The sequence below is a fragment of the Pseudomonas sp. 44 R 15 genome, from assembly GCF_900004965.1.
Lineage (GTDB): Bacteria > Pseudomonadota > Gammaproteobacteria > Pseudomonadales > Pseudomonadaceae > Aquipseudomonas > Aquipseudomonas orientalis_A.
On sequence record NZ_CVTU01000068.1, the window covers coordinates 1 to 115,343 of the forward strand.

Annotated in this window: 99 protein-coding genes and 9 pseudogenes (1 of these 108 running past the window's edge); 72 read left to right on the plus strand and 36 right to left on the minus strand. The window is 57.4% G+C overall.

All coding sequences use genetic code 11. The features are described from left to right. The coding region (locus tag BFP93_RS08165; protein WP_065892697.1) for a non-ribosomal peptide synthetase at window positions 1–3,391 on the plus strand (3,391 nt) is incomplete at its 5' end. Beyond that, on the plus strand, window positions 3,391–5,034 hold the full coding sequence (locus BFP93_RS08170) for a cyclic peptide export ABC transporter (RefSeq protein WP_065892698.1): 1,644 nt from the start codon (window positions 3,391–3,393) through the stop codon (window positions 5,032–5,034). The genes BFP93_RS08165 and BFP93_RS08170, both read left to right, overlap by 1 nt. A gap of 14 nt (window positions 5,035–5,048) precedes the next feature. Here the strand turns inward: BFP93_RS08170 and fhuF are convergent, their stop codons facing one another. Further along, a complete protein-coding gene (fhuF, locus tag BFP93_RS08175; protein ID WP_065892699.1) occupies window positions 5,049–5,774 on the minus strand; it encodes a siderophore-iron reductase FhuF in 726 nt (241 codons plus the stop codon). A 298-nt stretch (window positions 5,775–6,072) separates the two neighbouring features. Here fhuF and BFP93_RS08180 point away from each other — a divergent pair, with 298 nt between their 5' ends. After that, window positions 6,073–6,288 carry an MbtH family protein gene (locus BFP93_RS08180; RefSeq protein WP_065892700.1) on the plus strand — a complete coding sequence of 72 codons (216 nt, stop codon included), beginning with the start codon at window positions 6,073–6,075 and terminating at the stop codon, window positions 6,286–6,288. 166 nt (window positions 6,289–6,454) lie between these two features. Beyond that, complete coding sequence (locus BFP93_RS08185; protein ID WP_083205621.1) at window positions 6,455–7,870, plus strand: diaminobutyrate--2-oxoglutarate transaminase; 1,416 nt, start codon at window positions 6,455–6,457, stop codon at window positions 7,868–7,870. A 378-nt stretch (window positions 7,871–8,248) separates the two neighbouring features. On the opposite strand, the pseudogene BFP93_RS27195 reads toward BFP93_RS08185, so the two are convergent. Continuing rightward, window positions 8,249–8,401, minus strand: a pseudogene (locus BFP93_RS27195) (IS3 family transposase); the annotation flags it as partial. A gap of 201 nt (window positions 8,402–8,602) precedes the next feature. On the opposite strand from BFP93_RS27195, the gene BFP93_RS28265 reads away from it, so the two are divergent. The 19 genes and pseudogenes from BFP93_RS28265 (at window position 8,603) to BFP93_RS28845 (ending at window position 30,709) form a co-directional block, all read left to right on the plus strand. After that, window positions 8,603–8,842 (plus strand): hypothetical protein, encoded by a 240-nt coding sequence (locus BFP93_RS28265; RefSeq protein WP_128876559.1) that lies wholly within the window; start codon window positions 8,603–8,605, stop codon window positions 8,840–8,842. 2 nt (window positions 8,843–8,844) lie between these two features. Beyond that, window positions 8,845–9,831: an ABC transporter ATP-binding protein gene (locus BFP93_RS08190; RefSeq protein ID WP_065892701.1), complete on the plus strand. Its 987-nt coding sequence runs from the start codon at window positions 8,845–8,847 to the stop codon at window positions 9,829–9,831. Window positions 9,832–9,867: 36 nt separating this feature from the next. After that, window positions 9,868–10,911, plus strand: a complete 1,044-nt coding sequence (locus BFP93_RS08195) for an ABC transporter permease (protein WP_065892702.1) — start codon at window positions 9,868–9,870, stop codon at window positions 10,909–10,911. Continuing rightward, window positions 10,911–11,843, plus strand: a complete 933-nt coding sequence (locus BFP93_RS08200; RefSeq protein WP_065892703.1) for a lantibiotic dehydratase C-terminal domain-containing protein — start codon at window positions 10,911–10,913, stop codon at window positions 11,841–11,843. Before BFP93_RS08195 ends, BFP93_RS08200 begins: the two co-directional genes overlap by 1 nt. Continuing rightward, window positions 11,830–13,176, plus strand: coding sequence for a YcaO-like family protein (locus tag BFP93_RS08205; RefSeq protein ID WP_163001654.1), 1,347 nt, complete (start codon window positions 11,830–11,832; stop codon window positions 13,174–13,176). The genes BFP93_RS08200 and BFP93_RS08205 overlap by 14 nt, the downstream gene beginning before the upstream one ends. A 10-nt stretch (window positions 13,177–13,186) precedes the next feature. Next, window positions 13,187–13,816, plus strand: coding sequence for a hypothetical protein (locus BFP93_RS08210; protein ID WP_065892705.1), 630 nt, complete (start codon window positions 13,187–13,189; stop codon window positions 13,814–13,816). An 11-nt stretch (window positions 13,817–13,827) separates the two neighbouring features. Beyond that, window positions 13,828–16,221 (plus strand): SagB family peptide dehydrogenase, encoded by a 2,394-nt coding sequence (locus BFP93_RS08215; protein WP_065892706.1) that lies wholly within the window; start codon window positions 13,828–13,830, stop codon window positions 16,219–16,221. Next, window positions 16,215–17,237: a hypothetical protein gene (locus tag BFP93_RS28835; RefSeq protein WP_158254522.1), complete on the plus strand. Its 1,023-nt coding sequence runs from the start codon at window positions 16,215–16,217 to the stop codon at window positions 17,235–17,237. The genes BFP93_RS08215 and BFP93_RS28835 overlap by 7 nt, the downstream gene beginning before the upstream one ends. Continuing rightward, window positions 17,234–19,804, plus strand: coding sequence for a lantibiotic dehydratase (locus BFP93_RS08225; RefSeq protein ID WP_065892708.1), 2,571 nt, complete (start codon window positions 17,234–17,236; stop codon window positions 19,802–19,804). The genes BFP93_RS28835 and BFP93_RS08225 overlap by 4 nt, the downstream gene beginning before the upstream one ends. Next, a complete protein-coding gene (locus tag BFP93_RS08230) occupies window positions 19,801–20,802 on the plus strand; it encodes an efflux RND transporter periplasmic adaptor subunit (RefSeq protein WP_065892709.1) in 1,002 nt (333 codons plus the stop codon). The genes BFP93_RS08225 and BFP93_RS08230 overlap by 4 nt, the downstream gene beginning before the upstream one ends. A gap of 11 nt (window positions 20,803–20,813) precedes the next feature. Beyond that, window positions 20,814–21,524, plus strand: a complete 711-nt coding sequence (locus BFP93_RS08235; RefSeq protein WP_065892710.1) for an ABC transporter ATP-binding protein — start codon at window positions 20,814–20,816, stop codon at window positions 21,522–21,524. Then, window positions 21,521–22,666, plus strand: a complete 1,146-nt coding sequence (locus tag BFP93_RS28840) for an FtsX-like permease family protein (RefSeq protein WP_065892711.1) — start codon at window positions 21,521–21,523, stop codon at window positions 22,664–22,666. Before BFP93_RS08235 ends, BFP93_RS28840 begins: the two co-directional genes overlap by 4 nt. Then, window positions 22,663–23,862 (plus strand): ABC transporter permease, encoded by a 1,200-nt coding sequence (locus BFP93_RS08245; RefSeq protein ID WP_065892712.1) that lies wholly within the window; start codon window positions 22,663–22,665, stop codon window positions 23,860–23,862. Before BFP93_RS28840 ends, BFP93_RS08245 begins: the two co-directional genes overlap by 4 nt. Beyond that, entirely contained in the window at window positions 23,855–25,771 is a 1,917-nt protein-coding gene (locus tag BFP93_RS08250; protein WP_065892713.1) for an alpha/beta hydrolase family protein, read from the plus strand. Before BFP93_RS08245 ends, BFP93_RS08250 begins: the two co-directional genes overlap by 8 nt. Before the next feature lie 57 nt (window positions 25,772–25,828). After that, window positions 25,829–26,977, plus strand: coding sequence for an SbmA/BacA-like family transporter (locus BFP93_RS08255; RefSeq protein ID WP_065892714.1), 1,149 nt, complete (start codon window positions 25,829–25,831; stop codon window positions 26,975–26,977). Beyond that, the gene (locus BFP93_RS08260; RefSeq protein ID WP_065892715.1) at window positions 26,974–28,692 is read left to right on the plus strand and encodes a hypothetical protein; all 1,719 of its coding nucleotides are present in this window, start codon (window positions 26,974–26,976) and stop codon (window positions 28,690–28,692) included. The genes BFP93_RS08255 and BFP93_RS08260 overlap by 4 nt, the downstream gene beginning before the upstream one ends. After that, window positions 28,685–29,149 (plus strand): toxin-activating lysine-acyltransferase, encoded by a 465-nt coding sequence (locus tag BFP93_RS08265; RefSeq protein WP_065892716.1) that lies wholly within the window; start codon window positions 28,685–28,687, stop codon window positions 29,147–29,149. Before BFP93_RS08260 ends, BFP93_RS08265 begins: the two co-directional genes overlap by 8 nt. Window positions 29,150–29,923: 774 nt before the next feature. Further along, window positions 29,924–30,254 (plus strand): annotated as a pseudogene (locus BFP93_RS08270) (catechol 1,2-dioxygenase); the annotation flags it as partial. Window positions 30,255–30,505: 251 nt separating this feature from the next. Further along, window positions 30,506–30,709 (plus strand): hypothetical protein, encoded by a 204-nt coding sequence (locus BFP93_RS28845; RefSeq protein WP_158254524.1) that lies wholly within the window; start codon window positions 30,506–30,508, stop codon window positions 30,707–30,709. A 60-nt stretch (window positions 30,710–30,769) separates the two neighbouring features. Here the strand turns inward: BFP93_RS28845 and BFP93_RS08280 are convergent, their stop codons facing one another. The 5 genes and pseudogenes from BFP93_RS08280 to BFP93_RS08295 all read right to left on the minus strand — a co-directional run bounded on the left by BFP93_RS08280 (window position 30,770) and on the right by BFP93_RS08295 (window position 36,295). Beyond that, complete coding sequence (locus BFP93_RS08280) at window positions 30,770–31,375, minus strand: TetR/AcrR family transcriptional regulator (RefSeq protein WP_065892718.1); 606 nt, start codon at window positions 31,373–31,375, stop codon at window positions 30,770–30,772. Between the two features lie 17 nt (window positions 31,376–31,392). Beyond that, window positions 31,393–32,613 carry a multidrug effflux MFS transporter gene (locus BFP93_RS08285; RefSeq protein WP_065892719.1) on the minus strand — a complete coding sequence of 407 codons (1,221 nt, stop codon included), beginning with the start codon at window positions 32,611–32,613 and terminating at the stop codon, window positions 31,393–31,395. Between the two features lie 217 nt (window positions 32,614–32,830). Further along, window positions 32,831–32,935 (minus strand): annotated as a pseudogene (locus BFP93_RS29170) (transcriptional regulator FeaR); the annotation flags it as partial. Between the two features lie 219 nt (window positions 32,936–33,154). After that, window positions 33,155–34,780 carry a methyl-accepting chemotaxis protein gene (locus BFP93_RS08290; protein ID WP_065892720.1) on the minus strand — a complete coding sequence of 542 codons (1,626 nt, stop codon included), beginning with the start codon at window positions 34,778–34,780 and terminating at the stop codon, window positions 33,155–33,157. 324 nt (window positions 34,781–35,104) lie between these two features. Further along, window positions 35,105–36,295 (minus strand): acyl-CoA dehydrogenase family protein, encoded by a 1,191-nt coding sequence (locus BFP93_RS08295; RefSeq protein ID WP_015372136.1) that lies wholly within the window; start codon window positions 36,293–36,295, stop codon window positions 35,105–35,107. 259 nt (window positions 36,296–36,554) lie between these two features. Between BFP93_RS08295 and BFP93_RS08300 the strand changes: the two genes are divergently transcribed. Next, window positions 36,555–37,082, plus strand: a complete 528-nt coding sequence (locus BFP93_RS08300; RefSeq protein ID WP_003232755.1) for a flavin reductase — start codon at window positions 36,555–36,557, stop codon at window positions 37,080–37,082. A 56-nt stretch (window positions 37,083–37,138) separates the two neighbouring features. Here BFP93_RS08300 and BFP93_RS08305 read toward each other — a convergent pair whose 3' ends face one another. The 5 genes from BFP93_RS08305 to BFP93_RS08325 all read right to left on the minus strand — a co-directional run bounded on the left by BFP93_RS08305 (window position 37,139) and on the right by BFP93_RS08325 (window position 42,515). Next, a complete protein-coding gene (locus tag BFP93_RS08305) occupies window positions 37,139–38,080 on the minus strand; it encodes a LysR family transcriptional regulator (protein WP_015372134.1) in 942 nt (313 codons plus the stop codon). Continuing rightward, window positions 38,081–38,638: a cytochrome b gene (locus BFP93_RS08310; RefSeq protein ID WP_003232751.1), complete on the minus strand. Its 558-nt coding sequence runs from the start codon at window positions 38,636–38,638 to the stop codon at window positions 38,081–38,083. Next, a complete protein-coding gene (locus BFP93_RS08315) occupies window positions 38,638–39,714 on the minus strand; it encodes a catalase family peroxidase (RefSeq protein ID WP_041931476.1) in 1,077 nt (358 codons plus the stop codon). The genes BFP93_RS08310 and BFP93_RS08315 overlap by 1 nt, the downstream gene beginning before the upstream one ends. A 260-nt stretch (window positions 39,715–39,974) precedes the next feature. Further along, window positions 39,975–40,928: a PDR/VanB family oxidoreductase gene (locus BFP93_RS08320; RefSeq protein ID WP_015372132.1), complete on the minus strand. Its 954-nt coding sequence runs from the start codon at window positions 40,926–40,928 to the stop codon at window positions 39,975–39,977. 66 nt (window positions 40,929–40,994) lie between these two features. Then, window positions 40,995–42,515, minus strand: a complete 1,521-nt coding sequence (locus tag BFP93_RS08325) for an aldehyde dehydrogenase family protein (protein ID WP_015372131.1) — start codon at window positions 42,513–42,515, stop codon at window positions 40,995–40,997. 383 nt (window positions 42,516–42,898) lie between these two features. Here BFP93_RS08325 and BFP93_RS08330 point away from each other — a divergent pair, with 383 nt between their 5' ends. Then, window positions 42,899–43,531, plus strand: coding sequence for a TetR/AcrR family transcriptional regulator (locus tag BFP93_RS08330; RefSeq protein ID WP_015372130.1), 633 nt, complete (start codon window positions 42,899–42,901; stop codon window positions 43,529–43,531). Here the strand turns inward: BFP93_RS08330 and BFP93_RS08335 are convergent. The 4 genes from BFP93_RS08335 to BFP93_RS08350 all read right to left on the minus strand — a co-directional run bounded on the left by BFP93_RS08335 (window position 43,515) and on the right by BFP93_RS08350 (window position 47,759). Then, the gene (locus BFP93_RS08335) at window positions 43,515–44,513 is read right to left on the minus strand and encodes a LysR family transcriptional regulator (RefSeq protein ID WP_236277690.1); all 999 of its coding nucleotides are present in this window, start codon (window positions 44,511–44,513) and stop codon (window positions 43,515–43,517) included. The genes BFP93_RS08330 and BFP93_RS08335 overlap by 17 nt on opposite strands. 236 nt (window positions 44,514–44,749) lie before the next feature. Continuing rightward, window positions 44,750–46,054 (minus strand): NAD(P)/FAD-dependent oxidoreductase, encoded by a 1,305-nt coding sequence (locus tag BFP93_RS08340; protein WP_015372128.1) that lies wholly within the window; start codon window positions 46,052–46,054, stop codon window positions 44,750–44,752. 71 nt (window positions 46,055–46,125) lie between these two features. Further along, window positions 46,126–46,566 carry a Rid family hydrolase gene (locus BFP93_RS08345; RefSeq protein ID WP_003232737.1) on the minus strand — a complete coding sequence of 147 codons (441 nt, stop codon included), beginning with the start codon at window positions 46,564–46,566 and terminating at the stop codon, window positions 46,126–46,128. 53 nt (window positions 46,567–46,619) lie between these two features. Beyond that, window positions 46,620–47,759: a tyramine oxidase subunit B gene (locus tag BFP93_RS08350; RefSeq protein ID WP_015372127.1), complete on the minus strand. Its 1,140-nt coding sequence runs from the start codon at window positions 47,757–47,759 to the stop codon at window positions 46,620–46,622. Window positions 47,760–48,242: 483 nt separating this feature from the next. Here BFP93_RS08350 and BFP93_RS08355 point away from each other — a divergent pair, with 483 nt between their 5' ends. From BFP93_RS08355 to BFP93_RS08410, 12 genes and pseudogenes are all read left to right on the plus strand, one after another. Next, entirely contained in the window at window positions 48,243–48,749 is a 507-nt protein-coding gene (locus BFP93_RS08355; protein WP_065892721.1) for a nuclear transport factor 2 family protein, read from the plus strand. Next, on the plus strand, window positions 48,746–49,846 hold the full coding sequence (locus BFP93_RS08360; RefSeq protein ID WP_065892722.1) for an amidase: 1,101 nt from the start codon (window positions 48,746–48,748) through the stop codon (window positions 49,844–49,846). Before BFP93_RS08355 ends, BFP93_RS08360 begins: the two co-directional genes overlap by 4 nt. A gap of 590 nt (window positions 49,847–50,436) precedes the next feature. Beyond that, the gene (locus BFP93_RS08365; RefSeq protein WP_065892723.1) at window positions 50,437–51,861 is read left to right on the plus strand and encodes an APC family permease; all 1,425 of its coding nucleotides are present in this window, start codon (window positions 50,437–50,439) and stop codon (window positions 51,859–51,861) included. A 165-nt stretch (window positions 51,862–52,026) separates the two neighbouring features. Continuing rightward, on the plus strand, window positions 52,027–53,310 hold the full coding sequence (locus BFP93_RS08370; protein WP_015372123.1) for an aromatic ring-hydroxylating oxygenase subunit alpha: 1,284 nt from the start codon (window positions 52,027–52,029) through the stop codon (window positions 53,308–53,310). Next, window positions 53,311–53,787: an aromatic-ring-hydroxylating dioxygenase subunit beta gene (locus BFP93_RS08375; RefSeq protein ID WP_015372122.1), complete on the plus strand. Its 477-nt coding sequence runs from the start codon at window positions 53,311–53,313 to the stop codon at window positions 53,785–53,787. Window positions 53,788–54,290: 503 nt separating this feature from the next. Then, entirely contained in the window at window positions 54,291–55,616 is a 1,326-nt protein-coding gene (locus tag BFP93_RS08380; protein ID WP_041931474.1) for a hypothetical protein, read from the plus strand. 732 nt (window positions 55,617–56,348) lie between these two features. After that, window positions 56,349–56,519: pseudogene (locus BFP93_RS08385) on the plus strand (alpha/beta fold hydrolase); the annotation flags it as partial. Beyond that, window positions 56,516–57,712: a multidrug effflux MFS transporter gene (locus tag BFP93_RS08390; RefSeq protein WP_065892724.1), complete on the plus strand. Its 1,197-nt coding sequence runs from the start codon at window positions 56,516–56,518 to the stop codon at window positions 57,710–57,712. The pseudogene BFP93_RS08385 and the gene BFP93_RS08390, both read left to right, overlap by 4 nt. 122 nt (window positions 57,713–57,834) lie before the next feature. Then, window positions 57,835–59,142, plus strand: coding sequence for an NAD(P)/FAD-dependent oxidoreductase (locus BFP93_RS08395; protein ID WP_065892725.1), 1,308 nt, complete (start codon window positions 57,835–57,837; stop codon window positions 59,140–59,142). Between the two features lie 39 nt (window positions 59,143–59,181). Next, a complete protein-coding gene (locus BFP93_RS08400) occupies window positions 59,182–60,393 on the plus strand; it encodes an MFS transporter (RefSeq protein WP_256095184.1) in 1,212 nt (403 codons plus the stop codon). 428 nt (window positions 60,394–60,821) lie between these two features. Beyond that, the gene (gene feaR, locus BFP93_RS08405; protein ID WP_065892727.1) at window positions 60,822–61,721 is read left to right on the plus strand and encodes a transcriptional regulator FeaR; all 900 of its coding nucleotides are present in this window, start codon (window positions 60,822–60,824) and stop codon (window positions 61,719–61,721) included. Between the two features lie 217 nt (window positions 61,722–61,938). Next, a complete protein-coding gene (locus BFP93_RS08410; protein WP_015372115.1) occupies window positions 61,939–62,358 on the plus strand; it encodes a hypothetical protein in 420 nt (139 codons plus the stop codon). Window positions 62,359–62,423: 65 nt separating this feature from the next. On the opposite strand, the gene BFP93_RS08415 is transcribed toward BFP93_RS08410, so the two are convergent. Further along, window positions 62,424–63,908: an aldehyde dehydrogenase family protein gene (locus BFP93_RS08415; RefSeq protein WP_015372114.1), complete on the minus strand. Its 1,485-nt coding sequence runs from the start codon at window positions 63,906–63,908 to the stop codon at window positions 62,424–62,426. A gap of 138 nt (window positions 63,909–64,046) precedes the next feature. Further along, window positions 64,047–64,523 carry a MarR family winged helix-turn-helix transcriptional regulator gene (locus BFP93_RS08420; protein ID WP_015372113.1) on the minus strand — a complete coding sequence of 159 codons (477 nt, stop codon included), beginning with the start codon at window positions 64,521–64,523 and terminating at the stop codon, window positions 64,047–64,049. A 193-nt stretch (window positions 64,524–64,716) separates the two neighbouring features. On the opposite strand from BFP93_RS08420, the gene BFP93_RS08425 reads away from it, so the two are divergent. The 10 genes from BFP93_RS08425 to BFP93_RS08470 all read left to right on the plus strand — a co-directional run bounded on the left by BFP93_RS08425 (window position 64,717) and on the right by BFP93_RS08470 (window position 73,114). After that, complete coding sequence (locus BFP93_RS08425) at window positions 64,717–65,841, plus strand: amidase (protein ID WP_065892728.1); 1,125 nt, start codon at window positions 64,717–64,719, stop codon at window positions 65,839–65,841. Window position 65,842: 1 nt separating this feature from the next. After that, complete coding sequence (locus tag BFP93_RS08430) at window positions 65,843–66,394, plus strand: nuclear transport factor 2 family protein (protein WP_065892729.1); 552 nt, start codon at window positions 65,843–65,845, stop codon at window positions 66,392–66,394. A gap of 71 nt (window positions 66,395–66,465) precedes the next feature. After that, window positions 66,466–67,089, plus strand: coding sequence for an NIPSNAP family protein (locus BFP93_RS08435; RefSeq protein WP_015372110.1), 624 nt, complete (start codon window positions 66,466–66,468; stop codon window positions 67,087–67,089). Between the two features lie 416 nt (window positions 67,090–67,505). Then, a complete protein-coding gene (gene iacA / locus BFP93_RS08440) occupies window positions 67,506–68,678 on the plus strand; it encodes an indole-3-acetate monooxygenase (RefSeq protein ID WP_015372109.1) in 1,173 nt (390 codons plus the stop codon). A 16-nt stretch (window positions 68,679–68,694) separates the two neighbouring features. Next, window positions 68,695–69,057 carry a hypothetical protein gene (locus tag BFP93_RS08445; protein ID WP_015372108.1) on the plus strand — a complete coding sequence of 121 codons (363 nt, stop codon included), beginning with the start codon at window positions 68,695–68,697 and terminating at the stop codon, window positions 69,055–69,057. A gap of 19 nt (window positions 69,058–69,076) precedes the next feature. Then, window positions 69,077–70,351 (plus strand): aromatic ring-hydroxylating oxygenase subunit alpha, encoded by a 1,275-nt coding sequence (locus tag BFP93_RS08450; RefSeq protein WP_065892730.1) that lies wholly within the window; start codon window positions 69,077–69,079, stop codon window positions 70,349–70,351. A gap of 15 nt (window positions 70,352–70,366) precedes the next feature. Next, window positions 70,367–70,843 (plus strand): aromatic-ring-hydroxylating dioxygenase subunit beta, encoded by a 477-nt coding sequence (locus tag BFP93_RS08455; RefSeq protein WP_015372106.1) that lies wholly within the window; start codon window positions 70,367–70,369, stop codon window positions 70,841–70,843. Between the two features lie 11 nt (window positions 70,844–70,854). Then, the gene (locus BFP93_RS08460) at window positions 70,855–71,595 is read left to right on the plus strand and encodes an SDR family NAD(P)-dependent oxidoreductase (protein WP_015372105.1); all 741 of its coding nucleotides are present in this window, start codon (window positions 70,855–70,857) and stop codon (window positions 71,593–71,595) included. Between the two features lie 50 nt (window positions 71,596–71,645). Then, on the plus strand, window positions 71,646–72,605 hold the full coding sequence (locus BFP93_RS08465; RefSeq protein WP_015372104.1) for a PDR/VanB family oxidoreductase: 960 nt from the start codon (window positions 71,646–71,648) through the stop codon (window positions 72,603–72,605). Between the two features lie 11 nt (window positions 72,606–72,616). Continuing rightward, window positions 72,617–73,114: a flavin reductase gene (locus tag BFP93_RS08470; protein ID WP_003232688.1), complete on the plus strand. Its 498-nt coding sequence runs from the start codon at window positions 72,617–72,619 to the stop codon at window positions 73,112–73,114. A gap of 60 nt (window positions 73,115–73,174) precedes the next feature. Here the strand turns inward: BFP93_RS08470 and BFP93_RS08475 are convergent, their stop codons facing one another. After that, window positions 73,175–74,050, minus strand: coding sequence for a LysR family transcriptional regulator (locus BFP93_RS08475; RefSeq protein ID WP_015372103.1), 876 nt, complete (start codon window positions 74,048–74,050; stop codon window positions 73,175–73,177). Between the two features lie 114 nt (window positions 74,051–74,164). Here BFP93_RS08475 and BFP93_RS08480 point away from each other — a divergent pair, with 114 nt between their 5' ends. The 4 genes and pseudogenes from BFP93_RS08480 to BFP93_RS08495 form a co-directional block, all read left to right on the plus strand. Then, window positions 74,165–75,292, plus strand: coding sequence for a muconate cycloisomerase family protein (locus tag BFP93_RS08480; RefSeq protein WP_065892731.1), 1,128 nt, complete (start codon window positions 74,165–74,167; stop codon window positions 75,290–75,292). Window positions 75,293–75,304: 12 nt separating this feature from the next. Next, entirely contained in the window at window positions 75,305–75,595 is a 291-nt protein-coding gene (gene catC, locus BFP93_RS08485) for a muconolactone Delta-isomerase (RefSeq protein WP_015372101.1), read from the plus strand. A gap of 41 nt (window positions 75,596–75,636) precedes the next feature. Beyond that, a complete protein-coding gene (gene catA / locus BFP93_RS08490) occupies window positions 75,637–76,566 on the plus strand; it encodes a catechol 1,2-dioxygenase (RefSeq protein WP_015372100.1) in 930 nt (309 codons plus the stop codon). A 314-nt stretch (window positions 76,567–76,880) separates the two neighbouring features. Further along, window positions 76,881–77,468: pseudogene (locus BFP93_RS08495) on the plus strand (Na+/H+ antiporter NhaA); the annotation flags it as partial. Between the two features lie 140 nt (window positions 77,469–77,608). Here BFP93_RS08495 and BFP93_RS29470 read toward each other — a convergent pair. After that, the gene (locus tag BFP93_RS29470) at window positions 77,609–77,914 is read right to left on the minus strand and encodes a BPSL0761 family protein (RefSeq protein WP_081602887.1); all 306 of its coding nucleotides are present in this window, start codon (window positions 77,912–77,914) and stop codon (window positions 77,609–77,611) included. A gap of 1,675 nt (window positions 77,915–79,589) precedes the next feature. On the opposite strand from BFP93_RS29470, the gene BFP93_RS08500 reads away from it, so the two are divergent. The 4 genes and pseudogenes from BFP93_RS08500 to BFP93_RS29605 form a co-directional block, all read left to right on the plus strand. Then, window positions 79,590–79,871 carry a helix-turn-helix domain-containing protein gene (locus BFP93_RS08500; RefSeq protein ID WP_042944669.1) on the plus strand — a complete coding sequence of 94 codons (282 nt, stop codon included), beginning with the start codon at window positions 79,590–79,592 and terminating at the stop codon, window positions 79,869–79,871. A 461-nt stretch (window positions 79,872–80,332) separates the two neighbouring features. Further along, the gene (locus BFP93_RS08505; protein WP_065892733.1) at window positions 80,333–80,650 is read left to right on the plus strand and encodes an IS66-like element accessory protein TnpA; all 318 of its coding nucleotides are present in this window, start codon (window positions 80,333–80,335) and stop codon (window positions 80,648–80,650) included. Further along, a complete protein-coding gene (gene tnpB / locus BFP93_RS27235) occupies window positions 80,647–80,868 on the plus strand; it encodes an IS66 family insertion sequence element accessory protein TnpB (protein WP_083203302.1) in 222 nt (73 codons plus the stop codon). The genes BFP93_RS08505 and tnpB overlap by 4 nt, the downstream gene beginning before the upstream one ends. A gap of 380 nt (window positions 80,869–81,248) precedes the next feature. Further along, window positions 81,249–81,344 (plus strand): annotated as a pseudogene (locus BFP93_RS29605) (hypothetical protein); the annotation flags it as partial. Here BFP93_RS29605 and BFP93_RS29610 read toward each other — a convergent pair. Then, window positions 81,298–81,441 (minus strand): annotated as a pseudogene (locus tag BFP93_RS29610) (hypothetical protein); the annotation flags it as partial. The pseudogenes BFP93_RS29605 and BFP93_RS29610 sit on opposite strands and share 47 nt — an antisense overlap. Window positions 81,442–81,477: 36 nt before the next feature. Between BFP93_RS29610 and BFP93_RS29615 the strand changes: the two are divergent. Continuing rightward, on the plus strand, window positions 81,478–82,248 hold the full coding sequence (locus BFP93_RS29615) for an IS66 family transposase (RefSeq protein ID WP_370737777.1): 771 nt from the start codon (window positions 81,478–81,480) through the stop codon (window positions 82,246–82,248). A gap of 510 nt (window positions 82,249–82,758) precedes the next feature. On the opposite strand, the gene BFP93_RS08520 is transcribed toward BFP93_RS29615, so the two are convergent. Continuing rightward, window positions 82,759–82,974, minus strand: coding sequence for a hypothetical protein (locus BFP93_RS08520; RefSeq protein ID WP_065873494.1), 216 nt, complete (start codon window positions 82,972–82,974; stop codon window positions 82,759–82,761). 267 nt (window positions 82,975–83,241) lie between these two features. Here BFP93_RS08520 and BFP93_RS08525 point away from each other — a divergent pair. Beyond that, window positions 83,242–83,544: pseudogene (locus BFP93_RS08525) on the plus strand (MFS transporter); the annotation flags it as partial. Window positions 83,545–83,743: 199 nt separating this feature from the next. Here the strand turns inward: BFP93_RS08525 and BFP93_RS08530 are convergent. Further along, a complete protein-coding gene (locus BFP93_RS08530; protein ID WP_065892734.1) occupies window positions 83,744–84,940 on the minus strand; it encodes a multidrug effflux MFS transporter in 1,197 nt (398 codons plus the stop codon). Between the two features lie 288 nt (window positions 84,941–85,228). Next, window positions 85,229–86,008 carry an AraC family transcriptional regulator gene (locus BFP93_RS08540; protein WP_240997057.1) on the minus strand — a complete coding sequence of 260 codons (780 nt, stop codon included), beginning with the start codon at window positions 86,006–86,008 and terminating at the stop codon, window positions 85,229–85,231. Window positions 86,009–86,095: 87 nt separating this feature from the next. Between BFP93_RS08540 and BFP93_RS08545 the strand changes: the two genes are divergently transcribed. After that, complete coding sequence (locus BFP93_RS08545) at window positions 86,096–86,701, plus strand: VOC family protein (protein ID WP_240997056.1); 606 nt, start codon at window positions 86,096–86,098, stop codon at window positions 86,699–86,701. Window positions 86,702–87,301: 600 nt separating this feature from the next. Here BFP93_RS08545 and BFP93_RS28290 read toward each other — a convergent pair. The 3 genes from BFP93_RS28290 to deoC all read right to left on the minus strand — a co-directional run bounded on the left by BFP93_RS28290 (window position 87,302) and on the right by deoC (window position 90,467). Further along, the gene (locus BFP93_RS28290) at window positions 87,302–88,471 is read right to left on the minus strand and encodes a hypothetical protein (RefSeq protein WP_141687955.1); all 1,170 of its coding nucleotides are present in this window, start codon (window positions 88,469–88,471) and stop codon (window positions 87,302–87,304) included. 586 nt (window positions 88,472–89,057) lie between these two features. Then, window positions 89,058–89,684: a hypothetical protein gene (locus BFP93_RS08560; RefSeq protein ID WP_065892740.1), complete on the minus strand. Its 627-nt coding sequence runs from the start codon at window positions 89,682–89,684 to the stop codon at window positions 89,058–89,060. 99 nt (window positions 89,685–89,783) lie between these two features. After that, the gene (gene deoC / locus BFP93_RS08565; RefSeq protein ID WP_065892741.1) at window positions 89,784–90,467 is read right to left on the minus strand and encodes a deoxyribose-phosphate aldolase; all 684 of its coding nucleotides are present in this window, start codon (window positions 90,465–90,467) and stop codon (window positions 89,784–89,786) included. A 128-nt stretch (window positions 90,468–90,595) separates the two neighbouring features. Here deoC and deoR point away from each other — a divergent pair, with 128 nt between their 5' ends. Continuing rightward, window positions 90,596–91,354: a DNA-binding transcriptional repressor DeoR gene (gene deoR / locus BFP93_RS08570; RefSeq protein ID WP_065892742.1), complete on the plus strand. Its 759-nt coding sequence runs from the start codon at window positions 90,596–90,598 to the stop codon at window positions 91,352–91,354. Here deoR and BFP93_RS08575 read toward each other — a convergent pair. The 5 genes and pseudogenes from BFP93_RS08575 to BFP93_RS29625 form a co-directional block, all read right to left on the minus strand. Next, complete coding sequence (locus tag BFP93_RS08575) at window positions 91,351–92,397, minus strand: aldose 1-epimerase family protein (protein WP_065892743.1); 1,047 nt, start codon at window positions 92,395–92,397, stop codon at window positions 91,351–91,353. The genes deoR and BFP93_RS08575 overlap by 4 nt on opposite strands. Continuing rightward, on the minus strand, window positions 92,394–93,725 hold the full coding sequence (gene fucP, locus BFP93_RS08580) for an L-fucose:H+ symporter permease (protein ID WP_065884316.1): 1,332 nt from the start codon (window positions 93,723–93,725) through the stop codon (window positions 92,394–92,396). The genes BFP93_RS08575 and fucP overlap by 4 nt, the downstream gene beginning before the upstream one ends. Before the next feature lie 33 nt (window positions 93,726–93,758). Then, window positions 93,759–94,682, minus strand: a complete 924-nt coding sequence (gene rbsK, locus BFP93_RS08585) for a ribokinase (RefSeq protein WP_065892744.1) — start codon at window positions 94,680–94,682, stop codon at window positions 93,759–93,761. 240 nt (window positions 94,683–94,922) lie between these two features. Continuing rightward, window positions 94,923–95,786 carry a methyl-accepting chemotaxis protein gene (locus BFP93_RS29620; RefSeq protein WP_370737778.1) on the minus strand — a complete coding sequence of 288 codons (864 nt, stop codon included), beginning with the start codon at window positions 95,784–95,786 and terminating at the stop codon, window positions 94,923–94,925. After that, window positions 95,781–96,536 (minus strand): annotated as a pseudogene (locus BFP93_RS29625) (MCP four helix bundle domain-containing protein); the annotation flags it as partial. The gene BFP93_RS29620 and the pseudogene BFP93_RS29625, both read right to left, overlap by 6 nt. A gap of 149 nt (window positions 96,537–96,685) precedes the next feature. Here BFP93_RS29625 and BFP93_RS08595 point away from each other — a divergent pair. Then, on the plus strand, window positions 96,686–97,882 hold the full coding sequence (locus tag BFP93_RS08595; protein WP_065892746.1) for a multidrug effflux MFS transporter: 1,197 nt from the start codon (window positions 96,686–96,688) through the stop codon (window positions 97,880–97,882). Window positions 97,883–97,896: 14 nt separating this feature from the next. Here BFP93_RS08595 and xerC read toward each other — a convergent pair whose 3' ends face one another. Beyond that, window positions 97,897–98,811, minus strand: a complete 915-nt coding sequence (gene xerC / locus BFP93_RS08600; RefSeq protein ID WP_065884312.1) for a site-specific integrase — start codon at window positions 98,809–98,811, stop codon at window positions 97,897–97,899. A gap of 107 nt (window positions 98,812–98,918) precedes the next feature. Beyond that, on the minus strand, window positions 98,919–99,731 hold the full coding sequence (locus BFP93_RS08605) for a M949_RS01915 family surface polysaccharide biosynthesis protein (RefSeq protein WP_065892747.1): 813 nt from the start codon (window positions 99,729–99,731) through the stop codon (window positions 98,919–98,921). Between the two features lie 412 nt (window positions 99,732–100,143). Here BFP93_RS08605 and arnC point away from each other — a divergent pair, with 412 nt between their 5' ends. The 12 genes from arnC to BFP93_RS08660 all read left to right on the plus strand — a co-directional run bounded on the left by arnC (window position 100,144) and on the right by BFP93_RS08660 (window position 113,186). Further along, window positions 100,144–101,178: an undecaprenyl-phosphate 4-deoxy-4-formamido-L-arabinose transferase gene (gene arnC / locus BFP93_RS08610; protein WP_065884310.1), complete on the plus strand. Its 1,035-nt coding sequence runs from the start codon at window positions 100,144–100,146 to the stop codon at window positions 101,176–101,178. Continuing rightward, a complete protein-coding gene (gene arnA, locus BFP93_RS08615) occupies window positions 101,175–103,166 on the plus strand; it encodes a bifunctional UDP-4-amino-4-deoxy-L-arabinose formyltransferase/UDP-glucuronic acid oxidase ArnA (protein WP_065892748.1) in 1,992 nt (663 codons plus the stop codon). The genes arnC and arnA overlap by 4 nt, the downstream gene beginning before the upstream one ends. Next, entirely contained in the window at window positions 103,166–104,050 is an 885-nt protein-coding gene (gene arnD / locus BFP93_RS08620) for a 4-deoxy-4-formamido-L-arabinose-phosphoundecaprenol deformylase (RefSeq protein WP_065892749.1), read from the plus strand. Before arnA ends, arnD begins: the two co-directional genes overlap by 1 nt. Further along, window positions 104,047–105,702: a lipid IV(A) 4-amino-4-deoxy-L-arabinosyltransferase gene (gene arnT / locus BFP93_RS08625; RefSeq protein WP_065892750.1), complete on the plus strand. Its 1,656-nt coding sequence runs from the start codon at window positions 104,047–104,049 to the stop codon at window positions 105,700–105,702. Before arnD ends, arnT begins: the two co-directional genes overlap by 4 nt. Further along, window positions 105,699–106,046 carry a 4-amino-4-deoxy-L-arabinose-phosphoundecaprenol flippase subunit ArnE gene (arnE, locus tag BFP93_RS08630; RefSeq protein WP_065884306.1) on the plus strand — a complete coding sequence of 116 codons (348 nt, stop codon included), beginning with the start codon at window positions 105,699–105,701 and terminating at the stop codon, window positions 106,044–106,046. Before arnT ends, arnE begins: the two co-directional genes overlap by 4 nt. Beyond that, on the plus strand, window positions 106,043–106,456 hold the full coding sequence (gene arnF, locus BFP93_RS08635; RefSeq protein WP_065892751.1) for a 4-amino-4-deoxy-L-arabinose-phosphoundecaprenol flippase subunit ArnF: 414 nt from the start codon (window positions 106,043–106,045) through the stop codon (window positions 106,454–106,456). The genes arnE and arnF overlap by 4 nt, the downstream gene beginning before the upstream one ends. Beyond that, window positions 106,453–107,832, plus strand: coding sequence for a UDP-glucose dehydrogenase family protein (locus tag BFP93_RS08640; RefSeq protein ID WP_065884304.1), 1,380 nt, complete (start codon window positions 106,453–106,455; stop codon window positions 107,830–107,832). Before arnF ends, BFP93_RS08640 begins: the two co-directional genes overlap by 4 nt. Before the next feature lie 3 nt (window positions 107,833–107,835). Continuing rightward, window positions 107,836–109,458: an ArnT family glycosyltransferase gene (locus BFP93_RS08645; protein WP_065892752.1), complete on the plus strand. Its 1,623-nt coding sequence runs from the start codon at window positions 107,836–107,838 to the stop codon at window positions 109,456–109,458. Between the two features lie 290 nt (window positions 109,459–109,748). Continuing rightward, the gene (locus BFP93_RS28295) at window positions 109,749–109,925 is read left to right on the plus strand and encodes a hypothetical protein (RefSeq protein WP_122464181.1); all 177 of its coding nucleotides are present in this window, start codon (window positions 109,749–109,751) and stop codon (window positions 109,923–109,925) included. Between the two features lie 163 nt (window positions 109,926–110,088). After that, window positions 110,089–110,796: an HPP family protein gene (locus BFP93_RS08650; RefSeq protein WP_065892753.1), complete on the plus strand. Its 708-nt coding sequence runs from the start codon at window positions 110,089–110,091 to the stop codon at window positions 110,794–110,796. A 131-nt stretch (window positions 110,797–110,927) separates the two neighbouring features. Continuing rightward, on the plus strand, window positions 110,928–112,031 hold the full coding sequence (locus BFP93_RS08655; protein ID WP_065892754.1) for an enoyl-CoA hydratase/isomerase family protein: 1,104 nt from the start codon (window positions 110,928–110,930) through the stop codon (window positions 112,029–112,031). 3 nt (window positions 112,032–112,034) lie between these two features. Next, complete coding sequence (locus tag BFP93_RS08660) at window positions 112,035–113,186, plus strand: acyl-CoA dehydrogenase family protein (protein ID WP_065884300.1); 1,152 nt, start codon at window positions 112,035–112,037, stop codon at window positions 113,184–113,186. Between the two features lie 529 nt (window positions 113,187–113,715). Here the strand turns inward: BFP93_RS08660 and BFP93_RS08665 are convergent. Both BFP93_RS08665 and BFP93_RS08670 read right to left on the minus strand, forming a co-directional pair. Further along, on the minus strand, window positions 113,716–114,489 hold the full coding sequence (locus BFP93_RS08665) for an enoyl-CoA hydratase (RefSeq protein WP_065884299.1): 774 nt from the start codon (window positions 114,487–114,489) through the stop codon (window positions 113,716–113,718). Window positions 114,490–114,500: 11 nt separating this feature from the next. Beyond that, window positions 114,501–115,343 carry the 3' portion of an acyl-CoA dehydrogenase gene (locus tag BFP93_RS08670; protein ID WP_065892755.1) on the minus strand. The gene runs 285 nt beyond the window's last position, so 843 of the gene's 1,128 nt are visible here — the last part of the coding sequence; its start codon lies beyond the right edge, outside the window; it ends in the stop codon at window positions 114,501–114,503.

Consider the following 115,343-nt stretch of genomic DNA (forward strand, 5'->3'; position numbering starts at 1 on the left):
ACTGCGCCGTGAGTTGCTGGGGCAGCGCGCGGCACTGGAGGCCGAGCCGATGCAGTACAGCGACTACGCCGAGTGGATCGCCGGCCTGCAACTGGACGAGGACGCCGAGCAGGGCGTGCAGTTCTGGCGCAACCTGGCCCTGCAGGAGGTGCCGGGGCTGCGCCTGATCGAACGCTATGGCATGGCCAGCGGTGCCCGTGGCTGCGTGCAGCAGGCGCTCGAACCTGCACTGTGCAGTGCCGTGCAGGCACTGGCCGGGGGCGAGGGGTTGGCCATCGAGCCTCTCGCCCTGGCAGCCTGGGGCGCCTTGCTCGGCCGCCTGAACGGTCAGCGTCATGCGCAGTTGGGCCTGCAGCACGACCCGCGTGACGACTATGAGGAACTGCAGGGCGCCTACGGGCTGTTCGAGCAAACGCTGCCCATGCAGGTGCATTTGTCCGAGCATGCCAGTTGGGTCAGCCTGGCCCGGCAACTGGCCCGGCAACTGGAAAGCGCCGTGCTCTGGCAGGAGTACCTCGGCCAGGCCGAGCTGCTGCCGGAGTGGCGCGCCAGCTACCAGGCCGGGCTGCGCGTGCAGCATCTGGCCGAGGTACAGGCTTTGCAGGCCTTGTCCTTCGACACACCGGTGGAACTGCAACTGCACTGGCTGCTGGATGAATCCGGCCAGGGCCAGTTGGCGCTGGTGTACGACACCGGGTTGTATCGCCGTGAGCAGATGCAGCTCTTGCTGCGCCGTTACGTGCATTGGATCGGCCAACTGCTGCAGGCGCCGCAAGCGCCGCTGGACGGCCTGGATGCCTTGCTGACGGAGGAGGCGCAGCCCACAGTGACGGGCGAGGAACTGCCGGCGGACGTCGATATCGTCGATCGATTCCGTGCCCATGCGCGCCACCAGCCGCGCAGCCCGGCGCTGCGCGATGGCCGGCAGCTGTTGTCCTATGCCGACGTGGATGAGCTGAGCGAACGGGTGGCCGGCAGCTTGCAGCAGGCCGGCGCTGGCCCTGACCAGGTGGTGGCGCTGCTGCTGCCGCGTGGCGCGCAGATGCTGGTCGCCATGCTGGCCTGCTTCAAGGCGGGCGCGGCCTATCTGCCGCTGGACCCGGCGCTGCCACCGCTGCGCCTGGCCAGCATTCTCGAGGATGCCAAGCCTGCTGTTGTGCTGCACCTGGATGAGTCGAGCCTGGTCTGCGACGTGCCCAGCCTGGCCTGGTCGAAGGCCAGCAGCGCTGCACCACTCGCTGCGCCGGTGACCAGCGCGCCGCAGCACCTGGCCTATGTGCTCTACACCTCGGGCACCAGCGGCAAGCCCAAGGGCGTGCAGATCGAGCAGGGGCAGCTACGCCACTACGCGAGCCAGATCACTCACGCGCTGGATCTGCCGGCAGGTGCTCACTACGGGCTGGTGTCGTCGCTGCTCGCCGACCTGGGCAATACCGTGCTGTACCCGGCCTGGTTGCAGGGCGGCTGCGTGCACCTGCTGAGCCAGGCCAGCGTCACCGATGCGCAGGCCTTCGCCGAGGAACTGCGCGAGCATCCGCTGGATGTGCTGAAGATCGTTCCATCGCACCTTGAGGCATTGATCGGCGAGCATCCGCCGGAGGGTGTAGTGCCGCGTCAGGTGCTGGTGCTTGGCGGCGAAGCGGTGGGCGAGAGCCTGCTGGCGCGGCTGGCACAGGCAGGGTCTGGTTGCCGCCTGTACAACCACTACGGGCCGAGCGAAACCACGGTCGGCGTGCTCTGGCGGGCCATCGACAGCGAGCAGGGGGTAAGCGGCACGGCCTTGAACCAGGTGCTCGGCAACAACCGCATCTATCTGCTCGATGAACAACAGCGCGCCGTGCCTTCCGGGCAGGCGGGCGAGTTGTGCGTGGCCGGTGCCAGCGTCGGCCGCGGCTACCTGGGGGATGTCGGCAGTTCGGCATTCGGCCAAGACCTGCGGTCCGGCGCGCGCCTGTATCGCACCGGTGATCTGGCGTTGCGCCAGGCCGATGGCGCCTTGCGCATTCTCGGGCGCAATGATCAGCAGGTGAAGATTCGCGGTTTTCGTCTGGAGTTGGCGGAGGTCGAACAGGCGTTGCGCGGCCTGCCGGGTGTGCAGCAGGCGGCGGTGCTGCTTGATGGTGAACGCCTCTTGGCCTTCGTTGTGGAGGAGCCAGGGCAGGGCAGGGCCGCGAACCTGCTGCGCGACGACTTGGCCCAACAACTGCCGGACTACATGCTGCCCGCCGGCATCTTCGCCCTGAGAGCCCTGCCGCTGAGCAGCAATGGCAAACTCGATCGCCAGGCGCTGCTGGAGCGTGCCCGGCAGCGCCTGCAAGGTGCGCGGGTGGCCCCGGTCGGCGAACTGGAAAGCGCCGTGCTGGAAATCTGGTGCCGCGTGCTGGGTGTCGAGGATCTCGGCGTGACCGACAACTTCTTCGCCACGGGCGGGCATTCCCTGGCGGCAATCAAGGTGGTGGCACTGATTCGCGAGCAACTGGGGCTCAATCCGCCAACTAATCTGCTGTTCGAACGGCAGACCGTGCGCGAATTGGTGCAGAGCCTCGATCAGGGCGCGAGTAGCGAGGGCTGGCAGGTGCTGAACGATGTGGCCGGTGAGGCGCCTGCCTTGCTCCTGGTCCATGGCGCGGAGGGCCACCTGAAAGACTACCGACCGTTGGTGGAGCACCTTGGCGAAACCCAGGCCGTTTATGGCCTGGCGGCATTTGACGAGGGGTGGGAAAGCAAGGATCTGGGCAGTCTGCTGCAGCGCTATGTGCAGAGCATTCCCGAGTCGCTCAAGCAGCGGCCGCTGGTGGTGCTGGGCTGGTGCCTGGCTTCGCGCCTGGCGCTGCTGTTGATTGCGCACCTGCAATCAGCCGGCTTCACCGTCAAGGCCTTGGCCACGGTGGATCATGATCCGCAGCGCAGCCTTGCAGGCGACGGCGACGAGGGTGGCCAGTTGCTCGCCGACCTGGTGTTCCTGTGTCGCACCCGTTCGCGGCCGCTTGGCGATACGGTGCGCGAGCGTCTGGCCCGGCAACTGGTCGATTGCGATTATGCCGAGGGCGTGACCCGCATGCTGGCCGACGCCGAGGTGCGTGAGCATCTGCAATCACACGGCGCTGATGCCGAGTTGCAGGCCGTGATGGTGCGCTACCGGGCGATCAAGACGCGCTTGTACGAACAGGCCTTACCGGTGGTCGATGTGCCCATCTGGTTGTGGCGCAGCAATGCCCACGGTGATCTGCGTACACCCTGGCAGGCGCACACGCGCAAGGCACTGCATTATCGGAGCCTTGATGTCGGCCATCATGCGATCGTTGCCGAGCCGCGCCTGAGTACGGATCTGTTGTCCTTGCTGGCGCCGAGCATTGCGCCGCAACACCCAGCCGAGAAGGTGTCGAACTGATGATGTTATTGAAGGAACTGCTGCATGATGCGCGCTGGCGCATTTTCCTGGCGGTGCTGTGCAGTGCCTTGAGTGCGGCCAGCAGCATTGGCCTGATCGGCTATATCAACCGCAGCCTGGAGCAGGGGCTGGATGACCTGAGCCAGGCGCTGGCGCTGTTCGCCGGCCTGCTGTTGCTGCTGTTCGTCAGCGGCACCCTGGCCCAGTGGCTGCTGGTGCAGATCGGCCATCGCCTGGTCTATCAGTTGCGCCTGCGCCTGGTGGGCAAGGTGCTGGGCACCGCCCTGGAGCGCATCGAGCGACTGGGCAGCTCGCGCATTTTCAACGCGCTGACCAAGGACGTGACCACCGTGGCCACGGCCTTCAAGCAATTGCCGATCTCGCTGTACAACGGCTTGCTGCTGCTGGTTGGCCTGGCTTACATGGCCTGGCTGAGCCTGCCCTTTTTCGCCCTGACCCTGGTGGTGATCGCCTTCGGCGTGCTGCTCGACGTGCTGCTCGGGCGCAAGGTCAAGCGCCTGATGCAGCAGGTGCGGCAGCAGGACGACCGGTTGACCGAGCAGTTCGAGGCGACCATCAACGGCCGCTGCGAACTGGCCTTGAGCCGGGAGCGTCGGCAGATGTTGTACAACCAGCGCCTGGAGCCGATCGCGCAGGCCTCGCTGCAGGCCTCGGTACGCGCCGATACCCTGTGGGCGATCAACCTGAACTGGACGTCGCTGCTGGTGTTCGTGCTGATCGGTACGCTGTTCTTCCTCGGTCAGGGCCTCGGGCTGCTGAGCCAGGAGGTGGTGGTGGGCTACGTGTTGGCGATCATGTTCCTGCGTACACCGATCTCGATGATCCTCGATGCCGTCCCGGCGGTGATCCGTGGCCATGTGGCCTTGCAGGCCATCGATGACCTGGCCCTGGGCGAGACGGTGCACTTCACCATGCCGCCCAAGGCCGCCGAGCCTTTCCGTGAGTTGCGCCTGAGCAACGTGCAATACCGCTACCCCGGGCAGAGCGACGAATTCGCCTTCCAGCTGGGCCCCATCGATCTGCACGTTCGCCGTGGCGAACTGATCTTTATCGTTGGCGGTAATGGCAGCGGCAAGTCGACCCTGGCCAAATTGCTGACCGGGCTCTACCAGCCCAGCGAGGGTACGGTCGCGCTCAATGGCGTGACACTGGATGTCTCGAACAGCGAGTGGCACCGCGAGCATTTCGCGGCGATCTTCGCCGACTTCTATCTGTTCGCCGATGTGCTCGGTGAGAACGGCCAGCTCGATGGTCTGGAGGAGCGGGTCGATCACTATCTGCAACGCCTGGGGCTGGCGCACAAGGTGCAGTTCGTCGATGGACGCCTGTCCACCACGGCCCTTTCACAGGGCCAGCGCAAGCGCCTGGCCCTGCTGTTGCTGATGATGGAGGGTCGCGAAGTGCTGCTGCTCGACGAATGGGCGGCGGACCAGGACCCGGTGTTCCGCCATGTGTTCTACCACGAGCTGCTGCCCGAGTTGCAGGCAGCCGGGAAAACGGTCATCGCCATCACCCACGACGACCGCTACTTCGACGTGGCCGATCGCATCTACCGGCTTGATTACGGCCAGTTGGTGGACTATGACCATAGCAGCGAGAACCCTTTCCAGTTGGTCAGGTAGCCGCTTGGAGCGGCTTACTCGGGTGTTTTGTCGCGGTCGAGTGGGCAACTGCTGCAATAGCCGATGCCGGGCAGGCGGTAGCGAATGCAGCAAATACGGCGTAACCGCTGCGGTTCGTCAGCGCCGACGTCCTTGTAGTACACCGGGGCGAACAGCGGGTTGCGCCGGCCGTCGGGGCGCAGGCGGCTTTCCAGCACGGTTCTGGCCGGGGCTGCGCAATCGGACGTTGCCAATCGATGCAGTTCGACTTGGGTAGTGGCGAATTCGAAGAGGTTGCCGGCGTTGCTCCAGAACAGTCGTGGCGAGGCTTTCGAGACGCTGGCCATCACCTCGATCACCGGTTTCAGATGCCGCTCGATCAAGGCGTCGAAGCGCGCGAAGGGCGTGCAGGGTGGCAGAACGCTGCCTTCATGGGGCAGGTGCAGGCCAAGCGGCTTTCCCGCTGCCGAGAGGGTGACGCCGACATCGCTCAGGGCGATAGGCAACTCGCGCTGCAAGAGCAAGCTGGCCGCCACGGCGGGTGCTATGAAGCAGAAATACCATTTCGACCAGATAGAGGTCAGCGCCATGAAATCGTCGCTGCCATGGCGGGCTGCCAGTTCACCAATGAACTCGGCGAAATAGTCCGGCTGAAACAGTTGCGAGCCGGCAATTGCCGGCTGTTGATCACCGGCCAGTTGCAGGTTTTCCCCATAGTCCGCCAGCGGGCCGCTGAACAGCGGGGCGAGGCTGGCGATCATCCTCGCGGCCCAGTGTCACCGTCAGGCGGCATTGCGCAATACGTGTTCAGGGAGGCTGTGGGTCGAGGCATAGTCAGTCGCTTGCTGTTGAGACTCGTTATCACTGGTGGCGATCAGTATAAACAAACCGGGGGCATGCAGGCGAACTCTGTCTCTGACAGCGGGGGCCTGTGACAGCAGGGCGTGTAAACGCGTCACGCCAATACCTAATGATAATTGTTATTAACTGTATTATCCTACGGCCGCTCGTATGCAAAGCCTACGAGCACTCGCACCTTCAGTGGAAACGGAGTGGAACATGAGTCTGGACAGTCCTGACACGCGATTTTTGGTTGTAGTCAACGACGAGGAGCAGTATTCCCTCTGGCCGGATTACAAGGCAATACCGCAAGGCTGGCGCGCGGCCGGCAAGCAGGGCAGCAAGGAGGAGTGCCTGGCCTATATCGAGTCGGCCTGGACTGACATGCGGCCTTTGAGCTTGCGTCAAGCCATGCAGCCCCAGGATCGCGGCTGATGCCTTGCGCATCCATTGAGCGGGTCATGGCCTTGCAGGTGACGTTGCCCGGTAGCCGATAGCAGCAACCTGGAGCCGCCTGAGTTGGCTGGTCGTTCGCTGCATGAGGCACGTTCCGGCAGCGTCGTCAGATAACGCGCTATCCGCGCGACACGAGGATGCACTGATGAATGCAATCACCCCGATCACCAACACCACGCTCGAACTCCAGCACCGGCACAGCGGGCTAAGCCAGCGCTACTGCCTGGACAGCACGCCGGCATTGCAGAGGCAAATGCAGCGCGAGTCGAATGCGCGCAGCTACCCACGGCGCATACCGCTGGAGCTCAAGCGGGCGCAGGGCGTGTATGTTGAGGATTCGCGGGGGCAGGTGTACATCGATTGCCTGGCCGGTGCCGGTACCCTGGCGCTGGGGCACAATCACCCGGTGATCATGGAAGCGATCCAGAAGACCCTGGCCTCGGGCATACCGCTGCATGCCCTCGATCTGACTACGCCGATCAAGGATGCCTTCGTAGAGACAGTCTTCGATCTGCTGCCTGGCGACTTCGCCCGGGATGCGCGCATCCAGTTCTGTGGCCCCACGGGAGCGGACGCAGTGGAGGCGGCGCTCAAGCTGTCGCGCACGGCAACCGGGCGGCAGAGCATCCTGGCGTTCCATGGCGCCTATCACGGCATGACCCTCGGCACGCTGTCTGTGAGCGGCAACCTGGGGCCGAAGAATGCCCTGGGTGGGTTGCTGGCGGGGGTGCAATTCTTGCCGTATCCACATGACTACCGTTGCCCGTTCGGCCTGCGCGGCGAGCAGGCGATCGACGCCAGCCTGCATTACATCCGCCACCTGCTCGCCGACCCGGAAAGCGGCGTGACCCAGCCGGCGGCCATGATCCTGGAAACGGTGCAGGGCGAGGGCGGGGTGATTTGCGCCCCTGATCGCTGGCTGCAGGGGCTGCGGGCGATCACGCGTGAGCACGATATTCCCCTGATCCTCGACGAGATCCAATGCGGTATCGGGCGCACCGGCGATCTGTTTGCCTTTGAGCGCAGCGCCATCACCCCTGATGTGGTGACGCTGTCGAAGGCCATCGGCGGTGGTCTGCCGCTGTCGGTGGTGGTCTACCGGGGCGAGCTGGATCAATGGCAGCCCGGGGCCCATGCCGGCACTTTCCGAGGTAATCAACTGGCCATGGCCGCCGGCGATGCCACCTTGCGCTTCATTCAGCGCGAAGGCATCTGCAGCCATGTGCGCAACGTCGGAGCACGCTTGCAGACGCTGCTGCACGGGCTGCAGGCCGAGTTCGATTGGATCGGCGACGTGCGTGGCCGTGGTCTGATGCTGGGCATGGAAATCATCGATCCTGCCAGCCAGGATACCCTGGGCCAACCCGCTACCGATGGCGAGCGGGCGCGCAAGCTACAACGTGCTTGCCTGGAGCGTGGCCTGATCGTCGAGCTGGGCGGCCGGCACGGCGCAACCGTTCGCTTCCTGCCGCCGCTGATCATCAGCGAAGCGGAGGTCGATCTGGTTGGGCAGATTCTCTACCAGGCGGCGCAGAACGTGGGGGTCGCCGCCGCGAGCTGATGCAGGTAGGCCGCATGGTTAACCCATTCGCTTTTAAAGTCCTCCCCTGACGAATCAATGCCCCATGTATAGCTCTTCCCAATAACGTAAATCGGTGTCCAGTTTTTCGGGTGGTTTCTTGACTTCCACACTTCAAAAAAGCGGTCGGAACCCAAGAAATCCTCAACGACATAGAACAATGCAAAGAATTTCCTGTAGTGACTGTGTTCCGCATAACCTTTTTAAATGTCAGCGTAGTATCGTTTGTGGACTGCCGAGAAGGGGAGGTCGATCCGATGACTGATGGAACTCCGCCTAGGCAGAATCACGAATATTAGAACTGTATGTGCAGACTCATTCTTATGCCATAGGCATGGGGGATGCGGAAACATGGACTGGTTATGCCGCTAAGCGCAGATTTTCACGATACTCAATGGGACTGAGCGCGCCGAGCGAAATCTTTATACGTTTTTCCTTGTACCAGCGAATGTATGAATACAAGGCCTGAATGTACTGCTTGATGCTCGTTGACTGCCGGTTGCGAGGATTGAACCGCTACGTTTTCAATCAGCGCCGACACACTGCCTCCTGTCGGCATTGGTTAATGTATGTTTTTCCGAATTCTGCGGGTCTCTCGATGAGAATCCTTATCATTTGCTCGGTTTGTTGTTAGCGCCTATTGCTTGTGGTGCTAAAAAACCCTAACTTGCCCATCGTGATATCAATATGCGATTGTAAATAAGGATTTTTACCATGAGTTCACTTCAGCAACTGATTGCTCCTTCGCACCGTTTCGACCTCCAATTAAGCCCCGCTAACAGCTATGACGAAATCGAGCTGTTTGTCGAAGAGTTGTCGGATTCGCTGCATTTTGCCAGTGACTGTGCTTCCAGTATTGGTAGCGCCAGCACTACCGGTGGTTGTGCGGGTGGCTGTGTTTCGTCAGCTTCTACTGCAGGTACCTTGTCCTGCATTATCAGTACTGGCAGTTAACTATGCTTCACGAGGCGTTGCTTAAGCCTCTGATACCTTGGCTGAAAACAACTCAATCTGGATACCTGACGGTGTCCGGGCTTAGTCAGTCTTATGCCAAGGTAGAAGTGCTCAAGGATATCAATTTCTCCTTACATCCCGGAGATATTGTGGGTCTGGTCGGTCCCAATGGGGCGGGCAAAACGACCTTGATAGAAACCATACTTGGCTTGTTGCCGTTTGCGTTTGGTCATATCACGTTGTTAGGCGTGGATATCCGAAAGGGATTGTCTACGCAGGTTAAGCAGCGAATTGGTGTGGCGCCCCAATCGTTTACGCTGCCTGCCAATTTGAATGTCGCTGAGATAGTCGACATGTATCAAGTGGTCTATAAGAATGCTCGATCTGCAAAGCAACTTATACAGCAGGTAGGATTGACAGAGCAAAGTAAGGTTCGTTTTGGTCGGTTATCAGGTGGGCAGAAGCGGCGTTTAGCGTTGGCGCTGTCGCTGATTGGTGAGCCTGATGTCATGTTTCTTGATGAGCCGACCGGCGATATCGATCCTCAAGGTCGCCGCTTTATCTGGGATATTATTTTAGAGCAGGAACGCCAAGCCCAGCGTGCCGTGCTTATTGCGACTCACCAGATGGAAGAAGTGGAAGCGCTATGCAATCGTGTGATTATTCTTGATAAGGGGCTCATCCTTGAAGATGATCGCCCCCAAGCGTTGATCGCCAAGTACTGCCCTGACCACTGCATTAACTTTATTACGCCTGCCGGTCTGACTGATGCATTGTTATGTGCCATTCCGCAGGTTGAAATTCGTACTATCGCTGAAGACCCGTATCATTGTTCCGTACGCCTGAAAACACGTAATGTCAGTAGCGATTTATTGCACGTTGCGAATCTTGAAAAAAGCCACCCTGGAATAATCATCCAGCTTCAGATTGCGAAGAGCACCCTCGAAGATGTGTTCATTCAACTGACAGGAAAAGCCCTGCGCGACTGAATCCAGCACGAGTATCGAGGTATTAAGGATGATGCCATGAAGTCTGTTTTAACCGTTTACGCCCGATTGTCCCTGTCTGCCTTCAAAGAGTATTCGCGCGACCTGCTGCCCCTGGTTTTTTCTTTTGCCCTGCCTATGTTTTTTATTATTACCCTGGGCAACAGTTCGGGAACACCTGACAGCGCCAGTAGTATCAAAGTGCTCGTCGTTGGCAATGAAGGCGCCGCCAATCGGGCGTTCAGTGCATTGACTGAGCAGCCGTTGTTTTCGGTAAGGCGAGTTGCGAGCGCTGATCCTGACCTTGTCATCCAGCAACAGCAAGCCACTCTGGTCATCGCTCCAAGCGGTCAACCCAATCCGCCACTGGCGCTCTACAGTACGCGGCAGGGGCAAAGTCTAGCGCCGCTGATTGACAAGCTGCTTGCTGCGCCCGCGGCCGCCACTACCTCTCTGCAACCTCGACTGGTTGCCGAAAACGGATTTGATTATTTCAAGTTCCTGTTCCCCGCCACTGTGGCGTTATCCCTGCTTCAAGTTTCTTTGTTCGGTACAGCGGCACCCATCATTGCGGCACGGGAAAAAGGCATTTATCGGCACTTTGCGGTAGTGCCTATGCCGCGACTGGCGTTATTGATCTCTCAACTCAGCGTGCGCCTGGTCATCGCCATTCTACAAGTTATGTTATTGGTAATCGTCGGGTGTTTGTTTTTTCGAGTGCGCATCGAACAGCCGGTAGCCTTTGGCTTCGTATTGCTGCTGGGTAGCGCAACGCTCGTCACTTACGGTTATGCAATTGCCGGCATCTTCAGTTCATTAAACCTTGCGAATGGTTTTTTATTATTATTGAATTTCTATTGCATGAGTTTTGGCCAGTTGTTCAACGATATTAGTCAGGGGCAGTGGAGTTGGTTGATTCCGACGACACCGGTGGGGCTACTCTCGGACGCGTTGCGGCAAGTGATGTCCGGGCTGGAAGGCGTCTATTCGCTTTCAACCAGTATTCTCGGATTGATTGCCTACCTGATGGTTTCGGCATTTATTGGCGTTAAGTTTTTCCGTTTCAGTCCCAAGGTGAAGTGATGGAAGCAGTTCAGTTGTCGGGTGCACTCAAGCCATTGGAATGGCACTATTACAAGATTTACGTTGGAGGGAACCATGATGCGCTCGATTTTGTTATAACGGACTGTCTGGCGAGTGCGCTGACTCTTGTAGAAAGTGGCAACTGGTTTTATTTACGCTACTTCGATGAAGGAGGCCTGCATTTGCGTTTGCGTGTGCACCTCCACGGCGGTGAGGGCAGTGCACAAGAGCGAGAGTTTTATCATCAGTTGCATGATGGACTTTCGTTGCTTTCCCAGCGCGTCCCCTCGACGTATGTGCCACTGGTGTCTTTCGATGGTTATTCCGTTTTATCGTCCGGAGAAGATTCTTCGATCTATTGCTGCCGCGATCGATATATTGCGGAGTTGGATGTTTTTGGCGGCGAACACGGCATGCCTATTGCCGAAGAAGTTTTCTGCCTATCCAGCGATATTGCCCGTGAAGTATTGCTGCGCGAGTCTCAGGCTGAACTGAGCCGCAAAGACTCTGTCCTGCCTTTTTTTGTAGAGACACTGCAGATGTTTTTGTCTGAGGATGCCTGTGCCGAGTTTTTAGAGCGTTATTCAACCTTCTGGCTTTCCGGCAATCCGGACATCGGTAATTACAAGTCGGCTTTTATCGATAAGGCAAATGCAATGTTGGATGCAAACGAGGCAATTGTCCCGCCAACGCAATCCCAACATCCTTCTATGGCAACACTGATTACGCGTTGGCATAAAGCTATGCGCAATGCGAGGGAGCGCTACAAAAAAGAGTGTCCGCTCTATACCCCGATGCTCGCCGATACGCTGGCCTTTTATTTCGCTCATTTAATGAATAACCGTTTGGGGTTCACCACGTTGGATGAATCTTATCTGGCGATTTTGCTGGCCAAGACTTACGAGCGTGGATTGCACCATGCATCCGCATAATTTTGCGGTTAGCAAAGACCTGGTGGACAAGTACCCTTTTCTGTCGCTATTGGCCCCAGCGGGAGGAGTGGTCAGGTCGGTGCAGACACATTCTTCTCAAGAAATGCACGTACCTCGTTTTCATTCGTTTATTGCGCATTTGGGTAATCTGAATCTGGCTTTTCCCCATGTTTCGGACTACCACGGCAATCGCTCTGGCCGAGTAGAAATGGCCGGGTGCGGGGCCGACGAACGTCCGGAGCTTGCAATGGTTCGTGCTGTCGCCGAAGCAGCAGAACGTTATTCGATGAGCGTCTTCAACAAAGACGACATTGTCACGGCAAGCTTTGCAGAGGTGGGGTCACAAGGCTTGAGTTACGAGAGCATTGCGTGTGGCTCTGCTGCCGAGTACGCGGACCCGCTCAGCCCTTTGAAGCGAATTGACCCGCACGCTCCTGTGCGTTGGGTCTACGGTTATTCGCCGTTGGAAAACCGGCGTAAGCTGGTGCCGCTGATCATGACGCACTTGTTTATACGCCCTTGGCCAAGTGAGCACTTTTGGTTACCCATCTCAACCGGTGTCGCTGCGCATACTGACTTTGCCCAAGCGGCGGTGGCGGCTATCTGCGAAGTCATCGAGCGTGACGCCATCGCCTTGACGTGGTTGCTTCGGCCTACGTTGCCCCGTATCTGGCTGGACGAACCGGCCCCGGCAGAGCATGCGGAAAAGTTCTATCGACTGCGCGAAAGCGGTCTTGAGCAGATGTTCTTCGATGCCACTTCAGAGCTGGGTATTCCTACGGTGTATGGCTTGCAGCTTAAGGAAGGCGATCCGCAAGCGGCGCAATTTATCAATTGCACCACCGGCTTTAATCGGTGGGATGGTTGCGCAAAGTTGATCCGCGAAAGTGCCATGGGGCGCTCGATATTAGCACTGTCGTTACCCATACCCGATGACATGCGTGACTTTGTTGAACTGGAACATGGCGCAATTTACATGGGGCGCGCGGAGCAGCGCCCAGCCTTTGATTTTCTGACGGGCTCTAACGTGGTGATGCCGATCTCCCGGATGAGTCAGCCGAACGTTGTCACGCCGCGCGAACAATTGCGCTACCTGTTGGAGCGCTTGGATGCAGCGGGCATGGAAGTGGTGTTGGTTGACCTGACTACCGATGAATTGCGCGACGCAGGGCTAAGGGTAATTCGCGCTGTAATCCCTGCGCTGATGCCAATGTCCGCTACTTACCGGGCAAGGTATCTGGGTCACCCTCGGATTTTGCAGGCTCAGGCCAGGCAAGCCGAACAATCGGGACGCGCAGTCGAGATCAACCCCTACCCACAACCGTTTGCCTGAGGAACCTGCCATGTTAGTCATCCATCAAGGCGGGTTTGGTCTTGCCGTTGCCCAGGCATTGTTAGAGCGTTGCGTCAGCGGTCGTTCGCTGAGTATCGACGATGCGCTTTCCCACCGCTGGGAAGATGAGAGGAAAGACACATTCGTCGCCTTGGCATTGGGCAGTCTGCATCCCAGTCGAACACGCCGCCTCGCACAGGTGCTTTGGGAGCGGAAACTGACGCATTCGGTCGTGATGCTATCGGATCAAAATCTACTGATCGGACCACTGGTGGCGCCTCCTGATGGGCCATGCTTGCGCTGCGCGATGGCCCGCAGTCTGAGTATGTTCGATACCCCACAGAACGCCAGGCTCGAGAGCAATCGCCAGCTTTACATGGAACACACAGGCACCGCGCAAATACCCGGTTACTTACCCAGCCAGGTGCAAATGGCTGCCGTGAAACTGCTGCAACATGCAGGCGCGGCCCCCGAGCATAGAGGGCGACTGACGGTTATCAGCCTTAATGGCAGCTGGTCGGTGCACACCCGCATAACGGCGTTGCATGGCTGTACTTGTCGTGGCAACACGCTGGTCAGTGTGGCAGAGCGCTGGACTGCGCAATTGGAACGTGACATCGAGGTCGCGCGGCAGATATGAGCGAATGGAGTATGAGCGCGAACCTTTCAGGGCAGCAGTTCGGCGGGCAAGATGAATTATTGGAGCGACTGCCTGCACGCCCAAAGCTATTGCGTGAGTTAGTCGTGGTGCCGGCTGGGCCCGATGCGGTGACTTTTTATGGCACTCAGAAACCACAAACCCTGCGTTGCCCACAGGGGCTGAAGAAACTCAGTGAGTTGCTTGCTCTGCTGGACGGCCGCCACAGTCTCGACGAAATTTCACAAGACCTGGCGTCGCACTTCAGTGGCGGTGTCACAGGGCTGGTATCCCTGTTGTTTCGCTATGGTTTGCTAGAGGACGGCGACGCGCAAAGCGGCAACGATGAGCCTGTGGGCTGCTATGCCGCGCGCTTCTGTGGTTCCTCCGGATATCATGCAAACCGTGACGCAGCCATAGCCCAAGCCGATGCCGTCCGATTACTGGTGGCGTGTCCTCAGCCTGTACGCGCCGCGTTATGCGCCAGCCTTGGAGGCGGCACGCTGGGAACGCTTCGCGTAGTACACAGCGCTGCTGAGGTGGCAGGTTCTGAGCATACTCATGCCCTGCTCGTACTCTCGGGTGGCGTTGAGGATGAAGAACTGCTCAAGGTCGCCGATGCGTTGCATGCCTCGAAAAGACCTTATTTCATCGGTACGCTTGGCAGCGATTGCATGCATCTGGGGCCCTTGGTGTTGCCTGGGCTGTCCGCAAGTCATCGCTGCGCCAGGTTGCAACTCAGCGCACCGGCGCCCTTGGCCGACCCGCTGGAAGCGGAGTTCCAGTGTGCTTACATTGCCCATGAGTGGCTGCAGATTGCATTGGGGTTGTTGACCGAAACCTATCTGAACAAAGTTCGCGTGCATCCTGTTGATAGTCGCGGTGCCTATCCCGTCAACAAACCCATCGCGCGAATCCCCGGCAGCCTTTTTGGAGGGCTTGCGACAGCCGCCTGCCTGGCTCCCGATGATCCGGCGTTTGCCGCTTGGGTGCATCACGTCAGTGTGCGCATGCCTCCCAAGGAGTGGCTAGCTCCGCGCCTGTTCGAAGGCCATTTCAAGATGGCCAATCTAAAGCTTTATGGTGCTCCCGTCACCCGCAGCTATGCGCTGGGAACCCTGACGTTGCCGGCGGCGGCCGAACTTCCTTCACACGCTGGAGGATCGAGTGTGCAAGCAGCGTGCGACGAACCGTCATTGGCGCAGCTGGCGGCGATTCTGCTGTATGCAGTCGGCGAGCAAACGTTGGAAGACGGCAGCCGACGGCGCATCGCGCCCTCGGGGGGAAGCCTGCGCTCATGCAGTTTTTATGTGTTGGTCAATCATTTGGCGCAGCTGGCATCCGGTCTTTATCTTTACGACGGTGAGACTGACTCTTTGATCCCTGTGAAGGTCGCCAGTCTTGTTGCCTTGCGCCAGTTGCTATACGGGACAGAGCACGCACCGTGCCCTGTTTCGCTAGTCGCCTCGAGCCACTTGGGCCGCGTACGCAACAAGTACCAGGATTTCGGCTTTAACCTTGTGCATTGGGATGCCGGTATTGCCTGCCAATACGCCACTCTGGTGGCTTCTGTCTTCGGGTTGAGGGTCGTGCAGCCCGCCTTGCTGCAAGCCGAACGCTGTGCTGAGTTGCTGAACCTCAACACGCAGGAACATGCCCAGATCGCCAGCAGCGTTCTGCATCTTGGCGGGCCGATGTCGGCCCCTGCCAATCAGCTCTTGAGTTCGAGCAGCAGTACCGCGCAGGAGCTGTTGATCGGCGCCGGCCATACTCGTGCGTGTCACGTTGGACAATCCCTTCCAGGCTGGGTGCCTCCAAGCCCAGAGGGTCGCGACAACACGTTGGATGTTGCCTCTTTGCTGCTGGGCCGTCGTGCAACCTATCGTTACGCCGAACAGCCGATCAGTACCTCGTGCCTGGTCAGGCTGGTTGTCAGTGCTCATCGGGCCTTGGTTGCTCACCAAGAACGGGGAGGCCCGAGACTGGACGTCTGGCCCTGGCTGCTGCTGATGCGCCCTGATGGGTCCATGACGCCGGGCATCTACGATTGCCGCAAACCTGCTCCTGAGCAATGGGTGCAGCGCGCAAGCCCGCTGACCCCGGCGATGTTCGCTGAATGCTTCAATCAGCAGGGCTTTCAAAAAGCGGGCGCAGCGTTGGTTTTCATGGCGGATCTGGAGCAAAGCTTCAGTCAGATGGGGCGACCGGTCTACTCACTGCTGTTGCAGCAAGCGGGCGGCGCTGCGGTCGCCACTTGGCTGGAGGCCCTCGCCATGGGGTTGGTGGGTTGCACGGTGGGTGGAATTATTGAGGCTGGCTTCATGCGTCTGGCGGGTACCGACGGCTACTGCGAAACACCGTTGTTCTCATTGGTATTGGGCCATTCGATCGAGGACGGCGCGTGTTGACGTACGCAAGCGAAGCATCCCCCGCCTGCTCATTTAATTCGCGGGTTATCGATGTACAGCCGGATATCGACACGCTGATCCTTGTCGGTGACATGCATAGCCGACCATTAAAGCTGGCAGGTCTTTCCTGCACGCTGGCGTTGGCGATCAAGCGCGGCGCGAGTGAAAGCGAGTTGATCGCCATTTTGGGCCTGGCCTATCCCAACCATCCTGCGGCGCATCATCAGCGAGCCTTGCAGACGTTTATCGGTAAATTGCGCACCGCCGGGTTGCTTGACGAGGATCAGGTGCGCTCCATGGGCCGTTGGTCGATGCCTAATCCGGACCCGTTGGCCGAAGTTCTGGCAGGGCGCTTGCTCACCCTTCCTGCGCGCTTGCGCCGTTGGTTGTTGCGCGGCGCGGTGATCGGGAGTGTGGTAATCATTCTGTTGGCCCTGCAACACCAACCCCACTGGCGCGAATGGGCTCTTTCAACGCCCGTCCATTGGGCAGCCCTTGGCGTGGGAGTGCTGGCGTGGCTGATCCTGCATGAATTGGCGCATGCCGTGGCTTGCCGCATGCATGGTTGCCCCGTGTCGGGCGCCGGGCTGATGCTCAGAGGTTTCCTGCTGCCGTCGCCCTTTATCAATACGTCGGCGATTCATCTGTTCCCTGGTGACGCGATACGTCTGCACGTCGCCATTGCGGGCCCCGTCCTGGATCTGCTGCTGGCCGGCGTGCTTGCCGCCGAGTTGATGCTCATGCCACCAGGCAGTGCTACTGCGGTTGTACAGGCGCTGTTGCAACTGGTGTTGCTCGGCCTGTACTTCAATCTCACCCCATTTCGAATCTCTGATGGGCGCACGGCCTTTGACGTGTATTTCGGCGACATCCGACAGACTTATCAGCCGCGATGGGGGAGGGCGTCTATGTCGGTCATGAATGTTCGTCGCAACGCCTTTGCAGCCTATGCGGCGCTCTACATCATCGTCACGGCTTTCGTCATCATCCAAGTCGCCGGCTGGGCCATTCAATGAGCACTTACGAGACGTGTGCGCTGCCTTCCAAGGGCGTCCAAGATGCAACCACCGAGCTGCGGATCATGCCGTTCGTACTGGTACGCATCGCAGGTTTGCCTGCCACTCACGGCGTTGAGTTGCCTGGGCGGGAAGTCAGTGAGATTGCCGCGCGGCTGCGCTCTGTCGTGGAGCAATTGCACGTGCTGGCCCTTAACCTGGTCAGTGCATTATTCGATGCTGTCGCGCAGCCCTCGGCAACGGCCTATCGCGCAGGGTTATTGCGGGCAAAACGGCAGGTCTTCAACGGCGTTGAACTGCTGGCGAGCGCCGAGCTATTGGCATGGCTCGAACAGCAATTGCCCAATGTTCTCGCACTCTGCCAAACGTATCAGCAGGTATTCAGGACGCGTGCCGAACTGCAGGCGCGTCTGGAGTCGAGCTGCGCTGCGCAACAGGAAACCACTCGAGCAATCTTGCAGGACGCACTGGCGCAGCCGGCTTTCAATCGTGCATTAGGACTGGCCGCGCCGCGGCTGCTGGCCCAATTACAGCTGCCCCTGCAGGCGCATCCGCGCAAACGACGCAAGCAATTGGAGCGCACCGTGATGGCGTTCATGCTGCGTGCGGGAATGAAGGTCAGTCCCTTCAGTAGTTTTGCCTCCACCTGCCAAGCAAACCTGGACCCGACCTGCGAACTGGGCCACCTCCACGCTCATGGCCAAAGGTTGCAGGCAACGTCGCGCTTAAGCCGAAGCGTGGTCGTCGCATTGCGCGAGCAGTTGGCCGAGAGTTCGCTGGCTGACAGCAACAAAGTTGAATTTTGTCTGAATCCAAGCCTGCGTTTTTTGCAGGACGAAAACGCTTTTTTGCGATCGCTTCGTGCCCATGGGCGCGATTATCAAGTGCGGCGCGGCACGCTGTGGAGTGAGGAAAGTTTGCTCAATGCCAGGCTGGCCCCTTCGCTGTGCGCGCTGTTGCAAAGATTGCCCGCGTGTTTTGGTCGGGAAGATTTTTTGCGGCGTCTGCGCCAGATTGAGCGGGAACCGCAGAAAGCTGAACGCCTGCTTAAACAGCTGTTACGCAAAGACATCCTGCGCCTGCTCCCGCAATGGCAGGCACAGGATGATGCACCCGCTTTATTGTTGGCCGATGCCATGCAAGAGCACCCGCAGATGACCGAGCTGGCAGGCCAGCTGCGCCAACTCGATAACCGTGCCCGCACCTTTGCCGACACGCCCACATCCTTGCGTCCTGCATTGCTCAATGAGATTGAGGAGGGCATCGCCGAGCTGCATACCCGACTTGGCAATCGCCACCCTCCACGGCTGGCCAGCAGTGTCTATGAAGATGTGCGCAATAGTGGCCTGACCCTGAGTTTCGGGACGCGGTTTGCCGAGCAGACGTTGCGTCGTGTTGCTGATGTGGTGGGTCGGTACGCGACTATTTCGGCCGAATATCTATGGCTGCGTGAATGCTTCATTGAGCGATTCGCAGAAGGAGGCTGCTGCACGGACGTCGAGGGTTTCTTGCGTGACGTGTGGCCGGCCTACTTGGCGTTGGGACAAAACATTCTCAATGGCAACGTTCCACGCCCGGCTCTTGGCCGCGTCGCGCCAGCAGCATTGCGCCTGCCCTTGACGGTGTATTTCCAGCTGGTAACGCCTGACCTGGACGAGGCCCTTAACGGCAAACCGCTGGTGGTGATAAATGGCGCGTACCACCGAGCCGCCTGGCAACTTGCGCGTGGGGCCATTAACAATGGCACGCAGCAGGATCCCTACGAAACTCAGTTGCGCGATTGGATTGTGGACGTTCATCGCCCGATTGCTCCAGCGACCGTCACGGTCAGTGGTGAGTCAAGCAATCTGCAAGCACAGCCGCGGTTGTGCGAGCGGCAGTTATGCCTGGATGAGCAACCTATGCAGGACAGTGACTTGCTGTTGCGGGATATGCAATTGATCCACAACGCCGACACCGGCCTGCTTGAGCTGATCGGCCCGGATCATCAGCCGCTAGCGTTGCAGTACTTGGGCGGCGCTTCGCCGCTGCCGGCCTGGGGGATCAAGTATCTGCTCACGCTGCTGGTCGAGCCCGTCCAGATCGGGCGCCCAGGCGCTGAAATGGTGAGCGCAGGCCACCTCGACGCTGACTTTCGCCACCAGCCACGTCTGGAAGACGACGGCTGTGTGCTGTTGCGGGAAACCTGGTGGTTGCGCTCGCGCATGCTGCTTGAGTGCCTGGAGGGCCTCAGCAGCTCGGCACAGGTCGCTGCGCTGTTACGGCTGTGTGCCGAACATGGCATCCCTGAAGACGTGTTTGTGAACGGTCAATTCGACGATTTTTTTGGTTGGAAATCTTTCGCCGCCGCCAAAACCCGCAAGCCGTTCTGGTGCCGCCTGAGCAATATCGCGTGCATGGACTACTTGCTCGGTTTGGCGCGGGACACTGATTGGCTGGTACTTCGCGAGGCGCTTCCGGCGCCACAAGACAGCTGGCTGAAGATTGACGATAAACCCTGCGTTACGGAGATGCATACGGAAATGGTGCTGGTGGGTGGGCATATGGCCAATGGATGGATCAAATGAGCAGCAGCCGCGATCCTTTGGAGTTATTGAACCGTCCTGTCGGCGCCTTTACGGATGCGTCGGTGCCGGCGGTGCGGCATCGGCCTCGCTGGTTGTGGCTATTGCTGCCGGGCGCAGCGGCGGTCGCCTTCTGTGTATTTTCTGCGCAGCCTCAACCTGTGCCTTTGGCCGATAAACGCGAGGTCGGCACACCGGACTCAGTGGAAACGGCCCCTGTACCCGGTGCGGCCACGCAAATCACCGCTGCAGGTTTTATCAAGGCCGATCAGTTGGCGACGGTTTCCGCCGAGGTGACCGGAACCTTGAAGAAAACCTATGTACGACGCGGTGACCGGGTAAAAAAAGGCGATGCCATTGCCGCTTTGGATACGGCGTCCTTGAGCAGCCAACTGAAGTTTGCGCAAGTTCAACTGAAAGTCGCGCAGAACAACGAGCATCAAGCGCGTGAGCGCTTGCCTCTGGCAGAGGCGCGTTTCCGGCGTATTGAGTTGTTGAAGGACGAACAAGTGGTGCCACCCCAGGACTACGAGGATGCCAAGTCCGAAGTCACCGAGCGCCGTGCGGAGGTGCAGCGCTATGGGCTCCAGGCTGAGTCTGCGGCGATTGATATCCAGGGTCGCCAGATCGATTTGGAGCGCGCGACCATCCGTGCCCCATTCGATGGAATCATTGTTTCCCTAGATGCTGCCGTGGGTGAGGTGGTTTCACCGGTTTCCGCTGCCGGCGGCTTCGCCAGAACGGGCATTGCGACATTAGTCGACACTCGACACTTTTATGCCGAGGTCTGGGTACCTGAAAAGTCCCTGGGGAAACTCGAAAGCCGGCAACGTGTTTCAGTCAAACCCGATGCGTTGCCTGAGCTCGCGGTGGGCGGCAGTGTTGCCTATATATCGCCACTGGTTGACGAGCAACGGGCTGCCGTACTGGTGCGAATTGCCCTGGAGCAAGCCCCGCAAGCCTACAAACACAACATGTCAGTACACGTTGATTTCTTATAAGGAATGCTTTTTTGCAGACGCCCTCAGACGATGAAATCGTGCTGCGCCTCAACGGTGTGGCGCGTGCGCATATCAAAGGTCGCGAACGTATCCGCGTACTGCAGGGCCTGGACCTTGAGGTGCAACGTGGCGAGATGGTCAGCATCATGGGGCCTTCCGGTTCGGGCAAGTCCACGTTGCTGGACGTCATCGCCGGGGTGATCCCGTCTAATGAAGGTGTGGTGGAGCTTGCCGGTCATCGCATGGACGGTAAAAGCGAGTCACTGCGCACCCAGATACGCGCTGCCCATATCGGTTTTGTTTTTCAGTTCTACTGCTTGATTCCGGCTCTGACAGCGGAGGAAAACGTCATGCTGCCGCTGCACTTGTGGAAACTGTCTCGCAAGGAACGGGCACTGCGCGCCGATGCTGCATTAGAGGTGGTGGGCATGACCCATCGGCGGCGTCACCTTCCGGGTGAGCTGTCTGGCGGTGAGCAGCAGCGCATCTCGATTGCCCGTGCAATTGCAGGCAATCCGGACGTGCTGTTATGCGATGAGCCGACCGGAGACTTGAATAAAGAGACTGGCCTGGAAGTGATGGCGATCATTGAGCAATTGAGTCACCACTATCGCAAGGCGGTCGTCGTCGTGACCCATGATCCGAATGTCGCGGCATTAGCCGACCGACATTTGAGGCTGCAACATGGCGTGCTGGTTGATGACAGGCCGAATCTGCGATGAGCGCCAGACTGACCTATATCTGGCGAGGCTTGCGTGGACATCGCGCGCGCTTTGTCCTAGTCGTGGCCTTTATCGCGTTTGGCATGTTGTTACTGCAGTTGGGAGCGGCGCTTGATAACGTCTTTTCCACGCCGCAGCAGGCTCAGACGGACCGAAGGTTGCTGGTTGTCAACGGGCTCAGCCCGCAGATGCCGCTGCCCGATGTGTATTTGGGACGTATTGCCGACCTCGAAGGGGTGGCCGCGGTTACGCACGTCACTTGGGTCGGTGCTTATTTCCGTCATCCCAGTTGGGTGGTGCCTGCCCTGGCGGTGGACAGTGCCAGTTTTCTTACCTTGAATCCCAGCTTACAGGTGGCGCCCAACCAGCTCGCCGAATGGCAACGCACGCGCGATGGCGTGCTGGTGGACCAGCGTTTTGCACAGTTGTACAACCTTGCCGTGGGCGATCGCCTGCCACTGCAATCCAGCGTCTGGGCTATAGATAATGGCGGCCTGCTGGATTTGCGCATCGTGGGAATTGTCATTGATAACACGCCTGAGAACCGTCCAGGACTGTATCTGCATTACAACTTTTTTGATTCCAGCCGCCTTGAAGGCAAGGGCTTGACCAGTTACTTCCTGATCGAGCCGAGTCAGGAGGCCGATGATGGGGCGCTGTCTCAACGGGTCGACGTCCACTTCAGCAACGATAGTATGCGCGGCACGACACAAACGGCTTCCCTGCAGGTGCACATGCGCCAGTTCACCGCGCGCCTGTTCGACTTCGGGCGCGCCATCGCTTTCGTCAGTTACTGCATCTGCCTGTTATTGGCTATTTTGCTGGCGGCCAATCTCTACGTGATCACGCAAAAATCCCTGGCCGATTATCAGATTTTTTACCGGCTCGGATTTTCTCGGCGCTGGGTAATCGTCACCGCGTTTTTTCAATTAACCAGTTACATCGTGTGTGGCGTGTTAGTCAGCATTCTGCTGGGGATTGCTATCCAACGCCTTATCGTATGGTTGCCCGTGGCGGTGCCGGGGGAGATCAGCCTTCATCCGGCGGACTATCTGCGGCTCTTGGCCGTGGGTGGTGTGTTGACCGTGGTCTGTACCGCACCGGCGCTCAGCCGCTTGATCCGCAGAGGTTTTTCCCAATGACTCGCGCTGGACAAACCGCCGCAGCGACTTCGACGTTGAGTAAAACCTGGGTGCTGGTGGTGATCTACCTGCGTCAGTTGCTGCGCAAACCGGTGTATCTAGCGGCAATAGTGCTCAGCTTTACGGTGGTCATGGCGGCCGTGGTCATGACATTCGCCGTACGTGAAGGGTTGCGTGCGACGCTGGATGCCAGTAGCCAACCCGGCTGGTATTTCATGATCAATGCGCACGCCAATACGGAATTGATGAGCCAGGTCACGCGAGCACAGGCACTTAACCTGGAGCAATTACACGACGCCGACGTTGCGCATGTGCGTGGTTATTCCGCGGAGTTGGCGATGCTTACCCGCCAGAAGGCCGACGGGCGCGATAAGGAGCTTATCGTGCGCGGCGTGACTGACGGGGCGTTCAGTCTGGTCAATCCCCTCAGCGGTGCGAACTATGCGCGGATCATCGAAGGTCGAAGGTTCCAGCCCGACAAAAATGAAGTCATCGTCGGGGCCAGTCTACGTAACCACTACCCGGATTTTGCTGTCGGGCACAGCATTCTGTTGAAAGGACAGCCGTGGAAAATCGTCGGTGTATTCACTTCGGGAGGCTCCGTTCGCGAGTCGGAGTTCTGGAGCGACTTGGTTCATCTGCGCACTGATTACGGCCTGGCCCCGGTCTACAGTGTCATCGCATTCGGCGGGCCGCCGGCGTCGGCGGCCAGATACAACGCAACGCTTGCAGACCTGGAAAAAGACACGCTGACCATACGCGACAGCCGTGAGCACTATGCTGGGCAGGCGCAGGACTTGATTGATCTGGTCATGTACTTTGGCCTCGCATTCGCGGTACTCGTCGGCATTGTGGCGGCCACGGGCGTGGCGGCGTTGATCGAGTCTTTATTGATGGACAATGCTGACGATTTGCGTGTGCTGGCGTTGATCGGCTTCGGCCGTGAACGCCTGATCGCCCACCTCGCGCTGATTGGGTTGCTTGGCTTCGCCGGTGGTGTGCTGGGGCTATTCATCTGCCTGTTGTTGTTCTCCGGCATGACGTTTACCACTTACAGCCAGTCCAGGGAACTTGCCTTTTCGATCTCTATCAATCGAGAGGTCATAAGTGCTTCACTCGCCTATTGCGTCCTACTCGGTATGGCTGCCGCCGCCTTGGTGATTCCACGTTTGCAACGTAGGGCCCGGCATGAATAGTCGCTTATCTTGCGTACCTTTGATCCCGCGGGCGTGCATTTTTGGCAACCCCGCCAATGCCCATCCGCAGATTGAACCCAATGGCCTGCGCCTGGCTTGGCTGGCTCCGCACCATGGCGTGGTGAGTATATGGATCGCCCCCATCGACAGGTTGCACGACGCCCGGCCAGTCACGAATGCAGGCACTCGCGGAGTCGGTCTGTATGCCTGGACTTATCTGCCAGAGCATCTTGTGTATCTGCACGACGCAGAAGGTGACGAGAATTACCACATCCATTGCGTCAATACCGAGACTAGGATCGACCGTGACTTGACGCCTTTTGCTGGCGTACGTTCGACGATTGTCGCCATAAGTCGTGAATGTCCGGGCCAGATTCTGATCATGTGCAACAAGCGTTCGCTTGAGCATTTCGATCTGTACAACCTGGACCTGCAGAGCGGTCAGTATGTGCATGCGCTGGAAAACCCAGGGTTCATTTCCTTTGTGCTCGATGGTTTGTATCAGCCTCGTTTTGCGACCCGCTTAGCCGATACCGGCGAGCTTGAGATTCTTCGTTATCAGGGCGCGCAAGGGTGGTCGCCGTGGCTGATTTTTCCAATCGAGGACGTGCGCGTATCCAGGGCACTGATGTTGGCCAAGGACGGAAAACGGCTTTTTCTGCTCGATAGCCGCCAGCGAGATACCGCCGCCTTGACCTGCGTCGACTTGGAGTCGGGCCACGTGCAGGTGATAGCAGAGGACGCTGGAGCGGACATTTGCGACCTGCACTTCGATCTGGTGACCCAGGAGCCCATCCTGTACGGCGTTACGCGTGAGCGTCGGCGTTACACGGCACTGAATGCCGATATACAGGTGGATATCGACTTTCTGGCAGCCTCAGGCATCACCGATTGGCAGTTGATCAATCGCAGTAGGGATGATCGCTTATGGATCATTTCCACTTGCATCGATTGCCGACCGCCGACGATTCAACTGTATGACCGCAATACTCGATTGCTGACGACGGTGATGAGTGCCGAAGCGTATTTCGACACCTCGACACTGGTTCCCATGCAGTGCGTCAGCTTCCGTGCACGAGACGGTCGCGCCTTGATCGCGTATCTCACGCGTCCACCTGCAACCACCGCTCGTGGCCCGATGGTGCTGCTGGTTCACGGTGGACCTTGGGCTCGCGATGAGTACGGATTCAATAGCTACCATCAATGGCTCGCCAATCGCGGCTACAACGTGATGAGTGTGAACTTCCGTGGCTCCACCGGGCTGGGCAAAACCTTCATCAATGCCGGTGACGGCGAGTGGGGGCGCAAGATGGACGATGACTTGCTCGACGCAGTTGAGTGGGCGGTATGCGAAGGCGTTGCCGACCCGATGCGCGTGGCGATCATGGGCGTCAGTTATGGGGGCTATGCCGTTTTAGCGGGCATGACCCGTAGTGCTGATCGCTATGCCTGCGGCGTCGACCTCTGCGGGCCCACCAATCTGGAAACCTTCATCGACTCGATCCCTGTCTACTGGGCGAGTCTGCGGTCCGCATTCATACAAGCCATCGGTGATCCGCAAACCACAGCAGGCCTTGCACTGCTGCGAGAGCGCTCGCCGATTCATCATGTGCACACACTCAGTAAACCGCTGCTTGTGGGGCATGGCGCCCATGATGTGAGGGTGCGTCGAAACGAAAGCGATCAACTGTGCGAGGCCTTGCGCGCCAACGATATCCCCGTGACTTATCTGCTTTTTCCTGACGAGGGCCACGGCCTGCAACGACCGGGCAACATGCTCTACTTCAATGCCGTCGCCGAAACGTTCCTGGCGCGGTATCTCGGTGGGCGCGCAGAGCCGATCAGTGACGAAGAACGCAGCAATAGCAGTGCTCAGTACCTCATGCAAGCGGAGGACGATTGCCGATAGGGATCGGCTGCAAGACCCATAAAAATATAACGATGAAGTACTAACCGAGATTCCCCGATGGATCAAAATATCTTTAACAAGGATGTGATGGCCTTTAATCAAAGGCATTTCCTGCGCAACACGCTCTCTGTGCTGTCTTTGTACTGGAACAGCGAAGAGAAAGTCTTTGCCTGGTGCGCTTCAGTTTCATTGGTTGTGCTCTCGCTGCTCGCCGTTGTGACGGCGTTGGCGATCAACGAATGGTACAAGCACTTTTACAATGCTGTTCAGGAGCATGACGCGGCACAATTCTACCGCCTGGTGTTGGTGTCGCTGGCCATCATCTCGTTTTCCGTCGCACGATCCGTTGTGATTACGTATCTGGTCGACGTCTTTGCACTTAAATGGCGCCGCTGGTTGACCAACCACTATCTTAGCGAATGGGTCGTCACCTCGAGTCGGCCTGACCACGTGGAGCATTGTGTCGATAATCCTGATCAGCGAATCGCCGAAGACATCAATAAATTCACCTTTGAAACCATCGACCTTGCCTGTGGCCTGATTTACACGCTGGCGAGTGTCATATCGTTCAGTGTGGTGCTGATCGGCATTTCGGGCGATGCAACGTTCGCGGGCATTACTATCCCGGCCTACATGTTCTGGGCTGCTATTTTGTATGCCCTGGTGGGTACCTACATCAGCCAGAAAATCGGCTTCAAACTGGTGTCGCTCAGTAGCAACCAACAGCGCTCCGAGGCGGACCTTCGTTATTTTCTAATCCGCTTTCGCAATGCGTCGTCTATTCCCGAGGCCGGCACCCGTCGACACGCCGAGAAAAATCATCTAAGCGAAAAGCTTGAAGTCAGCCTGGCCAATATGCGCCTGACCATTGGCGTAAAAATGCGTTTGTCGCTTTTCACCGAAAGTTACAGCCAGCTGTCTCTACTGTTCAGCAGTTTGTTGGCTGTGCCGCGTTTTTTTTCCGGCAGCATCATGTTCGGCGATGTCATGCAGATCAACTCGGCTTTCGGCAACCTTTGCGAAAACCTGAGTTGGGTGATTAACGCCTATCACCGGCTTGCCGACTGGAAAGCCACCACCGATCGACTGATTTCATTCGATGGTGCCCTTACATCGGCCTCAGTGGCGGGGTGTTATCCAGGTTTTATGGGCGGCTCAAGCGTCCTTCCCATCAATGAGCCCATCAGGGAGGGTGCCCATTCATGATAGCCAAGCAATTGAAGGACCTGCCGGAGGTGTTTGTGCCCTTCGAAACGACCAGGGTCGATGGCGGTGAGGTCATTTATCGTAATGGTGAAATCGACTGCGGCCTGAGCCATGCCGAGTTGCTTTCTGAATACAGCTATATCGTCAGCGAGCCACCTCACGCCGCTGATTACGCCCTCGACAAGAAAGTTTTTTTTGCCGAGCGCTACGGCGGTGATGGCTTGTTGAATAACGGCGGCGGCGGGCGGTGTGGTTTCGATGGGCGCTTTCATTCAAAAGGTATTGGGCCTAATCCTTTGGTCGGGATCAGGCCACCGGATGGTTATGGCAACTCGCATGCCAATGGCTTTCTTTCACTGAATACGGCGGTGTATGAGTCGATTTGGGCAGAAATCATTCATCTTGCGCTTCCCTATGGCGCCGTTAGAACCGTGGCAATCATCGATCTGCGTGTGGAGTTTGAAGAGCCCGATGAACGCCATCCACGCGGCTTATTGGTCAGGATGCCTGCCGTGCGGCCGGCTCACTTCATCAGAGCCATTTATTACAAGGAAAAAAAATTCGACGAACTGAGCGAGGACGCCAAACGCGTCAAGGCCGCGGTGAACAAGTTAGTCGCGTTTTTACCGCAATCGAGTCTGACTCAGCCGTCTGAAAGTCTTACTGAGCGACTGGGCACAGGGCTGGACGAGCTGGCGAAGCGCTACGCCCGGCAATTTGCAGTGGCTCGGGCAAAGCGAATTTTTCATCAAAGTATCAGCGCCTCCAATGTAACGCTGGAGGGCGCCTGGATGGACCTGGCAGGGGCTACCGCGTTTTCAGAGCGTATGTGGTGGGAGGGCTTCACGGTCGGTCAATTCACGACGGAATATCTGCCGGCCCTCGGCAGTATTCAAGAGATGGGCTATTACCTTGGGAAGTACAAGGTTGTCAGCCCTGAAGCCGCACAAACCATGGTCGACACAGCGCTGGCGAGCTTTTCAAACGAGTATGAAGTAACGCTGTCACTCTACACGGCGGTGAGCGCTGGTTTCCCTTTGTCGCTGCTTGAGGATGTCGTGGCTGATCGATTGTTTTTGGAATTCTCGACGTGTTTGAGCGCGGTATTGGCGTTCGATACCTTTGAAGTGATTTCTCTGCACACCACCGCAGGCTGGCAGGGTTACGAGTATTGGGCCGCTCGGTTATATATTCAGTTATTGAAGAACAAGAGCACGGATGTCGTTCAGGATTTCAGTTGGGCGTGTTCCGATGTTGCGTTGGTCAGAAAAATGGTAGAGAGCTACGATCGTCTTTTTGAGCTGCTGTTTTCCAAGGCGCAATCATTCGAGGTCAGGTATAACCATTTTGTTGCGTATATGGCGATGAATATCACGCGCTTGAACCGGCGTGCTTTTGTTTTGGAGCTGGCGCCGTTGCGGCAAAAAATAGCCGCGGTTAACCGTGCAGACCCTGATGCCTATCCACGATTATTTAATCAGGCCGTCAGTGCAGCAACGCTCGCCTTTTGCGATGAGCGCGACTTCACCACTGTGTTTTGGGCCAGTGGGAAAACCATCATCCGATTTAATGCGCTGGATGGACGCTTTTACATCGAGAACGAGAGCGGGATGCAGATGCACGCCAATGGGCTGCATGAACTGGACCTGCCAGCGGATGTGATCAACGACGCTGTGGCTTTTTATGCCGACGTGGAGGCGTTATTAAATGCGTAAAAAAGTTAAGGTTTTTACCCTTTGTCGAAAGCAAAGCTACGTCGATAAGGCCGCACTGATAGGGTTTGCCTGCTGGGTTGCGATGGAAAGCCAGATGAAACGCGAGCTTAAGTTGATGGATGTCCGGGCCTGGATTGTACCGGCCATCAATCATCAGCAAATACTGTTTTTCTTTGACGATTTTGATCGGCCGATTGGCTATATCACCTGGGCCAATTTAGCTCCCGATACCGAACAACGGTTGTTGAAAGCCCCTGATTTTTCGCTGCACGACGCTGAGTGGGATGAGGGGCGCCGCACGTGGATTATTGACTGTTGTTTTCTGGAGGGCAGGGCAGGGCATGCCGAACCGGAAATCCACCGATTATTGAAGGCTGAAGGGATTGATAAGATTTTCTGGACGCGCCGAGACGAAAACAACGTAGTGAAGGCCATTATTGAAAACGTGCTTCATTAAGCCCGGACGTGTCTACGAAACTTGGGGTGATTCACACTGCATTAAATAGAGGTTGGCCACCAGCTGCTGACTAGATTATCCAATGAGCGGCTTCCCTGTAGTTGTTGAGTGATTGCTCAAAAAAGAGTTGCCATGCGTGTCAGCTTTTGTGAAGAGAGATCCAGATCAGGTGATCTTTGCGAGCTGGCATAGCGGCCACTAACCGCAATGCTGAAAAAACCGCCCTACTAGGGCGGTTTTTTTGCCCTCAGAAAAGTTAAATTTCAGTCATAGGTGATGGCACTGCAGATGCCTAGCACGACTTACGACGCAAAAAACTACGATATTTGAAGGCCGCTTTGATCATTTCAAAACCGCGAACAGTTTTCTCACAGATGATCGAATCTGGGAGCGCGCTGGACTACCGTTTACTAGTCGGCGGGTAAATACTCGTAAGGGCCAGGAGGGCAGTGATGGCGATGCAGTACGGTTCCCGAGTCCTATCTGCCATTCCTATATTTGTCGGCAACGAAATCGGGAATCAGCGTGAATTCTCGATGAGTCGTGATTAGGTAAACAGAAGCTAATCAGATGGGCGAAATGAGTAGGGCTACACAAGCTCTTCGTGCGGCTCGAAAGATTGTATTTTTCACGGGGACAGGTATTTCAGCAGAGAGTGGCATTCCCACTTTCGGGGATAAGCTCACCGGGCATTGGACAAAACATGATGTATTACACCTACATGGAAGCTTGGCCACACCGATCTGCTTCGCATGCAAGCGTCCTGCGAATCTGATCGTGCCGTCGAGTTATGGCTGCCCGCCGACCGGGCCGACCCAACAGTTGCTTGATCAACTCGGGCGCCACGGGCAGCGGCCGGCGCATATCCACTTCTTCATCTCGGCCCCGGGTTATCGTCACCTGACCACGCAGATCAACCTGTCGGATGACCCGTACGTGCACGACGATTTTGCGTATGCCACACGCGATGAACTGATCGCCGATGGCGCTGGAGTTGGGCGTGCAAGGGCGCTTTGCGCGGATTGATTTCGACTTTGAGCTGCAGGTGGCCGCTGCACCGGTAGAGCAGAAGCGCATGCAGCGCGTTCGTGCGCTCGAGAATTGAGCGCGGTAGGGCAGGAGCGGGTGCGACTGAAACTAGGCCGAGGCAGCCCGGCGCGCGTTGGGGCCCTACTGGATCAATGGTTGGAGCGGTTGGTCCTTACTGGCCGTCGCCCCATCAGGCCTAACACGCCGTCGATGGGCATTCTAGCTGGTGGAACACGTTGCCAAAACGGTGGCAGACGCTGGGGGAGTCACCCACCAACTTGCGCTTGGCATGGGGGGCTTAAACGTGGCGACCTGAGTGCCATGGGCATGGGGCGCTCGGACTACGAAACCTTCATGGCGCAGGAGCCGCAAGACCAACGTAATGCCTTCCGGGTACTGGCGCGCAGCGGTGATTTGCCGAGCGAGCTGCTGATGGCGGGTGAACATGTCCCCGCCGAAACGGTTGCGATTCTACGCAAGTCGATCGTGGATAACTCGGCAGCGTTGATCAACAGCATCAGCCAAGGTTGAAAAACTTAACGTCGTGTCCGGGATTAGTTGACCACTACATGCACCGTTTGCATGGATAAGTTACTCATGCTCCACGTTCCCCACAGCCAGAGACAGCGAATCACCAAGAATGCGCCACAAAGCGGTAAGACGCCGACAGTAGGTGCCTTCACTACAGTAAATCAACTCGACATGAAGACTGTCGATAACCGCGATATAAGCATCCTGAAACATCGAAATCTCGTTCGCCGACAGTGCTGGATACCTGTTCTCAAGGCTTGCGCCAAAGCGTTCGCGAAGACGATCCAGATAGGCTTCAAAGCCACTTGCAACCGATGCCTTTAACTCCGAAGGCGGAAAGAATGCCGTGCGCAGCAGGAAACGCAGAGCTGCGGAAGACTCGTAGCGGTTTGAAAGATTGTCCGTGTACAGCTTGCCAGGCTCGTCATCATTCGCCGGGACGCTTGCAAACATCTCTTCGATATAGTGCCTCTCCGTCGCCAGCGCCAGATTCAGCACGGCGTTGAACAGATCATCCTTGCTCTTGAAGTGCGCGTATAACGAGGGCTTGCGCATACCTGCCACGACAGCGATTTCATTGAGCGACGAGGCGTCGTATCCCCGCTCAGCGAAATGCACCAGAGCGATATCACAGATTCTGCTTGCCGAAGGGCTCAGCACTTTCATCGGGATGACCTTTTAATTCAATGATTTAACGCGGTGATGTGCTCGGCTCTGCCTTCGCGCACACTGCCCCAGGTCAGCGCACCCACCATAACGGCGCAGACTATCAGGAATGCGCACCAGGCAGTGGCGCCATAGCTGCTCGCCCAACCGGTCAACGGTGTGGCGAAGGCCGAGATGCCAAGCTGAAACGCGCCGAGCAATGCAGCCGTTGAACCCAGGGCAGTGGTTTGCGAAGACATCACCAGCGTCATCAGTGAGGTTTCTGCAATCCCCAATCCAAGCAGTGCTACCGCGACACCGGCAGCCAGCCAGTACAAACTAGAACCAGATACTGCTGCGCCGTAGGCCATGACAGAACCTGCGAAGATGCAAAAAGCTCCAGCCGTTGCCATGCGGGCCAAACCGTACTTGCCCACCAGTCTGGTCGCCACGACCGCCCCTATGAGAATCGCGATGCCGGTTGCGCCAAACAGCGTACCGAACTGGGCAGCAGGCAGTCCGTACTCCTTCTGATAAACAAATGTAGCGCCGCCCACATAGGCAAAGAGAAAGAAGAACACTGCTGACAGCGCTAAGGCGGGCCTTAGAAAACGACCGTCTTTTGCGATGCGCGCATACGTGCGTATCGCCAGTCGCATATTCAATGGCTCGCGCTTTTGCATTGGTAGTGTTTCAGGCAAAACAGCCATCGAATTCACCGCCACCAGCGCACCGAGAACAGCCAGTACCAGCATGACGGCCCGCCATCCGAAATGCGCCTCAATGTAACCACCCAACCCCGGGGCGATGATGGGAGCAACACCTTGAATGGTCAGCAGCAGGCCAAAAAGTTTTGCTGCCTGAACGCCCTGAGTGACGTCACGCACCATGCTCATGATGACTACCAACGTCAAAGCACTGCCTATCCCTTGGGCAAATCGTGCCACGAGTAGCCACTCAAGGGTTGGTGCCGCTCCTGCAGCCAGCGCACTCAAACTGAACAGCAACAAGCCTGCTATCAGTGGACGTCGACGGCCAAAGGCGTCAACTACCGGCCCGAACAGCAATTGCCCAAGCCCCATTGCCAACAAAAAGACCGTGAGCGTCAGCTGAATGCTGGCAACACTGGTCGAATAATCAACCGCCATTTCGGGCAGGCTTGGCAAATACATATCGACGGCTGAGGGCCCCAGTGCGGCGATGGCGCCCAAGGCAATGGCAAACTTTAGTGAAGGATTGCCGAAATGACTCTTTTCCATAACAAACTCATGATTGGCTTCCTATCGGAAGGTAGGAGGTAGCGAGAAGTTAACGAGAACCCAGAGGCAAGGTCAAGCCGTAATTTTCTTAGGGGCCAGGCATCATCGCCAGCGCTCCGCGCAAGGCATGCGCACGTAAGTGTTTTAGGCTTCAGTTCAAAGTGTTTTTTTCAAGAAGCGGCTGAAAATGAGCGGGATTTCTGAAACATTATTTTTAAGCGATCAAGGTAAGCGACTCAGTTCGCAGAAACGGGTTGGCCAAATCGATCACGCTGCGTTCGAGCCTAGTGCGCTGGATGTATCGACAGACGCTGTCACCTTGCGCACCAGCGATGGGAAAGCTGAGAGGGTGGCCATGTTGGCCCGCACGCCAACGGAACACTTAGCGCCAATGGCCGTAACTGTGTGGACGGAATCAGGGTTCAAATTGAACTCCGTGAGAGCCAGACTTGCCTGCGAACTAGGCGCCTTGGTATATCAGGCAAACCGCGTCATCGCTCTCGCGGGCAAGCCTGCTCCAACAGATGGCCCCCAATACCTCTTACAAGCGAAACCTCGACACCATGCTGTTCAGGTCTACCGCCAGGCGGGTCAACTCGCCGCTGGCGGCGCTCGTCTGGGCGGCGCCGTTGGAAGATTGCGTCGACAGGTCCCGGATGTTGACCAAGTTGCGGTCCACTTCACGGGCGACTGCAGCCTGTTCTTCCGCAGCGGCGGCGATGACCAGGTTACGCTCGTTGATCTCGATCACTGCGGTGTTGATGGTTTCCAACGCCAGGCCTGCGCCTTTCGCGATGTTCAGGGTAGATTCAGCACGGTCAGTGCTGTTACGCATTGAACTGACTGCTTTTTGGGTACCGCCTTGAATGCTGCCAACCATGCGTTCAATTTCGCTGGTGGACTGTTGAGTGCGATGGGCCAAAGCGCGTACTTCATCGGCGACAACCGCGAAGCCGCGACCGGCTTCACCGGCCCTGGCCGCTTCGATAGCTGCGTTCAGCGCCAGCAGGTTGGTCTGATCCGCCAAGCCACGAATCACGTCCAGAACCTTGCCGATGTCGCGGGACTCTTCCGCAAGATTACCAATCAGATCGGCGGTGCTTTGCACATCCCCGCTCATGCGTTCGATAGCGTTGACGGTTTCGTGAACCAGATCCCGGCCATCGCCTGCTGACGCCGTCGCGTTTTTTGACGCCTCGGAAGTGCTCACTGCGTTACGCGCCACTTCTTCGACGGCGCTGGTCATTTCGTTGACTGCAGTCGCAGCTTGCTCTATTTCGTTGTCCTGCTGCGCAAGGCCACGGGCGCTTTCATCGGTAACTGCGTTCAGCTCCTCGGCAGCGGAAGCCAGTTGTGTTGCGGATCCGGAAATACGCATCAAGGTATCGCGCAGTTTCTCTTGCATCTTTTGCATGGCGAGCAGCAACCGGCCCGCTTCGTCAGTGCCATCAACCTTTATCGGTCGGGTCAGATTACCTTCGGCGATGGTTTCAGCCGCTTCAAGTGCCAACGCTATCGGTTGGGTGATGCTCTTGGTCAGCATCCAGGCAAACAGCATAGTCAGTAGCGAGGCAATAATGAGGAGGCCGACAACCCAGTTGAACGCAGAGCTGTACTGGTCAGCAGCGGATTGATTGATGATAGCCAGCTGGGCGTTATTGAAGTCAGTAAGCTTATTCAACGCTACGTTGATCTGCTCAGCGTTAGCCGCAGATTCGGCGTTCAGCACGCGCGTTAGCTCCTGCAGATCGCCAGCCCGACTGAGGGTAACAAGGCGCGTTTCAATTTTGCGATATTCACCCATCAGCCGCATATAGTCGTTGTAGTCGGATTGCTCTACAGGAGATGAAATCAGTTTGGCGTATGCTGCCTGCGACTTGTTAAGTTGTTGGTTTTGTTCCTCAAGTAATTCGATGGTCCTGTTCTGAATATTCGGTTCGCGATCAGTCAACAGCCGATGCGATAAAACCCGCATACGGACGCCCGTCACCGTGAGAGCATTCAGGGTCTGAAAGCTAGGGACGCCATTTATCGCGATATCGTCGCCAGCTGCTCGGATCTTGCTCATCTGAGACAAGGCGAAGAGGCCGAGAATCAGCATGAGCGCGCCTATCAGGGAGAACCCCAGAAATGCGCGCGGAGCAATGTTAATTGTTCTTATTGTCATGGTTTTCCCAGATCGTGGAATGTGCTCCCCGCAAGCAGCGGCGGATGGCCCAGCGCATAAGTTTTTATCGGTCGCTTGATGACACACTTGAGCGAAAACAGCTGTGTGCCGCATATTAAAACTGATATTGCCCACTCACCAACTTGCAGACATCGACTGATGGTGGCCCGATGCAGCCCGATGGCGACAATCTTCAACCCAAACGACCTGGACGCGACGTTCGTTCAGTTGGTAGAGACGCGCTAACAAGGTTGCATATTTCTCTTGCAGAATCAGTTCTAGAGGCTGCAGCAGCGTGGTAGAAGATGCTGTGCATAATGGTACTCAAGGATAGGGGATGGTCGGTTCGATGCCGGCGAACACCGCGCCAGCGCCGTCGTAAGTCGCTTCGCCGAGGAAAGCATGCTGTGTCACCACCATGGAGTCGCGTACGATCCATTGCAGACGATTGTCATTGAAGATGGCTGCAGTCCCCGCCAGTCGATAAGCCTTCATGACTACGTCCGCTCCGGTATGAGCGGCATGGGTGGCGCTGAGGCGTAATAAGTTAGTCTGCTGCAGGGTCACCGCATTACCGGCGATGAGCGAAGCCCATACAGCTTCGGCGGATTCGTAGAAAAACGCCTGGGCGCTTCGCAGCATCGCCTCTGCCTTACCCAGTTCGCTGCGATAATAAGCTCGATCACCCAAGCGCGGGGCACCGGTGACAGTCTTGGTGCTGCCCGACATTGCGATCACCAAGTCCAGTGCTGCGCGTGCCAGCCCAAGGTTAACGGCGGCGTGAACTTGCGCCTGGTAGGAAACGGACGGGTAATGATAGAGGGGCTCGTCAATTGTGGAGGCACTGCCCCGCACGAAAGTCCACTCGCGTTGGATGTTCTTTTGGTGCAATTTGAGGTCATGGCTCCCCGTCCCTTGCATCCCGACAACATTCCAGTTGTCGACGATCTGCACTTCGCTTGCCGGGAACACAGCGGTCAGCGGTTTGCCTGCCGTCGGTCCTCCACCGTTGGCCGATGTGCCACCTATGCCTACACCAATCCAGTTGGCGCCTTTGCACCCACTAGCAAACCGCCAGTGCCCGCTGACTTCCCAGCCATTTTCAGTCTCTTTGGCGGGTTGTAGAGGGTAAAGGCCGCCAGCATAGACCTGGTCTGGCCCGTTGGCATAAATCAACGCTTGGGTTGCCGGGGGGAGTGCCGCCAGGTAGATGTTGGCTGAGCCGAACGCGGTCACCCAACCGACCGAACCGTCGGCTTCGGAAACCCGCTCTACGATGCGTAGGAACTCGGCTGGAGGCAGCGCATCGCCACCGAAACATTTGGGAGTACTGGCGCGGAAGATACCCACTGCTTTCATTTTTTCGATCATGTCTAAAGGGACATGGGAGCGTTGGTTAAACTCGCTGCGACGCTCGGCAATCTCCGCAATCACATCATCCAGGGAAACCGCCTTGATGCTGATTGGAGCGCCTTTACGTGTGTCACGATAATCGAAATTGTTTTTGCTGTTCATGTTTATTGTTCTCTGGCTAGGGTGTTTGCATACACGTTCAGAATGCGTGGACTGATAAGAAAAAATCAAATTCGAAATATGAATAAGGTAAATAATCCGTGGGAATTAACTGTCGTGCCATGCGCCTCTAAAGGGGAGGGCGTTTAAGTGCGACGGCTATTCCTGCTGTCAATAGTGCGTATGAGTAAAGCGAATTTGACCGAATGAACAATCCCTCTCAACATGGATTCACCAAGTCAATAATTAACAGGTGAAGGTTATGGTTAGCGATCAATCAAAACAACATTTCCGGCAAGCGCTGTCATTGTTGTCTGCGGCGGTGAATATCATTACTACCGATGGCCCCCATGGTCGCTTCGGATTAACTGCGAGTGCGGTCTGTTCGGTCACTGATACGCCCCCAACATTATTGGTTTGCATCAACCGTAACAGTTCAATTCATGAAGCGTTGCTGGGCAACAGGGCGTTGTGCGTAAATATACTGACCGGTGATCTGGAGGGTGTTGCGCGACAGTTTGCTGGTATGACCGACCTGCCGCCTGCTGAACGTTTTGCCGGCCAGGATTGGCGGACAGGCTCCTCGGGCCTACCGGTGTTGAACGACGCCCTAGCAAGCCTCGAAGGAAACATAGTAGATATCAAGGAAGTCGGATCGCATTCGGTATTATTTGTAGAAATTAACCAAATTCAGGTCCGTGAAGAGGGGGAGAGTCTGATTTACTTTGGGAGAAACTTTCACCGTCTGGGGCGGGCTGCAGCCGTCAACGTACAGACGTCGGCATCCTGAATAATTGCAGTTCCCCATTCGTGGGTTACAGGGTTTATAAAGAATGCTCGCACGCCTCATTTCATATGAACTCCAGTATGGCTGCCGGAGGCAAACAGACTAATGATTAACCGGCGCAGCCAGGTTATCCCGGCATCCGATAGGAAACGGCTATGGCAATAAAGTCCCACCGAGATAGGTGGCAATTCGATGGGCAGACTCAGCAGCCGATAGCGCTGGTCGTGGTTTAGCTGCATGGCAATGGCACGCGGCAGAATCAATGCCAGATCAGTGTTGGCAACGATTTTCGGGGCAATCGTGAAGTTAGGCACTTTCAGAGCGATTTCGCGCGCAATGCCGGCCTTTCCGAATGCTGCATCGGCGGTTACGCCATGGCCGGTAATATTGCTCGAAACGTCAACATAGCGCAGGGCGAGTATGTCCTGAACGCTCAATTCATCTTCCTGAAAAGGATGGCCGTCGCGCAACAGACAAATGAATTCGTCGTCTAGCAAGTTTTCGTGGATGCACTCTTCACCAAGCTCTACCAGATAGCCTATCGCGATATCTATATCACCTTTGCGCAATGCCATAGCCAGTTGCTCTATAGGCATTTGACGCACATCCAGGCGTACTTTCGGCGCCTCGCGCGCTAGCACTTCCATCACCGTCGGTAGCACATAAAGTTGCGACATATCCGACATGGAGATGCGAAAAGTACGATCCGCTGTTTTCGGTTCAAAGTTCGAAAACATCATTAATGCGCTTTGAATAATAATCAGCGCATGTTCAATGGGGCCGTGCAGGCGAATAGCTGCGTCAGTCGGCTCCATCGACGTTGCTGTTCGTACGAACAGCGGATCGTCAAACACATCGCGTAGTCGACGCAGTGCGTGACTGACGGCGGGCTGGCTGAGGTGTAGGCGTTCGGCCGCGATTGTCAGGCTGCGGTATTCCCAAATAGCCACAAAAGTCCTGAGAAGATTCAGATCGATCGTGGCCATGTTGATGTGCGTCATTTATTTACCACGAGCCTTACGCGTGATGCTGGAAAAGACGCCGTCGCGGTATATCCAAGCATGTATCAGCGCTGCGCAAAGATGTCCTAACACAAGCAGAAACAGAACCCAGGCGAATAACCCATGTGCGGCCCGAAACCAAGCGTAAAGCGCGGAGCTGACAGGAGCAATGGGTGGAAGGTTCCAGCCCGCGAACATGGTGACAGGCCAATTTCCGGCAGAGAGCGTGGCCCAACCGAGCAGTGGCAGGCAGAGCATCAGCAAGTAGAGCAATAGATGCGAAACATGCGCCGCCATTGCCTGCCAGTACGGTACGCTGGCAGGCAATGGCGGCGTGGTGCTTAAAAGCCGATTGCCTAGACGCAGGATAGCCAAAAGAAGAATGGCGATTCCCAGAGGCCTATGAAGATCAATGAGCCAGGGACGCAGGCTCAGAGAAGACATCATGCCTACACCTATAAATAGCATAGCCAGGATAAGGACAGCCATGAGCCAATGGAGAAGCCGTGCCGCGAAGTTGAAACTTTGCACACCGGTGTGCTTCTGCTGGGTATGCATTATTTGATTTCCTTTTTGCCAACCGCGTCAGTGGCTTTACCAAAACCTATTTCTCGTAATCGGGCGTTATAGGACTGGGAGTAAATACCCGCACGGGCTGCAAGCACCGGATCGTCTGAAAGCGCTATTCCTGAAGGTACAAGCGTCGGGTCAAAGTTAATGTCACGACATGCCCCATGAGTTTGCTCTACCACCTGGTTGACCTCTAACGTCCCAGCGATTACCTCCTTGCGGTTGCTCGGCCATGGTTGAGAAGGGTCGTTCACCGGATCTCCCGCCTCGGCCAGTTGGAATACCAGATCCCAGTACAAGGGTGCTACACCCACACGCTGAGTTATTTCATCAAACAGGAAGTCATGACTGGCTTGCGCATGAGCCTCTTTGCTCAACATCTCTACCGCCGCATGAGGGCGCATGGACCAGCGCACAGGTTGACGCTTTCCATCCGCTGCAATGAGTACGAAGGCGTTGATGGAATTATATTCGGTTCCTGCAAAACTGGCCGGCCAAGTCGCGTTCGCCTCTCGCTCTACAGACTTGCGAGCCTCTGGATATTTTTGAAAAAACGCGGCCACCTTGTCCGGGGCTGGTTGTCCAGTGGCAGCCACCGGTTCAAAGGCCTCGACCTGCGCCAGGAAACCCTCGGCATCCCGAGTCGCGAAGTAGGGTTCGTTGTTGAGCTTCATTCGCCACTGTGACTTGTCGTCGCCTACCAGCATGAGTGCCATGCTGACGGTCGCCGTCGAATTGTCCGCCGCATGCGGGTCCACGGTGCCGATTGAAAAACGCCCGACGGCTGGGATGTTGGCCGGTAGAAAAATACGTGAGGTCGACAGAGGGACGGCCTCGCCGCTCGCATGAAAAGTCCCACTGAAACACATACCCTTACCGTGGGCCCGTCGATAGCCTGGTGGAAAATTATCCAGGGAGTCACCCAGAAACTCTTTTGTGGTAACGCCGGTGCCTAAGAATCCTCCTGCCCAGGCAAAAGCCAGCACAAGAGCAGTCGCGATACTGAATATGCCCAACAACGGCACTCGATATTTCCATAAACCCTGAAGGTTATTCTTAAGCATAAAATTCTCAGCTGCACGTTGTCAGGCAGCGCTGGATTGAAACTGCCGAATGGCTAGCGCCAACACTAACCGGCGCAAAGCAGTAGTCATGTGTAAGACAGGGGGATTTGAACCGCCGATACGGCAAGAAAAAATCCCGGTGGGCTCAATGGGTTTGCTTGAGCGGCAACGCATGACAATCCCTGCGCCATAGCCTGTGTGTCATCACATTGCTGAGGACGGCCAAGGCAAATGACGCCGGCGATGCACCGCTTTTGACGTTATATGTCCAGCACCAATCGTGGAGACTTTGATCGTGAACAGCATACCAATATCGTATCGTTCGCCGCTTTTTCATCAGCAGTGAGATACACATCGCGATGGTCTGGTTCACCCTCTAAAACATCACAGAGGCATGTGCCACAAACACCCTGCTCGCAGGATATTTCGATATCAATACCTACTTCAGCCAGTGCTTGATAAATGGTCTGCCCGGTCATGACATTGACGGTTTTACCGCTGCGCGCCGCCACAACCTCAAAACCAGACCCATTGGTATCAATGTCGGCCTGAAAGTATTCGCGGTGAATGTGTGCATCAGGGTAGCCGAGTTCGAGAGCATTATTGATAACCCACTTCATAAAACCTCCCGGTCCACATGTATAGATGTGAGCCGTGTCCTGGCTGCCTCCTAATACGCGTTTGAGGTCCAGTTGGCTTTCAGGTTCATCGTCGAAGTGCAGCTGGACAGCTTGGGAAAATCCGGAGAGCTCCAACTCTTCAAGAAACGCACTTCGGCTACGTGAGCGTGCGCAATAATGCATCTCAAACGCCTTTCCCCTGGCTTCAAGCGCATAGGCCATGGCCAGCATCGGTGTGATGCCAATACCCCCTCCGAGCAGGATTGAACGTTCGGCATTCAAGTCCAGCGGGAAATGGTTACGAGGCAGGCTTATGTTTACCTTTACGCCTTCAAGTAATTCCTGATGGACTGCAATGGACCCACCCCTGGATTGAGGATCTCTCAATACCCCAAGGCGATAAATGCCTGCGTCAGCGGGATCGCCGCACAACGAATATTGGCGGATCACATTTGAGGGTAGGTGCACATCAATATGGGCACCGGCCTCAAAGGTCGGTAAATTGCCGCGGTCTGCCCGCGCCAGCTCGATGACGACCACATCATCACCTTGCAGCACTCGTTTAAGCACGACTACGTTTAGGAGTTCATTCATCGGGTAATACCTGTACGCACGCGGGAAGACAATTCATATTGATGGTTTAAAAAAGCTCGCCAATCTTCATTCAGACTGATCAAAAACACGCATAACACCGGCCTTGAGTGACGTGTGAGCGAGTAAGCCTTCTTCACCCAATTCATGACCTGCGCCTGAATCCTTCATGCCGCCGAAGGGGAGACTGAGATCCAGCACATTGTGGTTATTGATCCAGATAGTGCCTGCCTTCACGCCGCCGAAGAAGCTCGTGATCCGATCAACGTTTTTGGTCCAGATACTGGCCCCCAAACCAAATGAGGTCGCATTGGCGCGCTGGATAACCTCACGGTCGTCCTTGAAGGAAAAGGCTGTTAGCACCGGCCCAAAAATCTCCTTTTGGGATGTGATGCTGTTGTTTGTAAGGTCGGTCAAAATGGTAGGCTGAATATAAGCGCCAGGGCTGTTGATCGTTTCGCCCCCACACAGTAATTCTGCACCGGACTCAAGGCCCTGGTGGATCATGCTCATCACCTTGTCGCGGTGGGCGTGATGAACGAGTGGACCCATCTGCGAACTTAAATCCAGACCCGGGCCAATTTTGATGGTCCGTGCGATTTCAGCGACTCCCGCAGTGACTTCGGCGTAGTGGCGTTCGTGGACGTACAGCCGAGAACCTGCGCAGCAGTTTTGACCATGATTGCCGAAAATAGCCCAGGCAGCGCCGGGAATAGCGATGTTCAGATCGGCATCTTCGGCGATGACGACCGGTGACTTACCGCCGAGTTCAAGCGTGTATTTTTTCATCAGGGGCGCTGCTATTGCGGCGATTCGTTTCCCTGTCTCAGTCGAGCCTGTAAAACTTATCTTGTCCACGCCAGGGTGCTCAACAAGCGCCGCACCTACTTCATGACCTAGGCCGGTAATGACATTGACAACTCCAGGTGGAATGCCAGCTTCATTACACAGCTCCGCCAGGCGCAAAGTAGTGAACGGGGTTTGCTCAGCGGGCTTGAGAACAACAGTGCACCCCGTTGCAAGAACAGGTGCCAATTTCCAGACCGCTTGGCAAAGCGGAACGTTCCACGGGGTAATTGCTGCGACGACACCCAGTGGCGATCGTTTTGTGAAACCAAAGAATTTTTGATCCGGCAGGTAAGGAACGGATAGATCCAGGGTTTTTCCAGAGATTTTGGTGGACCACCCGGCCATATAACGCAGCGTATAAACCGACAGGTCCGCATCGAATGCGCGAGTGTTTCGAATAAGGCGGCCACTGCTGAGCGTCTCGAGTTCAGAAAGCTCCTGAGCATTTTCCGCAATCAGATCAGCGAGCCGCAGCATCAAAGCTTCACGTTGATAGGGTCTCATTCTGGACCAGGCGCTGTCTTCAAATGCCTTGCGTGCAGCGGCCACTGCCAGGTCGACGTCAAATTGGTCTGCCTGTGCGATTTGACCTAATTCAAGACCGTTACTAGGATCGGCGATAGAAAAGTATTTTTCTGAATGCGGGTCCCTGAACTCACCATTAATGAAGATTTGGGTACGTTTGCCGATCTTGGATTTAGCCCCAGCGGTGAGGTGTTCGTAGTTATTTGCCAATGTCATGATCGAATGCCCATTGTTATTGTTTCAGGGGCCGCTATCGTACTAGCGGAATATAAAGGAAATTAATATCCCGCACCGTCACGAGTTGGACAATGACAGCAGAGGTACCTATTGTTGCCCTTGCTGCAACAAAGGCGAATCATCCAGGTGGTGCGTCCAATGTCTCACTTGCGTTTAGGGCGGATTGGTTTTTGCTGATCGTGCCCTAGGTCGTGGACCACGACTGCACTAAGCTGAGACGATGACGATATCGGGTAAAACAGTAGTGCATCTGACCGGGCAGGTATATCTAGCCTGTATGGAATACAAGCAAGTATGGTCTTTAAGGCGAATTAAGAGTGTTGTATAATTTCTGCAATTTTTAGGTAAAAAGGAAATTCTCAATGAGGGTTGCTAAAAACAATCAAAAGACTGAAGAGAAACGTACGGCTATTTTGGTCGAGGCAAGGATGGTATTTCTCGACTCGGGAAATGCTGGATTCAGTATGAGAAGCGTGGCTAAAAAAGTCGATATGTCGCTGAGTCATCTTCAATATTTTTTTCCGACCAAAGATCAACTATTTTTGGAGATGGTCAGGTATACCGTAAATGACTATCTGAAAAATTATAAACTCATCATGATGGAGTCCTATAATAGTCCCGAACAACAGATGTGTGCTGTGTTGGATTATTTGTTTAGCGATCTCATGCGACTGGATGTTACAGCTATCTTCGTCGAGCTCTGGGGGATGGCACTCCGGGATGTAGAGGCGCGCCTTTTTCAGCGTAAACTGTACAGAGTCAATAGGCGAAAATTTTCGACAATCCTTACCAGGGTTTACCCTGATGCATCGCGTGAGACCATCAAGCGGGTCGCAACCCAGGTGCTGTTACACATCGATGGCATTATGGTGCTTTACATGGTGGATTGGCCGGATGCGCAGAATTATGAGCGAATAGTTCAAGACGCTAAATCCATCATATGGAGAATCATGGAAAACATCGCTCAGAAAAAAGAGGCTAGTCAACTGCCGTAGCTATGGCATTTTTCCGAACCAAGAAAATCTTATTGGGATTTCTGCTGGTGCAGTCACGGATGCGCCGAATCTGTGCGTTTATCGCCATTGCCAAGTAATGCACCAAATCACGCGAAAGAGGGGACAGCTTCCTGGATTGGCGCGAAATAATTTGTACTTGTGTTACATTCAATGCGTGATAATCGATAGGAATAGCTTTTAATGTACCGTTGCATAACTCATCAATGACGGGAAAGTCACTGAGTATTGTCGAGGCTATGCCATTGCGCGTGAGGTCCAACATTATCTTCAGTGAGTTTGAAGTAATGTAAGGCTGGAAGTGAGCGCTGCTTTCACTTTGCAACTGATCAATAATTCCTCTGATCCGGTACTCAGGCGGGGGTAGAACAATATCTTCCTCAGCCAGGTCTTGAAGACTGAGTATCGATCTGCCCGCCAGCGGATGGTCGGGGTGGACAATAGCTCTCATGGGTTGATCGAAAGAATGGAGCCTATTGATGTTGGTGGTCTTGGTCGGGGAAAACACCAATCCTATGTCTGCTTCGTCTTCAGCGACCATTCGCTCAACTTCGTGAGAGGGCGCAATCAACAGCTCAGTGTGCGATTGTCGGTTAGCTTTGAAAAATTGATAAAGCTCACCTATGGCCTGAGTACTGAGTAATCCTTCGCCCACCGCAATGCTGGTTCTATTTAAATATCCTTCTTTGAGTTGGCCGAGTTTTTTCAAAAGTTGATTGTGATGACCCATACGCTCAACATAATAATCAACTGCAGCCTGACCAGCGGCGGTCAGGCAGATCCTGTGAGTACCTTCTTGTATGAGCTGAATACCTAGATCGGACTCCAGTTTCGCAATCTGTCGACTGATGGAGGAGACGGCGAGCTCCAGCTCTTCGGCCGCCGCGCGCATGGTTCCCAGTCTGGAGCTCAAATACAGATACTTGAAGCGTTGATCTTGAAGCTCAGTTTGGGAATTCATCATGGGTGCCTCGCACGGTTCGCATCATCAAGTTTTTTATTATGCTGACGAATCTATGCTAGTGAATGCCGGGAAGCAATACTGCGGGCTAGTTTTTTTGGTCAGTGACCTACAATACTTTTATAGCTTTTTGATCTAAGGGGCGTTTCTGTCTGCGCCGAAATTTGCGGTTCCAGGTTGCACGTTTAACGTTCTATGGAGCTCTTGATTGCGGAGGTACCCCTGATTTCCTGGCTTGATCAGCTGTGCTGGCGCTTGAGGTGATACGGTGCGGGATTAACTATGGGTGTGTCGCCAGTGACGAGATCAGCGACCAGTTGTCCGGCTGCTGGAGAGGTGCCAAAACCATGCCCTGAGAATCCGGAAGCAAGCGTCAAGCCCGGGATTTTATCCACGGGGGATATCACTGGGAGGCCGTCCGGCGTTACATCGATCATGCCAGCCCATTCGAGCTCTATGGTGGCTTTTTTAAAAGCGGGCCAAGCTTCAGTGAGATTGCGTAATGCAGCCCGATTCAGTCCGTGATTGACCTTTGGGTCTATTGTCCGTCTCTGCTCGAAAGCAGAGGTACCTTGGTCAGAATTGCGTCGCGACAGGGCCAGTTCTGTCATGAAATCTCGTCCCAGGGAAAGATTCATGTTTTTCCATTGGGAACGCAGTGTGGAAAAGTAGTGATGCCCGATCAGCAAGCTGTCAGGTACGATCGGCACCATGAAAGCTCCCCGGTTCGTGATGATGTATCCGCCGTCCTGGTGTTTGCGAAAAGAGATATCTGGAGTGCCTACTGCGACTTCAGTCATGCCCTCTATCGTCAGAGGAGCCGTTCGAAGGACTGAGGCGACTACCGGTAACGTCAACAGGGGAACACCGCAGGTAGCCAGGAAGCGTCTTGACCACATGCCGCCGGAAAGGATTACGTTATCGCAACGCACTTCCCCCCGCTCGGTTACAACACCGCTTACTCTGCCTGCCGACATGGATAGCGTTCGCACCGCGCAGTTCTCCACGATGATAACGCCTTTAGCGATAGCCGCCCGTGCGATGGCACTGCTGGCAAGAGTAGGTTCTGCTCGGCCATCAGAGGCTGTGTAAATTCCGCCTGCCCAATCGACGGTGCACCCTGGAGAAATATCAACGATTTCTCTCGCCGTGACCAGGCGTGAGTCGAGCGAGGCATCAGCGACTGAGTTCAACCATTCTTGATGTGAAGCCATTTCCCCGGCTGAGCTGGCGGTATACAAAATACCCGTCTGTCTGTAGCCAACATCGGCATTGAGCCGTTGTGCCATGGTGCTCCATAGTTTTTCTGCGGCGATTGAAAGAGGGAGGTCCAGTTTGGCCCGCCCCATTTTCCTGATCCACCCCAGATTTCGCGAGGATTGTTCGCCAGCAATTCGGCCCTTTTCAAGTACTGTGACGGGGATGCCACGTTCTGCCAGCGACAATGCCGCAGTGAGTCCGATAATGCCCCCTCCGATCACCACCACTGTCGTGGCGGCAGGAAGAACGACAGAAGTCTGAACGGGAGAGATAGAGGGGGCCAAGTTTCTTGTCCTTGATACTGTATACGTTATCGAAAGTGCACTGAATCGCTACGCCCTGAGGCTGCTAAGTGTCACGTATTGTTATGAGTAATCGTGATTTCTTTGACATTGGCCTTTGAGACCCCGCGATAGGCGGTGACTTCAATTTCAACTTTGTATATCTCAGATCCCAGAGGAGGGCTGGTCAGCGTCAGCGTTGGATTAATACCGCGCATTTTTTCTGCGTAGGTGGCCATTACGATATCTATGTCCTTCGCAAACGGTATGAACACGCGCGCGGCAACGATATCGCCAAGCGAAGCGTCAACGGCCGAAAGGGCATGTTCTATATTGGCCAAGACTTGAAGGGTCTGCTCAGCCGGGTCTTCGGGCATTTCCTTTGTGGCGGGATTGCGGCCGGCGGTATTGGATACGAAAATCAGATCGCCGACGGCGATGAGGCGCGAATAGCTACCCAGCTCCTCAAACTTGGATCCGGTTTTAACTTTAATAACGTCGATAACTTCTTTCATGTGGAGTGTCCGGTATTCAATGAAAACTCAGAAGGCGCGGTGGCCGTGCGGGATCAACTTAGCGTTGGGGTTTCCCAGAGATTAAGTTTGACGCCTATGCCTTTTTCGCAGGCATTGCGATAAATCACGGTGCCCCACGCAACGTCTTCTACCGGCATACCGCCGACGGACATGATGATGATTTCATCGTCGTTTTTGCGGCCAGGTGCTTCACCGACAACAATCTTGCCCAGATCCTCGAGCTGGTCAGGTGACATTTTTCCTTCGTCTATCAGATCCAGGAATTGGATGCCCACTACTGGCACGATGTTGTGCACTGGCTTGGGATTTTCTTCATGCCATGCCTGGTAGAGAGAAGGATTGTCCAGAACCTTGCGGATGTCGGGTGACTGCATGCCTTCATCGATACTCGTCAAGGCGGGCATGGACAGAAACGTACCAGGGCTTAACCATTCACGCTTCACCACAGGATAGGCAGAGGCATCGCCAATTGCTCCAGAATTGCAGAATGTGACGATGTCACAGTCGCGTACCACAGCTTCGTTGGTGTCAACCACATGAATGTTGACAATCTGCGGAAAAGTCTCACGAACCCACGATGTAAACGCATCGATATTTTTTTGGCCGCGTCCTTTGACTTTAACTGTGTCAATCTCAGGACATTCGGCAACGAATGCCGAAAGTGAGGTCTTCGCCATCACACCTGGACCCAGGATGCCAACCACCTTCGAATTCTTTTTGGCCAGATGGCGGGCGCCTACGCCAGGCACGGCGCCTGTTCGATAAGCAGAAAGAAGATTCGCTGACATGATTGCCAGAGGAGCGCCCGTATCGGCATCGTTGAGTACGAACAGAAGGATGGAGCGGGGGAGGCCCTTCTCTCTATTCGCGATGTTGGATCCGTACCATTTCATCCCGGCTGTTCGAAATTGACCGCCAAGGTACGCAGGCATCGCCATGAAGCGTCGATCGGGGGTAGGTTTGGGCATGTCCGGAAAAGGTGAGTCTTCGGGAAATACCACCACAGATCCGTGGGAGTTGTTATTGGGACCTGCCATCCTGTAGTCGCCGTGGTACATCAGGGAAAACATTTCTTCCATCGTGTCAACACAGGCTGCCATATTGGTGACGCCCGCCTGAATCATGTCCGGTTCGGAGAGGTAAATGAAATCAATATTTGGTAAGTTGTGCATAGTCGTTGATGCTCATTTTGAAATACTGCTCTTGCCGCTGATACGAACCTTTCTCAGCGGGGACGTGATCTGACCGGTTGCGCTCTAACCTTCAACGCCGTTGTCATTCTGAATCGAACGGTCCAAATCGCAGGGCCTTCGAATAATCGGGTGAGCCATGACGGTTATGCGCTTTTTTCGGCGCTTAACTGCTCCAAATCAGCCTTGGAGCATTCGGCATGAGTTCTGGCGCTCAAGCTAAACTAGGTAACAGACCACGCTTATCCTACAGTTCGTTTTTTTGAACTCGATGACATTCGAGGCGACACTTGTTGTGGTAATGACAACGCTTGCGCTAGCAGGGTATAGCGGCTATTCCGGTCAAGCACCGATCAACATCATTGCCTAAAAAGCAACATGATCCCTGGTTGCTGTGATTGTGGCCCGATTTCTATGTCAGTAATTTCCTTGTCTTGTTTTTGCAGATTCGACAGGAGCCTTTTCATGATTTCCCCCATTTCTGACATTTCCCTGCTGGAAGAGCGTATTCGGGTACTTGAGGCCGAATCTACGGTTCGCCATTTACTGAATCGGTATATGTTTTTGTGCGACGTTCCCGGGCCTGAAACACGTGAAAGCGAGCTGGGCCAATTGTTCTGCCAGGACGCAGTTTGGCAGGGGGTCGGTTCTCGGTATGCCCTTAAGTTTGGTCGTGTAGGCGGACGCAAAGCGATAGTGGCGATGCTCATGAGTTACCTGCCGCCGGCTCCACACTTTCTGTCAAATATGCACTTTCTTTCCGGTGAGCAGATATCTGTCGATGGTTTTCAAGCCAAAGGCCGATGGGTAATGCAGCAACTCAGTCGCTACGAGTCTGGCCAATCAGGATCAATTGTCGCCGCCCTCAGCGTGGAATTTCTCTGGGAGGCAGACGCCTGGCGCATCTCCTCTTTTTCAACTGAACGCGTTGATGCCTTTCGTCTCGAGAATGTCCAGGGGGCGTCACTGTGAGCCCGCTGGTCATTGAAGGTTGCATCGGGGGGCCAGGTCGGACGGTCGCCATCAAGGATTCTTTGGATGTGGCAGGTTGGCCAACACGGTGTGGGAGTCGTGCTTTCGAACACGCCCCGCCAGCCCAAAACCATGCAACTGTTGTGAAGGCGCTTCTCGACGATGGTTGGCAAATCATTGGCAAGACTGTGCTGCATGAGCTGGCTTTCGGTGTGACCGGTATCAACGAGTGGGCTGGAACGCCAGTTAATCCACAGGCACCAGATCGGATACCTGGTGGCTCTTCCAGTGGCTCAGCGGTCATCGTTGCTCAGGGAAATGTGGATGTGGCATTGGGTACTGATACAGGAGGTTCTGTGCGCATGCCGGCTGCTTGCTGTGGGGTCTTGGGTCTCAAGCCATCGTTCGGTCGTTTGAGTCGTCACGGTGTGTATCCGGCCTCCAGTTCTCTTGATGTTGTAGGACCCATGGCTCGTGATCTCGAGACGCTCGTGGCCGCGATGACTTCAATGGACTCAACTTTCTCGGCGCATAAGCCTCTCGGGAAATTTCGGGTAGGTTTAGTCAATGTCTCTTGCGATCCTGCGATTGAGCAAGCCATACGGAACGAGATGAATCGTCGCGGCTGGGCCTGGGAAGTCGTCACGCTGCCGCTTCTTGATCAGGCATTCGAAGCTGCATTGACCGTCATTAATGCTGAAACGTGGGCTGCTTATAGTCATTACACCGGCCAGGCTTTACTGGGTGCCGATATTGAGGCGAGGTTACTGCGTGCGGCCGACACTGATGCCGTGGCCGTACAAGCAGCGAATGCGGTGCGCATGGCATTCAGCGAACAGGTAGACCATTTGCTGGAACGCTTCGATACACTCGTCCTTCCGAGTTTGCCTCGTCTGCCACCGCTATTGGTCGATGTGTGCAAGGGTGAATCGGTGATCGATCTGACGCGCTTCCTCAGGCCGTTCAACTTGAGCGGGCACCCTGCATTGAGTGTGCCAATTCCCTATCCGGGTTCCTCCATTAAAACCGGCCTGCAACTCATCGGAGCAAAGGGTGACGATGCACGTCTGTGTGCCATTGCTGGTGCGTTCCTTTGAATAAATCAGCGTTCGTCATCGAGCGCAGCAAGCACGCGGGTCAGGCGGTGCAATCAGCAGGCGGTGCAAGCAAAAAGTGACTCAGTTCCTTCTCGGGCGACCAAGGACCTGATCAGGGATGTCACCCAAAAGGTTGCAGCGTTGCAATCTGTACAACGAATGTCGCTTACGGTGTCATCGTTTCCGCGGCGAAGTACTGCAAGGATACCGGTAGGCCGTACACCGCTATGAAGCCGGCGACATGTGATGCGCAATCTACATCGCGCCGACAATTAGAAGGATACGCTTGAACCAGATTCAATCCGATTGCCACGGCCAGGAATATACACTGCACATTGATGCCTCATTGAATAGGCGTCATGAATCGTGTCATCGAAGACAAGTTCCTGAGTACCCGCCTTTTGGCAAGATAAGCGTTTGGTGAACTTGGCAACGAGTGGAGAGCGATATAAAGAATAGCCAGGCTGCGGTTTTCAGGGGCAGCGCGCAGGTATTGCTTGCGCTTGAGGAGCGCTCGCGTTGGTCCGCAAGGATGCTGCTGCATCGATTTATTTCCGTTATTCATAAAATAATTAGAGTGGAGAATTGGGATGACAGAGCTATCCGAGCCCCTATCTGCAGATGTGCCTGCAGGCGGCCAGCAATTAGAAGGTAATCTAAGTGCTTATAAAATCGCGTTATTGGTGATTGCAGCCGCAGGACCGTTAGGGGCGGTTCTCACCGCAGCCCCTATTGCTTTTGAGCACGGTAATGGCGCTGGCCTTGCCGGAGCATTCCTGCTGGCAGGAATTCTGATGATTTTTTTCTCGATAGGGTATGGCGAATTAATCCGGGCGATCCCGGGGGCCGGCGCATTTTACAAATACCTCACGGTGATCTTTGGACGGGGCGTAGGAGCGGGGGCGGCATGGGTTGCCTTAGCCTCTTATCTGGCGATTACCACGGCGATTGCTGTGGCGTCCGGGTATTACACGAATATGACCCTGCAAGGGTTTGGTATTGATATCGGCTGGGCAGCATGGACCGTCTTATATGTGGGGGCGATCTGTTACCTGGGTCGGGCGAATATTGATTTTGCCGCAAAGATCCTCGTGCCTTTGGTGCTTGCAGAGTTCTTTGTGCTTTTTCTACTGGGTATTTCCATATTCTTGGATAAAGGTCTTAACGCCCTCCCGGTTCAAGCCATCTCGGTAGACGCAATAATGTTGCCGGGGCTGGGGGTTGGGCTCATGGTGGCGCTGGCATCATTCCTCGGTGTCGAGTCCGCCGCGCTTTATGCGATGGAAGCCAGGAAGCCAGCAAAAACCATTCCGCATGCCACTCGTTTGGCGGTCGTTTTGGTAGGCGTCGCCTACTTGATCATTATCTGGCTGATCATCGGTGAGGTTGGGTTTGACTCCATCAAGGACGAGGCAGCAATAGCGAAGGGCGGGTTGGTCATTAATCTGTTCACGACTCGTCTGGGTAGCACGATGGCGACGATTGTTTCCCTCATGCTCTGCACCAGCAACTTTTGCTGTTTGTTGTCACTGCATAATGCTGCGACGCGCTATGTTCAAGTTTTGGCCAAAGACAGACACTTGCCGAATGTGCTTTCACATGTTCATGAAACGAAAAAATCTCCAGCCAATGCTAGTCTTCTTGTAACCGTGCTCGTTGCGCTGACCATTATCGTCTCTTCCTCCCTGGGCTATGACGCCTTTGTATTTTTGTTTCCCGTAACGGTGGCATTGTCGACGCTTGGATTGATAGGGCTTCAGACATTTGTCACATTGGGGGTCGTCGTTCACTTCAAAAAAGCCAACGATAAACGGTATTTTAAAACATTACTCTGCCCACTCATCGCACTGGCGGGTCTTAGTACTGCCGTTTATCTTATCTACGATAATTACGGCATGCTAACGGGCAGTGAATCTGCCTGGGTCAATGGCACTCCATTACTTCTGGTTGTCTTGTTTCTCTACGGGATAATCAAGGGGCGCTTCAGGAAAGCTGACTCCTCCGGGATCAAATGATATAGGCCTTACCTAAACCGCCGTTAAGCTTGATCCAGGTGGGCTTACGCTTGTTGTCTTTAAAACAATAAACCTCTCGCGGTCGGCGGTTGATGAGCTGTGGGTGCGGGCTTAAGGTTATTTAAAAATGACTCTCGTCACATTGCGATAGAAAGGTAATTAATTGTGAGCGATTTAATTAACGTTGTCGGGTTTGATATGGAGCCCGCAAGCTTGGTCAAGCACGACCGCGTGCACACCTCGTTGTACACCGACGCCAAGCTGTTTGACATGGAACTGGAAAAGATTTTCTACAGTACCTGGGTCTGGGTCGCGCACGTCAGCGAGATCCCGGAGGCGGGCAGCTACAAAAGCACCTACATCGGCAAGCAGCCGGTGATCGTGGTGCGCGACCGCAAGAAACAGGTCCATGTGCACCTCAACCGCTGCCGCCATCGCGGCGCTACGGTATGCGAACACAAGAAGGGCAAGACCAACAGCTTTGTCTGCCCATATCACGGCTGGAGTTACGCGCTGGATGGTTCACTGCGTGGTGTGCCGAGCCCTGAAAGCTACGGTGATTGCCTGGATAAGGGCGAGCTGCCTCTGGTCAGCCTGCGTGTTGAAGAATACGCGGGCATGCTGTTTGCCACGCTCAAGGATGACATCGAACCATTGGTCGACTTCCTCGGGCCTGCCAAGAAATGGATCGACCTTTTCATGAAGCAGGGCGCCGGTTACCCGATCAAGGTCCCAGGCGAGCACCGTTTTCGCTTTCCGGGCAACTGGAAAATCCAGCTGGAAAATACCACAGACGCTTACCACTTCCCTCTGGTGCACAAGTCATTCCTGGCATCGGTTGATGAGCAAACCCTCAAACTGTTCGACTTCGTTGAAGGGCCGGGTTACGTCGAAGACCTTGGTAACGGGCACAGCGTAATGGTGATGATCCCCGACCTGGTGGATCTTGAAGCCGATCTCGACAAACCGATTCCGGAGCGCTTCGAGGAGCTTGCTGCGCAATTGCGCGAAGACGGTATCGAAGAGCAGCAAGTGCGCCGTATTGTTCGTGCTGTCGGTGGCTCGGGTTTCAATCTTAACCTGTTCCCCAACGTTGCCTGTTCCATGGCGTTTTTCCGCGCGCTGCAACCGATATCGGTGACAGAAACAGAAATTCATCACTCGGTAATCACCATGGACGGCGGCCCTGCTATAGCCAACCGCTACCGCCTGCGTTTGCATGAGCACTTCCAGGGTCCGATGGGCTTTGGTACTCCGGACGATTCCGAAGCCTGGGAGCGTGTGCAGAAAGGCGCCAGTGCTGGCGAAGACCTGTGGATCATGTTGAACCGTGGCCTGCCGGGTGAGAAACCGACCGAAGACGGGCTGGTCAGCGACGTAAGCGCCGAGACCGGCATGCGCGCTGCTTACCAGCAGTGGAAAAAGATGATGACGGCAGAGACTAAGTAAATGAACCTGCAATTACTGAACCAAGTCACCGCTTTTATCTGGGCTGAAGGCGACATGCTCGACCATGGCGAATTCGACACCTGGTTGAGCCTGTGGAACGAAAAGGGTACTTACATTATCCCGATCAATCCCAAGGAAGAAGACTTCGAAAACACCCTCAACTACGCCTATGACAATCATCACATGCGTCAGTTACGAATCCAGCGTCTGACCGGAGGTGATTCGATTTCCACCAGCCCGCAGCCGCGTACCGTGCGCACCCTGTCACGTTTTCGTGTGCTGTTCGAAAGCGATGAAAAAGTGACGGTCCGTTGCGCGCAAAACGTGCGCGAGTTCCGTAAGGACTCGCTCAAACATTACAGCGCGGACATCGTCTACGAGCTTGAACGCGTCAGTGACACTTTCAAGATTCAGCGTAAGTTGATTCGTTTGATCAACGCTGACGACGCGCTCGCTGGGATAGGTTATATACTTTAAGTTAACAGTTCGGGTGCCGAAGACGAGGAGTGTCCGAACTGTTTCTGCCGACTATAACAGTGGTGCCTTCTGACACTCGCCAAGCGTTTTGATCGGAAGGCACTTTGTCGGGGTTGAACAGGGTCTACTGAGGGTGTCGGTTATAGATTTAAATATCAGTCTCTGTAGAGGCGGGTGTTTTCTGTCGGGTCAGCATACTCAAATTTTTAGCCCTTCTTATACGTGGCACAGGCTCTACAGAAAAAGCACGTCAGACTCGATTGTTGTACAGATAATAATGCTCATGTTAGGCCTGCTAGAGAGGTATTCAAGCAAGATATCGCGAGGAGGTGAAGATTTAAAAAAACGCAACAGATGTTTAAAGCATAGACTGCGCAACTATTAATCGGTAGCTCGCATTGACTACCCCAACGACTGCAGAATCCTGGCGGCATTTAAATGCAGGTGAGGAATAGCCCATTTAATGTATCGCTTAACCCAATAAAAAAAATGGAAATGCAACCATGCGTCGATATTCCCTGCTTCACTTTTGTACCCTCGCTGCACTGTTCAATGCAACAACTCCCGCGGGCGCTTATGAGCTTTTTTCCCGAGATGACACCCATCTCAATGCTAACTTGGATGCGGTTTTTGGCGTTTTCCACAGTCGTGAAAGTTATCCAGCCTCTGGCCGGTTAACACAGGGGGCGTCCTCATGGCGAGAGGGCTACATCAAGTACGGCGTGAGCGGCGATCAGGGATTGCGAGGCGCAGGGACGGCCTATGGTGCCTTCTCACTGGTCAGTTCGGCCACTTGGGGGGACGGGGACGCTGCTGGCTACACTGATGGATCTGAGCGCACCACCAAGATTGAAGATGCTTATTTGGGATGGCGCTCGGGCAACCTGGTTGAAGTCCTTGGCAAAGACGGCATCGACTTTTCATTCGGTCGACAGAATATTGCAGTGGGCGACGGCTTCCTTATTCAGGGCGATGCCTTCAGTGCAGGTCGCGGCCTCGGCGACGGACAGTACAATCGTGGAGGTGCTTTCTACGTGGCTGCCCGCAAAGCGTTCGATAAGACAGCCGTGTTGCGCATTGGCGGTAAAGAGGGCTGGCGTGGCGATCTGATGTGGCTTAAATCCGATAACCCCTCTCAGGCCAATACCGAGATGTACGTCGGTACGCTGGAACACGTGGCTGCAGCCGGTACGGTTGGCCTGACGTACATCAACACCACGAAAATCGCTGAACAGTACGCTTCGCCCCTGCAGCTTGAGCGTGAAGGCATGAAGACCTACAGCGTGCGCGCAGTGGGTAATGCTGGCGTGGAAAACCTGTTTTTGTCGGGTGAATACGCCAGGCAAAACAAACCGAATGCGGCGAATGAGGACGCTTGGTATCTGGAAGCAGGGTGGACCTTTGCTGATGCTCCGTGGAGGCCGAGCGCCAGCTATCGCTACAGCCGCTTTTCAGAAGGTTATGACACCTTGTTTTATGGGACGGGTCGTGGCTACGGCACATGGTTCCAGGGTGAAGTGGCCAGTAACTATGCCGGCCCCTTCAACAATAACGCTCGTATCCAGAATGTTACGTTCAAGGTCAATCCTTTGGAAAGCCTGACCCTCGGAGCCATGTACTTTAATTACGACACCATCGATCGTAACGTGAGTAACACCGATGGTCATGAAATCGACTTGTATGCCGAATGGCGCGTTAATCAGCACTTGACCGTTTTGCCGTTGTTAGGCATCTACCAGCCAGACAAGAGCGCAGAGAAGGGGGGGACGCAGTTGGGTAACAACGATACAAATGTGTACACCCAGTTGGTGTTTTCTACGACATTTTGATACCTGGCAGGTGACTGATGTCACCTGTTTTTGTTCCTCGCCGTTTAGATAAAGTTGTATCCCTGCACACGCCATAGCTCACCGTCGGATCGCCGAGTTTTGCCTGGCAAACGTTCTGTACTTCTTGCGAGATCTAGCTTGATCAAAGAAAAGCATGACGTAAATAACGCAGTCAGCACTAGAAACCGGCAGAGCGTTTCATCCGTGCGCCTGGAATAGTTTCCACTTTTGCTCCTTGGTGGAGGTGCCCTCGTTCCCGAGGGCACCCTTTTTAGACAGCCACTCTTTTTGAGCGGTTCTTGGCCGCTTTATTCTGGCGTTGCGTTTCCCAAGACTATTTCGTCTGGAGCACTCACGATTTTAGCCCCATCGACTTTCCTGACAGCGTCGCCGCGACATCGAGCATCATTTCGCGCCAACGCCGAGGGCCGGCTTGAAGCTTGATGTCCGAAATTTACAATACCGTCACCAACCGCACGCCGATACTCGACCTCGATAGCGTGGGAGCAGTCGATACCTCCTTCAGTCGAGAATAATAATGTCCACTACCACAAACATAGACTTGATCTACTTGTCCGAGCGCGTATCGCTTCGATCGTTTCTGATTTGACCCAAACCTCATGCCACTGTAGGAGCGAGGTTGCTCGCTCCTACGCAGATTAGCGGAGCGAAGCTATGCACTCAGCCAGCAGTTTCTTCACCACTCGAGCAGGCCTGAACCTGCATGTCCTGCGCTCGGACTTTCTGCCGGCGGCGACCCTGCAAGCCATGCGCGACTGCAATGCGCAGGTGCGCACCGCCGAAGTCGCGGACGCCAGCCATTATGTGCACGACGACCAGGGCGCGGGCCTCAACCGCCTGGTCATCGAGTTTCTTCACAGACTCGCGATTTCCGGTCGATGAACCCGCGGGCACGCCTGATTGTATTGCTCTCATCATTGACGGCCTTCGGGCCGTTTTCGATTGACACTTACCTGCCCAGCTTCCCGCAAATCGCCGAGGACCTGTCGACCAGCACTGCGCAGGTGCAACACACCATCAGCGCGTTTCTCGCCGGGCTGTGCCTGGGCATGTTGTGCTACGGCCCGTTGTCCGACCGCTATGGCCGACGCCCTCTGCTGCTTGGCAGCCTGGTGCTGTACGCGGCAGCGACCCTGGGTTGCCTGTTTGCCGGCAGCGTCGAACAATTGATTGCCTGGCGCTTTTTCCAGGCGCTCGGTGGCGCGGGCGCGCTGGTACTGGCGCGCGCCGTTGCCAGGGACATGGTCGGCCTGGTGGAGGCCGCCAAAGTGCTGTCGTGGATGCACGTGTTGACGATGATGGCGACACTGGTCGCGCCGATGATCGGCACCTGGCTGGTGCTGATCCAGGGTTGGCGCACGATCTTCGCGACCTTGTTCATCCTGTCCAGCCTGTGCCTGTTGCTGGTTACCCTGACGCTTAAGGAAAGCCTGCCGATACAGGATCGCGGCGCGTCCGTGGCGGCGGCTTTCGCGGCCTACCTTGCCATTGCCCGCCAGCCCAGGGCGGTGGCACTGATCCTGTGCATGGCCTTGGGCTTTGGCGGCATGTTCGCCTTTATCACCGCTTCGCCTTTCGTGTACGTGGTGTATTTCGGTGCCTCGCCTCGGGTATTCAGCGCATTGTTCGCCTTGAACATCCTCGGCATCATCCTGGTGACCTTCATCAATGCGCGCTGGGTCGGCCGTTATGGGCCGCAACGCATGCTCGGCGTGGGCGCGGTGCTGGTCAGCGGGGCAGGGCTGGGGCTGATGCTGGTCGGCTATACCGAATGGGGTGGACTGGCGAGTATCGTGTGTTGCATGGCGCTGTACATGGGTGTGACCGGGTTGATCGGCGCCAATTGCATGGCCAGCCTGATGACGCTGTTTCCACGCCGGGCCGGCGCGAGCGTGGCGTTGGGGATTTCGGTGCAATTTGCCACTGGCGCGCTGGCCAGTGTGTGGGTCAGCGAGTTGGCTGATGGCACCGCGTGGCCGATGTGCCTGGTGGTGGGGTGTTGCGGGTTGGGTAGTCTCGTCGCTTATGCGGTGAGCCGTCGCCTGCCTGCTCGGGCGGTCGCAATGCAAGCTTGAGTCCGGTGGCAGTTGAGTTGTCAGCCCTGACCAAGAATTCGGCAATACTGGACATGCCAGCCAGGCAAATCCGCTACACACTGTAGGCGTGATAGGCCCTGATAATAAAAAGGTAGTCTGGTATGTCGTTGTCTCTGGAAAACCCTTCTTCGTACTACACCATGACCCGTAAATACGATCTGTATTATCGGGATCTCGAAGGGGATATCGAGGCAGAGGTTGTGATTATCAGGGGCGGTTTTTCGGGTATCAACACGGCGCTGGAGCTGGCCGAGCGGGGTATCACCAACGTGGTGATGCTGGAAGCCAATTACTTGGGCTTCGGCGGTTCGGGGCGCAACGGCGGCCACGAGATGGCGGGCATCGGCCATGATCTGGAGAATATCGAAAAGGACGTCGGCCCCGAGGGGCTCAAGGCAATCTTCGAGATCAGCGACCTGGGTGCAAGCCTGATCAAGCAACACATCGCGCGGTATGACATCCAGGCAGATTTTCGGCACGGTTATGGTTACCTGGGCTTCAATAAGCGCCAGGGGAAGCTGTTGCAGTCCTGGGCCAAGGGTTTCCAGAGCCTGAATCCGGATCAAGAAATCACTTACCTGGAAGGTTACGAAGTGCGCAGCATCGTCGGGTCCGATATCTACACCTGCGCGCTCAAGCATATGGGCAATGGGCATATCCATTCGCTGAACCTGCTGCTGGGGCAGGCTCAGGCATTCACTGAAATCCATGGCAGCAGGATTTTCGAGCAGTCTCCTGTGCTTGAGGTGAACTATGGGACTCAAGTCCCCGCGCGAACCGCAAAAGGGTCGGTCAAGGCCGACAAACTGCTGTTTGCGTGCGGGGCCTTTCTCAACAAGCTGGACCGCTCGCTCGACAACTCCACCATCAACGTCTACGCAATCAATACGGTCACCGAGCCGCTGACCAATGAAATGATCGAGCGCATCAGCCCGATCCGTGGCGCCTTCAGCGATATCACGCCGATCATTGATTATTACCGGATCACCGCGGATAACCGGCTGATGTACGGCACCGCCGGCATGCTGCTCGAGTATGTCCCGCTGGACCTGAAGGCGTGGAACCATAAAAAGATGCTGAGACTGTTTCCCTACCTTGCCACCACCAAAATCGATTTGGCCTGGGGCGGCCCGATGGATTGCTCGTTGAACCTCTTCCCGCAGGTCGGCACGTTGGATGAGCATCCGAATGTGTTCTATGTGCAGGGATATTCCGGGTTCGGGGTCACACCCAGCCAGGTGATCGCCAGAGTCATCGCCGACGGCATGAGCGGTGGCTCGCCCGCCTGGGACGCGATGAGTTCAATTCCGCGCAAGCGTATTTTCGGCAAGGATCGTTTCAGGGCAGTGCTGTGCTCTCTGGGCAAGGTTTCTCGCCAACTCAATGCCTACCGTGTAGGCCGTCGTTAAGCAAACGTGGACTTCTGTTCATCAAGCCGGGATACCTCAATGAAAATTACAAAAAAAAATCCGATCGATAAAACTTCCGTTTACTTGTGTGCAGGGCTGGTCTCGGGGGCGGGCGCACTATTATTGAACGTGCTGCCGGTCCTGTTTGGAGCGTTTGCCGAGCGATTCGGGCTGGGCGAGCACCAACTGGGTAACCTCGCCATGGCGATGAACCTGGGATTCGGCGCGTTCGGGCTGGCGTCATTGCTGTGGATTCACCGGCTCAGCTGGCGGGTTATTTCGGCGTTGTCGTCGGCGCTGGTGGTGGGCGCGGTGTTGTTTGTTTTGCGCGAGCCTTCCTATGAAATGCTGCAGGTGATCATGGCCTTGGCGGGTGCCGGGACAGGCGCCTTGTATGCCCTGGCCATGACGATTTTCGGTGACAGCTCTCGGCCCGAACGTGCGTTTGGTTTCAAGCTGGGTATCGAGACGGTACCGGGCGCCTTCCTGCTCATCCTGCTGCCAGTGGCGGTGGCGCCGGTGTGGGGCTTTGAAGGCATGTTGATCACCATCGCCCTTGCCATGGTGGTGATGGGCATTCTGCCGCTGCCTTGGGTGCCGCGTCGCAGCGAGCGCCAATTGGATGCGTCCGATGCTGCTGTCCAGATTGCCAGTACTGAGAGTCGCGCCATCGTGTGGTTGAGTCTGGTGGCCAGCCTGGTGTTCCTGACCGGCATCATGTCGGTGTGGGCGTTTCTCGAACTGATGGGGAAAAAGACCGGACTGAGCTCCGATACCATCGGGATGGTGCTGGCGCTGGGCTTTTTGATCAATGCAGGCGGTGGTTTCATCGCGTCGGCAATCGGCCTGAAGGTGGGGCGCTTCATGCCGGTGGCGGTTATCATACTCGCGGAGTTGCTGGGCCTGGTGGCGCTGGCGCAGTTTTCCTCTCTGACGACCTATGTCGTAGGGGTCATTTGCTTCCTGTTTTCGATCAGCTTCGTGCTGGCTTACACCTTTGGCGTCATGGCCGAGTTCGACCTGTCGGGCAAGCTTGTCGCGTTGGGCGCACTGTGCCTGTCTCTCGGTGCGGCATTCGGGCCAGCTATCGGTGGGTTCCTGATCGAGGCGTTTGGCTACTCAGCGGTATTCGTGTTCTCTGGCGCCTGTTCGGTTGCGGTCCTGGCCATCTATGGTGCTGCGGTGTTGAGAGCTCGGTTGGCGTTCAATCGCGCCAGGGATTCAGACACCGCAGTCATGTCCAGACTGTGAAGCAGGCGACCACCTGTTATTCAGCGCGCACTGCGCTGCTGCGCTGAGCCTCGACGAACGCCGCCAGGCGTTCGCTGGCATCGGCATTCAGCTCTTTGTAAGACTCCCCGGTGGCCTGCGCCATGGTCTTGATCATGCGCTTGGGCGCCAGCCAGTAGTACAACGCCGCCGACTGGCCTTTGAGTCATGCGCTGAAGTTGGATTTCGCAGCGCGTGGTCGACACCACAGGCTATCGGGCCTGGTCTGCGAACTATATGGGCTCGCGCCCTTGCACAAAGGTTTGGCAACAGCAGGCAAACTACGGCCTTCCAGTTGATTTTTTTGCGAGTTGGCGCGCTCTGTGCTTAATCATTAAAAGTAAGATTTTTTTGTTACCTGAATCACGTGAAAAGCGCACTAATAATGGGCGTGCCCCTGGGAGAATATGATGAATGGTCAAGCGTTGTCGGCATGGAACGAAAGTGTGAACGCGGCTTGCGGTCGTTTCGAAACGCGCTATGACCATTGCCAGAGCCTTTTCATCGGGGAAATGAAACAAACACTGATAGGCAGCACGGCTGTTGCTCACATCCGCAGCAATGCCCATGTGATTGCCATGGATAGTCGGTCAAGCGGGCGCGATTCAGTGGGCCGGTGTTTCCTTGTGTTACAACAGCAGGGTTCAATGGCCATTGAACTGGGGGACCGGGTGGTTGACCTGCGGGCGGGTGACCTTGCTTTGCTCGACTTTTCCGAGGGGGTAAAAATGATCCCCCAGGGGTTGTTTTCCCATGTGTCGATCCCTCTGCCGCGTGAGCTGTTCAAGGACCTGGAGCGCGCCCGCTTCGGCAAACTGTCGACTACGGGGGGTTGTGGTCAACTGCTTGGCACGCTGGTGCGTCAGGTCGCTGGAGGCGAGCTGGCTCAGTGGTCTTGCCCGCAGGATGGCGACGGCGTGCAACGAGCCTTGGTTGCCTTGCTTGAGTCGGTGATGGAGTACCGCGCCAGCGACCACTCGCCGGGGTGGCAGTTGCATGAAGTGCAATCGGTCATCCAGCAGCGGCTCGACTCACCGCGGCTGTCGCCGGCGTCGTTGTCCGAAGAACTTGGGATTTCCAGCCGCCAGCTCTACCGGCTGTTCGAGGCCAGTGGCGACAGTGTTTGCCGGTACATTATGCGTGAGCGGCTGTTGAAGGCGGCGCAGGATTTGCGCGACCCCGTTTGCTCGCATCGCTCGATCACCGAGATCGCCAGCTATTGGGGGTTTGCCGACTCGGCGCATTTTTCCAAGACGTTCAAAAAGCAGACGGGGCTGACACCGAGCACCTACAGAAGTCGCGGGCGCTGAGTCCGGGTTCAGCGAACCGTGCGGATATGACTGCTTTCGTGTCGCATCCGCGCGGCTTTTTGTTGTCCGCGATTTGAGCGCAACCTGACAATAATTTGCAAAATGCTGTCCAGCATGTCCAATCAATCGGCGCCCGACTGCATCAGAATTTCTGTGTACCAGCTTAGAAACCGGCCCACAGCGATCTGATCCATTCATTCATTGAAACGGGTGCTTCATGACCAAGAAAGTATCGTCTTCCCTTGTGCTTCTGGCTGCACTGGCCTGCGGCTTTCCACACGCGCAGGCGCAATCCTCCGAACCGTTGCAGAGCACCATTGAGAACAAGCTGAACGGTATTGCCGCCAGCCGGCCGAAGAAAGACGCCAGGACAGTTGTCGAGCAGGTCTACACCGAGCAGACCCAGATCACCGGCGAAGGGGTAGCGGAACGTTATCAGGGCAAGGCGCAGCTTACCGGCCTGGTTCAGCACCTGATGGCGGGCTCCAGGAGCACCGTCATCCATCTCAACCGGTTGGTGCAACTCAACGATGAGTCGGCCTACACCTGGGTGACGTGGGACGTGACTCCGGCCGGCAACGAGGAGCAGTTGAGTACGGCGGGGCGATGCGTGTCTGCCGTACTCGTTCACAAATAATGTTGGATCTCTACCTATCAGGTAGATAGAGATCTGCTTTTGATCTGCCCTCAAGTTCCTTCGTGTCAGTAGCGGATGATCACCGATTTCAGCTCGGTATAATCGTCGATAAACGCACTGCCGAACTCACGCCCGACACCCGACGCTTTCATCCCGCCAAACGGCACGCTGGGGTCGACGAAGGTGTGCATGTTGACCCACACCGTGCCCGCTTCGATTCGCGGGATCAGACGCAAGGCCTTGGACAGGTCGTTGGTCCAGATGCTGGCGGTAAGGCCGAACGGGCTGTCGTTCATTAGCTCGACCAGTTCTTCTTCATCGTCGAACCCCAGCACGCACACCACCGGGCCGAAGGTTTCTTCGTGCAGCAGTGGGTCGTCCTTGCCGGTGGCCACGATCAGCGTCGGTTCCACGTAGTAACCGGCGCGGTCCACTGCACGTGCGCCGCACACCACCTGGTTGCCCTGCAGGGCGCGGTCGAAAAAGCCGAGGATTTTGTCGAAGTGCGGCTTGTTCGACAGCGGGCCGAACTGGGCGTGTTCGTCCAGGGGCGAACCGATGACCATCTGCGACAGCATCGCGGCCATCTTCTGCGTCACTTGCTCGACGAGGGAGCAGTGCACGAACAAGCGCTCCGGTGAGGCGCACACTTGACCCTGATGCACATAGGCCGACTGCACGAAGCGCGCCACGGCGTCATCGACATTGGCATCGGCCAGTAGTGCCGCCGCGTTCTTGCCGCCCAGTTCCAGAGTGACGCGGGTCAGGTCGGCGGCCATGGCGGCCTTGCCCACGGCAATGCCGGTGGGCACCGAGCCGGTGAACGACACCTTGCGCACCTGCGGGTGTGCGATCAACTGCTGACCGACCTGGCCACGGCCGTTGACCACGTTGATCACGCCCGCCGGAATCCCGACCTCAATCGCCAGTTCTGCCAGGCGTAGCAGAGACAGCGGCGTGTATTCGCTGGGTTTGAGCACGACGGTGCAGCCGGTAGTCAGCGCGGCGCCGAGCTTCCATACGCCGATCATCAACGAGAAGTTCCACGGCACGATGGCCGCCACCACGCCCACCGGTTCGCGCAGGGTGTAGGCGCTGTACTGCTCGCCGTCCATGGCCGGAAACGACGGGGTCATTGTCTGGCCGCCGATCTTGCTCGCCCAGCCGGCGAAGTAGCGCAGGAACACCGCGCTCTGGCCCACTTCGATATGCCGCGACAGGTTGATCGATTTGCCGGAACTCAGGGTTTCCAATTGCGCCAGTTCTTCGCCGTTGGCTTCTATCAGATCTGCCAGGCGGTTGAGCAGGACGCCGCGCTGGTAAGGCGTGACCTGTGCCCAAGCGCCCTTGAAGGCGGTAGCCGCGCTGTCGACGGCCAGGTTCACATCTTCGGCCTGCGCATCACGCAACTGCGCAACGGTCTCGCCGGTGCCGGGGTCGATCACGCCGATGCGCTGCGCTGACGCGCTGGTGTGCACGGCGCCATCGATGAAGTTGGAATGATCGCGACCCAGGAAAGCAACGACTGAGGGCAATAAGGCAATGTGCATGGCGGGGCTCCAGTGAAAGGTTCGTCGCGCCCGTTGGGCGCTCGAAAGACCTCTGCATTAAAAGCCGATACGCGCCTGGCTGCTTGTTCAAGCCTGCCAGGAAGTTGACTATGCGCGACAGGCTATGTCGCGGCTGGCCTAGGGCTCGCCGAGGTTGTCGAACACCGTTTCGAGCAGGCGGCTCAGGCGCTGGATCTGCGCTTCAGTCATGCCGGTGAAGCTGCGTTTGAATACATCGCGGGTCGCCACCTGGATGCGTTCGATCGCCGCGCGGCCCTCAGGGGTGATTCGCACCTGGGTGACGCGGCCGTCGTCCTCGCAGGGCGCGGTATCGACCAGGCCATCTTCCTTCATGCGATAGACCGTCTTGGTGATGGTAGACAGCTTGGCGATCGCGTGGGTGGAAATCTCAGAAATGCTCGACTGGCCGTTCTCCTTGAGGATCAGCAGCACGCGCCAGCGCGGGATATCCAGGCCGATTTTCTTCAACGCCTTTTCCATGTACTGGCTGTAGCGGCCATGCACCATGGCCAGCCAGTAGAACGGAAAGTCTTCCTTGTGAAAGTTTTCGCTGCCGGGGTCGTAGCGGTTTGCGGTTTTTTTTACAGAAGTCATGGCGTGCTCATGTCAGAGGAGGCGAGTAATCATAGACTTTTCTCGTGAATTGGGCACGGTTATTGAGCCGTACGGTCTGGGTCGACAATCATAAATATAATTGACAATTCACGTAATATTCGGTGAGTGTGAAAAAAAGGAAAGGGCGCATCGGGCGTCCGTATTCCGTAATTCGTACTGAAGGTGACGTGACATGACCCTGGTGATTGAACAGCTTTCCCTTGGCGGCGATGGTCCGACCGTGATGGTCAAGGACACTATCGATATCGCCGGCCTGCCAACGCGTGCGTCGAGCCAGGCCCTGGCGGATGCCGCGCCGGCCACCGCCCACGCCGATGTGGTGCAGGCCTTGCTGGACAAGGGCTGTCGCCTGGCGGCGAAAACCAGTCTGCACGAGCTGGCGTTCGGCACCACGGGCATCAATCACTGGGCCGGCACCGCGCCGAACCCGCGTTTTCCGGGGCGTATTCCAGGCGGTTCCTCCAGCGGCTCGGCAGCTGCCGTGGCTGCGGGGCTGGCGGATTTCTCCCTGGGTACGGATACCGGCGGTTCGGTGCGCATCCCCGCGTGTTGCTGTGGTGTGTTCGGTTTTAAGCCGACGTTCGGACGGGTCAGCCGCCGTGGCGTTATGCCGACGCACAGCAGCCTCGACTGTGTCGGCCCGTTTGCCGCGAGCCTGCCGATGCTGGTCACGGCCATGCAGGCGATCGACACGACCTTCAAGCCCGTGCCGACACCCGCCGCGCCGCGCCTGGGGATTGTGACGGTGCAGGCCAGCAAGGAAGTACAGCGCGTGATCGACGCTGCCATCGCCGGCAGCCAATTGCCCAATGAACCCCTCACGCTGCCCAGCCTCAAGGCGGCCTATGACGCCGGCATGGTGGTGATCAACCGCGAGACCTTCGATGCCTGCGGACATTTGCTGGACACCGGCAAGGTCGGCGCCGACATCGCCGCGCGCCTGGCGGCCGCCGACAACACCACGGCCACTGCGCTGGCCGAGGCCGAGCAGGTGCGCCTGCGCTTCACCGCCGAAGTCGATGCGGCGCTGCAACAGGTCGACGTGCTGGTGCTGCCAACCATGCCGGACTTCCCCTTGACCCTGGCCGAGGCGACCGACACCCAGGCGGTGCTGGGCATGACCGCCTTCGTCCGCCCGTTCAACCTGTCGGGGCATCCGGCGCTGAGCATCCCGCTAGCCAGTGCCGAGGGCCTGCCGGTTGGCCTGCAACTGGTGGCCGCCAAGGGCGCGGATGAGCAACTGCTGGCCATCGCCGGTCGCCTGCTTGAAAGCCTGTACGCTGGGCATGGTGGCTGAAATGAGCACAAGCATTCCCCGCGCAGACTTGGAACAACGCCTGCGTCGCTTTGAGATCCAGGACAGCGTCCGCGCCTGCATGAACCGCTACATGGTGTTGTGTGACGCCCTCGACGCACACACGCCGCTCGACGAACTGGCCGGCTTGTTCACCGAAGATGCGGTGTGGGAGGGCAAGGGCGCCAAGTACGTCCAGAGCTTCGGCGGCTATCGCGGGCGCGCAGCCATTGCCGCGATGTTCGCCGGCTACATGAAAACCCCGGCGCACTTTGCCCTCAATGTGCACTTCCTCGCCAGCGAGCTTATCGAGGCGCGGGACGCCGCCGTGGTCGGCAGTTGGGTGATGTTGCAGACGTCCACCTTCGCCAGCGGCGCCTCCCACCTCAACGCCGCGCGTCTGAGCGTGCGCTTTGCCGAGGAAGACGGGCAGTGGCGCATGGCGCATTTCCAGACCGAAAACCTGTTCAGCCGCCCGGTACAGGCGTGGAGCAGCGACGCCGAGCTGCCGGTGCCCAAGCCTGCCGCACAGGTGAGCGATAGCGCTCACGAATAACCCCTGACTTTCATATTCCGCGACTGCCGATAACGGCGGGCGCGCTGTGCGCGTGGCGCCTGGAGATTGCTTTGAAACTGTTCGAACTGTTGACCTTCACCTTGCGTGTACGCACCGTGCCGCAAGCCTTGCCACGCCTGGAGCAGAGTTTGCGCGAGGCGGGCGAGGGCGTGCATTTGATGGGCTGCTGGGTATCGGAAATCGGCTCGCAGAATCTTATCGCGGTGCTGCGCGGGTTCGACGATGGCGGCTGTCGTGAACGCGAACGCGAGCGCTATCTGCTGGCGTCCGATGGCTTTGCGATCGGCGAATTTCTGCTTGAACAGCAAGTGGATGATTACAGCGCCTTCGATTTTGTCGAACCGCTGCCTCCCGGGGCTCATGGCCCGTTCTATGAATTGCGCGAATACAACCTCGTGCCCAGCGGGCTGGCACCGACGTTGCGTGGTTGGGTCAAGGCCGTGGAGCGGCGCACCGGACCGGACTATTCCCAGGTGTATGCCGCGTTCTATGCCACCAGCGGGCAGATTCCGCGCTACTTGCACATCTGGCCCTACAGCTCGCTGGAACAGCGCCTTGAAGTGCGCACTCGCGCCGTGGCCGAAGGCGCCTGGCCGCCGGAAAATTCCGCGCCGCAACTGTTGCAGATGCACTCCACGGTCTATCTGCCGGCGCCGTTCTCGCCGCTGCGCTGAAAAAATTGCACAGAGCACCCCCTGTAGGAGCGAGCTTGCTAGCGGAGAACTCTCAGACACCGCGTTTATCCAGGTGGTACACGTCATCGTTGAGGTTTTTAGCGGGCAAGCTCGCTCCTAAATTTTTATATTTTTTAAAAATAAATTTTTAATTTATTAACGATAATCCCATTTAAAACAATGAGTAATACTTATTTCATCCAATATTTACGCAAAATATTACGTGATTAGTATTGTTTTTAAGCGTGATAAATCAATTGACAATTCACGTAACCAAGCTCAAATTCACCCCAACGGCACCCACAAAAACAAAGGTAACCACTATGCCGATCCATCGCCCTCGTTACGCCCCGCGTCCCCGCTCGACGCTGAATTCCCGCCCAGCCCAATACCGTTCCTGAAAACGGAGTCAATCTATGCATTCGCTTAAAAAACCAGCGGTTGATACGGTGAGCTCGCTTGCCAGTGGCCCCGCCTTCGAAGCCTTGCTGGTCGATGTGCGTGAACGTGCCCGAGCCGGCGAGTTCGACTGCCAGCGCCACATTTCCCAGGACGTGATCGAGGCCTTCAAGCAGCACGGCGTTTACCGGGCACTGGTGCCCAAGCGCTTTGGTGGCCTGGAGTGTTCGCCGGCCGAGTTCTGCCAGGTGATCGAGCGTATTGCCCAGGCCGATGGTTCCGCCGGTTGGGTTGCCAGCTTCGGCATGAGCCCGGTGTACCTCGCGGCGCTGCCGCTGGAGAGCATCGCCAAGGTGTATGCCAACGGTCCGGACGTGGTGTTCGCCGGTGGCATCTTCCCGCCGCAACCGGCGGAAGTGGTCGAAGGCGGTTTTGTGGTCAATGGTCGTTGGAAATATTCCAGCGGCTCCCTGGGCTCCGACATTGTCGGCGTCGGCATCGCCCCGAAAAACGGCGACACTTTCGGCCTGCCACGCATTGCGGTAATGCCGCGCAGCGCGATCCGCATCGACGAAACCTGGGACACCGTCGGCCTGCTCGGTACCGGTAGCCATGACCTGGTCGCCGAACATGTGCGGGTCTGCGAAGAGTGGACGTTCGTGCGTGGCGGCTTGCCGAATCTGGACGAGCCGTTCTTCCGCTACCCATCGCTGTCATTCGCCACCCAGGTGCTCTCGGTGGTCAGCTTGGGCGTTGCCCGTGCGGCACTCGATGCCCTGGCCGACATGGCCAGTGGGCGTGTCTCGGTCACTGGCGCCCCGGCGATTGCCGATCGGCCCCTGGCCCAGGTCGACATTGCCCGTGCCGAAGCCGAGTTGCGTGCCGCACGGGCGTTTTTCTACGAATCCATCGACCGCGCCTGGGACTACGTCCTGGCCGGCGACGCGGTACCCGTGACCGCGACTAACCTGCTGCGGCTGTCGTCGACCCATGCCACCCGCGTCGCCGCCGATGTGGCGCGTACCGCGCAAATGCTCTCGGGCATGAGCGGCGTGTACAACGACAGCCCGCTGGCCCGCTGCGTCAACGACGCCCAAGTGGTGACCCAGCACGCCTTCATGGGCGACATCACCTATCAAAACGCCGGAGCCATGTTCTTCGGCAAACAGCCTTTGCCTGGCTACCTCTAACCGTCGAGGAAATAAAATGAGCGATAAAAAGACCTTGCGCGTGCTGTTCTGCATGGGCATCAACCAGAATTTTTTCGATGCCGCGCGCGACGAGCAATTGCAGGTGTGGGCAGCGTTCAGTGCAATGTGGAACGGCATTCACGACCTCGCCGGCGTCAAGGTGCTGGGCAACATGGATGACGACCAGAGCATGGTCGGGCCTTCCGATGGCTTCCCCTGGACCACCTACCTGCTGGCCGACGTGCCGGACATCGATACCGTGCATGCCGCCTGCAACCTGTTTCGCACAACACCCGTGGGAGATGGCCCGTACAAGCTGTGGCGCTACACCAAGATCGAAGCCCGGGTTGGGCGCGAGCTGATCATTCAGCGTACTTGATGCCGACGAGGACACTCCCATGAGCAAGCTGATTCCCGCAGTAAACCTTGACGTCGACCCCGCCGACCTGGTTCAGGCCGACCGCGTCCACACCTCGATGTACACCGACGCGCAACTGTTCGACGCCGAGCTGGAGAAGATTTTCTACAGCACCTGGATCTGGGTTGCCCACGCAAGCGAGATCCCCGACAACGGCAGCTACAAGACCACCTATATCGGCAAGCAGCCGGTGATCGTGGTGCGTGACCGCAAGAAAGACGTGCACGTGCTGCTCAACCGCTGCCGTCACCGTGGCGCCACCGTATGCGAACACAAGAAAGGCAAGACCAACAGCTTCGTCTGCCCGTACCACGGCTGGGGCTACGCGCTCGATGGCTCGCTGCGCGGTATTCCGCACCCGGAAAGCTACGGCGATTGCATCGACAAGGCCGAGCTGCCGCTGGTCAGCCTGCGCACCGAAAGCTATGCCGGCATGATCTTCGCCACGTTCAAGGACGACATCGAGCCGCTGGAGGACTACCTCGGCGCGGCGAAAAAATGGATGGACCTGTTCATGAAACAGGGCGCCGGCTATGGCATCAAGGTTCCGGGCGAACACCGCTTCCGTTTCCCCGGCAACTGGAAGATCCAGCTGGAAAACACCACCGACGCCTACCACTTCCCGTTGGTGCACAAGAGCTTTCTGTCGTCGGTGGACGAGCAGACCCTGGCGCTGTTCGACTTCGTCAAGGGCCCCGGCTACGTCGAGGACCTGGGCAACGGCCACAGCGTGATGGTGATGATTCCCGACCTGATCGACCTCGAAGCCGACCTGGACAAACCGATCCCCGAGCGCTTCGAAGGCCTCGCGGCCGAGCTGCGTGACGGAGGTATCGAAGAGCAACAGGTGCGCCGGATCGTGCGTGCGGTCGGCGGCACCGGCTTCAACCTCAACCTGTTCCCCAATGTCGCTTGCTCGATGGCGTTCTTCCGGGTGCTGCAACCGATCTCGGTGACCGAGACCGAAATCCACCACTCGGTGATCACCATGGACGGCGGCCCGGCCGTGGCCAACCGTTATCGCCTGCGTCTGCATGAGCACTTCCAGGGCCCGATGGGCTTCGGCACCCCGGACGATTCCGAGGCCTGGGAACGGGTCCAGAAGGGCGCCAGCGCCGGTGAACGCCTGTGGATCATGCTCAACCGCGGCTTGCCCGGCGAGCAGGCCAGTGCAGACGGGCTGGTATCCGATGTGAGTGCCGAAACCGGCATGCGCGCGGCCTATCAGCAGTGGAAAAAGATGATGTCGGCCTGACCCGTGGAGAACCTTATGAACCTGCAATTACTGCACGAAGTGACCGCTTTCATCTGGCAGGAAGGCGACATGCTCGACCACGGGGAATACGACGGCTGGTTGAAGATGTGGACCGAGAAGGGCACCTACATCATACCCATCGATCCTCTGGAAACCGACTTCGAGAACACCCTCAACTACGCCTACGACGACCATCATATGCGTGAGCTGCGGGTGCAACGCCTGACCGGCGGCGAATCGATTTCCACCAGCCCGCAACCGCGCACGGTGCGCATGCAGTCGCGGTTTCGGGTGTTGGCCGATGACGGCGTGCAGGTGACGGTGCGCTGCGCGCAGAACATCCGTGAGTTCCGCAAGGAAAGCCTGAAGTTCTACAGCGCCGACCTCACCTACCAACTGATCCGCAGCGAGGGTGGTTTCAAGATCCAGCGCAAAGTGGTCAGCCTGATCAACAGTGACGATGCCCTTGCCGGTATCGGCTACATCCTTTAAGGAGCGCCGAAATGAGCCAGATCGCATTGGTGACGGGCGCGGGTCAGGGCCTGGGGCAGCATTTCTGCGCGAGCCTGCTGCGGGCCGGGTACTCGGTGGTCATTACCGACCTCAACCTTGACGCCGCGCAAGCCTGCGCCAAACAGTTGGATCCCGCCGGCGAGCACACGCTTGCGCTGCAACTGGACGCCGGCAGCAAGGCCGATTTCGAAGCGGGCCTGGAGCAGGTGCTGGCGCGTTTCGGCGCGCTGCACGTGGTGGTCAATAACGCGGCCGTCACTAAGACCACGCCGCTGATGCAGATCAGCCCCGAGGAATTCGACGCCGTGGTCGGCCTGAACCTGCGCAGTGTGTTCCTTGGCTGCCAGGTGCTGGGCGCGCACATGGCCGAAACCGGCTATGGACGCATCATCAACATGGCCTCCCTGGCCGGGCAAAACGGCGGCACCGCGACCGGCGCGCATTATGCCGCGAGCAAGGGCGGCATCGTGACGCTGACCAAGATCTTCGCCAAGGAATTTGCCGCGCGCGGGGTGACGGTCAACGCGATTGCCCCAGGCCCTATCGAATCGGCGGCGGTGCGCGCGGCGATTCCGGCCGAACGCTTGCCGGGCCTGATGGCCAATATTCCGGTGCAGCGCCTGGGCGATGCGGATTTTCTCGGTGACTTGATTGTGCAGTTGGCACGCCCCGAGGCGTATTTCGCTACCGGAGCCACTTGGGATGTGAATGGCGGCCTGTTCATGCGCTGACTGATACCGGCCGCTACGGCGGCCTTTGCGAACTCCATGGAATAATGGCCATGACTGAAGAACTGTTGGACGTAGTCGTGCGCAAGCGCGAGCTGCAAGGGGACGGTGTTGTCGTCCTGGACCTGACCCGCCGTGACGGCGCGCCGCTGCCGATGTTCGATGCCGGTGCGCACGTCGATATCCATATCGGGCCGGGGCTGGTGCGCCAGTACTCGTTGTGCAGCAACCCTGCCGACCCGAGCCTGTATCGCCTGGGTGTGCTCAGGGATCCGGCCTCGCGCGGTGGTTCGGTCGGGGTGCATGACATCCTGCTCGAAGGTCACGAGGTGCAGATAAGCCTGCCGCGCAACCTGTTTGCGCTGGCGGCCGATGCGCGGCGTTCAGTGCTGTTGGGTGGCGGTATCGGTGTCACGCCGATCATTGCCATGGCCTATGCGTTGCACGCGGCCGGCCAAACTTTCGAACTGCACTACTGCGGGCGTGAGCGTAAGCGCAGTGCGTTCCTCGCGGAACTGGCCAGCGCACCGTTTGCCGCGCAGGTGTTCACCCACTTCGATGACGAAGGGCCCGAGCAGAAGCTCTATCTGGCCAAGGTGCTGGGCAAGGGCGAGGCCGGCGTGCACATGTATACCTGCGGCCCCGCAGGGTTCATGGACTGGGTGATCCAGGGCGCGCGCAAGCAGGGCTACAGCGAGTCGCACATCCACAAGGAATATTTCCAGGTGGAAGTGGACAACTCGGGTGGCAGTTTTGAAGTGGTGGCCGCACGCAGCGGCAAGACCGTGCAGGTGGCCGAAGGGCAGAGCATTCTCGCCGCGCTGGCGCAGGTGGGCGTCAAGATCGAGATTTCCTGCGAGCAGGGGGTGTGCGGGACCTGCCTGTGCGACGTGCTCGAAGGAGAGCCGGACCATCGCGACGTGTACCTCACGGACGATGAAAAGGCCGGCAATGACCAAATTCTAGTGTGCTGTTCACGAGCCAAATCCAAAAAACTCGTGCTGGATATCTAAGGGGAACGACCATGATAGATGTAGGCAGCTTTCGCAATGCAATGGCCATGCTGGGCGGTGCCGTGTCGGTCATCACCACCGATGGCGCCGCAGGACGGTTCGGCTTTACAGCGTCGGCGGTCTGCAGCGTGACCGACTCACCGCCCACGCTGTTGGTGTGCATGAACCGTTCCTCTCATTCCAACGAGCATTTCAAGCGCAATGGCGTGGTGTGTGTTAACACCCTATGCGGCGATCATCAGCACCTGTCCGGTGCTTTCGCCGACCGCACGCTGAGCATGGATGAGCGCTTTGCTGTGACGGGGTGGACCACCCTGGAAAGCGGCGCGCCGGTGATGCTCGAAGCGCTGGTGAACTTCGACTGCCGGATCGCGCAGGTCCACGAAGTGGGTTCCCACAGTATTTTCTACTGCGAGGTGCAGACCATTCGCCAGAGCGGTGCGGACGAGGGCCTGGTATATTTCAACCGCGCCTATCACCGCCTGGGTGAAGCCTCCAAGGCTTGCTGAATGCCACGTTCGCTGGAGAGCGAACGGTAGCCGGGTTCAGACAAACCCGGCCGGAGGAACTCAGATCAATTCTTCCACCAACTGCAGGCAATGTGTAAGCCCCGGCGACTGGTCATTCATCCGCCGGCTCAGAATGATCGGCGAGGTCGCAGTGGTTTCCACAACAGGCGTGTAGCCGATGTCCGCGCGGTGCAGCACCTGCACCGAAGCCGGTACCAACGTCACACCCATGCCCGCGCCGACCAGGCCGATGGCGGTCTGCAATTCGTTGGTCCATTGCGCCACCTTGAGGCTCAGGCCATGGGCGTCGAACAGCGCGATCACATGGTCTGCATAACTGGGACGCGGATTGCCGGGGTACAGCACAAAAGGCTCTGCGGCCAACTGGGCGAGGGTGGCTGGTGCGGCCAGCAACGGGTGGCGGGCGGGCAATACGGCGACTAGTCGATCTTCCACCAGTACGCGCTGGACGATGGCCGAGTCGTCGATGCGGATTCGCCCGAAACCCACATCGATCCGCCCGGCCTTGAGCGCTTCGACCTGTTGTAAGGTGGTCATCTCCGACAGCCCCAATTCCAGCTCCAGCGCCTCGTGGGTGCGCAGCATGCGAATCAGTTCCGGCAACACGCCATACAGGGTCGACGGCGCAAAGCCGATGCCCAGCCAAGTCTTCTCTCCCTGGCCGATGCGCCGCGTGTTGGCGCACACCGTGTTCAGCTGTTCCAGCAGCACATTGGCATGCTCATAAAAAAACCGTCCGGCCTCGGTCAGCCGCAGCGGCCGGCCGCGTTCGAGCAGAACAACCCCCAGCTCATCCTCCAGTTGCTGGATCTGCCGGCTCAAGGGCGGTTGGGCGATGTGCAGGCGTTCGGCGGCGCGGGTGAAGTTAAGGGTTGCCCCCAGCGCTTGGAAATAACGCAGGTGACGTAGTTCCATGATCACTCCCTCCATACCCTAAGGGTATTGTTCGAGACTCATTCTATATTGGATGCCCTGAAGAATAGGGAACAGAATCGGATCAAATCTAAAAAGAACTCAACAGGTATCGCCATGCCCATTTGCGCCATAGAGTCGATCGAGACCATCATCGTCGACCTGCCCACCATTCGCCCGCACAAGCTGGCGATGCACACGATGCAGAACCAGATCTTGGTGATCATCCGCGTGCGCTGCGCCGACGGCATCGAGGGCATCGGCGAATCCACCACCATTGGCGGCCTGAGCTACGGCAATGAAAGCCCCGACAGCATCAAGGTCAACATCGATCGCCATTTTGCGCCGCTGCTGATCGGCCAGGACGCCAGCAATATCAATGCGGCCATGTTGCGCCTGGAGCGCAGTATTCGGGGCAACACCTTTGCCAAGTCCGGCGTCGAAAGCGCCTTGCTCGATGCGCTGGGCAAACGCTTGAACCTGCCGGTCAGCGAACTGCTCGGCGGCCGCGTGCGCGATGCGTTGCCGGTGGCCTGGACCCTGGCCAGCGGCGACACCGAAAAGGACATTGCCGAGGCCGAGAAAATGCTCGACCTGCGCCGCCACCGCATCTTCAAATTGAAGATCGGCGCCGGTGAGGTCGACCACGACCTGGCCCACGTGATCGCAATCAAAAAGGCCCTGGGCGACCGCGCCAGTGTGCGCGTGGACGTTAACCAGGCGTGGGACGAGGCGGTGGCATTGCGCGCGTGCAAGGTGCTTGGCGACAACGGTATCGACCTGATCGAGCAACCGATTACCCGCAATAACCGCGGTGGTATGGCGCGGCTCAACCTGTCGAGCCCGGCACCGATCATGGCGGATGAATCCATCGAATCTGTGGAGGACGCCTTCAACCTGGCCCGCGAAGGCGCGGCGTCGGTGTTCGCCCTCAAGATCGCCAAGAACGGCGGCCCCCGCGCGGTGTTGCGCACGGCGGCAATCGCCGAGGCGGCGGGCATCGGCCTGTACGGCGGCACCATGCTCGAGGGCGGTATCGGCACCCTGGCGTCGGCGCATGCATTCCTCACGCTGAACAAACTGGCGTGGGACACCGAACTGTTCGGCCCACTGCTACTGACCGACGACATCCTCACGGAGCCGCTGGTGTACCGTGATTTCCACCTGCATGTCTCCACCGCACCGGGCCTGGGCCTGGCCATCGATGAGGAGCGCCTGGCGTTCTTTCGTCGTGACAAACACTGAGAGGCACCTGCCATGTTGTTCCATGTGAAAATGACCGTGAACCTGCCCCTGGACATGAACCCCGAGCGCGCGGCCAGCCTCAAGGTCGATGAGAAGGCCCTGGCGCAGCGTCTGCAACAGGAAGGAAAATGGCGCCACCTGTGGCGTATCGCCGGACATTACGCCAACTACAGCGTGTTTGATGTCGACAGCGTGCAAGACCTTCACGACCTGCTGATGCAACTGCCGCTCTTCCCTTATATGGCCATCGAAGTGAACGCCTTGTGCCGGCACCCTTCGTCGATCCATGAAGATGACCGCTAAGCCTGTCATTCACCCAATAATTACAAGATGAGGAATGCACTATGTCCACCCGACTGTCACAGACCGACCACGCTCAACAGTTTCTTGAAGAGGCCAGCGGCAACCTTAACGATGGCGGCAACCCGCGCACCAAAGCGTTGGTGTACCGAATTCTGCGCGACACCGTGAACATCATCGAAGACCTGGAGGTGACCCCCGAAGAATTCTGGAAGGCGGTCAACTACCTCAACGAACTGGGCAAGAACCAGGAAGCCGGGCTGCTCGTCGCGGGGCTGGGGCTGGAGCATTACCTGGACATGTTGATGGACGCCGCCGATGTCGAGGCCGGCAAGACCGGTGGCACCCCGCGTACCATCGAAGGCCCGCTTTACGTGGCCGGTGCGCCGTTGTCCAAGTACGAAGCGCGGCTGGATGATGGGACCGATGCCGCCGCGCCGCTGTTCATGCGTGGTCAGGTGCGCGATACCGACGGCAATCCACTAGCCGGCGCGATTGTCGATGTGTGGCAAGCTAATACCGGCGGCACGTATTCGTGGTTTGACCCGACGCAATCGGAGTTCAACCTGCGTCGACGCATCGAAACCGATGCCCAGGGCAACTATCGTTTCCGCAGCATCGTGCCGTCGGGTTATGGCTGCCCGCCGACCGGGCCGACCCAACAGTTGCTTGATCAACTCGGGCGCCACGGGCAGCGGCCGGCGCATATCCATTTCTTTATTTCGGCACCGGGTTACCGGCACCTGACCACACAGATCAACCTGTCGGATGACCCGTACTTGCACGACGATTTTGCGTATGCCACACGCGATGAACTGATCGCCGAAATCCGCTTCAGCGACGATCAGCAACTGGCGCGGGAGTTGGGCGTGCAAGGGCGCTTTGCGCGGATTGATTTCGACTTTGAGCTGCAGGTGGCCGCTGCACCGGTAGAGCAGAAGCGCATGCAGCGCGTTCGTGCGCTCGAGGATTGAGCGCGGTAGGGCAGGTGAGTACCTGACTGTTCGGGATTACGGTGTGTCGGCCAGTCTATCGACCGATAGATCGCAACGGGGGCGCAAGCAGACTTTAGTTGCGTTGCCTGGTCAGCGGATGCTGGCCAGGCTTGGCGCAGAGGCTTTTTTGGAGAAACTCAGCCGAATTGATCTGCATATTCAACTACGGTTTTAGACTTCCTGTTACGTGTTAGCTGATAAGAAAAAATTGCCAGCCACATGAACCAGCCTGGCATCACCATCAAGACGACGCTCAGCCATTTCGCGGCTGAGTACCGTGCACTGTTCGCCAAGGGTCGGCTATTCCTGCAGCGACCGGTATCGCGTTTGCCTTGGGCGTACTGTCGCTGCTCGGTAAACGTGTGCCCATTTCGTTGAGAATCTTTCTGTCCGCGCTGGCGATTTTTGATGACCTTGGTTCTGTACTGATCATCGCCCTGTTTTACACCAGCGGCTTGTCGGTCAGCATGTTGCTGGCCTCACTGAGCGTTATTGTGTTCCTGGTGATGCCCACGTGGGTCGCTTTCGCCGTTGTACCCATCTTCGGTTTTGCCAATGCGGATGTCTCTCTTGCCGGTATCTCGCCCAATAACCTGATCGACCCGGTACCTCTGGGAGTAACGCTTGGGCTATTGCTAGGCAAGCAAATTGGCGTGTTTGGTTTGGCTGCGCTGGCTATTCGCGCAGGGCTGGCCAAGCTGCCTGAGAAATGTGATTGGTCTCAGCTGTACGGTGTAGCGCTGCTGTGCGGAATTGGTTTCACAATGAGCCTGTTCATCGGGGCGCTGGCTTTCCCGGATAACCTGCATTTGGTCGATGAGGTGAAGGTTGGGGTGCTAATGGGCTCCATTCTTTCCGCTGTCCTCGGTGTTGCTGTTCTTTTGAAGGCTAAACTTTGCCGTTCCCAACCGCTCAGGATCGTACCTTTCTCAAAGGCCTGTGAGTTTGTCACGGAAAGTCGGAACTCCACGTTCAGCAGACATGCCGGCGCCGGTAAAAAACACAACCTTTCGAGCGTCAGTCACGGCTTTGATGGCGCGATCCCAGCATGTCCTCTGGAAGCTTTGTCGGCTGCAGAGCAAACGAACGGGGTGTGGTAGCTGCTATCGATTGCGGAGCTGAAGACTGGGCCCATCGGGGACACGTCAGTATCTGACGCTTCTTCAATCCGTCCTGCCAGAAGCACCTGAAACTGAGATGGATAGTGACGCAGGAGGAATTTGGCGTCACGGCGTACCCTTTCTGGCATCGATAAGTCTCGGGAGAGCTCGAGCAGAAACGCCCCCGTTTGGATGACTGCCCGGGTACGTTCAATCGGCATGGTCATGTTTAAGCCCTCTTGGTCATCGTGCTGCCGCAATTAGGTGCTCACGCTTGGCGAGTGCTTCCTATGATGTCTTGACCTACAGTTAGTTGACGTGCCGTATCGGCCACACAGAGAACATGCTACTAGGTTCCTTAGGCTAAGGCCCCCATGCGTGAGTGCTTGGACGAAATCAATCGGCGTTATGCTGCGCAACGGATTCCTGTGCAGAACACGTTAGCCCTGCCCGAAGTGAAGCCACCAAACCCCGACAAATAGCCAACATCGCCCACCATCAGCAGTCCTTGGTTGCGTGTTTGAAAACATCCATTGACTTGGTGAGGGTTCAAAAGATCTATGGTATTTCTTACTGAAACGTTATCCCTAGATGCGTGGATCAGCCGGCGAGCCTTCAACCCGGTTCCAGTTCGCATCCGCCTAACAGGGCCCGGTCCAGAAACCTGTTCTGTTTATCAGATCTGTTCCGAAGCAAGCCCTGAGCATGCTCTTCAAAATCTGCTTTCATTTTCCACTTGAGTGTCTTTACTTTTCGTCTCCCCTTCATTATCCCCCCTTTTTGAGTTTCAAAAGTCATAGTAATACTAGGTGCATCAAGCACTGATGGAGACTATCTCCAACGCAGAAAGCGAGTAACTGTCTTAATTTGCCGAACACACGATGAGCGGCAGGGTTGTTGTGCGTTGGAGAAATTTCCTCGCCCTGGAAGCGCTTTGATGAAATTCGATGCAGGTCGGTGCTTGAATCGCATGCGACCGCCTGGCAAAGTCTGATGCGAACGAGTGCTCTGTGAAACCACATCATATCTCCATGTTTGGTATCCATGCGGTTATTCAGCCAGCGCTGTCTAGTCAGCGCGTTAGCCGAGGAGGTCATTCAGGTCGGAGTCATTGAACCAGCAGTGACTACGACGGTATAGCAAGCTCAACTATCTTGGCTGACCTGTAGCGGCCAGCAGGCCTGAACATGCAAAGTACTAATAGAGCGGTTGATGGAAGCTTATATTTCTCACTGTCTCCCTAAGGGTCCAAAAAGCTGGGTATTGGATGCTGCCGAATAGTTCTCTGATAGCTGAAAGTTCTGTTGTTGAAGGTGCCTGGGGCAATACAACACCCGTGATTTCTTTTTCCGACGAAGATCCAGGTCACCCAGTTTGTAACTGGCTGAAGCAGTTCGGTAAACGACCGCGCTTTGATCAGTAGAGATGCCGTTAAAGACGGTAACGCTCTCTAGCTCCTCTAAAGTCCAGTAGGTGCGACCGCTGATGGACGGAGGGCACATCATGTGCACATGCCTAACCTCTACGTCCGTGACTGCAGATAGGTAGTACTGTAATTCGTAAGCACAGTTGAGTATGGCTGCACGATTGGTCTGCCCCGTGTGCAGGGAGATGATAGTGGCAACAAAGCATAGTCCCTCCATTTCGCCGTGAGTCCAACTCCGTACCTCACGCTGAGCGGGGTCATAAACAAAAATCAATTAGGGCACCCTGACTGGTAGAAGGCATCGGTTTTGGAAAATGCTCTGCTTGCGATGGATAGAAAAAAAGCCCACAGCAGCGCCAAGAAATTTCCCTTGCGGGTTTGCGTTGCCGCAACGCAATTCTACCGAAATGAACACTATAGATTGTAGCCCTATAGTGATCAAAAAGGCTTCATCGTTCCTTTTGCGAGGAATGGTCATGGAAGTGAAGCAGGCGTTCGGGATTGCGCTCCGAAATGCCAGGGTTCGTCGGGGCTTAACGCAGGAAGATTTCTACGATATCAGCAGTAGGACCTACATCAGCACGCTAGAGCGCGGGCTGAAAAACGTTACCATTGACAAGGCAGCTGCATTGGCCGAGCGCACTGGCGTTCATCCTCTCACTCTGATAATCGAGACTTTCCTGATCCTCGACCCAACAGTTAATCTAGCCTCCCTGATCAGACAGGTGCAGGAAGAAATGGAAGCGGCTTCTAAGTGAAGGGGGGGGGGGAGAGGAGAGGAGCCACAGCAGCCCAAGGAGTCGAGAACGCAGCATCGAACTGGCGCTTCAGCAAATTGGGTGAGGCGACCGCTGGCTTACCGCCGTACTTTCCAGGGCGGCGTCGATAACCTGTCTGAGAACGCAGACCTTCAAGGCGCATCAACGAACAGCTCGTAGAATGCTTGTGGTGGTATTGGGGGAAATACGCAACTAGCACGGTTGAAGTTACAAGCGCCAGCTGAGTGCAGCGTGAGTGCCCCACCAGTTAAAAGAAAACTGATGCTCTGGCGACTCCTGAAGTGGCTGGCATTTCTTTCTTCATCTGTTCCGGCACATGGTTGAAGGTCTAGCGTGCAGGGTAAGGGACCGGCAAACCCACCTTCCGACCCCGGCCAATAAGGGCAATTGTGTCCGCGTAATTTTATGCGGACACAACTACCCTTAATGTCAGGATCGCCATGCGCCAACGTAATTCCTACACAAAATCCTTCAAGGCCCAAGTCATCCATGAATGCCTGCAACCTGGCGTTTCCGTGGCAGCCATCGCGATGAGTCATGGTATCAACGCTAATGTCGTGCGCCGTTGGCTACCGCTTTACCGCGATCAGCCGGTCGCCACCTTGCCAGCGTTCATTCCTTTGAAAGTCGAATCGAAACCAGTAGCTCAAGCGTCGGCGATCATTGAATTACCGATTGGCCAGCAAACGCTTACGGTGAAGTGGCCAATTTCCGATCCCGAAGGATGCGCCCGACTCATTCGAGGGCTCACCCAATGATCCGCATCGATGCCATCTGGCTCTCCACCGAACCCATGGACATGCGTGCTGGCACCGACACTGCGTTGGCCAGGGTGATAGCGGTGTTCGGTGCGGCGAAGCCGCACTGTGCTTATCTATTCGCCAACCGCCGCGCCACTCGCATGAAAGTCCTGGTGCATGATGGGTTTGGCATCTGGCTGGCTGCCCGCCGATTGAATCAAGGAAAGTTTCACTGACCAGGAATTCGTCAAGGCTCTGAACTTGAGTTGGATACCGAGCAACTTCAGGCTTTAGTGCTGGGCTTGCCTTGGCAGCGCGCTGGGGCTGGCGGTGTGATCACACTGCTTTAACGGCTGCCATTAGCCTATCGGTGTATCGCTGCGAACGGCCTGCTCTGGCACAATCTGCAGCATGAATTCTTCTCCCAATCTCGACCAAATGACTCCTGACGCAACTGCGTGCCTTAGCTGCGCAGTTGCTCTTGCAAGTCGATGCAATGGGTAAGACGGTCGAAACCATTGGCAAGAAGACCAACCGCGATCAGACGGTGATCGAGAAGCTGACCTTCGAGATCGCGCAGCTCAAGCGCTTGAAATTTGCCAAGCGTAGCGAGCAGATGAACCCTGAGCAGGCCAGCTTGCTCGATGACCTGATCGATACCGATATCGCCACGATTGAAGCTGAGCTTCAAGCCTTGCAAACAGCGCCTGCGCCGACCGAGAAAAAGCAAAATCCCCAGCGCACCGCGTTGCCGGCAGAATTTCCACGCACGTTGATCCATCACGAACCGGACAACACTCACTGCCCATGCGGCTGCGCGCTCAAACGCATCGGTGCAGATGCTCATGCCGGGAACAAAGAAAACCCATCGCTCCTATGTTTGGGCCTACGCCACCAGCCAATTCTCGGATCTGTCAGCGGTGGTTTACGATTTCAGCCCCAGCCGCGCCGGTGAGCACGCTCGCAACTTCCTGAAAGACTGGAAGGGCAAACTGGTCTGCGATGATTTTGGCGGTTACAAAGCCAGTTTCGAACTCGGCGTGACCGAGATCGGGTGCATGGCCCATGCGCGGCGCAAATTCTTCGAGCTGCATGCTACGAATAAAAGCACGCTTGCTGAGCAAGCCTTGCGCTATATCCAGTTGCTGTACGAAATCGAGAGCGAAGTCCGCGACCTGGAACCGGATTTACGGCGCCGAATACGGCAAGAAAAAGCCGTCCCGGTAATGGACATGCTACATGCCTGGACGAGCGCTCAGCGCGAGCTTGTACCCGAAGGTTCAGGCATCAGCAGAGCACTCGATTACAGCCTGAAACGCTGGGCAGCGCTGTCGCGCTACCTCGATGACGGGGTCGTGCCCATAGACAATAATTGGGCTGAGAACCAAATCAGGCCATGGGCTCTTGGGCGCAAGAACTGGTTCTTTGCAGGGTCGCTACGCAGCGGAAAACGGGCGGCGGCGATCATGAGCTTGATCCAGTCTGCGCGGCTGAATGGTCATGATCCGTATGCTTATCTGAAGGATGTGCTTACGCGCCTGCCGACGCAGCGGGCGAGTGAAATCGATCAGTTGCTGCCGCATAGGTGGCAGCCGGTTTCATCACGCAAGGTGTGATGCCCAGGCGCTTACGTGGCTTGTGCACTTGCTAACAAACTGGCGCGTATCGCTCGGGCAATAGCCGCTCACCATACGCAATATGAAACAGGGCCAGACGCCTTGAACGCCTGACCCTGCGGTTGTTGCAGTAGAACGATTCACCTTCAGGTTTTGCGATAGCTGAACAACAGATGATGTGAACGGCGCACCGGCCTGACGAAAATCCTGACATAAAAATCAGCTTCAGAAGCCGACGGTTTTTTAAAGATCGTCAGGCGCGACTCTCATCGTGGCGCTGGGGCCTGCCCCAAACAGACGCCGGATAGATTTAAGCAAGCCAACCACGTCACCCAGTATTGCAAAAATGGGGGTGACCATAGATTTTATTGCCTGAGTTTCACTGCAGCCAGGGCAGCCTTTGGAAGCACTAGCTGTTAGGGGAGCGAAGCTGGGCTCCAGCGATTGGGTAGCGGTTGTCTCATATGATTGTGGCAAGCCACCTAAGGGCGACCTACCAGCGGCCAGATGTCAGCTATCGTTTGAACTCGACTGAGTTTTAGGGGCATCAACACTCGGCTGTTTTTTTGCGATTTCTGACTTCGTCTCTGCGGACTTTTGAGCGGCCAGATAGGCCTGCTGCTGTTCCAAATTTCGTTGTATCAAACGGTCAGCACCGCCTTCAGCGAGCGCGCTAGTGGCACTGATACTGAGCAGTGAAATAATGGCAAGCTTGCGAAGGTTCATTTTGCATCTCTCTGATAATGGTCATGGAAGATACTGTTGCCACGCTTCCGTTTGCCATTCTCAGAGTTCGGGATTAACCAGCGATTAATGGGTCCAGTGCTTTCGAATCCATAGCGTGAAAACTTGTGCTACCAGTTAGGCGCCTTTCCGAGACTTGACACCTCCCGCTGCTTTTTCGTTTCCGACCCACCACACCCATTGCTCCGAGCTGGGAGTGCTGTGTGAGCCGATTCAATTCCAAAAAACATGCCCCACGGAATCGAGCGCATGGAGTATCTACAGCGCCTGCTCGACAAGATCGACAGGTTCGAATTTTTGATTGCGGGCCTCATTGGGGCCGTAGTTGCGAGCTGGTGGCACAAGGACGACTTGCCCGACTGGCGCGCCTGGATGGTGTTCTTGGTTACGGGTGCTGCCTGCTCGCTGTACCTGACGAGCATGGTCAGCGCCTACCTGAATGTCACCGAGCCCAAGATCGTCGCCGGGATTGGTTTCCTCCTTGGCATGTTCGGAGGCTCGCTACTGGCAGCAATCAACCGAGCCATCAAAGCCGCTGACCTCTGGGTGCTTTACTTTGAGCAACGTCGCCTGCAGCGTCATGCAGGCTTCTTCACCCTGCTGATTTTCGGCGTCGGTGCGGTGGTGGCGGGGCAGTATTCCGGCTGGAACCTGGGCCTGTCCCAAGGCTTCGGCGGCATGTTTCTGGCCTTGCTGATCATTGCCGTATGTACCTGTTTCGTTACTCGGCGGTGAAGCATCGAGTAATCTCCTATGAGCCCGGGAGCGCTACATCACGTTTGTTCTGCAAACGGCGGGTCAGCATTGCAAGCGTCACGGCCAACGCACCGCATGAGCAGATAACCAGCGCCATTGGCAACGCCGTACCATCGTGAAGCACACCCACCAGCGCGGCCGCTGCTGCCGCCACACTGAACTGCAGGCAACCGAGCAATGCCGACGCGCTGCCCGCACGCGCCCATTGCCCGTTCATGGCGCAGGCTGAGGCATTGGGGGTGATGGAGCCCAGGCAGGCAATGCAGACAAACAAGGGCACCAGCAGGGGGCAGAGCTGTTCGGTGCGCAGACCGGCAATCACCAACAATGCCAGTGCAGCAGCGAGGTACATCCAGATAACCCGCGACAGCAGGAACGCAGGCCCCTTTTTGCCCACCAACCGGGCATTGAGCTGCGAGACCAGAATGAAACCCGCCGCATTGGTACCGAACAGCCAGCCATAGTGCTCAGGCGGCACTCCGTAGAGCTTGATGAACACGAACGGCGAACCGGCGATGTAAGAAAACATCCCAGCCATGGCGATCCCGCCAGTGAGCGCGTGGCCTAGAAAAATACGATCGCCCAACAAGCGGCGGTACTGCGTCAGTGCGCCTGATAAAGGCTGGCGAGGATGAGTGGCGGGCATGCTTTCCGGCAGGCCCAGCGCCACGGCTATTGAAGCCAGCGCACTGAACGCCGTCAGGCTGATGAAGATCGACTGCCACCCATAGAGGTTGACCAGCAAGCCGCCGAGCATGGGCGCCAGAATCGGCGCCAAGCCCATCACCAGCATTAATTGCGAGAATACTTTGGCCGACTGAACGGCATCGCACCTGTCGCTGACAATGGCTCGGGCAATCACCATCCCCGCACAGCCGCCCAGCGCCTGAACGAAGCGCGCGCCGATCAGCCATTCCAGATTCGGCGCGAAGGCACACGCCTGCGATGCGAGGGTGAACAGCGAAGCCCCGAACAGCAGCGGGACACGTCGGCCGAAGCGATCCGCCACCGGCCCGTAAGCCAGTTGACCGATGGACAAGCCCAGAAAATATGACGCCAGGGTCAACTGGACATGCTTCTCGTCAGTGCCAAACGCGAGGGCAATGGCAGGGAAGCCAGGCAGATAAAAGTCGACGGCCAAGGGGCCGAAGGCGCTCAAGGCACCGAGAATAATGATTGCGCGCAGGTTCATCAGACATCAGACGATATTCAGAGCAGAGGGGGTACCCAACCCCGCAAAGCCCAGACATGGTATGCACTTAAGTTTAAGTGGACACCAGTTCTAGCCTTTTAAGCGGGTATTTCATGCAGCCAACACGCTATTCCGACTCCAACTCCTTCAAAGCCCAGGTCATTCAGGAGTGTGCCCAATCCAGCGAAATGGAGCTGGATACCGATCAACTCCCGGCACTGGTAGATGACTTGGCCGGACGCATACCGTGCAAGATCGGGTTGGATGGTACAGCGGTTCTTACACCCATCAACTTGATCTAGAAATTGCCTCTTTGCTAATCAGTGTCTGCGCTCGCACATATTGTCCTGGCGTAACACCCATTATCCGACGGAACATGGCAATGAAAGCACTAATATTTTCGTAGCCAAGCTCAATCGCCGTTGTCGTCACTGACATCCCCTCGACTAATAGTTGAATAGCGCGCAACGTGCGTGCACGTTGTCGCCATTCAGAAAAACTAAAACCGGTTTCAGCGACCAGACGCCGGGCAAGTGTTCTAGGTGCCATACCTGACCAAGCAGCCCAATCCTCAAGTGATCTATTGTCATCAAGCTGAGCAAGTATCGCATCGGTGATACGCCTCAAGCGCGGGTCATTGGGGTGCGTCAGACCGATGGGTTCAGCGGGTGAGGTAGCAATTTCATCCAAGATGACTGCTGCAACCCGCGACTCCATTTCGTTGCGGGGTGGTTGTCCCCACGACGCAGCGCGGCTTACCGCTTCGCGCAGCAAACTGCTGACCCTAAATGTGCATGGCATTTGATGCAGGATCCCGCACTCTTGCTCCGCGATATAGACCATCGCTCCTGCAAAAGCGCCATGCGACATCATCGCGTGTGCGACACGGGGAGGTATCCAAATGGCATGGCTAGCCGGCACTACCCATGAGCCGCCGTCAGTGCTCACGGAAAGCAGCCCGGCAAGGCTTGCGATTAGTTGGCCTGTCGTATGAGTGTGGGCCGCCGTTTCGCGGATCGCCCGGTCGCGTTGCTCTATCGCCAGCAGTGGCATAAGCGCGCGGTTCATGGCTGGTTTACGTTATCCAATGTCATATCCGAGGTAGCCATATCCTGAATGCCTAATGGAGAATAAGACCGGTCAGAGGAATACTCAATGTCTAAAAATCGCAAATGTTGCCTCTCTTGGATTGGCCTGATTATGCGTACCTCTCACAGATTTATTTTCTGTGTTTTGGCCGTAACAGCTGGATGTGCAAGCTCAACTCCCTATTTGGCCCGTGAACCTTTAAAGGATCATTTGATGAATTCTAACCACATGGTGCATGCCGTCGATCATATTGGCTTCGCAGTCAGTTCATTGGAAGAAGCCATTCGCTTCTGGACAATTGGACTTGGGTTCATTCTTGAGCGTCAGTCGGAAATGGGCGGATCATTCATTTTGCAAGTAACCGGCACCGCCGATCCGAGCGTGCGAACGGCGATAGTCAAAGGCCCGGATGGCAGTCGAGTAGAGTTGCTGGAATATTCGCAGGGTGACCACCACGGTATCACTACACCTACGGCATCAGCGATTGGTTCAGCGCATTTGGCATTGAGGGTGCAAGACATATACGCCGTACTCGAACGCATTGAGCAAGCAGGCTGGAAAGCAAGAGGCAAGCCTCAAGCGATTCCCGCAGGCCCACGCAAGGGAACTCTAGTTGTATATGTGACTGGGCCAGATCATATCACTCTGGAACTGATGCAGGCTAATGAGTAGCTTCCTGCCGAAGACTGTTAAACTTATTTCCCTAAAGCAATTACTTAAAGCGCTCTCCGTCGCGCATGACGTCTCATGGCAAACATAAAGATCATCAGATTCAAGTATACAGCTGGCGTAATCATACACTTCGCCGGCCACATAAAATTTGGATTTCCTTTCTGGCACTCCACTGCGCAGATCGAAAAGCTAAAGCCCTGTTAGTGCGCTAGAGCGCAGGTCACTAACGCGTAAAGGCGCAAATCTTAAATTACCGCCATATAGGATCTATCAATGACTGCTTTTGGCGGCGGACATTCTGATCTGCGACCCAAGTCTTCCAGGCACAGGGAGGAGCGCCAGCTCTCGAATTTCCGCCAATCCTCAAAGGAGGAAATTGGGATTAGGAGTAGGGCGCTAGTCAGTCTTTATGGAAATACGAATTGGACCGCCCTGCGAAAAAAGCACTTTTTTTTCTATGACAACGCGCGTGATGAGTACGAGAATTTGAACCCCCTGAACCCCCTGAACCCCCTGAAACCGCTGTGCCAGAACGCCCCGGGTCGCATAGCCATTGTCCCGTCGGGAATCGAACGGTCTTCTTGGAAAATAGCACTCATTTCAGATTCCTTTACGCAGAATCGAACTGAATATTTCGGAGCCTAATTTTTTTTGAGTTTCGTAAATACCGTACTCTCGAAGGCTGCCACTTATGCTAGCAATTCGTATAGAGTCCAAACATGATGACTTTAGAGGAATTATTTCTTGATTATCCGCTCCTTCAATTTCCAGCTGGTGAACCGTTACTAGTATAATCTCATACACGAGGTTTCTGATTTGACGTTGCGTCAAACCAGGACGACCATGTGAAGTCACCAGCAACGGCTCATCCTCATCGTCGGGAGCCTCCCTAGGCAGACCACGACTTGACCTATACCTTTGAAGATATGGAATGAATATGTTTGGGGCAGTCACTGCTTCGACGCCCCGTAGACCTTCAACCAAATACTGAAAACCGCAGGTAGTATGTTTTAAGAGGTTAAATGAAGGAGTTCTTCTTACGTCTTTCGCAATCCACCGGATCGGCACTAAAAGATACCTCATCAAGGCGACAATGAATAAGGCTCGCTCATGGCGACCGCAGTCTAGATTTGCACCAACTCTTAAGATTTGATCCACATGCCAAATCGTCAGTCCGCGGTCAATTGACCTAGCTTCGGCACTAAAAGTTTGAAGGGGGAGCCATTCTACATTTTGTGCCGGATTAAACTGGCAAATTCCTTTGCGGATTAGGTGATCATAGAAAGACGTGCAACAGGAGACTATGAGCTTAAACATGTTCATTGTACGCATCCCGGTTTCATTGGCGGGCTTTGAAAATGGGCGCCAGGCCGGGTTAGCAATGTAGCCGACTCCATCAACCCAATCGAATCGTCGACGTGCGACGTCGCCTACCCATTCGGAAGGGGGGCATGAGTTGAACTCTAAGAATTCTCGAAACTCTTCCTTTTCGATCGCTTCTACAGACTTTCCTTTTACGATCCATGACCAGAGTAATAGGCGTTCTGTAATACTCCTCGAAGATCCAAAACCTGAAAGATTTTCTCCATCACTATGTGCGCCGACACGAGAAGCAATGAATTCTCGCGCTATATTCGCGAACTTGAAAGCATTCAGGTTTGAATCGAATTTAGCTAAGTATCTCTCTACTCCTGGATGCTCCCCGTAATAGGCAAGCTCACTTAAAGAAATACTGGTAATGCCTGAAAAGAGTGGGTTAGGCAAGCTCATGATGGCTGTCTCTCGACAAATGATTTAATGAGGGTAGGAGATCATCATGAAATTTGACATTATTTTTTTTAAAAAAACACTTCGTCAGCAAACCCTTGATCTGGTTCGTCATTATCAAAAATTCGATTTCGAGCATTTTTTTTAAAATCATCAGCACTAAATATCTCATTGTTTCTCAAGTGCTTTTTACCTAATCAGGCTCAAGTATTTGAGCTATAAAAGTTTCAATCCCTTGATTTTTATGTCTTTAAGGGGCCGCTCAAAAGAGAAGAATATTGTTATTTGGGCTTCAGGTAACGAGCGAAAGACAGATATTTCGCCTCAATGACTTATCGTAACGATGCCAAGCTGACAGGTTGTGGGGCTAAGCTGTTGATTTCACGGTACGATTTTTAAACTCACGAATTATCATTTTATGATTACAGCCACAACAAGTATAGAAAGTTCCACCCTGACACGTAATTTAACATAATATACATTATGCGTACCCGAATATACCGCCCACGGGTATCTCCACAGCTGCTTTTCACCAGGCCGAATTTCTCTGAGTCGAGAAATTCGCCGTCGTGCACGCAACTGCTCGTGATTAACGCTTGTCCGGATAATCCACGATGGTTTCGTGCTGCAGCACTTTCCCGTTCACTTCCAGCGTTATCGTTTTGCGGATGCGCGTTCCACTGAATTGGCCTGAGCGCGGCACCGGCTTTTCACGTCGCAGTAATCCGTCGGTAATGAGATTGACGCCCAGCGCGCCGCCCAAGAGTCCCATCAAGCCTGCAAGAAAACTCATTGATTGCGTCATCGTGTCGAAGACTGGCTCAAGCATTTTTGGGATGTCGGGAGGCTCTGGGCATGCATTGGTCTGTTTGGCCTTTTCACAGGCACTCGACCAACTTTTCAGTGACTCAGCAAGCGTATTCGCGGCTTTAAGCTGTTGGTTGTGCTTGAAATCGATAAACGCGTACCAGACGTACGTACCTGGTGCCACAGAAAAAACCACCATAAACACACCGCAAAGCACATGCTTGCGCGCGATATTAAGGGCCCCGAATTTTTTCTCCGAGTTGATTCCCCAATAAATAAGCCCTGTCACGATCGCCCAAACTACGAACGCGGCCAGATACTTCAGCCAAAAAGCATTGAGCTCAGCATTGCCCCCCGTAAAATAGACCCACTTATCCTTGATGCTTGTAACTATCGCTTCCACGCTCACTACGGCCTCTCACATCCCAAGGTTTGGGCATAACTCAACTAAATGACTATTTAGTTGAGTTATCATATGGCAACTATTCTTACCCCGCGAAAAAACGCTTCAATAACCACTCGCCGCCGTCATCGCCCCACCGACAATCGCAATCCCTGAACTGCTGCCCAAGCGTGTGGCCCCGGCCTCAATCATCTTCAACGCAGTCGGATAATCGCGCACGCCACCAGAAGCCTTCACCCCAACCCCGGCACCCACAGTTCTACGCATCAGTGCCACATCTTCGACCGTAGCTCCGCTTCGACTGAACCCGGTGGACGTCTTGACGAAGGCCACACCCAGGTCACGGCAGATCTCGCAGGCTTGAACCTTCTGCTCGTCGTCCAGCAAGCAGGTTTCCAGGATGACCTTCAACGGCACGGCGCGGCAAGCCTGGTGGACCAGCGCGATGTCTTCGCGCACGGCGTCCAGCAGCCCGTCCTTCAACCAGCCGATATTGAGCACCATGTCGATCTCCCCTGCCCCGGCGGCAATCGCTCGTTGGGCTTCGAAAGCCTTGGTATCGCTCAATCCGGCGCCCAGTGGAAAGCCGACCACGGCGCAAATCACCACCCTGTCGTCGGTCAGGCACGAAGCGGCGTAAGGCACTTGCGCAGAATTGAGGCACACCGAATAAAAGCCATGCTCGCGGGCTTCCTCGCACAAGGTGCGGATCTGTGCCTGGGAGGCGTCGGGCGCCAGTAACGTGTGATCGATGTACTTGGCCAATGCGGCGGGTGGGAGACTGTTCATTTAATGGGCCCTTGCCTGTATGTTGCCAATGATTGTGAGGCGCTTGTCCCAGCGTCTACATAATTTAGTTACAATACTAACAATTAATGTTACTTATTTAACACCAACAATCAAGCCCTGGAAGACTCGTGGACAGTAGAAAAGCCGAGCGATTGAAGCTTATCCAACAAGCCCTGCAGGACCAGAACGCCATTCACCTGAAGGAAATGGCCGCACTGTTGGACGTTTCCGAGATGACCTTGCGCCGCGACCTCAACCATTTCAGCGATCACCTGCGACTGCTGGGTGGCTATATCACCCGGGTCGGCAATGAGAGTGGCGATTACCGAGTAGCCGAGCAGGACACGCGTCACGTCGAGGAAAAACGCCGCATCGGCAAACTCGCCGCTTCTTTGGTTCAGGCCGGCGATACGGTATTTTTCGACTGTGGTACCACCTCGCCTTTTGTCGTTGATTTCATCCCCGATGCGCTGGAGTTCACTGCGGTGTGCAGCTCATTGAACGTGCTGCTCAAACTGCAGAACAAACCCAATTGCCACATCGTGTTGTGCGGCGGCACCTTTCACCGCAAGAACCAGGTCTTTGAAAGCAGCGCCGAAAGCAGCATCCTCGATAGCGTGCGCCTGACGTGGGCCTTTGTGACCGCGGCCGGCGTCAGCCAGGCGTTTGGCGTAACGTGCTTCAACTTCAATGAAGTCGAGGTCAAGCAAAAGGTCATGCGCCAGGCTCAGCAACGCGTATTGCTCGCCGATTTCAGTAAGTTCGACACAGTGCGCACTGCGCACTTCGCCGCTCTTGAGGATTTTCAGTACGTGGTCAGCGACAAGAAAATCCCCCGCAGCTACAAGGACGTCATTCAGGCCAATGGCGCGCAATTGCTGGTTTAATCCAGCAACCGTTGCCGTTCCTGCGCACTCAAATACCCGGTACTGACACTGAATGAAGCGCAGGCTCCGGCCGCCAGCGCACGCACATGGCCTTTGGCTTTCTCGGCGTTATAGCCCTCGGGTTCGCAGGTAGACGGCAACACGAACGCCGCCACTTGCTGATCTGGCGTGTACAGGATCCAGCGTGCGGCGTGCGCAAATTGCTCGGGACGGTAGCGGGTGTAGAACGCCGCACCGCTGGGATGATCCAGCAGAAAATGCGCCTGGCCCCTGGCGTCTGTGCCGACCCCGTCGAAGAAAAATACGATCTCGGGGTCGTACAATGCCGGTTGCTCCAGGCAGGCCAATTGCGCAGGCTGTTCGGCCAGCTGCGCCATATAGGCACTCCATGCCGGCGTCGGCTTGACATGGTCCGGCACGCTGGTGCGCAGACGCTGGCGCTGTATGCCCAATGGCTCGACAAAGCGGGCGCCGTCTACGTACGCGTAGTTCATGTGGGCCATGTACATCAGGTCCATGGGCTTGCCGGCCAGGTTCGACACCTGCATGTCGATATCGAACACGGCCGAATCGGCGCGCAGCGTCACGCTGGGACACGCTCGGTAGCGATCGCCGAATCCCTTGGCATATTCGTACGAGCCGCCCAGGCGTACAACGCCCTCGTCCACCTCCAACCAGGCCGTATCCATGGGCGCGCAGGGCATTTCGCCGTGCAAGGCATGCGTGTCATCCGGCGCGGGGCAGCCGTTGCGCAGCAGGCCACTGTGAAACATGAAGCAGCCGTAAGTATCGATTATCGTCGGACTGGGCCGAGGTTGCTCGAACAGGTTGCTCATGGTCAAGTCGCAACCGTCGAACACGGCTGACCAGATCATCTGCCCTTGAAAAGGCAGTATCACCAGTCGCCCACGGCTATTCTCCAGGCTCACCGCCAGCACGCCGGACGGGTAGACCCAGGCACTGACCTTGAAGGCCGACGATTGCAGGAGGATCTTCTCCTGCTCGGCAAACACCGCAGGGTACAGCGCGATATGTGTATTCATGAGGCTACCGCCCTGGTCGCGCCCACCGGTAAGGTGCCGGATTGGCGCATGCACTTGAGCGCATACATCACGATCACAATGAAACACAGCAACGGCACGCTGTAAGCCAGCTGCATGTTGCCGCCGCTGGCGTCGGACAACAGGCCCTGGAAGATCGGGATCACCCCGCCGCCGACGATGCTCATCACCAGCAATGAACCGCCGACGCCGGTGTCTTCACCCAGGCCATCGATGGTCAGGCCGTAGATGGTCGGCCAGCAAGGGCCGAGGAAGATACTCACGCCAACCGCTGCATACACCGCCGAAATGTTCGGCACCAGAATGGTGTAGGCCAGCAGCACGATGCACAGCACTCCGTAGATCGCGAGTACCTTGGCGGGATGCAGGCGACGCATCAACAGGTTGGCAATCAACTTTCCGACAAAATAGGCGGCAAACGTAGTCAGCAGAAACCATGATGCGCTGCGTTCATTCATACCGCCCATTTGCATGGCCAGGCGAATGGTGAAGCTCCATACGCCGACCTGTGCGCCCACATAAAGAAACTGCGCCAATACGCCAAAGGTAAAGCGCGGGTTACGCCACAGCCGCCCCAGGCTTTGACCCAGGCTGCCGGGCTTGCTGCCGGCGGGCTTGTTGCCCTTGCACGCAGGGAACCGCGTAATGGCGATCAGGATAAAGATCAGCACCAGCACCGCAATCATCCATTTGTAGGGCAACAGCGTGGACTGGATCATTTGCAACTGCTGCACCGCTGCCTCGGAGGCGCTCATCCGAGCCAGCTGTTCAGTGGTGGCGTCGGTGTCCTTGAACATCACGAAACTGCCCACATACACCCCTGCCATGGCACCGAAGGGGTGAAAGGTCTGCGAAATATTCAAGCGCCGGGTCCCGGTTTCTCGGGGCCCCATCAGTGTCGAGTAGGTATTGCAGGCGGTTTCAAGGAACGACAGGCCGGCGGCGATCACAAACAGCGCCAGGAGGAACATGCCGTACTTGGCCGTGGAGGCGGCCGGGAAAAACAACAGGCAACCCAACATGTATAGCAGCAGCCCGATCAGAATCGTGCTCTTGTAGCTGAAACGACGCACCACCATCGCGGCCGGAATAGCCACAAAAAAGTAGCCCAGGTAAAACGCCGACTGCACAAAGGCCGTCTGGAAATCACTCAGCAAAAATGCTTTCTTGAAGTGGGCGATCAGCACGTCGTTCATACTCGCGGCCGCAGCCCATAGGGCAAAGATGCTGCACAGCAGGATAAAAGCGAACCAGGGCGTGCGGTTCAGGTAGAAACCGTCGGGTGTCTGTTGCAGCGCAGGTGTGTTCATTATTGTTCTCCGGGCTGGGCTGGGCTGAGGGTGTCAGCGCTGTTGTTGCTCAAAGCGATTGAACGTTTCACTGTCGGGATAGGAACTCTGCGTACCCAGCCCCATGACCGAGCAGGCGGAATACGCCACCGCCCGCTCCATGGCCTGGCGAATATGGCGGTCGCGGTTCCAGTGGTGAATGAAACAACCGATAAAGGCATCCCCGGCACCGGTGGTGTCACGGGCTTCAACCCGTACCCCCGGCACCTGGAACTCGCCCTCCTCCCCCACGTACAGCGCACCGTGCTCGCCGAGGGTCACGATCACGTGCCGGATGCCGCTGGTCACCAGGCTACGGGCGGCGGTCTGGGCCGATTGCGGCGAGTCCACAACGTGGCCGCTGATCAACGCCAGCTCCGATTCGTTGGGGATCAGGAAGTCAAGGTGCGCCAGGTGCTCACGACTCAAACCGGCCAGGGCCGGTGCAGGGTTGAGGAGCACCGCGATACCGTGTCGGTGAGCGAATTCGATGGCGTGGTAGACCGTGTCAAGATTGATCTCCAGCTGCAGCACGATCAGCGTGCATTCGCGAAGGTCGGCGGCAGCCGCCTCGATGTCCGCCGGCAGCAAATGCGCATTGGCTCCCTTGACGATCAAAATGCTGTTGTGAGAGTCGGCCCGAACAAAAATCGGTGCGACGCCGCTGGAAACGCCAGGCACGCGCTGCACATAACGGGTGTCGATACCAAAGCGCTGGAAGTTGGCCACTGTGTTGTCGGCAAACATATCGTCGCCGACCTTGCTCAGCATCAGGACATCAGCCCCAAGCTTGGCGGCAGCCACCGCCTGGTTGGCCCCTTTGCCGCCGCAACCCATGGCAAAGCCAGGCGCTTCAAGGGTTTCGCCCTGAACCGGCATGCGGTCGATATAGGTAATCAAATCCACCATGTTGCTGCCGATGACTGCGATCTTGCTCATTGCTATTCCACCTTGTTACGGCTGGACCAGGCAGGCCATGCCGCTCTTGTTTTGTTATTTAAATAACATAAGGTGTGAATATTCAATCTTTTTTTGCGCGAACGATTCAAGTCATCGTACGAACAGGCGCTGACAAGGGTCGGGCATCAAGCGCCGGGGCGCGACGTTGAGCCGTTGCTGAATGATAATTTCACGCAAAAAAAACCGGCCCACCAGGAGCCGGCCACGAAGACGCCCGCGTTACAGTCTGAACCGATCCACGGACTGCGACAGTTTGCTGGCCAAGCCAGCCAACTCATCGGTGGTCGAGGCGGTATCGCCAATAACGCGACTATTGCTTTGCGACATGCCGGCAATCATCTCCACCTGATGGGCGATCTCGTTACTGGCCAAACTCTGTTCACTGATGGTGCGGGAAATATCATTCACCAGCTCCGTGGTATTGAGCGTGGCCTGGAGGATCTCGCGAATGGCGCGTTCCACGTCGGCCGTGACGGCCATGCCCTTGTCGACTTGAGCAACGCCCTCCTCCATGCTGGTCACCGCTTCACGGGTGTTCTGCTGGATACGCCCGACCATGCTGGCGATTTCCTGGGTCGAGGCGCTGGTGCGCCCTGCCAGGCTGCGCACTTCGTCGGCCACCACGGCGAAGCCGCGGCCCTGCTCACCGGCGCGGGCGGCTTCGATGGCGGCGTTCAGGGCCAGCAGGTTGGTTTGGTCGGCGATGCCCTTGATCACCTGGATAATGCTGAAGATTGCTTCGGATTCTTTGTCCAGGGTGCGAATCACCTGGGCCGATTGCTGGGCCGAACGTGCGATGCCGTCCATGTCGCTGACCACTTGATGAATGATTCGGCCGCCGTCCTTGGCCAGGGTTTCAGCCTGGTTGGCCATGTCCAGCGCCTGCCCGGCATGACGGGTGATTTCTTCGATGCTGGCGGTCATTTCACTCGCGGCGGCGGCCATGGTGCTGGCGGCCTCGCTTTGCTGCTGGCTGCTGCCCGCCACTTCATGGCAGCCCTGGCTCAGGCGTTCGCTTACACCGTTGACCTCATGGGCATTGCTGCGTACCACGTCGATCATGCCGCGCAAATCGCGCTGCATGGTGGCGAGGCTGCGAATCAGCGTACTGGCTTCGTCCTGGTTGCGCGGCTCGACAATCGGTTCGCTCAGGTTGCCATGGGCGATGCTGTCGGCAATGCGGCTGGCGGTGCGCAGCGGCCCCATGATGCTCAGGATCACCCAGCGTCCCTGGGCCAGCAGCAGCAAAAGGCTGGCGCCGAGTACCACGCCCAGGATCCAGTTGGCGTTGCTGATCGCTTGCCGGGTGCCGGTGCTGGTTTGTTGGGTCTTGGTCTCGATCAGTTCACTCAGCGCGGCCATTTGGTCCTCCAACTGCCTGAACGCAGCATTGAAGGTCTCAAGCTCCCCACGCGCCGCCTCGGGATTGGCCAGGGCCAGCGCGACGATGCGCTCGCCGGCGCTGACGTAAGTCTCCAGGCTGGGTTTGATTTTTTCCAGGCTGGCCTTGATGGTGGCGTCCAGCGGCAGCTGGAAATTATCCGCCAGCATCTGCCGGAAGTGCTCGGCATGCTCCTTGAGCGAGGCACTGACGTCGGCCGGCGTGCTGGTGCTTTTGCCCAGCCCCACCAGCATGGCGGACAACACATCGGCACGCAGGGCGTCGTGCATCATGTCGGCTTCCATATGGTTGCGCAGCACCGTCATGCTGACCTCATTGTCCTGCACGGCGGCGCCCATTCGGGAATTTCCCAGGTAGCCGGCCAAGCTCATGATCAAGGCGGTCAGCAGCCCGGTCGCAATCAACAGCATCAAGCGTAGTTTGATCGTCATCTGGTATCCCCATACCTGGGCCGCCGGTTGGGAAACCAACCGTTCGAGCGTCGTTAGTATCGTTATCGGCACGGGCCTCGGTTAGTGAAGCCCAAGTTTGCGGATCTGTGCCAATCCCTTAAGCTGGGCGTCTTTGCCCGGACTTGCCCATGCCTAGAAGCATCGCCCACCTCGCCCTGCTGTTGGGCTTGATCACCGCCATCGGACCGTTTGCCATCGACAGTTACCTGCCGGCGCTGCCAACCCTTGGCGCCAGTCTCAACGCGTCGCCGGCCGCCGTGCAGATGAGCCTGACCGTGTTCTTCATGATCATCGGCGTGTGCCAGCTGTTCTACGGCCCGATCAGCGATGTCTTTGGGCGCAAATTGCCGATCTATGCAGGGTTGGTGATCTTTACCGTGGGCAGCATCGGCTGTGCGTTGGCCCCCAGCATCGAAGTGCTGATCGGCTTTCGCGCGGTGCAGGCCTTTGGCGCATGCGCAGGGATGGTGATTCCGCGGGCGATTGTCCGCGACCTGTACACCGGCCATGAAGCGGCGCGCTTGATGGCCTTGTTGATGCTGGTGATGAGCGTTTCGCCGATCCTTGCGCCATTGGCCGGCAGCCTGGTGATTTCGCTGTGGAGCTGGCGCGAGGTGTTTGCCGCATTGGCAGTGGTGGCGCTGCTGTGCCTGGTGATGACGATCGTGCAACTGCCGGAAACTCATCCGGCGGAGCGGCGTCTGGGCAAGACCCTGGGCAGTGCGTTCGGCAGCTACGGCGCCCTCCTCCGCGATCCGGTGTTCACCGGGTTGTCGGTAGTCAGCGGCTTTGGACTGGCGACGTTCTTCGTGTTTATCGGCAGCGCGCCCTTCGTGTACATCGAATACTTCGGCCTGACACCGACGCAATTCAGCCTGTGTTTTGCAGTGAATGCGGCGTCATTCTTTGCCATGAGCCAACTGACGGCACGCCTGAGTGCGCGTTTTGGCCTGCCGCCGCTGATCCGCTGGTCGGTGATTGCCGTGGCAGCCGTGATGGCGCTGCTGGCGGCCACGACACTATGGGGCAATCACCTGGTCTTGATGATGACGCTGCTGTTTATCGGCTTCGGCTTTCTCGGCCTGTTATTACCGGCCGCCGGCGTGTTGTCGCTGGAAGACCATGGCGCGGTGGCAGGTTCGGCATCGGCCCTGCTGGGCGCGATTCAGATGGTCACCGCCGCTGTCTCCATGACGCTGGTGGGGCTGTTTGCCGACCATACGCCCGCGCCGATGCTGGTGGGCATCGCGCTGTGCGCGACCGCCGCCATGCTTACCGTGCTGTGGACGCTGCGCCGCTTGCCGCCGCACCTGGCGAGCGTCTGATCGCCGCGTCACGCCTACAAATCAAAGCGGTCCACCGCCCGCCGCCGCTCGTTGTCGTCACGTACATCATAGCTGGCGGTGGTCTGGATATTGGTGTGATGGGCCAGCTTTTGCGCAATCGACAGGTCATGTTCCTCGATCACCCGCGTGATGAATGAGCGGCGAAAGTCATGGGGCATGATCTTCACCCCCACTTGGTCCCCACGCTGGCGGGCGATGTAGTAAATCGCGTGTTTGGTGATACGTTCCCGGGTGATATGACTGCCGCGTCGAATGCGGTTGAACAGGAACGTGTCGTCCTCTTCGCCTTCCTTGAGTTGCCCGCGACGGAACTCCAGCCAGGCCTGCAGCTTGGCGAATGCCCAATCCGGCGCGTATTTGACCAGTTCTTTGTTGCCCTTGCCAATCACGCGCAAGCTGCGCTGCTCAAAGTCGATCTGCGCCAGGTCAAGGTTGACCGACTCCGATTTGCGCATGCCCGAGCCGTACAGGAGGCCGATGACGGCGGCATCGCGCAGGCCCTGGGGGCGTGGGTCGGCGGCGCAGACTTCCATCATTTCGCGGATCAACGTGCGGCGCAGGTTGCGTCCCTGCCCCAGCCGTGTACCGGACGCGGCCTTGACCGAACGCATCTTCAACAGATGTTCCTGGCTGATCAGGCTCATCCGCCACGCTTCATTCATCACCCCGCGCACGGCATTCACATACAGGGACGAGGTGTTCGGCGCATAGCCGTCCTCACGCAACGCGGCGACCAAGGCAATCACCTGTTCGGGCTGCAGCAGGTGCCAGTCGATGTCTTCCAGGTTGACCTCGTCAAGGCCGAGACGGTCGGCGGCGTCCTGCAGCACGTAACGCATGGTCAGTTGGCTGGAGGGCGCAAGGCGGGTGAGGTAGAGGGTCAGCGGGTTGCGGATGGACTCAGTCAAGGTAGATCAGCCTTTGGATTAAATATCACAAGCAATCCATTGATTCATCGTGATATTTATTGATTGGCGAAGGCCGAGTCTAGCGCAGTATCGGCCCTGCCATCAAATCAAGGCGCCACCTCTTCTTCTTCGGCAGATGGCTGAGGTTGAGCCTGGGATTGGCTCCAATCGGCGTCCTGTTTCTGCATCAGGGCAAACCAGTGGCGACGCATGAAGGTCAGGTAACTGTCCGGCGCCTTGGCGAAATCCTTCTCGTCGGCGTAGCAGCCTGGCAGCGGCAGTTCGGTGCCCTGCTCCTTGTACTGGCTGACCAGCGCCTGCTGGGCGGCCACGCTGCAATCGGTCGGCAACGGCATGCCGCGCAAGGCACCGGCGTCCTCGTCCCACCAGGCTGCGCCGTAGCGGTCAACGCCGCGCAGGCGATACTTCTCCGACTTGCCGACATGCATGATCAACTTGAATTCATTCGGGCTGACGTCGCTGGTACAGGTGCGCGAATAGCCAACGGTCGCCTGGGTATTGCCGTCACCCAGCAGGTCGGTGACCTGGGTAGCCGCCCTGTCAAAGTGCAGCCTGGCGTCGAACTGGCACTGGCGTACGTCGTCATAGAGCATCCACACGCGCTTGGGATGCTCGCCCGCCAGCAGGTATTGGGCCGCGTAGACAAAGGCCGACTGGGTGCCATCGTCGTCCCGCTCGCCGACCTGTTCGGCCAGCACCAGCAGGTTTTTGCCCTGGCGGTCGTCCCAGGTATAGGCGGCGACTTGCTTGCCACGCACTTCGACACCTTCGGGTACCTGATCAATGTTCGCCAGGGCCACGCCTTCATCGGCCCGCACGGCCGTGACACAGGCGACGCATACCCACAATCCCATCAACACCGGCCGCAACTGGCCGCGTAAAAGCTGCACGCTATTCATCCGAGTACCCTGGCAAGAGATGGCTTACTTTACCGGCACTTGAAGGGCAATGCAGAGAAGATTGTTGAATAGATACACAGCGCCCATCACGGGTGCTGCCCACGTGAACCAAATACTCGGCGGGCTGTTCCTATCTGCCTGAAAATTACAAGGTTTAACACCTTGGCCACATAGCTGAACCCTAGCTGTCTACCTGTCAAATAAACGAGTTTTTCATCCGCCTTTCATATTCGTTGAACATTTTTGCGCTTAACCTTGTATGCAACACTTCAGAGCAATCCGGGGTTAATCGACTAAGCTGTTGATTACGCTTTATCTTTATCGCCGCTTTGTCATCTGCGGGCTGTAGTTTTGCCCAATAAACGCTGCTGTTTTTCGCGCTCCAAGTTGCTCCAGCCGAGGTCTTGAATCTTTGAAACCCTACCCTATTCATTGCGTATCGATCGTTATTCCGGTCTATAACGAGCAAGAGAGCCTGCCCGAATTGCTGCGCCGCACCACGGCCGCCTGCAAACAGTTGGCTTACGAATACGAAATAATCCTGGTGGATGACGGTAGCCGCGACGATTCGGCGCAGTTGCTCGAAGACGCCGCCGCCGAAGACGGCAGCAACGTGGTCGCGGTGATCCTCAACCGCAACTACGGCCAGCACGCGGCAATCATGGCCGGTTTCGAGCAGTGCCGGGGCGAAGTGGTGATTACCCTCGACGCCGACCTGCAAAACCCGCCGGAAGAAATCCCGCGCCTGGTGGAACAAGCCGCCCTGGGCTACGACGTGGTTGCCACGGTGCGTAACAATCGCCAGGATTCGGCGTTCCGTCGCTGGCCTTCGCGCCTGATCAACCTGGCCGTGCAGCGCTCCACCGGCGTGGCCATGACTGACTACGGCTGCATGCTGCGCGCCTACCGACGCACCATTGTCGACGCGATGCTTGCCTGCCGCGAGCGCAGCACCTTTATCCCGATCCTGGCCAACGGCTTTGCCCGTCACACCACGGAAATCCTGGTGCACCACGCCGAGCGTGAACACGGCGAATCCAAATACAGCGCCATGCGCCTGATCAGCCTGATGTTCGACCTGCTCACCTGCATGACCACCACGCCATTGCGCCTGCTGTCCATCGTCGGTTTCAGCCTGGCGGCGCTGGGCGTGCTGTTTGCCATTGCGCTGATCGTCATGCGCCTGGCCTTCGGTGCCGGCTGGGCGGGTGACGGCCTGTTCGTGCTGTTTGCCGTGCTCTTCGTGTTCACCGGTGGCCAGTTCATCGGCATGGGCCTGCTGGGTGAATACCTGGGCCGCATGTACAGCGATGTGCGGGCCCGCCCGCGTTTCTTCATTGAAAAAGTGCTGCGCAACCAACCGGCAGCACCGGCTCCCGTGGTCGTCGTTGATGGCCTGGTGTCTTCCCATACTTCTACTTCTACTTCCGATCAGGTCCAGTCATGAGTTCAAAAGCCGTTGTCTTCGCCTACCACGATATTGGCTGTGCCGGTATTGAAGCCCTGCTCGATGCGGGTTACGACATCGCTGCGGTGTTCACCCATGCCGATGACCCCAAGGAAAACAACTTCTACGGCTCCGTCGCACAGCTGTGTGCCCGCAACGGTATCCCGGTGCACGCTCCGGAAGACGCTAACCACCCGCTGTGGGTCGAACGCATCGCCAAGCTGAACCCGGATTTCATCTTTTCCTTCTACTACCGCAACCTGTTGAGCGAGCCACTGCTGGCCACCGCCCGCCACGGCGCGTTCAACCTGCATGGTTCGCTGCTGCCCAAATACCGTGGCCGCGCACCGGCCAACTGGGTGCTGGTCAACGGTGAAACCGAAACCGGCGTGACCCTGCACCGCATGGTCAAGCGTGCCGATGCCGGTGCGATCCTGGCCCAGCAGAAAGTCAGCATCGAGCGCAGCGACACCGGCCTGAGCCTGCACGCCAAACTGCGTGATGCCGCCAGCAACCTGCTGCGCGACGCCCTGCCGCAACTGGCCCTGGGCAAACTGAGCGAAACGGCCCAGGACGAAAGCCAGGCGACCTGCTTTGGTCGCCGTACCGCCGCCGATGGCAAGATCGACTGGAAAAACCCCGCCGAACAACTGTTCAACCTGGTCCGCGCCGTAACGCAACCTTACCCTGGCGCCTTTTGCGCGGTCGGCGAGCACAAGCTCATCGTGTGGCAGGCCGAGGTGGTCAAAGGCAACGACGGTTTGGCGCCGGGCCGCGTAATCAGCGTCAACCCGCTGCGCATTGCCTGTGGCGAAGACTCACTGGTGGTCAAGTTCGGCCAGCGCAACGACAACGGCCTGTACCTGGCCGGGCCTTCCCTGGCCGATGAACTGGGCCTGGTGGACGGCTCCGTGCTGCGCGGCGCCGAGTCGGGCCGCAAGCCACGCCGTACCCGCGTGCTGATCCTGGGGGTGAACGGCTTTATCGGTAACCACCTGTCCGAGCGCCTGCTGCGCGACGACCGTTACGAAGTCTACGGCCTGGATATCGGCTCCGACGCCATCGAGCGCCTGCGCAGCCACCCCAACTTCCACTATGTGGAAGGCGATATCAGCATCCACACCGAGTGGATCGAGTACCACATCAAAAAATGCGACGTGGTGCTGCCGCTGGTGGCCATCGCCACCCCGATCGAATACACCCGCAACCCGCTGCGCGTGTTCGAGCTGGATTTCGAAGAAAACCTCAAGCTGGTGCGTTACTGCGTCAAGTACAACAAGCGCGTGATCTTCCCATCGACTTCCGAAGTCTATGGCATGTGCCAGGACCAGTACTTCGACGAAGACACCTCCAACCTGGTGGTCGGCCCGGTCAACAAGCAACGCTGGATCTACTCGGTCTCCAAGCAACTGCTCGACCGCGTGATCTGGGCCTACGGCGACAAGGGGCTGAAATTCACCCTGTTCCGTCCGTTCAACTGGATGGGCCCGCGCCTTGATCGCCTGGACTCGGCGCGTATCGGCAGCTCCCGTGCCATCACCCAATTGATCCTGAACCTGGTGGAAGGCACGCCGATCCGCCTGTTCGACGGTGGCGAGCAGAAGCGTTGCTTCACCGACATCGCCGACGGCATCGAAGCCCTGGCGCGCATAATCGATAACGAAAACGGTGTCTGCGACGGCCAGATCATCAACATCGGCAACCCGGAAAACGAAGCCAGCATCCGCCAGTTGGGCGAAGAGCTGCTGCGTCAGTTCGAAGCGCACCCGCTGCGCCACAACTTCCCACCGTTCGCCGGTTTCCGCGACGTGGAGAGCAAGGCGTTCTACGGCACCGGTTACCAGGACGTGGCCCACCGCAAGCCTAGCATCGACAACGCCAAGCGCCTGCTGAACTGGGAGCCGACCGTGGAGATGAGCGAAACCATCGGCAACACGCTGGATTTCTTCCTGCGTGAAGCCATGCTTGAAATAGCGGATAAAAAGTAATGCAGGCAGGCCTTCGCATCGACGTCGACACCTACCGTGGCACCCGTGATGGTGTGCCGCGGCTGCTCGAGTCCCTGGACGAAGCCGGGGTCAAGGCGACGTTTTTCTTCAGCGTCGGGCCGGACAATATGGGGCGCCACTTGTGGCGCCTGATCCGCCCGCAGTTCCTGTGGAAAATGCTCCGTTCCAATGCCGCCGGCCTGTATGGCTGGGACATTTTGCTGGCCGGCACCGCCTGGCCGGGCAAACCGATTGGCCGCGACCTGGGGCATCTGATGCGCCAGGCCAAGGCCGCCGGGCATGAAGTCGGCCTGCACGCCTGGGATCACCATGGCTGGCAGGCCAATACCGGGCGCTGGAGCGACGCACAGCTGGTCGAGCAGATCCGGCGCGGCGTGGACACCCTGAGCGACATCCTTGGCGAGCGTATCGACTGTTCGGCGGCCGCCGGTTGGCGCGCCGACGAACGTGTGGTGCAAGCCAAACAAGCCTTCAATTTTCGCTACAACAGCGATTGCCGGGGCACCAGCCTGTTTCGACCAACCCTGGCCGATGGCAGCGCGGGCACCCCACAAATTCCGGTGGACCTGCCGACCTTCGACGAAGTCGTCGGGCCGGTGGTGGCTGCCACAGACTTCAACCGTTTCATCCTGGATCGGTTCAGCGCCTCGACGCTGAACGTCTATACGATCCACGCAGAAGTAGAAGGGATTCTGATGGCCAATGATTTTCGCCAGTTGCTCGCCCAGGCAGGGCAGCGCGGCATCGACTTCAAACCCCTGGGCGAGCTGCTGCCTGCGGATGTGACCACCCTGCCCCAGCAACAGTTGGTGCGTGGCGCATTGAGCGGCCGCGAGGGCTGGCTTGGAGTACAGCAGGCATGATCCGTCGCTGGGCATTGCCCCTGCTTTTGTTGGCGTTCGGGGTGGTTTACCTGTTACCGCTGGCGACCCACGGGCTGTGGATTCCCGATGAAACCCGCTATGCGCAGATCAGCCAGGAAATGCTGCTCACCGGCAAGTGGGCCGCGCCGCACTTCATGGGCATTCGCTACTTCGAAAAACCCGCCGCCGGCTACTGGATGATTGCGCTGGGCCAGGCGATCTTCGGGCAGAACCTGTTCGGAGTGCGTTTTGCCTCGGCCTTGAGCACCGGGCTGAGCATTCTGCTGGTTTATCTGGTATCACGCCGCTTGTGGAACGACCCGCAAAAAAGCCTGGTCAGCTGCGTGCTGTACATGAGTTTCGTCAGCGTGGCGATGCTGGGTGGCTACGCCAACCTGGACCCTCAATTCACGTTCTGGGTCAACCTGACCGGTGCTGCCTTGTGGTTCTGCTTCGACAGCACTACCCGTCGTGCTCGACTGGGGGCCTGGGCCTTGTTGGGCCTGGCCTGCGGCATGGGCTTCATGACCAAAGGCTTCCTGGCGTGGCTGCTGCCGGTATTGATCGCCCTGCCCTACGCGCTCTGGCAGAAACGTTCGGTTGAATTGTTCAAGTTCGGCCCGGTGGCCGTGGCCGTGGCGATCCTGATCAGCTTGCCCTGGGCATTGGCCGTGCACCTGCAAGAGCCGGATTACTGGCACTTCTTCTTCTGGCATGAGCATATCCAGCGCTTCGCCGGTGCAGATGCCCAGCATGCCGAACCGGTCTGGTACTACCTGCCATTGCTGGTTGCCTTCACGTTGCCGTGGGTGGCCCTGTTGCCGTCCACGCTCAAGCAGGCATGGTCAGACAAGCGCCTGCCGAAAACCGCGTTCCTGCTGCTGTGGCTGTTGATGCCGCTGGCATTCTTCAGCCTGGCCAAGGGCAAGCTGCCCTCCTACATCATGCCGTGCCTGTTGCCCCTGGCATTGCTGATGGGTTCGACGTTGAGTGACAAGCTCGCTCAAGGCCGGGGCCGCGTATTGCGCATCAACGGTTGGTTGAACCTGGCGATCGGTGTGCTCGTGCTGTTGGCGCTCATCTGGTTCCAATGGAAGAAGCCGCTGTACGAACCCGGTGAGGAAACCCTCAGCCTGGTGCTGGTATTTATCGGCGTGTTCGGCTGGATCCTGGCCAACCTGCTGCAGGCAGTACGCCCGGTGAAACTGTGGGCCGCGCCGCTGATCGGCAGTGGCTTGCTGGTGGTCTTGTTGCCCGCCGCCCTGCCCCATTCGGTGGTTTATAACAAGACGCCGGACCAGTTCATCATCGATCACGCCGAAGAACTCAAGCCCTCCGTTGCGCTGTTGAGCAACGACCTGGGTGCGTCCGCAGCGCTGGCCTGGCGGCTGAAACGGCCCGACATCACCCTCTACAACACCTCTGGCGAGGTGAAATACGGGCTGGCCTACGCCGATACCGCCCAGCGCCTGGTTGACCGCAATCAAATCCAGGCCTGGATGGCGCAAACCCGCCGCAGCGGTGCGGTGGGCGTGGTGATGCGCGTCAACAGCCAGGGCGAGAAGGAAGAACTCGCACTGCTGCCTCCGGACGGCCAGCGGTATGCCCAAGGCAATATCGTGATTCTGATTTTCCCGCAGGTCGCGCCATGATTACCTTGCTTCTATTGCTCACGGCCTGCCTGCTCACCTGCATGGGCCAGGTCTCGCAGAAGTTTGCCGTGGAAAGCTGGCGTGACGTGCCCGACGGTTGGGCGCTGAAGTTGCGCTCACCCTGGTTGTGGTCGGCGCTGGTGTGCCTGGGCCTCGGCTTGCTGGTGTGGTTGCTGGTGCTGCAGCGCCTGGAAGTGGGCATTGCCTACCCGATGCTCAGCCTGAACTTTGTGTTGGTCACGCTGATGGCGCGCTTTGTGTTTGCCGAGCCCATCGATGGCCGCCACTGGCTGGGCGTGGTGCTGGTCATCGCGGGTGTCGTGCTGTTGGGGCGCCAGGTATGAGCCGGACACGCGGTTTCGCCCTGGCCCTGGGCAGCGTCGGCCTGGTCAGCGCCGCCCAATTGGGCATGCGCTGGAGCATGACGCGGCTGCCGCTGCCGGATCAGTGGCCGAACGCCTTGAGCACCGGCAGCATCGACCCCAGCGCCCTGGGCGTGGTGATCCTGGCGATCATCGCCTATGCGCTGTCGATGCTCTGCTGGCTCGGCGCGCTGAAGCACCTGCCCCTGGGGCGTGCGTATTCACTGCTCAGCATCAGCTACGCGCTGGTGTACCTGCTGGCGGCCTGCCTGCCGGTCTTCAACGAACACTTTTCGCTATCGAAAACCCTGGGGGTGGCGTTGGTCATCCTCGGCGTAATGGTCATCAACTCTCGTCGTGCTAGCACCTCAAGTCCCAGGAATACCCCATGAAAATCAGTGTATTTGGTAGTGGTTACGTCGGCCTGGTACAGGCCACGGTATTAGCCGAAGTCGGTCACGATGTTATTTGCATGGACGTTGACCAGCGCAAGGTCGAGTCGCTGCAGAAGGGCCACGTGACCATCTTCGAGCCCGGCCTGGCGGCCATGGTCAAGGAAAACCTGGAAAGCGGACGCCTGCATTTCACCTACGACGAAAAACTTGCCGTCGAGCACGGTGAAGTGCTGTTCATTGCGGTGGGCACGCCGTCGGATGAAGACGGTTCGGCCGATCTCAAATATGTGCTGTCGGTGGGTGATGCAGTCGCCCGCCATCGCGTGGCACCGGTGATCCTGGTGGAAAAATCCACGGTGCCGGTGGGTACCGGCGATACCTTGCGCGACCACATCCGCAAGAACCTGCGCGCCGCCGGCCGTGAGCTGCAATTCGATATCGTCTCCAACCCGGAATTTCTCAAGGAAGGCTCGGCCGTGGCCGACTGCCGCCGCCCGGACCGCATCATCATCGGTTGCGAGCGCGAAGAAGTACGGGAGGTGATGCGCGAACTGTACGCACCGTTCAACCGCAACCATGACCGCATCATCTTCATGGACCTGCGCAGCGCCGAACTGACCAAATACGCCGCCAACTGCATGCTCGCCACCAAGATCAGCTTCATCAACCAGATCGCCGAACTGGCCGAACACCTGGGCGCCGACATCGAAGCCGTGCGCCTGGGCATTGGTGCCGACTCGCGCATCGGCTACCACTTCATTTATCCAGGTTGCGGCTATGGCGGCTCATGCTTTCCCAAAGACATGCGCGCCCTGATCCACAGCGCCAAGCAGGCCAACTGCTCCAGCGACCTGCTCGAAGCCGTGGAAGCGATCAACCAGCGCCAGAAAGGCAAGCTGTTCGAGCGCATCAACGCGTTTTTCAAGGGTGACCTGCGCGGCAAGACGTTCGCCTTGTGGGGCCTGGCCTTCAAACCCAATACCGACGACATGCGCGACGCGCCGAGCCGCGTGCTCATGGAAGCGCTCTGGGAGGCCGGCGCCAACGTACGTGCCTTCGACCCCGAAGCCATGCAGGAAACCCAGCGCATCTATGGCGATGACCCGCGCTTGATGCTGATGGGCACGCCGGAGTCCACCCTGGGCGGCGCCGATGCGCTGATCGTCTGCACCGAGTGGCAGCAATTCAAGGCGCCGGACTTCGACCTGATCCACCAGCGCCTGAAAACCCCGGTGATCTTTGACGGGCGCAATCTGTACGACGGCGAGCGCCTGACGCGCAAGGGCTTCAAGTATTTCCCTATCGGCCGTGGTGACTCCTGCGACTTGCCGATCCCCCAGCAAAACTGGATGCCACAGGCCAAGGCAGGCTGATAAGTGAACAATGCGCACCCGCCCCTGCTCAATCCGACAATCCGTCTACAGTCACTGGGTTTGGGGCTTCTGGCACTGGTGCTATTCATCGCCGGCAACTGGCACCAGGCAATTATCGGCTTCGACTCGCGCTTCGTGGTATTTGCCCAGGAGATGCTGCGCCATGGCCCGAGCTTTTTTCCCACCACCTACGGCCAGCCGTATGCAGACTACCTGGCCACCTCGACCCTGCTGACCTGGTTATTGTCCCTGCCATTGGGCGAGGTCACCAGCCTCACGGCCTGGCTGCCCAGTGCTGTCGCCTCGGCTTGCATCGTAGTGCTGGTGTATCGACTCACCGCGCCCTACTCCCAGCGCTGGGGCGTGCTGAGCATCGCCATGTTGCTGCTCAGCAGCACCTTTATCAGCGAAACCCGCGCCGTCTCCCTGGACCAGATGCTGGCGGCGGTGACGCTGGCCGTGTTTTACCTGGGTTATGCCCATGATCATTTCTCGGCGGCCAAGCGTCTGCACTGGGTGTTTGCGCTGTTGATGCTCGGTTTTGCGATTCGCGGGCCGATTGGTCTGGTCATCCCTACCGGAGTGCTGTGCAGCTATTACCTGATCAACCGTCAATGGCGGCAATTGTTCAGCTTCGGGCTGTTGGCGCTGGCGTTGCTGGCGGCGTGTATCGGCCTGTTGCTGTTGCTGGCCAAGCTCAGCGGTGGCGAAGACTTCCTGCATGAAGTGATTCGCATGCAATTTCTGGGGCGCATGGATGGCAGCGAAGGCTCCAGCGGCGTGCTGTATTACTTCACCAGTTCCCTGGGCAACTACGCACTGGCCTACCCGGTGGCGCTTCTGGTCTTGCTGGCCGTGATGAGCGGCGGCCGCCGAGCCGCAGACCCGGCGCTGAAGCTGGTGCTGTACTGCGCGGCGGCCGGTGCCTTGGTCATGCTTGGCTTGTCGGTGCCCCAGGCGAAAAAGGCACGTTATATCCTGCCGATGCTGCCAATGGCCGCGATCATTGCTGCGTATCCGTTCCAGGTCGCTCAGGGCCGACTGTTCAGCGGGTTGCGCGGTTTGATGCTGGTGCTGTGGACGCTGCTACCTGCGCTGTTGGCGGTCGGCCTGATCGCGGCGCGACGCCGCTACCCGGAACTGCTGGCCGATCTGGGGCTGATGTTCGGACTGCTGGCGGTACTGCAGGGGCTGGCGGTGCTGGCACTGTTCAAGGCGCGACTGCGCGCGGTCGGGCCGGCTTTCGTTGCGGTGGCGGCGGTCTGGACGACTAACATCTCAGTGGTCGAACCCCTGGAGCGCAGCCTTTACGACACCCGCACGTTCACGCTGGCGGCCAAGGAGCAGATCCTGCAACAACCGGCACCGCTGGTGTTGCATGCATTGGGCAAAGACGCAAAAGCCATCAAGTTCATGGTCAACTTCAATTGCGACAAGGTCCCGCTGTTTACCCAATTGCCCGTTGAACTCCAGCCTATTCAGGCGCCGGCCTGGCTGGTGATGAGCCAGGAGGACTTCCAGAACCTGACTGACCCGCGCTTGCGTTTGCTCACGCCGACGCTCACTGGGGCATTCGATAAGACGCCTTATGTGTTGCTCCATCTGGAGAAAAACACCGCTCCCTGAGCGTGTTTCCAAAGAGCGCGTAAGAAATAACGCCAACTCACAAAACCGTGGGTGTTTTTCATCAAAATCACCGAGAAAACACCTACAGAGCTTTGCGTAAGGGCCGGTGCACTTTGCCTTCCGACGCCTGAACCTCAACTGTAGACTCGCTTGCCAAGTGGATTAATTATTTACCACCTGCGTCAGGCGATGTCTGGCACAACGCTGGTCGCGAACCTGCATAACAACAAGGAGTCAATGCCGTGCGAGAGGATAGGCTGGCTGTAGCGGCGCCGAGACTGGATCGGCTGATGGGGTTACGCGACGCACTGGTGGCGTTGAAGGGCCCGCTGGCTGACGAGCCAGGTATGCAGGAGAACCTGCACAAACGCTTGTTCAACGAAGAACTCGATAGCCTTGTGCTGGGCAAAATCAGCACCCCATCGCCCTTGGGTGCCGCTCGAACACCGTTCGGCGAAGCCTCTTGAATACATATTTTTTGCATTCAACCCTCATTAATATGCATTGGCGTCGCTGTAACCCAGTTGGCACACTGCACGCTTTCCTCCCCCAATAACGTTGGAACGTTCAAGGCTTTCCAGGGAAACCAGGCAGGCCTTTTTTTCGCCCCCCGTTTCAGGACCCTTTTCAATGCTCGCTCGCTGGTTACCTGCCGCCATCAACACCCGTCCCGCTGAATGGAGCCGCGCCGCCATCGGCATGGCGTTGGGTGCCCTGTTCAGTGTCTGGGTGTGTGCCCAGGTGTTTGGCATGGAAGTCGCCCTGCATCTGCTGGGCCCACTGGGGGCGTCGGCGGTGTTGTTGTTCGCCGTGTCGTCGGGGGCGTTGGCGCAACCCTGGTCGATCATGGGCAGTTACCTGTGCGCGGCCGTGGTGGCGCTGCTCGTGGCACGGGTGTTGGGACGCACCCTGGGCAGCGCTTGCCTGGCGGCGGGCATGACCGTTGTGCTGATCTGCTGGCTGCGCTGCCTGCACCCGCCGGCCGGTGGCCTGGCGATGACGCTGGTATTGGCCGACCCAGCCTCCATCGCCCTCGGCTGGCACGAGCTGGCACCGGTCATGCTCGGTGCCGGTGCGCTGCTGACGTGCGCGCTGGCCTACAATAACGCCACCCGCACGCGTTACCCCAAGGCGCCTGCCGCACCGCTGCCGGTGGTGATCGGCAGTGCGCCCGCACCCGACCCGGCCATCACGGCGGCCGACCTCAAGCTGGCGCTGGCCGATATGGAGCAGTTCTTCGACGTCGAGCCCACGGCGCTGGAGGAATTGATCCATACCGCCGAAGGTCACGCGCGACGCCGCAGCATCGGCGAGGTCCTGGCCGGCCGCGTGGTTTGACGCGCTCTGCATAAATGCAACAACGACCTGCATGATTCCGGGTTGTACGTGGCAAATTTGCGCTGGTACGATCAGGCGATGGTTCGCCCCAGAACATCTTGATAAAGAACAATAAAAGCAGGGAGTTAGTGATGACTGCTCAGGTGTCCCCCGAAGCAAGCCACACCGATATTCAGCAGCAGGAAATACTGAGTGAGGTGCGTAACCATATCGGTTACCTCACCCTCAACCGCCCCGCCGGTTTGAATGCCATCACCCTGGACATGGTGCGGCGGATGACCACGCAGCTGCAGGCCTGGGCCGATGACCCGCGGGTATACGCCGTGGCGCTGCGCGGCTCCGGCGACAGGGCCTTTTGTGCCGGCGGCGATATCCGTTCCCTGTACGACAGTTTCAAGCGCGGCGACACCCTGCATGAAGACTTCTTCGTGGAGGAATACGCACTTGACCTTATCCTCCACCACTACCCCAAACCCGTACTGGCATTGATGGACGGCTTCGTGCTCGGCGGCGGCATGGGCCTGGTGCAAGGCGCCGACCTGCGCGTGGTGACCGAGCGCAGTCGTCTGGCCATGCCCGAAGTGGCCATTGGGTATTTCCCGGATGTGGGTGGCAGCTATTTCCTGCCGCGCATCCCCGGGGAGCTGGGGATCTACCTGGGCGTTACCGGCGTGCAGATCCGTGCGGCGGACGCCTTGTACTGCGGCCTGGCGGATTGGTACCTGGACAGCGCCCGATTGACCGAGCTTGCGCAAAGGCTCGATAGCCTGCAATGGCGCGATTCTCCCCTCAAGGACCTGCAAGGCGTGCTCGCCCAACTGGCCGTGCAGCAATTGCCTGATCCGCCGCTGGCGGCCTTGCGTCCGGCAATCGACCATTTCTTCGCCCTGCCGGACGTGCCAAGCATTGTCGAGCAACTTCAGCAGGTCACCGTCGCCGATAGCCACGACTGGGGTCAGGCCACCGCCGACCTGATGCAGACCCGCTCGCCCCTGGCCATGGCTGTCACCCTGCAGATGTTGCGCCGTGGGCGCCACCTGCGGTTGGAGCAGTGCTTTGCCCTGGAGCTGCATCTGGACCGCCAGTGGTTCGCCCGTGGCGACCTGATCGAAGGGGTCCGCGCCTTGATCATCGATAAGGACAAAAAACCGCAGTGGAATCCGCCAACGGTGCATGCGCTGGACGCCAGCCATGTCGAAAGCTTCTTCCGTGACTTCGCGCAGATTGAGAAATAAGCCATGCAAGATCTTGAATACACAGAAGAACAAGTGATGATCCGCGACATGGCGCGTGATTTTGCCCGTGGTGAAATCGCACCCCATGCCCAGGCCTGGGAAAAGGCCGGCTGGATCGACGATGCGCTGGTGGCCAAGATGGGCGAGTTGGGCCTGCTCGGTATGGTGGTCCCGGAGGAATGGGGCGGCACTTACGTGGATTACGTCGCCTATGCCCTGGCCGTGGAGGAAATCTCTGCGGGCGATGGTGCTACTGGCGCCTTGATGAGTATCCATAATTCAGTGGGTTGCGGCCCGGTCCTCAACTACGGCACAGACGCACAGAAGCACACCTGGCTGGCCGCTCTCGCCAGTGGCCAGGCCATCGGCTGCTTCTGCCTGACCGAGCCCCAGGCCGGTTCCGAAGCCCACAACCTGCGCACCCGCGCCGAACTGCGCGACGGCCAGTGGGTAATCAATGGTGCCAAGCAGTTCGTCAGCAACGGCAAGCGCGCCCAGTTGGCCATTGTGTTTGCCGTGACCGACCCGGAGCTGGGCAAGAAAGGCATTTCGGCGTTCCTGGTGCCCACTGACACCCCGGGATTTGTGGTAGACCGCACTGAACACAAGATGGGCATTCGGGCGTCCGACACCTGCGCCGTCACCTTCAACCAATGCGCGGTGCCCGAAGCCAACCTGCTCGGCGAGCGCGGCAAAGGCCTGGCCATTGCCCTGTCCAACCTGGAGGGAGGACGTATCGGCATCGCCGCCCAGGCCCTGGGCATCGCGCGGGCCGCCTTTGAAGCGGCGCTGGCCTATGCCCGGGATAGGGTGCAGTTCGACAAAGCGATTATCGAACACCAGAGCGTGGCCAACCTGCTGGCCGATATGCAAACCCAGCTGAACGCGGCACGCCTGTTGATCCTGCACGCCGCACGCCTGCGCAGCGCCGGCAAGCCATGCCTGTCCGAAGCGTCCCAGGCCAAGCTGTTCGCCTCGGAAATGGCCGAAAAGGTCTGCTCCAAGGCGATGCAGATTCATGGTGGGTATGGGTACCTGGAAGACTACCCGGTGGAACGCTACTACCGGGATGCGCGGATCACGCAGATTTACGAAGGCACCAGCGAGATTCAGCGCATGGTCATTGCCAGGGAACTGAAGCACTACCCACTCTGACTGACACACAGGGGTAAAACTGTGGGAGGGGGCTTGCTCTCGATGGCGGCGGATCAGTTAATGTGTTGGTTGACTGTCACACCGCTATCGGGGGCAAGCCCCCTCCCACATTTGGATCTGCTGTGTTGTTGAAGTCTGGATTACCTGCATTGAATATCGGCGCCTGGCCGATCATGCAGAACCACCCGCTCTGACTGACACGCCGCGGGCAAAACTGTAGGAGGGGGCTTGCCCCCGATGACGGTAGATCAGTCAATATCTTGGTGACTGTCACACCGCTATCGGGGGCAAGCCCCCTCCCACATTTGGATCTGCTGTGTTGTGAAGGCTTGGGCTACTTGTCTTTGAACGCTGGTGCCTTGCCGATCATGCAGAACCACCCGCTCTGCCTGACACACCGCGGGCAAACTGTGGGAGGGGGCTTGCTCCCGATGACGGTGGATCAGTCAATATGTTGGTTGACTGTCACACCGCTATCGGGAGCAAGCCCCCTCGCACATTTGGATCTCCATGGAATGTGAGAATCTCGTTATTTGTCCTTGAACGCGGGCGTACGTTTGGCCACGAACGCTGCCATTCCCTCTTTCTGGTCCTGGGTCGCAAACGCTGCGTGGAATACGCGGCGCTCGAAACGTACGCCTTCGGACAGGCTCACTTCAAATGCGCGGTTTACGCTTTCCTTGACCATCATGCTGATCGGCACTGATTTACCGGCGATCAGGGTGGCGACTTTCAAGGCTTCGTCCAGCAGCTCGTCGGCGGGCACGATGCGCGCGACGATGCCGCAGCGTTCCGCTTCCACGGCGTCGATGAAGCGCCCGGTCAGGCACATTTCCATGGCCTTGGCCTTGCCCACCGCCCGCGTAAGACGCTGGGTGCCGCCCATGCCAGGCAGTACGCCAAGGTTGATCTCCGGCTGGCCGAACTTGGCGCCGTCACCGGCCAGGATAAAGTCGCACATCAGGGCCAGTTCGCAGCCGCCACCCAGGGCAAAACCGTTCACGGCGGCAATGATCGGCTTGCGGCGGTTGGCCACGCGGTCGCTGTCGCTGAACAGGTCGTCCAGGTAGATCTGCGGGTAAGTCAGCTCGGCCATTTCCTTGATGTCGGCGCCGGCGGCGAAGGCTTTCTTGGAGCCGGTCAGCACGATGCAGCCGATCTGCGGGTCGGCTTCCAGGCCATCCAGCGCCTGGTTCAACTCACTGACCAGTTGGGCGTTCAAGGCGTTCAGCGCCTGCGGGCGATTGAGGGTAATCAGCCCGACGCGGCCCTGGACTTCGAGCAAAATGGTTTCGTAACTCATGTATCGGCTCCTTAAAGATTGCGTGAGATGACCATACGCTGGATATCGCTGGTGCCTTCGTAAATCTGGCAGACCCGCACATCGCGGTAGATCCGCTCCAGGGGGAAGTCGCTCAGATAACCGTAACCGCCCAGGGTTTGCAAGGCGGCAGAGCAGACTTTCTCGGCCATTTCGGAGGCGAACAGCTTGGCCATGGACGCCTCGACCAGGGCCGGCTTGCCGCTATCGCGCAGGGCTGCCGCGTAGTGCACCATCTGCCGGGCCACGGCAATCTGCGTGGCCATGTCCGCCAGGCGAAAGGCGACGGCCTGGTGTTCGATCAGGGCCTTGCCGAAGCTTTCACGCTCACGGGCGTAATCACGGGCCGCCTCAAACGCCGCACGGGCCATGCCCACCGATTGCGCGGCAATGCCTACGCGCCCGCCTTCAAGGTTGGCCAGGGCGATCCGGTAGCCCTCGCCCTCCTCGCCCAGGCGGTTGGCAAGCGGCACCTTAAGGTCTTCAAACAGGATCTGGCAGGTATCCGAGGCGTGCTGCCCCAGCTTGTCCTCGACCCGCGCGACGCTGTAGCCCGGCGAATCGGTGGGCACGATAAACGCACTGATGCCACGCTTGCCCGCCGCCGGGTCGGTGACCGCAAACACAATCACCACACCGGCGTTCTGCCCCGAGGTGATGAATTGTTTGCAGCCGTTGAGCACGTAATGGTCGCCCTCAAGGCGTGCGCGGGTTTTAAGGCTGCTGGCGTCGGAGCCGGCCTGGGGTTCGGTCAACGCAAAGGCGCCGAGCATCGCTCCGCTGGCCAGGGGCTTGAGGAACTGTTCTTTCTGCTGGTCACTGCCGAACTTGAGGAT

Excerpts from the sequence above, each read along its gene's own strand:
- BFP93_RS08170 (WP_065892698.1), top strand. The coding sequence starts at position 3,391 with ATGATGTTATTGAAGGAACTGCTGCATGATGCGCGCTGGCGCATTTTC.
- fhuF (WP_065892699.1), bottom strand. The coding sequence starts at position 5,774 with ATGATCGCCAGCCTCGCCCCGCTGTTCAGCGGCCCGCTGGCGGACTAT.
- BFP93_RS08180 (WP_065892700.1), top strand. The coding sequence starts at position 6,073 with ATGAGTCTGGACAGTCCTGACACGCGATTTTTGGTTGTAGTCAACGAC.
- BFP93_RS08185 (WP_083205621.1), top strand. The coding sequence starts at position 6,455 with ATGAATGCAATCACCCCGATCACCAACACCACGCTCGAACTCCAGCAC.
- BFP93_RS28265 (WP_128876559.1), top strand. The coding sequence starts at position 8,603 with ATGAGTTCACTTCAGCAACTGATTGCTCCTTCGCACCGTTTCGACCTC.
- BFP93_RS08190 (WP_065892701.1), top strand. The coding sequence starts at position 8,845 with ATGCTTCACGAGGCGTTGCTTAAGCCTCTGATACCTTGGCTGAAAACA.
- BFP93_RS08195 (WP_065892702.1), top strand. The coding sequence starts at position 9,868 with ATGAAGTCTGTTTTAACCGTTTACGCCCGATTGTCCCTGTCTGCCTTC.
- BFP93_RS08200 (WP_065892703.1), top strand. The coding sequence starts at position 10,911 with ATGGAAGCAGTTCAGTTGTCGGGTGCACTCAAGCCATTGGAATGGCAC.
- BFP93_RS08205 (WP_163001654.1), top strand. The coding sequence starts at position 11,830 with ATGCATCCGCATAATTTTGCGGTTAGCAAAGACCTGGTGGACAAGTAC.
- BFP93_RS08210 (WP_065892705.1), top strand. The coding sequence starts at position 13,187 with ATGTTAGTCATCCATCAAGGCGGGTTTGGTCTTGCCGTTGCCCAGGCA.
- BFP93_RS08215 (WP_065892706.1), top strand. The coding sequence starts at position 13,828 with ATGAGCGCGAACCTTTCAGGGCAGCAGTTCGGCGGGCAAGATGAATTA.
- BFP93_RS08225 (WP_065892708.1), top strand. The coding sequence starts at position 17,234 with ATGAGCACTTACGAGACGTGTGCGCTGCCTTCCAAGGGCGTCCAAGAT.
- BFP93_RS08230 (WP_065892709.1), top strand. The coding sequence starts at position 19,801 with ATGAGCAGCAGCCGCGATCCTTTGGAGTTATTGAACCGTCCTGTCGGC.
- BFP93_RS28840 (WP_065892711.1), top strand. The coding sequence starts at position 21,521 with ATGAGCGCCAGACTGACCTATATCTGGCGAGGCTTGCGTGGACATCGC.
- BFP93_RS08245 (WP_065892712.1), top strand. The coding sequence starts at position 22,663 with ATGACTCGCGCTGGACAAACCGCCGCAGCGACTTCGACGTTGAGTAAA.
- BFP93_RS08250 (WP_065892713.1), top strand. The coding sequence starts at position 23,855 with ATGAATAGTCGCTTATCTTGCGTACCTTTGATCCCGCGGGCGTGCATT.
- BFP93_RS08255 (WP_065892714.1), top strand. The coding sequence starts at position 25,829 with ATGGATCAAAATATCTTTAACAAGGATGTGATGGCCTTTAATCAAAGG.
- BFP93_RS08260 (WP_065892715.1), top strand. The coding sequence starts at position 26,974 with ATGATAGCCAAGCAATTGAAGGACCTGCCGGAGGTGTTTGTGCCCTTC.
- BFP93_RS08265 (WP_065892716.1), top strand. The coding sequence starts at position 28,685 with ATGCGTAAAAAAGTTAAGGTTTTTACCCTTTGTCGAAAGCAAAGCTAC.
- BFP93_RS28845 (WP_158254524.1), top strand. The coding sequence starts at position 30,506 with ATGGGGCGCTCGGACTACGAAACCTTCATGGCGCAGGAGCCGCAAGAC.
- BFP93_RS08280 (WP_065892718.1), bottom strand. The coding sequence starts at position 31,375 with ATGAAAGTGCTGAGCCCTTCGGCAAGCAGAATCTGTGATATCGCTCTG.
- BFP93_RS08285 (WP_065892719.1), bottom strand. The coding sequence starts at position 32,613 with ATGGAAAAGAGTCATTTCGGCAATCCTTCACTAAAGTTTGCCATTGCC.
- BFP93_RS08290 (WP_065892720.1), bottom strand. The coding sequence starts at position 34,780 with ATGACAATAAGAACAATTAACATTGCTCCGCGCGCATTTCTGGGGTTC.
- BFP93_RS08295 (WP_015372136.1), bottom strand. The coding sequence starts at position 36,295 with ATGAACAGCAAAAACAATTTCGATTATCGTGACACACGTAAAGGCGCT.
- BFP93_RS08300 (WP_003232755.1), top strand. The coding sequence starts at position 36,555 with ATGGTTAGCGATCAATCAAAACAACATTTCCGGCAAGCGCTGTCATTG.
- BFP93_RS08305 (WP_015372134.1), bottom strand. The coding sequence starts at position 38,080 with ATGACGCACATCAACATGGCCACGATCGATCTGAATCTTCTCAGGACT.
- BFP93_RS08310 (WP_003232751.1), bottom strand. The coding sequence starts at position 38,638 with ATGCATACCCAGCAGAAGCACACCGGTGTGCAAAGTTTCAACTTCGCG.
- BFP93_RS08315 (WP_041931476.1), bottom strand. The coding sequence starts at position 39,714 with ATGCTTAAGAATAACCTTCAGGGTTTATGGAAATATCGAGTGCCGTTG.
- BFP93_RS08320 (WP_015372132.1), bottom strand. The coding sequence starts at position 40,928 with ATGAATGAACTCCTAAACGTAGTCGTGCTTAAACGAGTGCTGCAAGGT.
- BFP93_RS08325 (WP_015372131.1), bottom strand. The coding sequence starts at position 42,515 with ATGACATTGGCAAATAACTACGAACACCTCACCGCTGGGGCTAAATCC.
- BFP93_RS08330 (WP_015372130.1), top strand. The coding sequence starts at position 42,899 with ATGAGGGTTGCTAAAAACAATCAAAAGACTGAAGAGAAACGTACGGCT.
- BFP93_RS08335 (WP_236277690.1), bottom strand. The coding sequence starts at position 44,513 with ATGATGAATTCCCAAACTGAGCTTCAAGATCAACGCTTCAAGTATCTG.
- BFP93_RS08345 (WP_003232737.1), bottom strand. The coding sequence starts at position 46,566 with ATGAAAGAAGTTATCGACGTTATTAAAGTTAAAACCGGATCCAAGTTT.
- BFP93_RS08350 (WP_015372127.1), bottom strand. The coding sequence starts at position 47,759 with ATGCACAACTTACCAAATATTGATTTCATTTACCTCTCCGAACCGGAC.
- BFP93_RS08355 (WP_065892721.1), top strand. The coding sequence starts at position 48,243 with ATGATTTCCCCCATTTCTGACATTTCCCTGCTGGAAGAGCGTATTCGG.
- BFP93_RS08365 (WP_065892723.1), top strand. The coding sequence starts at position 50,437 with ATGACAGAGCTATCCGAGCCCCTATCTGCAGATGTGCCTGCAGGCGGC.
- BFP93_RS08375 (WP_015372122.1), top strand. The coding sequence starts at position 53,311 with ATGAACCTGCAATTACTGAACCAAGTCACCGCTTTTATCTGGGCTGAA.
- BFP93_RS08380 (WP_041931474.1), top strand. The coding sequence starts at position 54,291 with ATGCGTCGATATTCCCTGCTTCACTTTTGTACCCTCGCTGCACTGTTC.
- BFP93_RS08390 (WP_065892724.1), top strand. The coding sequence starts at position 56,516 with ATGAACCCGCGGGCACGCCTGATTGTATTGCTCTCATCATTGACGGCC.
- BFP93_RS08395 (WP_065892725.1), top strand. The coding sequence starts at position 57,835 with ATGTCGTTGTCTCTGGAAAACCCTTCTTCGTACTACACCATGACCCGT.
- BFP93_RS08400 (WP_256095184.1), top strand. The coding sequence starts at position 59,182 with ATGAAAATTACAAAAAAAAATCCGATCGATAAAACTTCCGTTTACTTG.
- feaR (WP_065892727.1), top strand. The coding sequence starts at position 60,822 with ATGAATGGTCAAGCGTTGTCGGCATGGAACGAAAGTGTGAACGCGGCT.
- BFP93_RS08410 (WP_015372115.1), top strand. The coding sequence starts at position 61,939 with ATGACCAAGAAAGTATCGTCTTCCCTTGTGCTTCTGGCTGCACTGGCC.
- BFP93_RS08415 (WP_015372114.1), bottom strand. The coding sequence starts at position 63,908 with ATGCACATTGCCTTATTGCCCTCAGTCGTTGCTTTCCTGGGTCGCGAT.
- BFP93_RS08420 (WP_015372113.1), bottom strand. The coding sequence starts at position 64,523 with ATGACTTCTGTAAAAAAAACCGCAAACCGCTACGACCCCGGCAGCGAA.
- BFP93_RS08425 (WP_065892728.1), top strand. The coding sequence starts at position 64,717 with ATGACCCTGGTGATTGAACAGCTTTCCCTTGGCGGCGATGGTCCGACC.
- BFP93_RS08430 (WP_065892729.1), top strand. The coding sequence starts at position 65,843 with ATGAGCACAAGCATTCCCCGCGCAGACTTGGAACAACGCCTGCGTCGC.
- iacA (WP_015372109.1), top strand. The coding sequence starts at position 67,506 with ATGCATTCGCTTAAAAAACCAGCGGTTGATACGGTGAGCTCGCTTGCC.
- BFP93_RS08445 (WP_015372108.1), top strand. The coding sequence starts at position 68,695 with ATGAGCGATAAAAAGACCTTGCGCGTGCTGTTCTGCATGGGCATCAAC.
- BFP93_RS08450 (WP_065892730.1), top strand. The coding sequence starts at position 69,077 with ATGAGCAAGCTGATTCCCGCAGTAAACCTTGACGTCGACCCCGCCGAC.
- BFP93_RS08455 (WP_015372106.1), top strand. The coding sequence starts at position 70,367 with ATGAACCTGCAATTACTGCACGAAGTGACCGCTTTCATCTGGCAGGAA.
- BFP93_RS08460 (WP_015372105.1), top strand. The coding sequence starts at position 70,855 with ATGAGCCAGATCGCATTGGTGACGGGCGCGGGTCAGGGCCTGGGGCAG.
- BFP93_RS08465 (WP_015372104.1), top strand. The coding sequence starts at position 71,646 with ATGACTGAAGAACTGTTGGACGTAGTCGTGCGCAAGCGCGAGCTGCAA.
- BFP93_RS08470 (WP_003232688.1), top strand. The coding sequence starts at position 72,617 with ATGATAGATGTAGGCAGCTTTCGCAATGCAATGGCCATGCTGGGCGGT.
- BFP93_RS08475 (WP_015372103.1), bottom strand. The coding sequence starts at position 74,050 with ATGGAACTACGTCACCTGCGTTATTTCCAAGCGCTGGGGGCAACCCTT.
- BFP93_RS08480 (WP_065892731.1), top strand. The coding sequence starts at position 74,165 with ATGCCCATTTGCGCCATAGAGTCGATCGAGACCATCATCGTCGACCTG.
- catC (WP_015372101.1), top strand. The coding sequence starts at position 75,305 with ATGTTGTTCCATGTGAAAATGACCGTGAACCTGCCCCTGGACATGAAC.
- catA (WP_015372100.1), top strand. The coding sequence starts at position 75,637 with ATGTCCACCCGACTGTCACAGACCGACCACGCTCAACAGTTTCTTGAA.
- BFP93_RS29470 (WP_081602887.1), bottom strand. The coding sequence starts at position 77,914 with ATGACCATGCCGATTGAACGTACCCGGGCAGTCATCCAAACGGGGGCG.
- BFP93_RS08500 (WP_042944669.1), top strand. The coding sequence starts at position 79,590 with ATGGAAGTGAAGCAGGCGTTCGGGATTGCGCTCCGAAATGCCAGGGTT.
- BFP93_RS08505 (WP_065892733.1), top strand. The coding sequence starts at position 80,333 with ATGCGCCAACGTAATTCCTACACAAAATCCTTCAAGGCCCAAGTCATC.
- tnpB (WP_083203302.1), top strand. The coding sequence starts at position 80,647 with ATGATCCGCATCGATGCCATCTGGCTCTCCACCGAACCCATGGACATG.
- BFP93_RS29615 (WP_370737777.1), top strand. The coding sequence starts at position 81,478 with ATGCCGGGAACAAAGAAAACCCATCGCTCCTATGTTTGGGCCTACGCC.
- BFP93_RS08520 (WP_065873494.1), bottom strand. The coding sequence starts at position 82,974 with ATGAACCTTCGCAAGCTTGCCATTATTTCACTGCTCAGTATCAGTGCC.
- BFP93_RS08530 (WP_065892734.1), bottom strand. The coding sequence starts at position 84,940 with ATGAACCTGCGCGCAATCATTATTCTCGGTGCCTTGAGCGCCTTCGGC.
- BFP93_RS08540 (WP_240997057.1), bottom strand. The coding sequence starts at position 86,008 with ATGAACCGCGCGCTTATGCCACTGCTGGCGATAGAGCAACGCGACCGG.
- BFP93_RS08545 (WP_240997056.1), top strand. The coding sequence starts at position 86,096 with ATGTCTAAAAATCGCAAATGTTGCCTCTCTTGGATTGGCCTGATTATG.
- BFP93_RS28290 (WP_141687955.1), bottom strand. The coding sequence starts at position 88,471 with ATGAGCTTGCCTAACCCACTCTTTTCAGGCATTACCAGTATTTCTTTA.
- deoC (WP_065892741.1), bottom strand. The coding sequence starts at position 90,467 with ATGAACAGTCTCCCACCCGCCGCATTGGCCAAGTACATCGATCACACG.
- BFP93_RS08575 (WP_065892743.1), bottom strand. The coding sequence starts at position 92,397 with ATGAATACACATATCGCGCTGTACCCTGCGGTGTTTGCCGAGCAGGAG.
- fucP (WP_065884316.1), bottom strand. The coding sequence starts at position 93,725 with ATGAACACACCTGCGCTGCAACAGACACCCGACGGTTTCTACCTGAAC.
- rbsK (WP_065892744.1), bottom strand. The coding sequence starts at position 94,682 with ATGAGCAAGATCGCAGTCATCGGCAGCAACATGGTGGATTTGATTACC.
- BFP93_RS29620 (WP_370737778.1), bottom strand. The coding sequence starts at position 95,786 with ATGCAGCGCGATTTGCGCGGCATGATCGACGTGGTACGCAGCAATGCC.
- BFP93_RS08595 (WP_065892746.1), top strand. The coding sequence starts at position 96,686 with ATGCCTAGAAGCATCGCCCACCTCGCCCTGCTGTTGGGCTTGATCACC.
- BFP93_RS08605 (WP_065892747.1), bottom strand. The coding sequence starts at position 99,731 with ATGAATAGCGTGCAGCTTTTACGCGGCCAGTTGCGGCCGGTGTTGATG.
- arnA (WP_065892748.1), top strand. The coding sequence starts at position 101,175 with ATGAGTTCAAAAGCCGTTGTCTTCGCCTACCACGATATTGGCTGTGCC.
- arnD (WP_065892749.1), top strand. The coding sequence starts at position 103,166 with ATGCAGGCAGGCCTTCGCATCGACGTCGACACCTACCGTGGCACCCGT.
- arnT (WP_065892750.1), top strand. The coding sequence starts at position 104,047 with ATGATCCGTCGCTGGGCATTGCCCCTGCTTTTGTTGGCGTTCGGGGTG.
- arnE (WP_065884306.1), top strand. The coding sequence starts at position 105,699 with ATGATTACCTTGCTTCTATTGCTCACGGCCTGCCTGCTCACCTGCATG.
- arnF (WP_065892751.1), top strand. The coding sequence starts at position 106,043 with ATGAGCCGGACACGCGGTTTCGCCCTGGCCCTGGGCAGCGTCGGCCTG.
- BFP93_RS08640 (WP_065884304.1), top strand. The coding sequence starts at position 106,453 with ATGAAAATCAGTGTATTTGGTAGTGGTTACGTCGGCCTGGTACAGGCC.
- BFP93_RS28295 (WP_122464181.1), top strand. The coding sequence starts at position 109,749 with ATGGGGTTACGCGACGCACTGGTGGCGTTGAAGGGCCCGCTGGCTGAC.
- BFP93_RS08650 (WP_065892753.1), top strand. The coding sequence starts at position 110,089 with ATGCTCGCTCGCTGGTTACCTGCCGCCATCAACACCCGTCCCGCTGAA.
- BFP93_RS08655 (WP_065892754.1), top strand. The coding sequence starts at position 110,928 with ATGACTGCTCAGGTGTCCCCCGAAGCAAGCCACACCGATATTCAGCAG.
- BFP93_RS08660 (WP_065884300.1), top strand. The coding sequence starts at position 112,035 with ATGCAAGATCTTGAATACACAGAAGAACAAGTGATGATCCGCGACATG.
- BFP93_RS08665 (WP_065884299.1), bottom strand. The coding sequence starts at position 114,489 with ATGAGTTACGAAACCATTTTGCTCGAAGTCCAGGGCCGCGTCGGGCTG.